Source organism: Spirosoma endophyticum, assembly GCF_900112365.1.
GTDB lineage: Bacteria > Bacteroidota > Bacteroidia > Cytophagales > Spirosomataceae > Spirosoma > Spirosoma endophyticum.
The window spans coordinates 115,344-230,686 of the sequence record NZ_FOLQ01000008.1; the positions used below are offsets into that span (position 1 = coordinate 115,344).

Genomic DNA, 115,343 nt, shown 5'->3' on the forward strand with positions numbered 1-115,343 from the left:
ATCGGCGTCTTTTGCGCTGAAATCAAGGGTAAATGGCTGACCGATGCAGGCATAATCGCCTTTGGGAATGGCGAATACCGGCGAGGAGTTGTTAACCCGCGTCTGGCCGTTGGTGATGGCCGGAAATTCGAGATAGAACGTTGAACCGGCTGATCCGGGATTGTTGATGTTAGCGATTGCCCCATTTCGGCAGCATCGTTCCCAGGACATATAATAACCACCCGCATCGTTGAATACGTTCGGATCGAGCGTCAGGTCAACACTGTGTCGGATCAGCCGCGTCCGCAGCGTTGGATTGGCGCAGGCTGGTCGTGTGTACGGTACGTATTCGCTGCTGAGTCGATTTAAGGGTATGTAGCCGATAAACTGATTGGTGCGTTTGGCGAAAATACCAACGGTTACGAGGCCGTCGTCGGCACCAGCATCACCATTGTAATCGTCGAAGTAAAGATTAAGGTTGATTCGGTGCGTATAAGCACTCTGGGTGCCCAGGTAACGGAGTTCAAGTTCACCCCCTACAATGTGAGTCGCCTGGGATAAATGGCTCACAACCAGTAGGAAACTAGTCAAAATAAAGTAAAGCCAGGATGTACGGTACAAGTTTAACATACACAGAAACGGTTCGGTATTGAGTCCGTCCGAAAACGGATGCTTAAATTAGCAGTTTTTCAGGACTATATGCGTAGGAAGATTCATAAAACACCCGAACGGTTGGCAGGCGTCCGAATCGATGCAGTGGCCGCCGAGGGAAAGTGCATTGTGCGTACCGAAGAGGGCGTTATTTTCGTTGAAAATCCTACGGGTGGGCCAGGGGTTGCGCCGGGCGACGTAGTGGATCTGCGCATTACGAATACCAAAAAGCAATACCGCGAAGCCGTTGCCGAGCGCGTTCATGAGTGGTCGCCGGTGCGGACAGAGCCTTTCTGTGAGCACTTTGGCACCTGCGGAGGCTGCAAATGGCAGCATATTCAGTATCCCGAGCAACTGGGTTTCAAACACCAGCAGGTGGTTGATCACCTGACGCGTATCGGTAAAGTAGCGTTGCCGACTATTCTGCCGATTCTGGCTGCACACCCTACGCAATATTACCGGAATAAGCTGGAGTTTACCTGTGCCGAAGGCCGCTGGAAGACGTCGTTGGAGGTAAGTTCGGATCAGTTGATCGACCCGAGGGCCGTGGGTTTTCATGTGCCGGGCCGGTTCGATAAGGTGCTGCCCATTCATCATTGTTACCTTCAGCCCGATCCGTCCAACGCGATTCGTCTGGCTGTTGATGCCTATGTTTTTCAGCATGACATGACGTTGTATAACCTGAAAGTGCACACGGGTTATCTGCGGACGCTCATTATCCGTACTGCTGACACTACGCAGCAGGTTATGGTTACGTTGCAGGTCGCGCAGGACAAACCCGACCTGCTCAATGGTCTGATGGCACACCTACGTGCTACGTTTCCGCAGATTACGTCGCTGAACTACATCATTAACACCAAGAAAAACGACAGCTACCAGGATCAGGAGGTTATAAACTGGGCGGGAAAATCGTACATCGAAGAACGGATGGAGGACCTGACATTCCGTATCGGGCCTAAATCGTTTTACCAGACCAACGCCCAGCAGGCATTTAATCTGTACAAAGTTGCCCGCGAATGGGCGGGACTAACGGGTCGCGAACGGGTCTATGATCTGTACACCGGCACCGGTACCATTGCTTTGTTTGTGGCTCGACAGGCGCAACACGTAGTAGGGGTGGAGTACGTCGAAGCATCGGTGGCTGACGCCCGTGTCAATGCCGAGGTCAACGGCATCACGAATACGACCTTTGTGGCGGGCGATATGAAAGATATTCTGACCGATGGGTTTTTCGATCAACACGGCCGCCCGGAGGTAGTCATTACCGATCCGCCCCGCGCCGGTATGGACGAAGCCGTAACGCGCCAACTGCTCAGCGCGGCCCCCGAGCGTATCGTGTATGTGAGTTGCAATACGGCTACGCAGGCCCGTGATTTGGGTATTTTAGACGAGGGCTATTCCGTAATGAATGTGCAGCCGGTAGACATGTTTCCGCATACGCATCATGTCGAAAATGTGGTGTTACTGACGAAACGATAGTGTTGGTTCTGGCGCGGGTCAGTCCGGCGATCCGGTTCACTCGCGCCAGTAACCCTATTTGCGTATGCTCGCTGACGGGTGGTTCTTTTGCCATTTGGTAACGTAGCTCATGGCCTCCTGGAATGTGGTTACCCAGTAGGTCTTTTTGTTTTTGGCCAGATGCTCAACGAGCTTTCTGTGTTCCGAAGCTGACACAGCAATCCACTGGCTACCAACGCCATGAAACATGTAAACGCCTAGACCACCTTGCTGTGCGGCTTTCTCAGCATAGGCAATCAGATCATTGGCAGTGTTGGTGGGTTGAACGGCCCAGGAAGGTACCAAGAGGGAATCCAGCGTAGCGAAGTTTGTGACGATCGCATCTGTAGAAGAGCCACCCATCCGGCCATAACTCACCAGTCCCGACTGACGTAGTGTATCGACGTAGGAAACGCCACCCGCTGTTGTTTCAGTACAGGGAAAGGCAAACGTGCGTTTGGTCGATTTCCCATCCAGCAGGTATAACTGTGTGTTCATGGACTGGACTTCCTTCAGAATCCGATCAAATGTGTAATTCTCCAGTGCCCAGGCTGGTTTCCATCCTTTCGCCCCCAGGCAGGGATGAAACAACGTATGGTTCGCCAGTTCGTGTCCGTGTCGGGCCGCTTCCCGCCATTGATCGGCTGTTTGGGCGGTGGCAACAGAATTCAGGAAGAACGTTCCCGGCAGTTGGAGCGAGGTGAGTAGGGGCACTGCCTGCTCAAGCTGGCTGCTCATGCCATCGTCGTAGGTCAGACAAATAGCGGCTTTTGCGCCATTCGGCCACTGGATAGGTTGCGCTTTGCTTATCAGTGAAAAACAGAGTGTAAGGAAACTGAAAAGAATCGACAGCTGGCGTATAGAACTTGTCATCTGGTTGAAGTTACAACGTAATTAAGTGTAAATAAGCGTAAGCAGATGATCGGCTCTATTTACCGCTACGTTGCTCAAGTCGCGTTAAAATTCCAGGTACGGCGCAATCTTCTCAATAGTTTTAGCATCCAGTATTCTAATAGGTTTCAATGACTCCGCGGAGGTGTAAGCGCCGTGTTGTTCGCGGTACGTAACGATGATCTGCGCCTGCCGACGCGACAGAAATGGGTGACGGTCCAGTTCGTCGGCGCTGGCTGTATTGACCGGGATTTTGCGGACTGCCGACCGAATTTTGCCGAATGTCTGTAATTCGGTAAGGGCGAGGGAATCCAGTCCATAAATATCGCGGAACTGGTCCGTGGAAACAAAGCCACCCAGCGCATCGCGGAACTTAACGATTCGTCCGGCCAGTGTTGCGCCAATGCCTTTCAGTGCAATCAATTGAGCGGTATCGGCCGTATTGATGTCGAACGGTTGGAGTGCTGGTTTGGTCGGACGTTCGGCATAGGCTGGTCGTTCGGTGGGTTTATACGGCTCGTTGTTATAGGATTTCGCCGTGCTAGACCGGTCTTTGCCGAACGGCCCCGATGGGGAAGATTCTTTCAGGGTAATGTAGGGCTCAAGCTGCTCATAGAGGTCGGACGGGAAATCGTAGATACGTAGCAAATCCTCTTTTTTTCGAAACTGACCGCCTTTGCTGCGGTATTTTTCAATCCGCTCGGCCATCCATTTCGGTAAACCCAGTTGCTGCCAGCTAGCCACACTAATTGTATTTGGGTCGAAATTGAACAGTTTGGGTTCGCTGAATCGTTCGGCGGTCGTTTTTTCCTTATCAGAACGGTCACTAAAGCGGGGTTGTCTGGCTTCTTCGGCCTGCATCAGCGCCACCAGACTGTCGAGTTTTCGCTGGTCGACCGCCGACGTATCAGCGGGCTTTTGGCTGGCGCCATACCGATATACAAATGGAATGAGCAGACAAAGAAGCGTCAGGAAAATAAGGACGATGAAACCCCGCGACTCTTTGTGTGAAAAGCCAAAGTAATCACGAATGAGCGACTGAAACCGATTGAACATAGACGTTAGACGCAGTCCATGTATCGACGTAACTCACTCGGTTCAGTAGTATGATTCGTAGCCGCGCTTTTTATGAACTCCAAGCCTCCCGGGTCTTATACATATCAGATCGCCCGTTTACTTCATCGAGCCACCTTTAGATAAGGAATAGTTTGACTGTTAAGAGATTATTAGTTAGTTTGCTACTACTGAAACCCTGGTGCTTACTTCTTTATGTACACCTTTTCCATACGCGTGAAGCGGTCCATTTTGTTGGTTCATCCTCCGTCCATTTTGGTTGTGTTCTGACATGATACGTATCAACGATTCCCGCTTGCGCTGGCTTGGTCCCATCGGCCTGTTTTTATTCGGGAACATATTTTTCCGGCTTTCTTTCTGGTTGAACGCAACGCCCACTGCACTTATCCATTCAACGCTGGTTGGACTGGTAGCGGGTGTTCTTTTCTGGCAACTGGGTCGTGGGGTTGCCCTACGGGTGCAGGGCCAGTTGCCGGGTCTGGAACGTACGCAGAAGCGGCTGGTTATGTACTTGCTGCTGCTGCCCTTGCTGGTAAACATGGCCGTTTTCTCCCGATTTGGTCTGCACATGCTACTGGGTTCGCGGGAGTCTTGGTGGCTGGGTTCTGTCGATTACATCACGTCGCTGGGTATTCAATTGTTTTACTACGTTGTGTATGTCAGCGTCTATGAAGGCTGGTACGTATTGCGGCAGTGGAGACAGACGTATCAGGAAAAAGAAGAACTCGTAAAAGTCCAGTGGCAGATCCGTTTCAATTCGCTAAAGAGCCAGGTGAATCCACATTTCCTGTTTAACTCACTCAATGCGCTGTCGGCACTGATTGAAGAATCGCCCCCGCAAGCCAGTCAATTCGTCGATGAGCTGTCAAAAATGTACCGCTACCTGCTCCAGGCCAACGACCGGGAACTGATTTTGCTTTGTACGGAGCTAAAGTTTATTGAGTCGTATGTGCACCTGCTACAAACGCGGCATGGCGCGGGACTCAGCGTGCAGATGAACGTAGCGGAAAATTATCTCGCCAGTTCACTGCCGCCCCTAACATTGCAACTGCTGGTCGAGAACGCTGTTAAGCACAACATCGTTATGCCCAATCGCCCGCTGCTCATTGAAATCAGTACGACAGAAACGGGTCAACTGCGGGTACGCAATAACCTCCAGCGTAAGAATGGACGTAGCGTTAGCAATGGGGTTGGGCTGGCTAACATTGCTGCCAAATACCGAATGCTAACCCAAACCGACATACTTGTCCAGGACCAGGACGAACATTTCACGGTTTTGCTGCCTTTACTGAACCAGCCGATGGCCGCGGAGCTAAGCTAACTGAAAAATCCTGCTTGAGCCACTTACAGCTAATGTTTTCGGGCATAGCTGAGGGTTGGGCAATCGGCTTACGAAACAGGCGCTTTCTGAAATTTTGTAAATCACTTTGGAGAAAGACCATAGTGTAGGGCAGTAGGCGCCATGCCGAACTTCTTCTTATAAGAATAGGAGAAGTGTGACAGGCTTTCAAACCCCAGGTCGAGGTAAATGGCCGAGGGTTTCTGATGTTTAGTTTCAATAAGATGTTTTGCTTCGGTCAGCCGTTTATCCTGCAGCCAGTGACGGGGCGGAGCACCGAATGTTTTCAGAAAATCGCGTTTGAAGGCGGCCAGGCTGCGGCCGGTAAGCTGCGCAAACTTTTCAATGGGAACGTTGAAATGAAAGTTACTAAGCATGAACTTTTCCAGGTCGATTTTGTAAGGTTCTGAAAAGTCAAACAAAAAATTACGAAGACCCGGGAGGGCAAGGAGTAGTAATTTAACGCCTTCTTTCACTTTCAGGATGCCCATTTCATCGGTCATGGCCGCTCCTGAGCTGCGGGCGTAGGGAACAATCGATTGAAAATACCCCTGCAGGAATTCGTTAGAAGGAATCAGGATATTAGGTGGTCCTATATATTTCCGGTCTGCTTCGAGCTTTTCTTCTAATACGATCTTACGCAGTAGGTCTTCCTGCAGGGATATCACGATTGTCTCATAGTTCCCGCCGGGCAGCGGTGTTTTGGTGAGCGTACCCAGCTGATTTTTGCCGATCAGCAGCATTTCTCCTCCAGTCATGGAAATGGTTTGTCCGGAGGTTTCTAAGGTAAACTGTCCCGAAACCTGAAATATTAAGGTATGGTGGTTCCAGAAGCATACTTTCTCCTTTCGCTCAGCGGAGAGATAAGAATAAAAAATCACGCCCGGAAGAATCTCGGCTGGACTGGTCATTTAACGTTGTAAGTAAGTACCGCCACCTATAGCGCCTATAGCAAACGTAGTGTTCAGGATGTTCAGTTCTTCCGGCGTAAACACAATATCCATCGCTGCGATATTTTCCGGTAATCTCGACCGACGACTCATGCTGACTAAAGGCATAATATGATCGCCTTGCTCCTTCACCCAGGCGATCGCAACCTGTGTTGGCGTGTACCCTTTATTACTGGCTACTTGTTTTAAGACGTCGACTTTTTTCAGGTTATAAAGTAAGTTTTCACCCTGAAAACGAGAAAAATGGGTACGGTAATCGTTGTCGGCGAGCGGTGCTTTCAGGTCACCGGTCAATAGGCCTTCAGCCGTATTGGCGAAGGCCACTACAGCAATGCCTAATTCCCTGGCTGTTGGCAGTAGTTCACTTTCTATTTGCCGGTCGGCCAGCGAATAGCCGATCTCCAGCGCGCTGATGGGGTGAATGTCGTTCGCTTTACGGAGTTGGTCAGCCGTAATTTCCGATACACCAATGGTACGCACTTTACCTTCTTTAATCAGGTCGGCAACCGTTCCGATGATGTCTTCCACTGGCACGCTGTCATCCATTCGGCTAGGCTGGTAGAGGTCGATGGTGTCAATACCCAAACGGGTCAGCGAGTAGTTGATAAAATTCTTGATAGCGATGGGGCGCAGATCCATTCCCAACCACTGACCGTTGTGAAAGATGGCACCGAATTTTACGCTGATGAAGGCATCATCGCGTCTTCCTTTAATGGCTTTGCCGATCAGCATTTCATTATGACCGGCCCCATAAAAGTCGCCGGTATTCAAAAAATTGATACCATTATCTAGGGCTTCCTGGATAGTAGCCATACTTTCTGTTTCGTCAGGTGTCGAACCGCCCCAGATAGAAGACATTCGCATACAACCTAAACCAAGTTTAGACACGAACGGGCCATGTTGACCCAACTGAATTTTTGTGCTGTTTTTCATGGTACAAAGATCAACCGTCAAAACACGGAGTAGTTTCTTCTACGGCTCAACTATTTTGCCCGTACAGCTCATTTGATTTTCTGACCTTGTTTATAGGCGACGGATCTAATCCTGTAAACAATACGTGGGTTTATCCGTCTACTTAAAAAAGTACTGACCATGAAAATGCTCCTGGTTGTTTTCCTGAACTTATTTACCTGTGGTACTTGTCTTGCGCAGGTCTATGTGAATGGCGTCGCTATCGACACCGTCAATACGCCATTTTGCCAATTGATCTGTTCTAACGCGGGTGTTTGGACCAAGGCCAGTATTGTTATTGATTATGGACAGCGCTACGTAGATACAGGGCTGAATCGTCAGAAAATAGCGGGAGCGGATCAAAAACCAATCACGTTTAATTCGCCCATTGACATCCTGAATTTTATGGTTAGGCAAGGCTGGGAATTAGTGTCCTTTAAAACAACAGGTGGTGGAGAAAATGTAGTATTTATCTACCTCCTGAAACGAAAGAAAACCTGAAGCTACGTATTGGTTGGGCTTATTTCAATACATTGCTTTCTTCGGCGGCTTTGATGTATTGCTGAACATCGGCGGCTAACAGCAAACGCTGTTTTTGCAGCGTTTGCGCCCATTTCCGAACGGCATCTACGTACTTGGTATGCGTGTGATATCGTTCCTGCACTGATAACCGGGGATCACCGGATGAAACGCGTTCGGCTTGCGTGACCTTGAATGGGATGCTCTGCCCCGCGCCTTCACAACCTTCATTTTCGCCAAAGTTCGCGCTGCGTAGTGCCCAGCCGGTTGTGGTAGCGGTTGGTACGGCAACGGGCGGCAACCGGATACCGGCTACTTCATTCCCGTCTTTATCAACTTTGGAAACGAAATTCACGTAAGATGGGCGTCCTGCTACGTCGTGTGGAAATGTAGTCAGAATCCCCTGTTGGGTTGACGAACCAAAATCAAGCAGATAGCGGGTGGTGACCAAACCATTATAAACGACGCCAGGAATGGTAGGCCAGCCAAGCGCATCCTGGGGAACCAGGCCCGTTTGAGAACCAGGTTGTGGAATAGCCACAACCGCTGTACTGGTTGACTGCCGGGGTACTTCGCTATCTGGTGGCACTGTTCCCCGCGTAACCCATTCATCCAGTGCCAGAAATAGAGCCCGTAGCGCGGGTTCGGCGTTGGTTGGATTTTGAAATTGTTGACAAAGGCCCCGACTATTTCCGTTCCCTGTGCCATGTTGCGCACCGGATATCAGGTAAAAACGGACGTTGTCAGGATCGGGTAGATCGTTTCCTTTAGTATCGGTATGCAGAAGTGAAGCCGCTTTTACCCAGTATTCATTTGCCGAATTGATCTCGAATACCTTTGGACACGTATTTGTCGCAGTGCATTGAGCCAGACGACCCGCCGTTTTGCCCGTAAGCGGATCAGTCAGAACAGGATAGGCGAACGGAAAAACACCTTCTGGATATAAGTGATTTTGCCGGTTACGCTCGGTTCTTGAGGGCTGCGCAAAACGGATATTCAAGCCAATGCCACTGCCGCCCCCCATCCAGTTTTCGATGCCATCGAGGACGCGCCGTTTCTGCTCATCGTCGGCGTTGAAACCCAGCGTTTGAAAGTCATTGACGTAGCGGGCCGGTTGCGAAAGCGAATACGAAAACGTGTACCTGATATCATCTGCCAGCGGATTCGGATTGCCGAAATCGTCGGCGGTGGCGTAGCGTAAAAACGACACAAAGTCGCGGGTGGCCGCAAAGCCTATTCCAGCCACTATTGGATCGCGGGCTGTGTAGTGAAACTCATAAATGGCACTTTGCCGAAATGGCGTTCCAGCGGGCAGCAGCCGAATCGTTCGATCATTGACGTATTCCCAATCGCTGGCCGGAATGATTTTGGCGGAATCCTGTAAGTGTTCCCGCACCGTAAGCATTGCCTGGGTTTTGGTCAGATTGGCTGCCGGATAAGCCAGCGCATACGTTTCCGACGTAGCATTATCGTACACAATGTATTCGTAGGAGGGACCCGTAATCATTGATCCATCTTTATTTCGAGCAATGGGGACGCTGATGGTCAGGTTGTTATTGACTGATGAAGCCGATGGGTCCCAGCCATTCCAGGCCATCGTGTAGCCTAAATTCATAAGGAATCCCTCGCCAGCCTGGGCCGCTGTTATGGGGTCATTTCCACCACTACTGTTATTGAATCCGCCGAAAAGCTTGCCACCCCGATTGTTTATTTCCAGAAACAACTTGTGATTCCCCTGACTTAGGTTGATAGGTTTCAGGATGTAAATATCCATCGAATACTCGACCATCCCCCTAGCGTTACGTGGCGCAAGGGCAATGTCGGTAATGAGGGCGTTTTGCGGACTGGCCGGGTCAAGCTCTCCATAGGCTTTACCCCGGAGTTTTTCATAGGCGCCCACCTGTCCGAAGGTTTTCCCCTCAAACGTAGGGGATTGCCGACTGGTAATTTCGATGCGAACGATGCGTGCCTGAGCCGTCAGATTTGCCGCGAATAGCAGCAACACCAAAAAGGAATGTACTACGAATTGCTGTAAACCAATACGGTTCATCGTTGAAAAAAGGGGAGGTGTATGCTACTGGAGATTCTTCAGCGTCTTGGTCAGGTCCTTAAATGGGCTGACATCATACCATTCTTCAGTGCCGAGGTTCAGCCACTGCCCATCGCGTTGCGGACGTTTTAACTGGGCGTCGTCGGGGTCGTAGTCATGGTTATAGACGGCGCTCATTACATGTTGCAGTATCGACCAAGGGAGTGTTTTCGTTTGTTCACTCCGATTCTGAATGCTCACTACGTTGACTGAACGTTTCGCAAAAGAGGCTGTCAACCGTAGTTCAATGGCGCCTTGTGGCCCGGCAAAATTCAGGTATGTTAATTCAAAAGGGCGCTCACGGCCAGTCGCTTCATAAGTAGCCTGAATGAGTTCCTGGATAATATACTGCCAGTCGTCGGGCTTCATTGGTTTGCCTTGCTTGCGTTCATCGGCTTCCAGAGTCATGTCCCAAAAGTCATCGTCCTCATCCAGCTCATCTTCATTAAGCGGTTGCAGGCGGGTTTTCCCGACCAGATTCTGTATGGTTTCCAGCCACGGTTTGGGTAACTGACCCGCCCAGGTGAAATCATCATCGCGGGTATATCCTTCGGCAATTAATTCATCATCGTCGATGTCGTCGCGGTCGGGATACGTAATGGCGAGGTCAACCTGGATGGCATTATTAGCAACAGGCGTTAGCGCCAGGGTGTAAAAATAAGCGTAAGGCGCGGGCAGCGACCGGGCGGTCTGGTAGCGAATATGGAGTTTTTTGAACGACATGCTTTTTTGTCAATAGGACAGCGGTGGGGTAAAGTTAGGGGATTCGGGCTATTGTCGCTTTCTGATCGATTTTACCAGTGGGTGTTTCGGCAAAGTGATCAACAACGAACACGTCTTTTGGTACTGAATACGATCCCAGTTTTTCCCGGACAACGTCTTGAGCCAGCGTCCAGAGTTGAGGCTGGAACGCAGCGTTTTCGACAACCACTACGATTCGTTGTCCCAGTCGTTCGTCGGGTAGGCCGGCTACAAAAAAACGCCGTGTCGCCGGGCCGTCAAATGCGATGAAGTTGGCCATTACACCTTGAATAATCAGTTCGACCTGCTCAGGCTGGACTTTGACACCCCCGCTATTGATGGTCCGGTCGGCTCGGCCCAGCAACCGGAAATGCGTTTGGTCAGTTAGCTCGACAATATCGTTGGTCTGGATACGGTCAAAGTTCGTCGCGGCCGACGTAATGTGCAGACAACCGCGCTCATCGGTGCCAAGCTCAACGCCATCGAGAGCGGTAAATACATCCGTTGCTTCCGGACCATTTAATCGACGCAGGGCAATGTGGGATACCGTTTCGGTCATGCCGTAAGTGGCGTAAACCGGACTCGTAATGATTTGTAACGCTTCTTCCAGCGCCGGACTGGTAGCTGCTCCACCCACCAGGATTGCTTTCATTTTATTCAGGATAGCCAGTTGTTCAGGATCATTATGTTCTAAAATCGTTTGTAGTTGCAGCGGTACAAAGGCTGTGAAGGCAAAGGACGTAGTTGAATTAAAGACAGCCAATGGATTGCCTGATGGTTCCAGGATGGTCATGGGTAGCCCTAATTCCAGCCCGCGCACCAGCATCATCACACCCGCTACGTAGTGAACATTCAGGCAGACGAGAGCTGCGTCTCCGGCCTTTAGATCCAGTGTTTTACCTGTCAGTTGGGCACTGGCCCGCATCTGTGCCCGTGTGAGCTGAATGGGTTTGGGCGTTCCGGTCGAACCGGAGGTATGGAGTGTAAACGCGGGTTGATCACTAAACCAGGCATTGCAAAATGCCAGCGTATCGGCTTCGTAAGGCGTTTGGGGCGTTGGCCAGCGATCAGGCGCCGTGGGATCGAGAATCACGGAAAACGAAAATTTAGTTTGGCTGCTATAGGGCGAACGTAAGTAACTAAGCAAATTTAGTAGCTTTATCCGGTGGTTGCCTAATTGTCCCAGTCGGCCGGATCGAGGTGATGTAGCCGCTGCGAAATCGTACAAACCTTTTATTAACCTTACCAATTATGTTAAAAAAAACCATTCTCTTCGCTTTCCTGGTCGTGGGTAGTTTGCTAACCGTAGATGGGTTTGCCCAATCGAATGAACAGGCGGTTAGCCAGGCGGTCGATAAACTTCGCGCGCTGATGATCGACCCGACTAAGGGGGGCCTGGAAGCGCTGGCGGCTGATGCCCTGACCTACGGCCATTCAAACGGCAAGATGGAAGACAAGAAAGCGTTTGTCGACGCCCTGGTTAGTGGCGAATCCGATTTCAAAACAATTGATCTGACAGAGCAGACGATCACCATTATTGACAACACGGCCATTGTACGCCATAAACTGTCGGCTGTAACCGCTAATTCCGGAACACCCGGAACGGCCAAACTAGCCGTGTTATTGGTGTGGATTAAACAGAATAAAGACTGGAAACTGCTGGCTCGGCAGGCTGTAAAAATTTAGTTATTACGTATGCACCCGGATCGTGCCCGCAGCCGTATCTGACTCAACGATATACTGGGTCAGCGGCTGTGTAGCCGGGCCATATAACACTTTGCCCGTAGGATCGAATCGCGATAAATGAAGCGGGCAATAGAATTGGTTATCGTTGGCTCTATAGATTAATTGTGTCCCCTCGTGCGTGCAGTTTGCCGATACGGCAATAAACTGACCCGCTTTCGTTTGCGCAACAATGACGTTGTTGCTAACCACGTAGCCGCCCTTCACCGTTAAATTTTCGTTCCCTTTATCACTCAGACGTAGTGTAAAGTCAACTTTCTGATTTGGATCAGGCGTCGGATCTCCGCCAGCTTTATCCCCACAGCCTGCAGCGCAGTTTGTCAGGAGAATGGCGCCAATACTCGTACCGACAATTCGAAAAAACTCGTGTCGGTCCATTGAGGGAAAGATGGTTTCCATGTCTGTTCGTTGTAATTTTGCCAAATGAACGTCGCTACGGCGATGTAAATATGCGTTATTTTTTGTCATTCCACGACAGCGAACAAAAGTGTTCGTCGGGCAGTTTCCCAACAAATTATTATGGAAGAAGCGAAGGTATTTATTAATCCGATCTCGCCAGACAAAGTAGCCGAATCACCCGGTTTGCTGGCGTATGCACACACCGCGGGTAGTGCTGTGATCCGACCGGAAGACAAGGGCAAGATTACCGGAAGGGCCGTTGCGGCCATGCGTGAGCAGACGGATATGCAACTCAGCCAGTTGTATAAACAAATGCAGTTGCTGGCCGAACAGGCAACCGCCATCCGTAATCGGGTCGAGATTTCGGAGCGGATTTACTCGGCCCAGATGAGTTTCGAGCCCGTTGTGGGCCACACCTATCACTTTTATCAGCGCAAGAATGGCACCGATCTTCTATCTATGATTGGCCCAAATGAATGGGGACGCAAGTTTCCGTTTGAGCGCTGCCTCGCCACCGTCCGCATGATGGCCGACCATACATGGGATGTGTATTATCACGAAACCACTTATGGAGTGATGAATGATAAATGATAAATGCCTGTTGGTACTCATCATTCATCATTCATCATTCATCATTCATATGCAAAGCAATTACCCCTGGGAACCCATTAAAGAATATGAGGAGATTCTGTTCAGCTATTTCGACGGAATCGCCAAAATCAGTATCAACCGTCCGCACAAACGTAACGCCTTTACGCCCCTGACAGTCCGGGAAATGTCGGAAGCTATGGAGTTGGCTCGGCAGGATGAGCGCGTAGGTGTCATTATCCTGACGGGCGAAGGGGGCGAAGCCTTTTGTTCTGGAGGGGATCAATCGGTACGGGGGCATGGTGGCTACGTGGGTGAGGACAAAGTGCCACGCCTGAACGTACTGGACCTGCAAATGCAGATTCGTCGTATTCCAAAGCCTGTCATTGCCATGGTGGCGGGTTATGCCATTGGTGGCGGGCACGTATTGCACGTCGTTTGTGACCTGAGCATCGCGGCTGAGAATGCCCGTTTCGGGCAGACGGGCCCTAAAGTTGGCTCGTTCGATGGCGGATTCGGTGCGTCATATCTGGCGCGGGTAGTCGGCCAGAAAAAGGCGCGTGAAATCTGGTTACTTTGTGATCAATATGATGCACAGGAAGCCCTGGAAATGGGCCTTGTGAATAAAGTCGTGCCGCTCGACCAACTAGAGGAAGTCACGATTGCCTGGTGTCGAAAAATACTGGACAAAAGTCCCCTTGCGTTGCGCATGCTCAAAGCGTCGTTCAATGCGGAACTAGATGGTCAGGCGGGTATTCAACAATTAGCGGGCGACGCTACGTTGCTATACTACTTATCGGAAGAAGCCAAGGAGGGCAAAGACGCTTTTCTGGAAAAGCGAAAACCCGATTTTAGCAAGTTTCCGAGGTTTCCCTAAGATTTCGAGACAGAATACTGTCCAGTACGCGTCGCTGTTTGATGCAATAGTACCAACATTTTAGCAAAAACGACAAATGCAGACTTCGTCAGTCTGCATTTGTCGTTTTTGCCTTTCCAGAGTGTACTGCGCTGAACATAGCCAGCTAGTTCAGCGTGATACACCGCCGGACTGACTGGTCGAACCTGGATCGACTTGAGAGAATGTTCCACGTAGTTGAGTAAAATTACCTACAAGTATATCCATTATTTGAGTATAATTAGTTATGTATATGTACTTATAGTCAGATGATTAACGTATTGGGGGGCCGTTGGCACACTTTTTATTTACTAGGTTGACTGTAGTTTATAAGTAAATTTAATTACCTCAGTACCATGCATTTTCCAAGAAGAAAACACCCCCAGGTTTACCTCACTGATCAAACTTACCTTTCAGGGCTACTGACAGGGGTATTAACCGGTTTGGCTATCGGTTTTCTATTCGCTCCCCGGTCAGGCAAAGAGCTACGTAAACAGATCGCAGACAGCGTAAGCGACCAAACCAAGGAAGTTCAGAGCCAATGGGACAAAACCAAAGCGCAGGCCAAAGAAACCATCGACAACCTCAAAACCAATGTGGGGTACGTCACCGATAAAGCGGGGGACAAGGCTGATCAGTTAGCGGATGACGCCAAGTCGGGCCTTGATAAAGCCAAAGACACGTTCAGAATTGGCTAGCGTACCAGCGGCTTACTCTGATTTACTCAACTCCTGTGAAAGAATCCCTGACTCACCCTGAATCGGGGATTCGCTTTTAACAACCTAAATCGACAGGTAGTGGCTACCTAAATGACCAGGGCTTTTTACATTATCTTTTTACTATTCATTATTGAAAATTATGCAGCGTGAACTTTCTTACTCAACTGAACCGGTTTATGGAATCGGCAATTTTATGAAACGTATTTCCTGGAGTGCCATATTCGCCGGGGTTCTGGTGGCTATTGTTGCCCAGATGTTGCTGACTCTTTTGGGGCTCGGCATTGGCTTAAGTACTATTGATCCAGTAACGGAACAAAATCCGACCGCCGGGCTGGGCACGGGAAGTGCTGTCTGGTACATCATCAGTAGTTTACTCTCCCTGTTTGTGGGTGGGTGGATTGCTGGTCGGCTCGCCAGCTCTCCCCGCCTGTTTGATGGCATTATTCACGGCGTACTAACTTGGTGTCTGGCTACGTTGATCACAATCTATTTTCTGACTACGACCATTGGTAGTCTCATTGGTGGGGCTGGTCGACTGGTCGGTAGCTTGGTTAGCACAGCCGGATCAGCTGTTGCTTCGGCAGCGCCCGGTATTGGTAATGCGGTACAGGGCCAGCTGAAAGAAAACGGCATCGATTTACAAAACGTAGATTTGTCTAATCTGACGCAGGAAGCGAACAAACTGCTACGGCAAACGGCAAACCCCAACCTGAACCCAAACACCCTGGAGCGTAAAGCCGATCAGGCGGGTCAGCAGGCGAAAGCCTCGGCTGAGCGGGCAGCTTCAGACCCCCAAGCAACCGATGATATCGCGGGTGGTTTGTTCAAACAATTGTTCAAGCAGGGGCAGGCTACAGTCAACAGTGTGGATCGGGAAGATGCCGTGAACGTCGTTATGAAACGGACGGGCAAGAGCCGGGATGAATCTGAACAGATCGTTGACAATTGGATCAATACCTACAAACAAGCTGCTGCTAAGTTAGAACAGACCAAGAAAGAAGCAGAAGTCAAAGCTCGGCAGGCGGCAGACGCCACGGCCTCTGCCGCGTCCAAAGCCGCTATTTTCGGCTTCTTCGGCCTATTGATTGGCGTAATAGCTGCCGGATACGGCGCCAAGATGGGAACTGACTCCAAGGACGATGTAAATGCATCGGATCGGCCCATTGGAGCAGTTCGCTAAGGTAATACACCGGAAGAAGGATTCCTCTCCGAAAAAGCAAAAACAGGTTTTAGTAAGTGCCCGTAAAAACAAACAGGTCCGACTTGTCATTCGGACCTGTTTGTTTTTACGGATACGTCGAAGCTAATAAAGAAAAGACTTCTACAATGAATTATAGAGAGTAACTAAGAAAAGTTGAGACGTAACTATTCACCATTGATAATAATTCCTTCCCATCGATTAGCTTTAAGTAGTGTTGGTATGATTTAGTTGCATATTTTTTTATAACATCAGCAGAGAATCTTAGATTAGTGACCATAACACCAGTACTAGCTTTTAATTCATTTATTTTAAAGAGAAACCTTTCTACTAGTTCAATTCCTAAAGGTGCTTTTTTGCGTGTTTTACATTCAATCAAATGGCATGTTGGGATTACTCCTTCATTTATTGCAACCATGTCATAGCCACCGTCTCTTGTTCTTTTGGTAGGTGTTACATCATAACCTAAGCCAATAAAGAGCTTTCTGACAATCCGCTCAAAATCGTAATGATGTGTACTGTATATCTTCTTATTGTTATTGTAAATTTCTAAAATTAGCTCATCAACCGCATCTACATGTAACTTCCTATTGAGTTCATTAATTAGAATGACTGCGGTAATACCGCTTGGGCTTAATTTTGCTGGATTTAGATCATCAACACGAACATCAATGATCCCATCCTCAATCCTGAATAGAAAATTCTCTAAGATTGGTACAATTGGATTAGTGCCGACTACGCCGTTAATAAGCTGTAGATTTTTTAGAAGTACTGAGGACGATACAATAAACTTCATAAGTCTGAAAAGTTATCTGCATAAATATACAAAAAAAGCCCGGCCACTTCTCAGCAGTCGGGCTTTCCAAAATCTATTAATTACATCTCGATTTCAGCATCCAGATTCGTAAAAGCGATCTCGCCCTCGTTGTTTAATTCCATCAGGACGACAGAATCTTTCTTGACCTCGTTGGCCAGAATGGCTTTCGACAGTTCATTGAGTACCCGACGTTGCAGTACGCGTTTCAGCGGACGGGCACCAAAGATGGGGTCGAATCCTTCTTCGCCGAGTTTGGTTAGCGCTTCGTCCGTCGCGTCGAGCTGGATGCCGTTTTCAGCCAGTCGTTGCTTGATCTGACGGAACTGAATGTCCACAATCTTGCGGATGTTGGCCTGCGTCAGCGGCTCGAACATTACGATCTCGTCAATTCGGTTCAGGAACTCGGGACGTATCGTTTGACGTAGCAACTCCAGCACCGCCGACTTGGCTTCTTCCAGCACCAGCGAGTGGTTCCAGCCTTCGTCTTCGGTAAATTTCTCCTGAATCAGGTGACTACCGATGTTCGACGTCATGATGATGATCGTGTTCTTGAAGTTCGCTACACGACCTTTGTTATCGGTCAGGCGGCCTTCGTCGAGCACCTGCAACAGAATGTTCCAGACATCGGGGTGCGCTTTTTCGATTTCGTCAAGCAGGACCACCGAGTAGGGTTTGCGACGCACCGCTTCGGTCAATTGACCACCTTCGTCATAACCAACGTAGCCCGGAGGGGCACCAATCAACCGGCTAACGGCGTGGCGTTCCTGATATTCCGACATGTCGATACGAACCAGCGCATTCTCGTCATTGAACAGGTATTCGGCCAGCGTCCGGGCAACTTCGGTTTTACCAACACCCGTGGTGCCGAGGAAGATAAACGAACCAATAGGCCGTTTCGGGTCCTGCATTCCGGCCCGACTCCGGCGTACCGCATCCGCCACCACTCCAATGGCTTCAGCTTGTCCGACTACGCGTTTGCCAAGTTCTTTCTCCAGATTGAGCAGTTTATCCCGATCGCTTTGCAGCATTTTTGAAACTGGAATTCCCGTCCATTTGGCTACCACTTCGGCAATATCCTCGGCGGTAACTTCCTCCTGCATCATCCGATCCGACGAGTCTTTGTCGGTATCTTCTTTAACCAGTGAGTTCAGTTTCGTTTCGATCTCGGGAATACGGCCGTAGCGGATTTCGGCTACTTTCCCGTAATCGCCCGCCCGTTCGGCCTGTTCGGCTTCCAGACGCAATTTGTCGAGCTGCTCTTTCAGGGTTCGGCCTTCGTTGACCGATGCTTTTTCACCTTCCCATTTGGCTCTCAGATCATTACGTTGTTCGCTTAAGTCCTCGATCTGGCGACTCAGAAATGTTTCTTTTTCCCGGTCGTTTTCCCGCCGAATGGCTTCCCGTTCAATTTCCAACTGCATGATACGTCGGTTGAGTTCGTCGAGTTCTTCGGGAACCGAATCCATCTCCAGGCGCAGTTTGGCAGCCGCTTCGTCCATCAGATCGATGGCTTTGTCGGGTAAAAAACGATCGGTAATGTAGCGCGTTGAGAGTTCAACAGCGGCAATCACCGCATCGTCTTTGATCCGAACGCCGTGGTGCAGTTCGTACTTTTCCTTGATACCGCGTAGAATCGAAATGGCATCGGGCATGTCGGGCTCATCGACCATGACGGCCTGAAACCGGCGTTCAAGCGCTTTATCTTTCTCAATATATTTCTGGTACTCCTTCAACGTAGTCGCACCAATCGTATGCAGTTCACCACGCGACAGGGCTGGTTTCAGCAGGTTGGCCGCATCCATAGCGCCTTCACCACCGGCACCCGCGCCGATAAGCGTGTGAATCTCGTCGATAAACAAAATAATTTGACCGTCAGAATCCGTCACTTCCTTGATAACGGCTTTCAAACGTTCCTCAAACTCGCCTTTATACTTGGCACCTGCAATCAGCAGACCCATGTCGAGCGAGACGATGGTTTTGGTTTTCAGGTTTTCGGGAACATCGCCCGACACGATACGTTGGGCAAGTCCTTCAACAATGGCGGTTTTACCCACACCTGGCTCACCCAGTAAAATCGGGTTATTCTTCGTACGGCGGCTCAGGATTTGCAGTACCCGCCGAATTTCCTCATCACGGCCAATCACCGGGTCGATTTTGCCGGTGCGTGCCCGTTCGTTCAGATTAACGCTGAACCGTTCCAGGGATTGATATTTAGCTTCTGCGTTTTGGTCTTTCACCGAATTTCCTTTTCTAAGTTCGTTGATAGCCGCTTTCGTTTGTTTCTCGTTGAAACCGGCATCCTTCAATAACGTTGCAATTTGGTCTTTACCGCCCATAAGTCCCAGCAACATCAACTCAACACTGACAAATTCGTCGCCGAACTCTTTGGTATAGCTGGTGGCTTTGGCCAGGGCTGCGGCTGTATCATTACTGAGGTAAACGCTGCCGTTACCTCCTGAAATCTTTGGATACGTAGTTAGAATGGCCTGTAGAGCACCACTTGTATTCTGTAAGTTGATTCCAAGTTTTTTCACAATGAAACCAATTACGTTTTCGTCTTCCGACAGAATGGCCTGAAGCAGGTGACCTGTTTCAATGGCTTGCTGGCCGTTCCCCAGCGCAATCTCCGACGCTTTCTGAACGACCTCCTGTGCTTTTACGGTGTAATTTTTAAAGTCCATGACAGTGAAGGTTTAGTATTTTTTATTGTATACCTACTCTATAACAAATCACGGACCGAGCTAGTTTTTTCAGTCATTTTGGCGGATAAACAGCTTTTTTGACTCTTATTTGCGACAAAATGGCTTGAAAATAATGGAAGATAGAATGGGAGTTGTCAAGAAACTATTTAGCATTACTTATCAAGCACTCGAACAACAAATGGATTTTCATTCAAGTACGGTAAGGGTGTTACATGCTAAAGATTTATTTGAAAAATTACCTTTCTTCTTGACAAGTTTTATAACTGTATATGAAAATAGCTTTTTAAGCAACATTCCCGATGATAATACATTAGCAAGTATATCCCGTAATATAATTGAATTACGTAATGTGTTTCAATATGTGATTGAATATAGGCTTTCCAAGGAAGAGAGTGAATTTAGGTCATTTTCTATGGAGTTACATAGAGCAACAAGGGAAAAAGAAATTTTGGAAAAACTCGGTGTAGATGATGGAAATGTAACACTGCGCTGGGGGTTCATCTTGTCCTTGGTTAAGGAGAATCCTTTCTGCCAGTCCCTGAATGAGAGCGAAAGAAAGAAAGTGCTGAAAGCTCAGAAGCCTTATTACTGGGAATTTATGAAGAATAAAAAAGAGCTGTTTGAGAAGGGGGCAGAAAGCGCACTATATGATCTTCTTTCTAATCTTACACATTCATTTCCGCTCAGTAACTCTATAAGAAGAGAAACACCATATAGTTTGATCTTCTCCTATGAAAAAGTACTAGCGATATGTTGTGAGGTGACAATTATTTATAGTGCATCTATAGTAAGAGACTATCTGTCATTGAGAAGCACCGTTTTTAGAAACCTAATTTATAAGGAAAGGGAATTTTTAAAAAACTGCTTAGACCCTACACCGCTTTTAAAATTTATTAATGAAAACAAGATTCAAAAAGGAGGATTATTTTCTTCGGAAGGAGATTAAATATAACGATTAATGTTTGTTAATAGGTCATCAACAACCCAAATGTTCATGCTAACAAAAAAGCCGCCCTTCATCAGGCGGCTTTCGTTACTAATCTAATTCGATTATTACTGGCTTCGTACGCTCTCGGGCAATTTCAGCCTGATGAGGTTCCTGAGTTTCGACCGATCCGGCCAGCACTTCCGCTTCGGCATCATGAATCATTATGCGGTCGTATGCATGGAATTTGCCTTTGGGGAGCCAGTAAGCTAACAAACCGACATAGGCAGCAGCCAACAAAGCGGCCGTCCAGCCAACAATGGGTTTCTTTTCCCATTGCCGGGTAGCGATGCCACCAAACCCAGCGACAAACGGAACCATGTACCAGGGGTCGTTCAACTGCCGGGCGATAAGATAACCAGCTCCTGCTGTTGCACTCAGGATGCCCGCTGATACCGGCTCATCGCGTTCTTCGTCCGGTTCCCAGGCATTCAGGGTTAATAACGTATTGGGCGTGCCGACGACCGTAGCGACGGTAAGCCATCCAGCATACAGACTCACCGGAATGCGCAGGTATTTTTCGGGAACTGGTACGTCGGTTTTGCCAATTTCCAGACTCTGATGCAACGCCAGTGCCGCAGGTAAGCTTAACTTGGTGGTTAGATCCGAAATAAGAATACTCTGTGGATCATTTTGCGAGAAAAACCGACCGAAAATGGCATTGAGCGTCCAACTAGTCCACCACCACGGCTGGGCTTTCTGATACCGAGGATTGTATTCTTCCGACGGAAGTGCCTGATGTACGAGTAGGGCCCCTAAACCAGAATAAATCGTCGACCAGACAACCCCAAACGCCCAGCCTGCCGGAACAATCATATTCTTCTCAAATACTTCCTCATATTCAACCGGTACGTCATATTCATACTCCGAGCCTTCGTGATCGGCCTCATGGCGTTTTTTACTTTGCTGCCTTGACTGACTACTCGATACGGTTGTGTAAATAATACTGCCGACGGCAAAAACCGCCGTAGCAATGCGCCAAAACGATGAATTTTTCATGCTGAGTTGAGATGTGTAGTTTAAACCTATTAGGTCTCGGACCGCCGGAGCGGTCCGAGACCTAATAGGTTTGATGTTAAGCAGCCAGTTCTTCCTCTACTTCCTCTCCCTTAACGGCCAGTTTTCCTGCTTTCTCCTTTGTGTTCTGATAGGCATCCACAACGGTTTCAACTACCTTGTCTACTACGGATGACAACGTATCAGACAACGAGTTGCCAGCCGAGCGGGCTTTGTAGCGGTAACGGGCTTTCTGAAAATCGCTGGTGTTTTTGTAGCCGATCGTCAGGGCAATACCGGCAATCACCGCGATACCGATACCTATGCCCCAGGCCAGCGAAATAGTTGGCTCTTCTTCGTCGGGCTTTTGCGACATTTTACCGCGCATCACAGCTGCCAGCGTTTCCTGAGGGGCTACGTATGACAGCACCTCGTACGATTTGTTTTTCAAACCACCCGGCACGACTTTAGATTTTCTGGCCATAAGAGCATCGTATCCGTCTTTGGCTACCATGACCGGGTCCTGTAACTCGTCCGTCACCTTTGTATTCTCCGCGCCCGCTTTGTTGAAAAAGTCGGTATCGGTGGCGTTTGGCAGAAGGGCTGTGATGGATACGTTCGTGTCTTTCAACTCGTTAACGAGCGACTGCGTGAAATTATAAACGTAGGCTTTAGTGCCCGCGTAAACAGCCATCAGCGGAGTCGGTGTGATGGATAGCAACGAAGCCAGGTTCAGGATTTTTCCTTCATCACGAGCCAGCATATCGTATAAAAACAGCTTCGTCATTTGAGTCAGCGTCAGTACGTTGAGGTGAATCATCGACTTTTCGCGCTCCCAATCGGTGTCGGTTGCAAACAGCCCATAAAGACCTACCCCCGCGTCGTTGACCAGCACATTGACCGTAATATTTTTGGCCTTTACCTGATTATATACATCCTGGGCGGCATCCTCTTCAGCCAGGTTTTTATTAATGACCGTAACGTTCTCGGTGCCATAATTGCTCTTGAATACGTCGGCGAGTCGGTCGAGTTTTTCTTCACTACGTCCAACCAGCACTAAGTTGTAGCCATCCTGGGCAAATAATTTGGCAAGCTCCTGACCGATGCCGCTGGAGGCCCCTGTAATCAGGGCAGTTTTTCCTGTTTCTGAATTCATAATCTGAATGGTTAGTTCGTAAAACGTTGCTTCTATGCAACTACGATGTTGTTAAGTTGTTTTAATAGCCTGGTATTTACGTATTACTCAAAATCTGTGGAAAGTGGGTAGTAAAGCAGACAAAATACCCTGGAATGCGTTTTAGGGGTAAGCAACTAGTCTACTATGAAAACGCAGTTCACACTCATAATTCTCTTCATCGTAGGGATAATGGGCTGTTCATCCTATCGCATCGTGCGAAACCAGGGAGACAAATCGACAAACTGGACAACGTATCGAACGTTCGCATTTATTGACACGACGCGCATTGATCCAACGCCCAGTGCGGCTTATCAGGCAGCAATCGCACAGGTTGAGCGGGCGGTAGGAACTGAATTAACCAGACGTGGGTATCAACAACTAGCTAGTAACCAACCCGCGTCTCAATCTGACCTGCTGGTAAACATAGGTGTTGTTGTCAGCGAAAAAACGCAAACCCGCCAAACGACGATTTATGAGGCACCGCGTTATATTGGTCAGCGAAGGTATCATTGGCAAAGTCAGGATGTGCCGGTTAGCACCTATAAAGAAGGAACAATTAGCCTGCACATTGTCGATGTGAAGCAGAATGCGCTTATCTGGGATGCGGCCGTTGCCGGTGTGTTAGGTAAAAAAGGAGCTACGTCTGAACAGATCAACGAAGCTGTCGACAAGGCATTTACAAGGTTTCCTGGTAATCGGAAATAGCTAAAAAATGCCCTCCCGAACATTCGGGAGGGCATTTTGTCAAGTAGATATTTTATCGTTGTTCAGGCTGTCACTTGGCAACGACTTTTACGTCAATCTTACGTAGTGTTGGCCTGGGAACTGCTGATGTGTCTCGTCGATAAACGCCTGTACCCCGGCCAATGGCGTCTACCCGAAGAAAATTGATACCAGCCGTCATTAACTGTTGCTTGATTTGATAGACCCGTTTAAAGGACAGATTTTTGTTCGTAAAACCTCCCTGGGCGTCATTGGCATAGCCAACCAGTTGAATCTGTAATTGGGGATGCGTCTTTAAGAGCGTGGTTAATTCACCAATAGCCGCGACCGAGCCGGGCGTCAGGGACAGTGAGCCGGGCAAAAACGCGACGCCTGTCATAGTAAATACACGCCCTTTGGGAAGCGCGGGATTCGTCAGGTAAGGCGTCATTAGTTGCGTCAACCCACCGGCTACTGTGGCCGTCGTTGGCGGGGTAACAGCCGTTGCCGAAGTGGCTGTTTTAGCTGCCGGATCTTTCGGAACGGCCAGCGATCGGGTAACCGTATCGGCCTGAATCGAATCGCCAGCTACGGTCGAAACGTCACTACTATCTTTGTGTTCGTCCGAATATTTTTGGGTATTCTGGTAAATGTAATAGCCTACAATGGCCAGTGCCAGCGCAATCAAGGCGCCAAACCCCCATTTGGTGAGTGCCGCATTCTCATTATCCGAATCATCGGTGAGGTCGTAGCTGGTAATCTGACGAGCAGGGGGAGCTGTTGAGCGCGTGGGCGAATCGACCGTTGGGCGCCGGGTTTGCGCTGCCTGGCCCGTCACAATTTGCTGAAGGCCAACCTTATCAACTAAACGGGGCATAAAGTCGTCTGGAACGGCGCTAATAAACGCATCGCGTTCCGAGAACAGCATCGAGGCCAGGCCTTCGGCATCCAGTTTCTGGTCTTTAACCTGTTTGCCAAGTACCTGAAGAACAATCGTGGTGGTAAGCCCCAATAACGAAATTGACGACGAGTTGCGAATCCCGGCATATGTCGAAATCATGTTGCTGATCGAACTCTTCATCGCGGGTAACAAGTGACTTATCACGTCGTTACCCTGCATAATAAGCGTATTCGTTTGGGAGGGGTCGCGTAAAATATTGCCCGGATTGTCGGTTAACGTACCGTCATATCGGCCTTTCTGAATATGGCTGTAGAGCTGATTTACGCCAATGTCGCTCATTGTTCGTTTCATCAGACCCCCTATTATCGTATAAACAAGCCCATTAACGGCTTTGCTGGTTTTATCGGCAGGTTCGTCAATATATGTGGCAATGCGCGACATAACATCCGAACTTAAAACATTATTTAAATTGGCAAATAAATTCATATGGTGAACAAACTCAATCAAGCAGAAATAAAATGGGTGCCATCACGCACATCACGACCTACATCGGCACAGAACACCCGGCGGGCAGTAGCCCCGCGATAAAATTAGGGAAGGTTTAGCAAAGGTTACATAAGACCGGCTAATAAATCCTGGATTTATCGTTTGGGTAACCGTTCGATAACTTCCTGATACTCCGTCTCGACAGCGCGCAGCCTCTCCTGACAAAATGTAATCAATTCGGTCGCCAGTCGAATCTTGCCAGGCAGTTCGTCGAGAGGTACTTCTTCGTTCTCAATTTCATTGACCAACGTACTAAGCTGGTCATAAGCATCCTGGTAAGTCATAATTAGTTATTAGTCAATAATCATCAGTCGTTAGTCAAGAGTTTCTAATCGTCAGCATACACTACCGACTGACGACTATTGACTGACGACTACGTTAATGCTTCCATCATACATCTGCACCTGAAGCGTTTCGTTGGGTTGAATGTTGGTGGTGTGGGTTAGAATCCGGCCATTGCGTAGCAGCAGCGCGTATCCTCTTTTTAGTACGTTGGATGGATCGAGGTGACGTAATGTAACGGCTTTTTCGGCAAGGTCGGTGTGGCGGCCACGAAGATATGTGTGCGAAACGAATCGCAGCCGTTCGGTTTCCCGGTCAAGGTTTTCCCGGGCTGATAGCAAGGCTTCACGAGCCACCATTCGCAGTCGCTCTCGTAGTTGAAGGCAACTTTCTTCAAACTGCCGATTGTGTTCAATCAGAAAAGCCGCTGCTTTGGTTGGGGTTTTTACGCTCTGGTGGCAAAGCAGGTCGGTAATGCTGATATTGCGTTCGTGACCAATGCCAGCCAGAATAGGAATACCAAATCCAGCGACAGTTTGTCCCATCAGATACGTATCGAATGAACCAAAATCCAGTTGTGAGCCGCCCCCGCGCACAATAACGACCGCATCATACGCTACACCATTTGTACGAATGCGCTCTAACTGCCCGCAAATGGCACGTTCGGCACCCTGGCCCTGGACCTGCGTCAGAAATTCATCGACTACGAAATCATACCCGAAAGGATTCTGTGCTAATTCGTGCCTGAAGTCGCGCCAGCCATCCGAATTGGGCGCCGTTATGAGCGCCAGCCGTTGCATAACGGCAGGGCGGGGCAGAAGCTGATTGGCCGTAATATACTGTCCGGCTTCGAGCCAGATCAGATCGGGATGATCCTTAACCAGCGAATCAAGCACCGCTTGCCGTTCCCGTTCGAGATTGCCAAGGGTGTATGATGGATCAATTTTCAGGATCTCCAGCCGCAATCCATAGACCGGGCTATAGCTTACCGATACGAGCAGTAACAGTTGAATATTACGGGCAAATGCTACGCCCGTTTCCTGCTCAAAGTTGCCGATAGTATGGTAATTCCTTCGCCAGATGCAAGCCTCCATTTTGGCGAGTGTTTCGCGGCCCGCCGATTCTCGGTCTACCAGCGTCAGGAAGCAATAGCCCCGGTCAGGGTAGTTTTTAATATCGCTTGTTTCGGCCACTACCCAAACCGCTTTCTGCCCAAATGCTTCGTCAATGACGGCTTCGAGTGTAAACGCTAAATCAGAAAGACGAATGGGAGACATTGGTAAAGAGCGAAAGAATGAAAGTGCGAAAGAGTAAAGGGCGGAATAACTCTGCGCTCAATCACTCTTTCGCACTTTCACTCATTAAATTATAGTCCTTCAAACTGTTGTAGAAACCTGACGTCGTTTTCGGTGTATAGCCGAAGGTCATTCACTACGTATTTCAATTGGGTGATCCGTTCGATTCCCATGCCGAAAGCAAATCCTGTGTATTCCTCGGGGTCGATGCCGCAGTTGGCAATGACCTGCGGGTCTACCATACCCGAGCCGGCAATTTCGACCCAGCCCGAATGCTTGCAGATATTGCAGCCTTTGCCACCACAAATCTGACAGGAAATATCAATCTCGGCGCTCGGCTCGGTAAACGGAAAATACGATGGGCGGAAACGAATTTGTGTACCCGGCTCAAACATCTCCTTCACGAAGTGATAGAGCGTATCCTTCAAATCCTTGAATCCCACGTTACGATCGATGTAAATGCCCTCAACCTGGTGGAACATGCAGTGTGCCCGTGCTGAAATGGTTTCGTTCCGATACACCCGTCCGGGCATGATAGAACGAATGGGCGGTTTTTGCCGCTCCATCAGACGAATTTGCACGTTGGACGTATGAGTACGTAGTAGCATATCGGCAGGCGCGCCATTTTCCACCTTTGCGACGAAGAACGTATCCTGCATGTCGCGGGCCGGGTGATTTTCGGGGAAGTTTAGTGCTCCGAAATTATACCAGTCCGATTCGATTTCGGGACCATCAGCCACGTTGAAGCCAATCCGTTCGAATATCTGAATGATACGTTGACGGACTAAACTCAGTGGATGCTGCGTGCCCGTCAGGTTCGGAATGGTGGGTAGAGTAAGATCAACGGGTGGCGCACTGTCGGCGGCTGTTCGCTGCTCATCTATTTGCTGGGTAAACGTTTCAAATCGTTCCTGCGCAAAATTCTTAAGGCCATTTAATTCCTGTCCCACCGCCCGGCGATCAGCCTGCGGAACAATTTTAAGTCCTTCAAAAAGTTCGGTTATCACACCCTTCCGGCTAATGAATCGCATCCTGAACTGCTCCAGTTGCTCCGGTGAGTTGATAGTATAGTGTTCAATTTCCTGATGTAGGTCTCTTACTTTGTCCAGCATATGCTACGGTTTCAGCTATTTGCTCCAACAAAGGTACATAAAAAGTGAGGAGACAGTCGGTTTGTACTAGGTGAGATCCTTATATGACTGACGAATTTGTGTTTAAAATGCGGTTGAAAACAAAAAGGAATTGATTGGACATGATACTTACCTTTTGTTGAGTAAACGGAAAATGTGCCTGAATATTAGGTAATTATGATCAGTAGTTTTACTTATTGTTGGATGATTTAATAAGTAGGTCTGATTCTTGTGAATGAATGTGGCGGGAGTGAACCTTACAAGTAGTGGCTGCGGTATGTGGATCGGTATAGTAAGTTTCTGAGTGTCAACCCATAACTCTAGTTTATTAATCATCATATCAAACGACTATGAACCCATTCACCAAAGACTCTATTTTTGACAATGTGTCCATCCCGTTCCACAATAGTGTGGAAAAAATTGCCGATTCGGCTTACCTGCAGAAACTTCTCATCCCATTTTATGATCGTAAACGTACCGTTTCGGTCGATGAGATTGTACGATTGGAAGGTTGTGGAAATTACACAAACTTCTACCTGAAAGACGGTACAAAGATGCTGGTGTCCCGGACGCTGAAAGAATATGAAACATTACTGGATGGGCAGGCTTTTGTTCGGGTGCACAAATCCTGCATCGTTAACCTGGGATTTGTCCGCAAGTTTTTTGTCAAAAAAGAGGGTGAACTTGAGTTGATAGACGGACAGCAGATAAAGATATCACGTCGGCGTGCTCAGATGTTCATAGACCGGATTCGGGATTTTCAGCCTGTCCTGGTTAGTTAAGAGATTACGAAGGGGTTACCCGGCCTTTAAACCGGTAGAATATACCTTATCTGACCACGTAGTTTTACGCAATAGGCAGGGTACATTCACTCAAAAAATACGATAAAATTAAGCTCAATGGCTTGATTAGCAACTGGTTACTCTTCGAAAGTAGCCCTTGCCGATCAAGCCATTTCTTTTTGAACCAGCGTCCATAAGGTAGTTTTGTTTCATCAATCACCTAAGACATCGACCAAAAATCCCTCTACCATGGAAGCCACGACTTTATCCTCATCACAGCCACTATCCTCCGTTGTTCCTCACTTCCCGTCTTCGTATCAGCGAGGTTCGCAACGTATTGCGCTACCCTACCTGAATCGCACTATATTTATTTCTGTAGACGACATTTTGTGCCTCCAAGGCGAAGGCAATTATACGTTCCTGCACACCCGCGATCGGAAGCGATATTTAGTATCGAAAACGCTTAAAGAATTTGAAAAAACGCTGGATGGCTCGATGTTCCTGCGTATTCATAAATCATATATCGTCAATTTGGCCTACGTACAACGTAGCATCTTTACGAAAGAACATCAGGTGAAGCTGGCCGACGGACGCGAAGTGGGTATCTCCCGCCGACGGGTAAAAGTAATTTCGCAGCAGCTTGCCCAGTACTGGCAACGCCTTTATAACTAGAAGATTATCGTTAAAAAACAAATGACCCGCCGGAAGTTTCCGACGGGTCATTTGTTTTCGCGTTGAGTCGTTCTAAAATAGTCTGTAGGCCAGTGTGATCTGCCAGGACTTCATTGTCTGACTAAATTTGGCTGCGTTATCAACGGTGTTGATCTGAGCGATGTCGGAAATGTTGCCCTGATAGCGTACATCAAGACCGAAAGATCCGAGGTCCAGTCCACCACCAACCTGGTAGCCATAATAGGCTTTGGCCCAGGCATCATTGAGCGAACCACTGGTGTATTGGCTTAACGCCTGGCCCAGCTTCTGATTATCGTCAACCCGGAATGAGACAACCGGCCCAGCTACCACACGAAGTGGTCCCCCTTTAATACCCAGCAAAAGTGGTACGTCGAAACTGGTGGTTGTCACCTTAACCGTTTCTGTTTGTCCATTCCGAATGATGCCAAATTCACCCGCCCGGGTTGAGTAAAGAAGTTCGGGTTGAATGAACAGATTTTTACCGAAACGGGCGTAAATACCAAACGAGGTGCCAGTCTTGCTATCAAAGCTGTCGCTCAGGCTGTTCCGAAACGTTTGGCCATCAAGGCTTACCGAGGGCGATCCGTTGGCATTGGTACCCGTTGATACAAAATTGCCAAAACTAAGCTTGGAGAGGTTAACCCCCCCTTTAATTCCGATCTGAAAGCCGCCTTGTGCAAATGACAGGACGGGCAGGCATGTAAGTAGTGCGAAAAGCAGGTTTTTTTTCATAATTGGTCGTATCAGACGCTGTTGTTTGTTAAACGCAGATTGATAATCTACCGTACAGGACGCCAACTTATTTCGAGCGAACGGCGTTAGAACAGTGGGCAGTTATCCGTAAATAATTACCAGTTTTTGTCGTGCGGTGATTGGATTCCATACCAGCCGTAACGTTTAATGGATGACTGAATTTATTTACTGATAATTGTTAACTGCTCACTGTTTACTGAAAAAATGGCCAAGTTAAAAACTACCTATTTCTGTCAGAATTGCGGCCATCAGTCGGCCAAATGGATGGGCCGATGCCCGTCCTGTGGAGAATGGAATACAATCGTAGAAGAGGTTGTTCAGAAAGATGAGCCCGTGGCAGGCGGCTGGCGTAGCCCATCGGCCGGACCGGGTGGGATGAAAGTGGCGGCCAAGCCCAAAGCCCTTCACGCGATCAATTATGAAGAGCAACCGCGTATATACACCACCGATGGCGAACTGAATCGGGTGCTTGGCGGGGGTATTGTGCCTGGATCACTGGTGCTGATTGGCGGGGAGCCAGGGATTGGTAAATCGACGCTCTTACTGCAAATTGCTCTGAGTCTGGCAGGGATGCGGGTTTTATACGTATCAGGTGAAGAAAGTGAGCAGCAAATTAAAATGCGTGCCGAACGACTCGACGTACCAACCAGCGATTGCCACGTTATGACCGAAACGTCCACCCAGAATATTTTCCGGGTGGTCGAACACTTCGAACCCGAAATTTTGATTATCGACTCGATTCAGACCATGCAATCGTCGCTGGTGGAGTCGGGAGCGGGGAGCGTTTCTCAGGTACGCGAATGCGCGGCCGAATTCATGAAGTACGCCAAAGAAAGCGGTGTGCCGGTGTTCATGATTGGGCACATCACCAAAGAAGGAACGCTGGCCGGACCTAAAGTGCTGGAACACATGGTTGATACCGTACTGACCTTCGAAGGCGATCGGCATACTACGTACCGAATCCTGCGTACGAATAAAAACCGCTTCGGTAGCACTGACGAATTAGGTATCTATGAAATGCTTGGTACGGGGCTCAGGCAAGTAACGAATCCCTCCGAAATTCTCATTTCACAACGCGACGAGGCTTTAAGCGGGGTTACAATTGGCTCTATGCTGGAAGGTAATCGGCCGCTCATGATCGAAACCCAGGCGTTGGTAAGCGTAGCGACCTACGGCACTCCGCAACGTAGCAGCACCGGTTTTGATGCCAAACGACTGAATATGTTGCTGGCAGTTCTGGAAAAACGGGGCGGCTTCCGACTTGGGCAACAGGACGTATTCCTGAATATCGCGGGTGGTCTGCGCGTTGAAGATCCGGCGATTGATCTGGCAGTCTGCGCGGCCGTCGTGTCGAGTTACGAAGACATCGCTATTCCGCCATCGGTGGCTTTTGCTGCCGAAATTGGATTAGGGGGCGAAGTGCGGGCCGTGAGTCGGATTGAGTCACGTATCGCTGAAGCTGAAAAGCTTGGGTTCAAGCAAATGTTTATTTCCAAATACAACATGAAAGGACTGGATACCCGAAACTATAAAATTAACATTAAGGCCGTTTCGCGGCTCGATGAGGTATTTCAGGGGGTGTTGATGTAAAGTTTTTGATTACATTTGACCAAAACAGAAATGCAATATGCGCTTAGTCATAGACGTAGATAGACAGTACAAGAAACTATTCATGGAAGTTGCTAAAGCCGCCAAAGCGAAGGTGCAGATTGATGAGCAATACCAAACTCAGGCGGAGGAAGATAAGGCGCTAGTTAAGCTAGTAGAGGAAGGAAAAAGAGAAGGGCGTATGAGTTCGGATGAACAGGATGATTTTTTGAACTGGTTAAATAGATAATTGCAGGTAAAGACCAGCGTGTTTTCAACACTTTTATACTTTGGGCAACGTGTTAACGTTGCTCTTTTGCTTCAGTAACATGCATTATGAAAATCGAAATCGACACCTCATTCGGTCGTGATGCTAAGAAATTACCAGAGTCAATCCTTGACGAACTAAAAATCATTTACATAGCTATTGAGGAAGCACAGTCATTGGATGACCTTTCTTATTCTGTTAAGAAAATGGAGGGTCGCCCTAAACTTAAGGCGTTTAGACTTAAACTTGGCGAACACCGAGATTATCGAATTGGCTTTTATCTGGAGGGCGATACGGTTGTTCTGTCCCGAATTTTGAATCGAAAAGATATTTACAAGAAATTTCCTCCGAAGTAAGAGGCCTTATTCACTCGACTGGCAAGAGATAAAAGCCCATTGGCTGTTCAGACGTTCGTAGCGCTCCACCCAATTGTAGAATCGTGAAAAAATGATGCGCTTCATGAAGGAGAAAGAACTCTGTCCAGCCCTCCAGTGTCATGGCGCCGTAAGCAGGATGCAGTCCGATGTGAGTAAGTTGTTCCTCCCTCAGAATACTGAGGAACGCATTCAGGGTCAGGCGCTCACCCCGCAGTCGTTTGGCCAGCTCCTGCAACGAAAGTTCTACCCAGTCAGCAAAACCAGGATCGGTATCGGCAACGTAGCGACTGAATGAAGGGGTATCGCCCGAAATTATTTGTTGCAATCGTTCCAGAAATATCTCCTGGTACCGACCCAAATGAGCCATATTTTCAAAAATGGACCACTTGCCAGATGCCGGTCGTTGGCGGATCTGCGCTTCAGTGAGACTAAATAACATATGATCCAGCGCATCGGGTTGGTTCGTTAATCGGTTGAGGAGCGATTGCTTCATGAGCGAATAAAAGGTTATAACAAAGCCAGGTAAATTGAGAATACGGGACAAACCATTTTTTGTACCTGTAGTTCTATTTACGTGAATCGAATAACTCAACAAATAATTCAAGAACGTTATGAGCTATATAAAAGCAGGTACAGATGCCTCCGGAAATGACATCAAACTTTTCTATCAGGATTTAGGGACAGGCAATCCCGTAGTACTCATTCATGGCTGGCCACTGAGCCATGAAATGTGGGATTATCAACTGGCCGAGCTACCCGCTCATAGGATTCGTGTTGTTGCCTACGACCGTCGGGGGTTTGGTAAATCAACCCAAACCTGGGATGGTTATGACTACGATACACTTGCCGACGATCTGAAGGCCGTACTCGATGAACTGAATCTTCAAAATGTAACATTAGTCGGCTTCTCAATGGGTGGGGGCGAGGTAGCCCGATACATGAGCCGTCATGGTGGAGCACGTGTCAGTAAAGTGGCATTTATCAGTGCTGTAACACCTTACTTGCTGAAAACCGAAGATAATCCAGACGGCGTTGATCAGAGCGTTTTTGACGAAATAGCGGAAAATATCAAGAAAGACCGGGCAGATTTTCTGCAAACGTTTGGTAAACAGTTCTACGGAGTAAATCTCCTGAATAAGCCCGTTAGCCAGGCGCACCTTGATGGTGATTTTGCCAGAGCCTATGTGGCATCCCACAAAGCAACCCTTGATTGTGCTACGTCATTTTCGACAACGGATTTTCGGGACGATCTGGCTCAAATTCAGGTACCAACCTTGATCATTCATGGTGACGCCGACAAGACTGTTCCCCTGGAATCGTCCGGCGAACGAACGGCTGAAGCGTTGCCGGCTGCTCAATATATTGTTTATGAAGGAGCCCCGCATGGCTTATTTGTAACCGAGAAAGATCGGCTGAACGAGGACTTACTTTCGTTCATTACGGAAGGCGTAAGTGTACGTGAACCCGCTGGTTCAACGATTCTATATTAAGACAAGACGATTCGTCTCCAAACAGATCGGCCCACTTTCATTTGGAAGTGGGCCGATCTGTTTATTACAACTCTCGATATGTTTTTACGTAGCCAGACGGTGTTTGACCTGTAATATCTTTGAATTGCCTGTTGAAGTTTGACAGCGTTCGGAAACCACTTTCAAAACTGATTTGCGTAATATTCAGTTTGCCACCAATAAGCAGTTTACAGGCGTGCCCAATACGTACTTCGGAGACAAATTCCGAAAAAGTTTTGTTAGAACGCGTTTTAAAATAGCGACAAAAAGCCGGAGGGGTCATGCCCGCCAGGTCGGCAACGGTGTCTAAGCTAAGGTCGTCGGGAAAGTGTCCCAGCACGTAGTTATGAACCAATTGCATCCTGTCGGTTTCATTCGGTTTCATCGTATTCGTGTAGCCGGGACTGGTCAGGTGGCGGTAATCTGTGGCATGAGAAAGATCGTTCAACAGATTTAGCAAGCCAATGACGCGCTCGAAACCAACCGACTTTTGGGTGAGGTTTTTAAGGGCCGTTTCGGTTCTTCGGCGAGTATACCCCGTCCATTCCAGTCCTTTGCGGGCCTGATTGAGCAACTGACGCAAAGCCGTCATCTCCTGTTTTTCCAGAAAATCAGTTCCCAGGAAATCTTCTGCGAAATAGATGACAATTCCTTTAGTCGTTAGGTTGGACGACTTATCGAAGTACACCTGATCACTACGCCAGAGGTGGGGCAGATTAGGGCCCAGAAAAACCAGGTCGCCGGGTCCGAAAGGCTTAATCGAATCACCGATGAAGCGAGTACCTGTACCTTCTTCTACCAGAAATAATTGGTAGTGTGGGTGGAAGTGCCAGTTGGGATCGAAGTGCGGTTCAACCAATTCTTTTACAATGAATGAGGCCGCAACCGGTTCAAGGTCTTTACGCAGGGGCTGTTTCATTGAAAACACTCATTTTTAACACAAATGAAGCCAAAATTTCTGATTTAATGTAAAAAAGAAGTCAGTATTCGCCAATAAAAGCCGTACAATACAATTTACTACTTAGTATGTTTGTGTAATTTTTTAGAGACTCAATATGAATAAGATAGGAATGAATATGTTCGTCTGGACAGCTACGATGGACGAAGACTTATCTGAGACACTATCGTTCCTGAAAGACAGCGGCTTCGATTTTGTTGAAATACCGATCAGTAAGTCGGGCGCGACCCCGGCTAATCTCGAAAAATGGGAACGTATCGGTCAGCAATTGAAGGAACTGGAATTGGGCGTTCAGACGTGTTCAATTTGCGGTCACGAATACAACCTCATTGATCCTGACGAAACGGTTCGACGTGCTGGCATTGAGTATTTAAAGGAAGTTGTTACGTGTTCGCGAGTGCTTGGATCGAAAATTCTGATGGGTCCTTTGTATGCTGGTTTCAAGACCTTCACCGGGAAGCCAGCTACGACGCAGGAATGGAACTGGTCGGTGGCGGGGATGCGTGAAGTGGCTGAGCACGCCCAAACCGAGGGGGTTACGCTGGCCATGGAATACCTCAACCGGTTTGAAACGTATTTGCTCACCTGCGCCGATGATCTGGTTCGATACATCGATGCTGTCGATCACCCGAATTGTCGGGCGGCTTTTGATACGTTCCATGCCAATATGGAAGAGAAAAGTGTGGCCGATGCCATCCGTACATGCGCGCCATATCTGGTTCACGTCCAGATCTCGGAGAATGACCGCTCTACACCCGGAAAGGGACATATTAATTTCGAAGAAGTGTTCGATACGTTGCAGGAAGTCGGTTATGAAGGTCCGATTGCCATTGAAGCTTTCGGGCCCAATCCGCCTGAACTTGCCGAAGCCACCCATATTTTCCGACCCATGTTCAGTTCGCCCGAGCAGTTGGCTGTGGACGGGCTGGCGTTCATAAAAACAAAGAGCGAAAGAATGAATGAGCGAAAGGGCGAAGCAATCGCATCTTGATCTATTCACTCTTTCGCTCATTCACTAATTCACTCATTATGATCAACATCGCAATCGTTGGCCTCGGGTTTGGGGCCGAATTTATCCCAATCTATCAGCGGCATCCAAACGCGAATATGTACGCGATTTGCCAGCGGAACGTAGCAAAACTGAACGAGATCGGTGACGCATACGGCATTGAGAAACGCTACATTAATTATGACGAACTGCTTGCCGACCCCAACGTTGATGCTGTTCATATCAACTCGCCAATTCCGAACCACGCTGAGCAGAGTCTGAAAGCGTTGGGAGCGGGAAAACACGTAGCGTGCACCGTACCAATGGCCACCACCGTTGAGGAGTGCATGGAAATCGTGAAAGCGACGAAGGAATTAGGTAAGAAATACATGATGATGGAAACCGTGGTTTATAGCCGTGAATTTCTGTTTGTCAAGGAGTTGTATGAAAACGGTGAACTAGGGAAAGTACAGTTCCTAAAAGCCAGCCACCAGCAGGACATGGATGGCTGGCCTGATTACTGGCCTGGTTTACCCCCTATGCACTATGCCACGCACTGCGTTGGCCCCGTAGCGGGTTTGCTCAAGCTCGAAGCCGACTACGTATCATGTTTCGGATCAGGAACCATTCGGGAGGAGTTGGCGAAAATTCATAACTCGCCGTTTGCCGTTGAGTCGGCGCATATTAAGTTCAAGGACAGCGACTTATCGGCTTATGTGTATCGGTCGCTGTTCGACGTAGCGCGCCAATACCGCGAAAGTTTCGAGGTGTATGGGGATAAAAAATCATTCGAGTGGCAACTAATCGAGGATGAGCAACCGGTAATTCATACGGCTAAAAAGCCGGAGCCAGAGATTCCGGAAAAAGTGACTGTGCCCGATTATGCACGTTTGTTGCCTGCTGAAATTGCTGGATTTACAACCAAAGGAGTGTATGATGCCGACGAACAACAGCACCTGTCCTTTACGCAGGGTGGCGGGCATGGTGGCTCACATCCGCACATGGTTCATGAGTTTTTGTCGGCCATTGTCGAAGACCGCGAACCGTTCCCGAATGCGGCCCAGTCGGCCAACTGGACGAGCGTAGGTATTCTGGCGCACGAATCGGCTTTACAGGGTGGGCAGTTGATTAAGTTGCCCGATTTTAAAAATGTGTAAATTCTAAACACAGAGGTAACGGAGTAAAACACGGAGGGCACGGCGCTTCTTTGTGTTCTCCGTGAATCCTCTGTTTACTCTGTGTTAGAAATGAAAAAAATACTTACAGCAATTGGGTTAGTCGTGGTTCTGACCCAATGTGTCCGTCAATCGGGTACGCAAACATCTGTTCAACAGAAGGATAGTAAAAAGTCTGGCGCGTTGGCTCGCCGGACGGAGATCCTTTTTCTGGGTGACAACGGCCATCACAAACCCATTGAGCGGGTGCCAGAGATCATGGAGGCTCTGGGTAAAAAGGGGATCAATTTCACCTATACCGACAAACTGGAAGACCTGAACGCCGATAATCTGAATAAGTATGACGGGTTACTGATTTTTGCCAACTGGGACAGTATCGGGAAGCCGCAGGAAAAAGCGCTGCTGGACTACGTAGCGTCGGGGCATGGGCTGATTCCGGTGCACTGCGCGTCGTACTGTTTCCGTAACTCAGCCGAGTATGTCGATAAAGTTGTTGGCGGGCAATTCTGGCGGCATCGGATGGATACCATCCAGACGCACTTCACCCAGCCGAACAATCCCATTGTGGCAGGTTTGCCATCGTTCAAAGCCTTCGATGAAACCTACCTGCACAGCCATCTGCAAACTGACAACAACGTACTGGCCGTTCGGGATATCAAAGCCGACCAGGAAAAGGACATGGCAGCGGCCAACCGACCCGGCGTTAAAGAAGAGCCCTACACCTGGACCCGGCAATATGGCAAAGGGCGTGTTTTCTATACCGCTTATGGCCATGATGAACGTACCTGGACACAGCCCGGTTTTCATCAGTTGATCGAACGCGGCATTTTGTGGGCAATTGGCGACGAGGCTAAAAAACGCCATGATGCGCTGAATCCGCAATCGTTCGCGTACCACGAAGCCCTACTTCCGAACTATGAAAAGCGGCCGGGTGCCCAAATGGAGCAGGAACCGCTATCGCCGGAGGAATCGATGAAGCACCTTCAGGTGCCGGTTGATTTTACACTCGATCTGTTTGCTCATGAGCCAAATGTGATGCACCCGATTGCGCTGGCGTGGGACGAACGCGGACGGCTGTATGCGCTTATCACGAAAGATTATCCCAACGAGCGCAAGCCCGAAGGCGGCTCCGATTATATCGTCATTTGCGAAGATACCGACAAGGATGGTAAGGCCGATAAGTTTACCAACTTTGCCGAAGGACTGAGCATTCCAACGGGAATGGTGTTCGCCAACGGCGGCCTTTACGTATCGCAAGCCCCGCATATGTTGTTCTTGCAGGATACTAACGGCGACGACAAAGCGGACGTAAAGAAAATTGTGTTTAGCGGATTTGGTACGTTCGATACCCACGCTGGACCGAGTAACCTGCACTACGGTTTCGATAACTGGATCTGGGGTAGCGTCGGGTACTCTGGCTTCAAAGGCAAAATCGGTGCCGATAGCGTTAAGTTCAGTCAGGGCTTTTTCCGTTTCAAGCCTGATGGTTCTAAGCTCGAACATGTAACCAATACGTCGAACAACACATGGGGACTGGGTTTCAGTGAAACGGGCGATATTTTTGGATCAACCGCCAACAATTCGCATGGTTGGTATATGGCTATCCCAAACCGATATTTCAATGGTGCTCCCCACCTGCGCGAAAACGGCAGCCGCAGCACCGACACGCACAAGGACATGAAACCCATCACTGAAAAAGTGCGTCAGGTGGACGTATTTGGTGGGTTCACGGCTGCAGCGGGCCATAACCTATACACCGCTCGCGCTTTCCCGAAAAAATACTGGAACAAAATCGCGTTCGTGGCCGAACCAACCGGGCACATCCTGCACCAGAACGTAATGGAAAAAACTGGTACGAATTACGAAGATGCCGAAGGCTTCAACCTGATAGCCGGTGCCGATGAGTGGTTTGCGCCCGTCTTTGCCGAAGTTGGTCCGGATGGGGCCGTCTGGGTAGTTGATTGGTATAGCTATATTATTCAGCACAATCCTACGCCAAAGGGAGCTACCAACGGCAGCGGTAATGCCTACGAAACACCCCTCCGAGATTTCACGCACGGGCGTATCTACCGGGTTGGGTACAAGAACGCACCCGCCTATACGCCAATGGCGCTGAGTAAAGATCGGCCAGCGGAGTTGGTTGCAGGGCTGAAAAATACGAATATGTTCTGGCGGATGACGGCCCAACGCTTACTCATCGAACGCGGGAATAAGGACGTAATGCCCCAACTAGTAGCCTTGGTAAACGATCAGTCTGTCGATGAAATTGGCAGTAATCCGGCGGCCATTCACGCGCTCTGGACGTTGCACGGTTTAATGATTAAGGAAGCGGAATCGTCAGAGATAAAAGACAGGATTGACTTTATGAGCGCTATAGAAACCGCGCTGAAACATCCGGCTCCAGCCGTTCGGAAAACGGCCGTGCAGGTGATGCCTATGACTCCGCATACCATTGCTTTGTTTCGCAAATATGACATTCTGAATGACAAAGAACCGTTAGTGGTCCTGAACGCATTACTAGCCTTCTCATCAAAAGACTGGGTGAGATCAAAGGAGGCTCAGCAAATGATTCTGGCTCGTCTTGATAAGTCTACAGAAACGAATGATCGATGGCTACCGGATGCTTTTGCCAGTGCACTGACTAGCGCGAATGGGTTTTTACTGAAAACGTACCTGAATCAGGTAGCCATAAATGGTTCAGCAAAATCGAACGTGGCTTCCACTTCGCACGACATGAGTGGTCATGCTGGTCATGAAACATCCGCAATGGCCTCATCCAAAGCCGTAGTACCTGCTGGTAATCAGCCTGATCTTGTGGTTGCTGCCGTACGGACTACGCCTGATTCGCCCACTGTTCGGGAAGGAGCCAAACTGTTTGTCGACGTAACGAATGCTGGTGGCGTGGCTATTCCCGAGGGAACGCCCATTCCCATGACGCTACGGGTCGAAGGTCCCAAAGGTGTAGCGGATGCGTCGAAGATTGATTTTGTGAGCGTTACGCACAACACAGGGATCAAACCCGGCGAAACCGTTACGATCAGCAAAGCGAATAATGGCCCTTGGGTAGGAGATATGGGGGTTATGTTCGAGCGCGCTGGCCAATATACCATCACCGTAATGCTCGACCGCGAAAACAAAATTGCGGAGAGCAACGAGCAGAATAACAACGCCACGCACACGCTAACGTACCGCGCTCCGCAAAGCATGAGCGCCTATGTGCTGGAGCGGGCTACCCGTAGTTATGCATCGGTTGCGCCGGTTGATTCCGTCGTTGCGTTACTTCGGCAAACTCAAAAGTTAAATCCGGCGGAAAGCGAAGCCATCGTAAAAGGCGTATCGGAAGGTTGGAACATGAAAGAGAAAGGCCAGGTGCGTGAGGCTGACAAATCGTTTTTAGCCAGTTTGAGCAATACGGTTTCAACGGATAATCGCGAACGCCTGAATCGACTTTACGAAGCGTGGGGACTTACGAAAGTCGAAGCAGTTGATCCGAATGTTGAACTGGTACGTATGAAAACAGTGCGTGAAGAAATGCGCTTCGACAAGAAAGAATTTACTGTTACGGCTGGTAAGCAAGTGGAAATAGTACTGGAAAACCCCGATGCTATGCAGCATAACCTGGTGATTGGAAAACCGAAGAGTATGGAAATTATCGGTGCCGCTGCCGATAAGATGATTACGGCGAAAGACGGGGCTGAAAAGAACTATGTGCCATCAATTGCGCAGATTATCGTATCTACGCCACTGGTCAATCCCGATCAAACGTACCGGTTGAAATTCACGGCACCAGCGACCCCTGGGGACTATCCATACGTGTGTACGTTCCCGGGCCACTGGCGCATCATGAATGGAGTCATGAAGGTAGTAAGCGCGCAATCTGCATCTGTTAGTAAATAGACGATAATTTTTCAAAAGCAGAAAGGTCAGGTGAATCACCTGACCTTTCTGCTTTTGAAGCCAAAAAAAGCCCGTTTAAGACGGGCAACTGAAGAACGTATCAGGCGTTGACCTGACTATGAATTGTCCGATGTCGTCTCGGCTGGAGCAGGAGTGGTCGCTTCGGTTTTTGCGCGCGTTGTACGCGTTTTAGCTGTGGTTGCTGCGGGCTTGGGAGCCGGTGTCTGCTTGCGGGAAGGTCGGCTGGGCGAAGTTATTTCAATGGCTGATTCAGCAGCGGCAACGATGGCTTTAGATGCTTTGTTGGCCGTACGTTTAGCGTTTTTCTCGGCTTTCGCTGCGTTCTTTTTTGCTTTCTCTAATTCTTTCTTCGCCTTTTTCTTCGATGCTTCAACAGGTTTAGCAGCTTTTTTCTCCGCCTTATCCATCAATTTAGCGAGTTTCTTGGCTAATCTCTCCGCCGATTTCTCGATGGATTTCTTCATTTTTTTTGTAGCCGCACCTGCTTCACTGAGTTTGGTTTCAATGGAACTGACGATCTCGGATGCCAGCGATTTTTGTTTTGTTTTTACAGCTTTGTTTGCCATTTGAGTCAATAGGAAAAAATTTACAAATAAATACGAAATTTTTGGGATAACCGCAAGGCCAATGTTAAGCTTTTGTTACATTTTTTGCAGGAAATCCCAGCAAACAATTCCAGCCGTAACAGCAATATTTAGCGAATGCTTAGTGCCAAATTGGGGGATTTCCAGCACTATATCAGCTAGTTGCACAATATCGTCTCGAACACCGGTTACTTCGTTACCCAACACAAATGCGTACGGTTTGTTTGGTTCTGGTATAAAATCACTCAGTGACGTGCTTCCTTCTGCTTGCTCTACGGCGGCAATAATCCAGCCATCCGTTTTTAATTGTTTTACCAGATTCACTACGTCCGAAACATGTTCCCACACAACGGATTCCGTGGCACCCAGTGCCGTTTTCGTAATATCGCGGTGGGGTGGCTGTCCTGTAATGCCACACAGATACAGTTTCTGCGCTCGGAACGCATCAGCCGTACGAAATACTGATCCCACATTATTGAGGCTACGAATGTCGTCCAGAATCAGGCAATAGGTAAATTTATCGGTGTCTTTAAACTCATCAACCGACAGGCGATTGAGCTCAGAAAGGGAAAGTTTGCGCATGTACTTAGTTACGATTATCCTGTAATAACTGCCGAATGTCGCGTAATGTATCGCGGATTTCGGTGAGGAGATTTTGGTCGGTTGGAACCGAGGATTGATGGGTTCGGGTGGCCATCAGCTTTTGTCGCTGATCCAGAATCTGGGTGCGAAAGGTTTGTGCATCCACAATGCCGATCAACTCCATGTCATTGGCCTGCTTTGAATTTTGTCCGGCCGTCTCAAATTTCAGGATACAAAGGTCAAAATAACGTAGCACCGGACCGGCGACAAAGGTAACGTCCTGAATATTCTCGAGCGGAATCGTCTTCTCGACTTCGACCAAAATGCCTTTCCTGAAATGCAGGGAACGGTCGGTCAACTCACAGTCAAGTTTCTTGAAATAATGGCCACTCCACCATTGACCGACGCCCAATAGCCAGATCGGAATGAGGATAATACCGATGATGGAGATAAACAGGAAAAACGTTACGTAAAGCAGTAAATACGTTCGGATCACCGGGTTGAATGTAACGCGCACCGGGAACACAGTATCGGCTTGGCTCATGGTAAAAATGGTGGTTTAGTTTGAAGCAGGTATGCCTGTAATTGTGGCTGTAAGTAGCCGATTTTTCGCCAAAAATCACTATTTTTGTTTACGACAACCCAACAAAAATCAGTGAAATCAGCTACCGCAGCAAAGCCGCCAGTTAAGAAAACCGAAACTCCTCTCAACCGCCAATACAACCAGATTAAAGCCAAATATCCCGGTGCGTTGCTGCTTTTTCGCGTCGGTGATTTTTACGAAACCTTCGGCGAAGATGCCGTGCGGGCCAGCAAGATTCTGGGCATTACGCTCACCAAACGGAACAACGGCGGATCGAATGAAGAACTGGCCGGTTTTCCGCACCACTCCCTTGATACACACTTGCCTAAACTCGTTCGGGCGGGAGAACGCGTGGCCATTTGTGATCAGTTGGAAGACCCTGCGCTGGCTAAAGGCATTGTTCGGAGGGGCGTTACGGAGTTGGTGACACCCGGCGTTTCGTTTAACGACAACGTGCTCGATACGCGTCGGAATAACTACCTAGCGGCTGTGCATTTCGGGAAAGCTGATGATACGTTCGGGATATCATTTCTGGATATTTCGACGGGCGAATTTCTGGCTTCGCAGGGTAATTCGGCCTATGTCGATAAACTATTACAAAGCTTCAATCCGTCGGAAGTGCTGTACTGCAAGCGTAACCGGCAGGAGTTCGGAGTTCTGTTTGGCGATAAATTTCATACCTATACACTCGAAGACTGGGCATTCACCTATGACTTCGGGTATAACTTTTTAAAACAGCATTTTCAGACTACGTCGCTGAAAGGATTTGGTATTGAAGGCTTGCCCGATGGTATCATCGCGGCCGGGGTAATCCTGCATTACCTGAACGAGACAGAACATAAAGACCTCCAGCACATAACCCGCGTTACGCGGCTTGAAGAAGATCGCTACGTTTGGCTGGACCGATTCACGATTCGTAACCTTGAACTGACAGCCGCGCAGCAGGAGGGCGGTGTGCCATTGATCCAGATCCTCGACCAGACCGTCACCCCAATGGGTGCGCGACTGCTCCGTAAATGGCTTAGCCTTCCGTTAAAAGAAAAAGCCCTGATTGACGAGCGGCTTAACATGGTTGACTTGCTAGTTAATGACCTCGATCTGGCCGATACGCTGGTCAATCACCTGAAGCAAATTGGCGATCTTGAACGACTGGTTTCTAAGGTCGCGGTTCGGCGGATTAGCCCCCGTGAGCTGTTGCAATTAAAACGGTCACTGCAACACGTATTGCCAATCAAGGAAGTGCTAATTACGGCGCTGAGTCAAAGTGAGTCGCCATCATTGAAAAAATATGCGGATCAACTCAACGCCGTTTCGTTTTTACTTGACCGCATTGAGGCTGAACTGCGTGAAGATGCACCAGCCCTTTCAAATCAAGGTAATATTATAAAATCCGGCATTAACGCTGAACTAGACGAGCTGACTGCCATCGCCTATTCGGGTAAAGATTACCTGATTCAATTGCAGGAGCGCGAAGTGGAAAAAACGGGTATCAGCTCGCTCAAAGTAGCGTACAATAAAGTGTTTGGCTATTATCTGGAAGTCACGCACGCGCACAAAAACCGCGTGCCCGAAGACTGGATTCGGAAACAAACGCTGGTAAACGCTGAGCGCTACATAACGCCCGAACTGAAAGTATACGAAGAGAAAATCCTGAATGCCGAGGAGCAGATTTTCCAGATCGAATCCCGGATGTTCAACGAAATGATCATAGCCGCAGGAGAGTACGTTGGCGCTATTCAGCAAAATGCCCGCGTACTGTCGGTGCTGGACGTACTATCGTCGTTTGCACGGGTGGCGGTGAAGAATAAATACGTACGGCCGCAGATCAACGAAAGCAAAGTACTGGACATTAAAGACGGTCGTCATGCGGTGATCGAACAGCAATTGCCTCCCGGCGAGCACTATATTCCAAACGACATTTTTTTAGACGACGAAACCCAGCAGATCATCATTATTACCGGACCAAATATGGCTGGTAAATCCGCGCTGCTACGTCAAACGGCTTTGATTGTGTTGATGGCGCAGTCCGGAAGTTTCGTACCGGCATCGTCGGCTGAGATTGGTATTGTCGATAAGATTTTTACGCGTGTTGGGGCAAGTGACAACCTCTCACGGGGAGAAAGTACGTTCATGGTTGAAATGACCGAAACGGCCAGCATTCTGAATAATCTCAGCGAACGAAGCCTGATTTTGATGGACGAAATCGGCCGGGGTACCAGTACGTATGACGGTGTTTCGATTGCCTGGTCGATTGCCGAGTACCTGCATACCAAAACCGACTGCCGACCCAAAACGCTGTTTGCGACCCACTACCACGAACTGAATGACCTGGCCAACGAGAACGTTCGTATTAAAAACTACAACGTAGCAGTTAAGGAAATGGGCAACAAGGTAATCTTTCTGCGCAAGCTGAAAGAAGGGGGCTCGGAGCATAGTTTCGGGATTCACGTAGCACAGATGGCTGGTATGCCCGCCCAGATTGTGACGCGTGCCAGTCAGATCCTGAAACAGTTGGAGTCATCGCACGGGCGGGAGAACAACAAAGAGCGGATTCGGGAAGCGGTGCCGCAGGAGCGGGAGTTAGCCCTACGTATCATCGAATCCGGCGATCCAAAATCGGAAGCGATTAAGGAAAAACTACGCACCATTGACGTAAACCGACTGACGCCCATCGAAGCGTTATTGAAATTGAACGAATTGCTGAAGATGATGGAGTGATGGATAGTTGAGTTGCTGTTTTGGCAACTATATGCGTTATTACACATTCTCTATGCGAATCATTGCCAAACGTACTTTACGAGAATTCTGGGAACAATATTCTGATGCCGAACAGCCGCTATTAGATTGGTATGATATAGTTGCTTAACTGGAATGGCATTCACCAAATGATGTAAAATCGACGATCACAAACGTGATCTGACATTGCCAATGATAAAACGGCTCAGTAAAGGGTTGAATATTCCCATTCAGCGACTGGTTGGAGCCTGATTAGTAAACAAACAACAAATAAAAGAGACTAATGAATCTAAACGTATTAACCGCCCCCCTTACGGCGCAGGAAGTTGAATGGCGCGTACAGAGCCAGACCAAAGACGGTCAGAAAATCGTTGTGGTGCCCTACATCACCAACCGGTGTGTGATGCAGCGCTTCGACGATCAGTTTGGCTGGGCAGGCTGGCAGAATGAAATCAAGGAAATCGAAGGCGGTTTTCTGTGTACGATCACGGCGGTTTTGTCCGGTGGCGAAATCGTAAAAAAAACCGATGGGGCCAGCCGCACGAGCGTTGAGCCAGTGAAGGGCGGCATTAGCGATGCCATGAAACGGTGCGCCGTGCAGTTTGGGCTGGGCCGGGCGTTGTATGACTTCCCGAAGGTGCTGATCCAAACCACTGACAAATACATTCCCGATTGGGCATCGCCATTATTGGATAAAATGGTAGACAAACTCAATGCAGGCGGTATCGTTCGTGATGTGGTCGTTCTAAAACCCGAACACGCGAAGCCCGCGATGAAAGCCTAAATCAAAGCCACAAGGTCTTTGAGCGTTGGTGGGTTTATAAACGCGAAACGCGTCCCTGATTCCGTCAGGGACGCGTTTCGCGTTTGCTACTAGCGACATGGCCAGCCTGTTGGCTTTTACGGTTTCGCTGTTTACCTGATCGGCGAATAATCGGTGGGCTTCATGTAGACCGATTCTACTTTAGTCGTTAGCGAACCATCTTTCTCGGAGTCAGCTTTGACCTTAACCCAGGTAGGATCTTTACGGAACTCATCAAAATGCGCTTTCCCTTCTGCTTCGCTGGGGTGAGCCAGAATGTAGACGAGTTTGGACTGAGTAGCTGGATCTTTTTCCTCAGTAACCCAGTAAGCAACATTGGTCATGCCGTGCTTGCTGAATAATTTCATCGTATGATCGCGGAAGCGCGTCAGCAGGTTAGGAAGCTTGCCCGGCGCTGGCGTGTACGTACGCAACTCGAAGGTGCGCTCCGGCAATTCTTTCTTCAATTTGAGTTTAGGTGAGAAATCGGCATCGGTCATAAAGATCTGATCAACATGATCAACTAATTTGCCATTGGCTTCGGTTTTGGCAACTACCGCTTTCCATTCCGGATCACTACCAAAGGCTTTCCAGGAAGCATCCCGGGCCTCGCGATTGGGATAAGCCAGGATATAAATCAATTCCTTCATGGTAGTGTCGGTCGGTGTCCAGTAGCCAATGTTTTCCATCCCGTGCTTCTCGAAAATTTTTGTCGTGTACTGCCGGAACCGATCAACGATCTCGGCGTATTTGCCCGGCGTTGGATGGTAAATACGCACTTCATAAAATCGGGATGCGGCTGGCCGGGCACTGGGTTTAGCGGGTTCAGGCTTTGCGACAAGTGCCGTGCTGAACAGCAGGCTTACTGTGAGTAAGGAATAAAATGTATGCATGATAAACAGTAAAAAAATAGAGCGTTGTAAAGTAATCTCTTTTTAGACGATTCTATTCAGAAAAGTCATAATTGCTTTCTTATACTTGTAAAATAGGCATAATCCTTTATTTTTGTCCGTACCCCCACCGCTTTACCCAAGTCTATACGTTATGCTAAGCCGTGTTGCCAACTCTGTTTACTGGATGCATCGTTACATCGAGCGGGCTGAAAATTATGCTCGTTTTATGAGCGTTAATTTTAATCTGGCCCTCGATTTACCCCCAAATGTGGACCAGCAGTGGGAGCCACTGCTCATTGCTACTGCCGATAATAACCTGTTTGCCAAATACTACGATCAGCCGACGAGCGAGAATGTCATTCATTTTATGACCTTCGACAAGCGAAATCCAAACTCCATAGTATCTTGTCTGAGTGATGCTCGTGAGAATGCCCGTACCATTCGTGAGGTTATCTCGAAGGAAATGTGGGAGCACCTGAATCAGTTTTACCTGATGGTACGTGATACGGCTCCCAAACAGCAGTGGAGCCAGTCGCAAACCCAGGATTTTTTTACCGAGATACGCAACAGCACCCAACTTTTTTACGGGATCATCGACGCAACCATCACCCGTAGTGAAGCCTGGCATTTTGGGCGTCTGGGACGGTTTCTGGAACGGGCGGATAAAACGTCGAGATTTCTGGATGTGAAATATTTTACGCTTCTCCCCGAGATTGATGCCGTTGGGTCTACCATTGATCTGATGATTTGGTCAGCCGTATTAAAGTCGGTTAGCGCGTACAACATGCACCGTCAGCAGTATCGGTCGCTTACGCCAGCGAGCATTATAGAATTCCTGATTTTAGATAAAATGTTTCCCCGGTCGATGGCTCACTGTATTCGGCAGGCTGAGTTATCGCTGTACGAAATATCGGGTAATCACATTACAAATGGTTTTGGCAATCCGGCAGAACGGGCGCTTTCCAAGCTACGTACTGAAATCGAGTTTACGGAAACTGCCGATATCTTCAAGGCTGGTTTACACCAATACCTCGATAATTTCCAGACACGGACAAATGAAATTGGGGAGACTATCTTTAAAACCTACTTCGATCTGAAGCCGTTAGAAGTTTAAAAAAGGTGAAACCGGGTTACCAGAGCGCAGCGAAAGAGTGGGAAAAAGCCATTCGCTGTGCTCTAGTAACCCGGTTTCACCTTTTTATTGAAAAATAGGAAACGTCAGGGCCAGATAAGCCATACCAACGCGGTTCCGAAATCGGTTATTGTCGGCAACGATGTCACGATTGGTAACGACAGTTTCGGTCGTAAGCCACTGATAACCTAACTTTATGCCTACCTGTCTGGTGATGTAAATACGGGCATATACTTCCGTAGAGAGTGTTCCTCGATCGTTATCCCCAAGTAAGCGTACGTTTATATTACCTGGTTTCGACGACTGATACGTATCAACGCCCTGAAAATAAGCGTTGCTTGTATCTGTGGCTGCGAATTGACCGGTTGAGGAAATATAACGGCCAATGCGTCTTTTCCCAATCGTGAGACCCAGTAAATCAGCACTTGCACCCAGTTCAACTCGCCCCAAATTAATCTGCGCCCGAACACCAACGTTGAGCGACGTCATCGTTACGTAATCATACCGGACGGTATCAATATTCTGGACGATAAGGGGCTCCGATAGCGCTCCAAAGCCAGTTTTGCCGCGCGTCAGCCGGGCGGGAGCCGTATAATAAGTAAGATTATCGCCGTAGAAAGCGCCGAATCGGGCCGTCCAGCCAAGTTGTAGCAGTTTGCGCTCCCCAACGTTAATAAGCTGGTAGTAGGCAATAGACGGATTGTAGTTATTTGTTGAATAGGCCATGCCCAAATCGACTCCACTGCTAAGACGAGCTGCTACGCGCGACTGGGAAAAACTATGAATAGAAAGTAAACTCAATAAGGCAACAAAGATTTTCTTCATGCAGACAAATCGGGCAGTTCTGGTGACAAAGATATAGGCTTTACGGGATTTTACGGATTCACAGAGTTGATTCCTATAACCGGCATCAACGCCTTGTAAATCTGTAAAGTCCCATAAAGCCTATCGAACCGACGTATCGGGTTAGGATACTTTCAGCACCACGGCACCCAGTGGTGGCACGTTAAGCTGGAGCGATTGAGGTCGACCATGCCAGGGTTCTTCTTCACTGCCGATTGGCGCCGAATTTACTATCCCGCTGCCATAAAAATCGGCAGCGTCGCTATTGAAAACCTCCTGATACGCACCTGCCGACGGTACGCCAATACGATAATTAGTGCGTGGAATGGGCGTCATGTTCAGTACAATCAACAACGTATCTTCTGGTCGATCCCCTTTTCGGCTATACGTAATGACCGTGTTTTCACGGTCTGTGGTGTCAATCCACTCGAACCCATCAGCCGAAAAGTTACGCTCATACAAAGCAGGTTCGGCTTTGTATAACGCATTCAGCGCTTTCACGCAGTTCGCCATGCCTTTGTGTGGGGCGAACTCCAGCAGGTGCCAGTCCAGACTATCGTCAAATTTCCACTCCGATGTCTGCCCGAATTCACTGCCCATAAAGAGGAGCTTGGTGCCAGAGTGGGTGAACATATAGGAGAACAGCAACCGTAGATTGGCAAATCGCTGCCACTCGTCACCGGGCATTTTTCCAACTAGTGAGCGCTTTCCATAAACAACTTCATCGTGCGAAAGTGGCAACATGAAGTTCTCCGTAAACGCGTAAACCGTGCTGAATGTAATCTCGTCCTGGTGAAACTTTCGGAAAGCCGGATCACGCTGAAAATAACGTAGCGTGTCGTTCATCCAGCCCATCATCCATTTCATGCCGAAACCCAATCCGCCCGTATAAACGGGTCGCGATACGCCCGGAAATGCCGTTGACTCCTCCGCAATAGTCTGTGTATCCGGGAATTCTTTATAAATGGCTTCATTGATTTCCTTGAACAGTGAAATGACTTCCAGGTTTTCACGACCGCCATAGATGTTGGGTTCCCATTCGCCGGAATTGCGGGAATAATCCAGATAAAGCATTGATGCGACGGCGTCTACGCGCAGACCGTCGGCATGGCATCGATCCAGCCAGAACAGCGCATTGCTCATCAGAAATGAGCGAACTTCAGGTCGGGCGTAATTAAAAATATAGCTTTTCCAGTCGGGGTGATAGCCCTTGCGCATGTCAGGATGCTCATACAAATGTGAGCCATCGAACTCATACAGGCCCGCTGCATCGCCGGGGAAGTGGGAGGGAACCCAGTCCAGCAATACGCCGATATTGGCCTGGTGTAACCGTTCGATAAGTTGCATAAACTCCTGTGGTGTACCAAAACGGCTACTTGGTGCATAATAGCCGGTAATTTGATAACCCCACGAAGGCGCATAGGGATACTGCATGACGGGCATAAACTCCACATGCGTGAAGCCCATATCCTGAAGATAAGGAACGAGCGCATCCGCAATTTCACCGTAGGTCAATTCGCGGGTGGGATCGCCAGGATCGCGTCGCCAGGACGACATGTGCATTTCATAAACGGAAATGGGGGCATCAAGTGCATTTTTCTCCTTGCGGGACGCCATCCATTCCTGATCCTGCCATTCGTGGTACGTATCCCAGACAACCGAAGCTGTTTTTGGCGGAACTTCCCACCAGTGGGCATACGGGTCACCTTTTTCCAGCTCGCGACCGCCTTCGTGAACGATAAAATATTTGTAGGGCTCACCCCGGCCAACATTCGGAACGAACAGTTCCCAGATACCCGACGAATCCCAGCGAACTTTCATGGCGTGGCTGCCTTTATCCCAACCGTTAAAATTACCAATCACGGCAATATATCGGGCCGAGGGAGCCCATACGGCGAAATAGGTACCAACAACACCATTGTGCTCAACGACATGCGAGCCGAATTTGTCATATAGCTTCTGATGTTTTCCTGCTCGAAACAAAAAAACGTCGAAATCGGAGAAACGGGAATAGACCGACTCGTCATGGCTGAGTGAATCACTCGGAAAGTTCGGTTCGGTTGCAGGTTGTTGGGGTTGAGTAGGCTGTACCGACTGGTCAGGTTCAGCCGTGGGTATAGTGGTTTTGCGTTTTGCCATTGGTTGGAACTTATAGAACTACGTTATTGAACGTGATCAGAGCCGGAAAGTTAGAAAAAAACTTAACCTTCCCCAGGAAACGCTCGGTCAATTTGCGGGCTACTTAGATACACACTACTCCAAAATGGTACCAAAAGTCTTTGAATTAATTTTGCAGGTTAGTCCTCGTTAAAAACGTTTCTGTCCCGGATGAGTCTCACCCCACTTTCCTATCTAAGCAGGCCCGTTTGCAGCATGGGTATACCGGGTGCCGTAGTGCCGTCACTCAGTCGGATTTTTTCAATTTCGCGTACTACGTCGATAATACCTTTGAGGGGAATTTTTACCCAGGAAGGCCGATAGCTAATTTCGTACCCCAGTTCATACACCGCCTTCTCGAGCAGATAAATCAACAGCAGGAAATTGATTTCGCTGTTGTCTTTAAACAGCGGATGTGGATTGCCAAAAACATCTAAATAGGCGTTCATGAACGTATCACGGATGAGGTAGAACCAGCGATCCGACACGCGCTGCAAATGATCGGGGTGGAGGTTGTCCGTTTCGACAGAATTAAAAAGCTTTGCCGAGACCGCGTAGTGATAGGACCGAATCATACCTGCTACGTCTTTTAAGGGTGAGTGCTTGATTTTACGATCGGTGATGCTGCTTTCGGGTTCGCCCTCAAAGTCAATGATCACAAAATCATCTTCCGTTGCCAGTACCTGGCCGAGGTGATAATCACCGTGAATGCGGATACGTAGTGAACCAATGTCCCGGTGTCGGAAGTCGGCAATAAACGTATCGATCATTTCCTTGGCTTCCATAAATACCCAGGCCAGCCGCTGCGCCTGTGGATCGAGTTTGGTGTAATTGTCAATCAATAATGAATAGCGCCGTTCCAGCAAATCCTCAAAACGCTTGATTAAAAACTCGCGGTAGTCACTGGTGAATGTCTCCGGGGCAAAGTCAGGGTTTGCCGGTACACCATCCCGAGCGGGTTTAAAGAGTGCGCAGTGCATCTCACCTGTTCGGCGGCCCAGCAGTTCCACTTTTTCAAAGACGTCTTCCCGAATGGCGAACATCCGTTGCGGTACGCTGAACAGAAAATCATTGAGGTAATCGCCGGTTTGCATCCAGGAGTCTTTGTCGTTTGGGACCATCCGTTGCATCATCCCCAGCGTTATGTCGGCACTAGTGGGTTGTTGCCAGATAATGCTACCGCCAAACGCCGGAATATGCGCGAAGTTGCTTTCGTCGGTCAGAAAAGCGATCATATCCACTTCGGGATTGGTCTCGCCAAAGAGTTTGCGGTAGAGTTTCAGGAAGTATTTATCGCCAAATGTCATCGCCGAATTACTCGAATCGACGGGCAACACCCGCGAGCGAAGCTGTTCATCCCCTTCCTCCAAACCCCTTCCTCGCTTGAAGGTGAGCTGCCCGGTGGTTTGGGGCAACACCTGATTGGTAAACAGTCCGTCGAACAAGGCGCGTCGAAAGCGTTCGTCGTAGATGCCATCGATCAGCAGGCCCTTTCGGCCATCCAGCGTTAGTTCCCCAATTCGGCCTTTCTCGGGTATATCGGCTAATTGAGAACCCCAGCTATCGGTAATGAAGGCCAGGGGTAATAAATAATTTTCAGGTATGCCATCCACATAACTAGCTTCCAAAATGACCATGTAAGCTACGTCGCCGTCGACCAGCGGCAGTGTATGCACCGTTTGTATAGCAAAACCAGTTTGTTGCCGGGCTTTTCCCGCAAACCAGCGGCACGAATTGACGTAGGAAGGAAGCAGCGTTTCTGTTAATAGTTTCCAGAAATCGGCGTCTGAAGCAGCCGTAGACCAGGTGCCTGAAGAAGTTAAAACTTGTGTATTGAGCATAAATGCAGAGGTACTTAGTCGGATGTAGGATAGGCGCTGTCGTGGGAACGCTTATTCGGTCAAAAATTTCTTGAATATACAACAAAAAATGAGGGCCTATGTTGGACAGAATCGTTTGTTGAGCGGGTTGTTTGCATCGACGTGGCTGGATTTTTGTCGTCGCCTACGTAGCTTTTTTAGTTGCCTTTTTTGGTTGCAGAGACCAGACGCCCCGCCCCGTAAAAACGATAAGTATAGTATTGGTTGACTCTGTAAATCAATGCCTTGTCTACTAAGTAAGCCCATATACAAACTACACCAGCCTCTAACGCGGATAGTGTATGGCTCAGAGCAGATTTCGGCTTATCAACCTCGGTAGAAAAATAGGGGATTAAACAGCTACCCAGTTTATCTGAAAAGTATGGAAATGGTCCTTCTCAGTTGTGAAAGGGGGATTTCTGCAATGAATCGACGGAAATTTTAATCTCCAGACAAGCCGATACGTAGTAAACGAACAAAAACCGCACCTGATGTCAGGTGCGGTTTTTGTTAATCGTGAATGGTGGGGATGAATTAATTTACCGCAACAATGCGGCTGGGTGTGGTTGGTTGTTTAGTCGCAACGGTCACGTTCTGGGTCGTTGTTTCAACACCGTTCGTGATTTCTAATTGATAGACGCCATCTTCCAGCTCATCAAGACTCAACCGCACGCGGTAAGCTGTTTCATTTTTGCCCAAGTGCTGAGTGTATACTACTTTACCATCAGCTTTCTTCAGGCGAATATCGACCGCTCCACCCGTTTCTTTGTTGACGGCAACGTTCAGTTTACCTTCTATTGTGGTGTAGATACCCGTTTTATAAGAGGCCACCCCTGTAGTGCGACCGATTGGATTGGTTTCGGCAAATGAAGCAGACAACGTAACAAAACTTAATGTGAAGGCTACAAGCAGAGGTTTGATGAAAGTTTTCATGACTTTTATGTTTTTATCTTTTGTTTAAAATCTGGTCGGGTTATTCCCGATTGGTGAAACAAAGATATAGGTCGTGGCTGGTACTATGCATAACAGACTACCGGAACGGCTCATCGTCAGGATAAGTGGTGGGAAAATAGGGATGATTGAGGGAATGGTATGTAGGAATAGTGTGCGCTTAGGCGCAAATTTGTATAGTCAACTACGTATCATATGCTAACCAAGCTAGCTTCTGCGGCCGTTTCGTATCGCATTCCAACTCTCTTTACCCCGTTCATAAACCTAATCGCTGCTGAAAGCACCCGGCACGGAGGTGTTAGCCCAGCTCCATTTGCATCGCTCAATCTGGGCATCAATACGTCCGATGATGCTGCTAACGTTGACGAAAACCGCTGTCGATTTTTTGAGGCCATTGGCGCGGGAAGAACGGCTCCCTTTGCGTCTTCGCATCAGATTCACGGCACCGAAATTTTGCAGACAACCGAACCAGGTCGATTTGATGGGTATGACGCGCTCATCACCAACCAGGCTGGTCTGCTCATTGGCGTAACGGTTGCGGATTGTGTTCCCATTCTGATTTATGACCAGGCCAATCGGGCCGTTGCGGCCATTCACGCAGGCTGGAAGGGAACCATCGGCGCCCTTGTTACGAAGACACTGGAAGCTATGCAACAGCAGTTTGGTACGTCGGGCGCATACTGTTATGCCTACATTGGTACGTGCATTGATGAATGTTCATTTGCCGTTGGCCCAGAAGTGGCCGAGCAGTTTGCGCCAGCGTTTAAACAAGCTATTGCTGATTCTGGCAAGAGCTACGTTGATCTGAAAGCTGCCAACAGGAAATACCTGATTGACTTTGGTATTCCATTGGAGCAGATTGAAGTGTCGCCTTTTTCTACGGTTTTAAATAACGATACGTATTTTTCACATCGTGCCGAAAAGGGGCAAACCGGACGAATGCTAGCGGTTATTGGGCTTAAATCTTAAACAAATTTTACCGGTTGCTCGTTACGTATGTGTTTATTTCGAACACATCTTACTCAACACGTAATAGTCATGGGAATCTTAGTTTCAATTCTGGTAGGTGCGGTGGCCGGTTGGCTAGCCGACTTAGTATTCAAGCGGTTTTCGTTTTCGCTGTTCGCTGAAATTCTGCTCGGCATTGCCGGTGGATTTGTAGGTGGCTGGATTTTTGGTCGGGATGGCGGTATGATCGACCAAATTCTGACTGCCTTCGTGGGCGCGGTTATTATTCTTGGTATTGCTGCGTTGATTAAAGGACGTAGCAGCACGGTATAGAGGAAAGCATAAAAGAGAAGGGGACGAGAGAGAGAACGGAAATTCGCAATGTGTTTTCCATCCTCCTTTTCGTCCCCTTCTCTTTTTTGCCTCTATTTCAAAATCTGTCTCGAAATCACTACTTTCTGTATTTCGCTCGTGCCTTCGCCAATAGTACAAAGCTTGGCGTCGCGATAGAATTTTTCAACGGGAAAATCCTTCGTATAGCCATACCCGCCAAAAATCTGTACGGCTTCGTTAGCGACCCGCACGGCTGTTTCCGATGCAAACAATTTTGCCATTGCCGATTCTTTCGTGACTGGCTTTCCAGCATCTTTCAACTCAGCGGCCTGATAGGTAAGCAGTTTAGCCGCTTCAATGTCCGTAGCCATATCGGCCAGTTTGAAGCTGATTCCCTGAAAGTTAGCAATAGGCTGGCCAAACTGTTCACGTTCTTTTGCGTATATCAAAGCGGCATCGTAGGCACCGTAGGCAATGCCTAAACTCAGTGCGGCAATCGATATACGGCCTCCATCCAGTACTTTCAGCGATTGAATAAACCCGTCACCAACTGCACCTAATCGCTGGCTATCCGGAATTCGACAATCCTGAAACAGCATCTCGGCCGTTTCTGATGCTCTCATCCCTAGCTTATCTTCCTTGCGACCGCCCGAAAAACCGGGCGTGCCTCGTTCAACGATAAAGGCCGTCGCATTATGGGCTGTGTTGGGGGTGTCGTGGTCCGACATATCGGTTCGGGCGATCACTACCGCTACGTTACCACTTATGCCATGTGTAATAAAGTTTTTTGCTCCATTCAACACCCAGTCTTCACCATCACGAACAGCCGTCGTACGCATGTTGCCCGCGTCAGAACCCGTGTTGGGTTCAGTCAGACCCCACGCGCCGAGCCATTCGCCGGCAGCTAGCCTGGGTAAATACGCTTCTTTCTGCTGTTCACTACCAAATAATAAAATATGGTTGGTGCAGAGTGAGTTATGAGCAGCCATCGACAGCCCAATCGATCCATCTACCCGCGATAATTCAACAATGGCTGCTACGTATTCAGGATATCCTAGTCCAGCCCCACCATATTCAACGGGCACCAGCATACCCATAAGGCCCTGCTCGCCTAACTGCCGAAACAGATTAGCCGGAAATTTCTGTTCTTCGTCCCATTGGCGGATGTTTGGGCGAATAAGTCGTTCGCTCAAATCCCGCACGGACTGCATAATCAATTGTGCAAGCGCTAGTCGATCCGACGAGCTTACTTGGTTTTCTCCAATTTCAGTGTTCATAAATCCTGTTGTTCACTTTGTTTGTTGAGGTGTAGAAAAAGTTGTTCAGACAAGTATCAACATTAGTTGATTACATAACGACACTAAACACGAAATCGGCACGAAATAAAGGAATATGGCGTGCGAAAATAAATTTTTAGCTATAAGAGTTAACAAGAAGTTAATAGATTCGCTAATTTGGGCTATTCTTAGGTGTTGGTACTTTTTTTTTGACGAACGAATCGTTTATACCGATCAATCAGTATTCGTTGATGCATTAGTAGCAGGTTATTAAAAATCTCCTATTTTTGCAAAGATCCGTTAGTGTGCCTTATCCTAAGTGTTAGCTATAAATCTCATTTATATACTGTTTACTTTATGAAATTAGCAGTCGTTGGAACCGGATACGTGGGCCTTGTGACGGGGACCTGTTTTGCTGAAACGGGCAACCAGGTAACGTGCGTTGACATTGACGAACGAAAAGTTGAAAAACTGAATAATGGTATCGTTCCCATTTATGAGCCAGGTCTTGAGACTTTATTCCACCGGAATGTGGAGGAAGGCCGCCTGTCGTTTACAACCAACCTCGAAGAAGGTATCAAAGGCGCCGAAGTAATTTTTCTGGCCCTGCCAACTCCTCCGGGTGAAGATGGTTCGGCCGACCTGAAATACATCCTGAAGGTAGCCAGCGATCTGGGCCCCATCCTGAATCAGTATGCGGTTATTGTGGACAAAAGTACTGTGCCAGTCGGTACGGCAGAGAAAGTTCATGCACACATCGCTGACAATGCCAAGGTTGATTTCGACGTAGTGTCGAACCCCGAATTTTTGCGGGAGGGGGTGGCCGTCGAAGATTTTATGAAACCCGACCGGGTGGTTATCGGTACCAGATCAGATCGGGCGAAAGGGGTAATGAACCGCCTTTATGCGCCTTTGGTACGTCAGGGGAACCCCGTAATTTTCATGGATGAACGTTCGGCTGAAATGACCAAATATGCCGCTAATGCGTTCCTGGCTACGAAAATTACGTTCATGAACGAGATCGCCAACCTATGCGAACGGGCTGGTGCCAACGTCGACGATATTCGTCGGGGCATTGGTACCGACAGCCGTATTGGTAAGCGATTCCTGTTTGCAGGCATTGGGTACGGTGGGAGCTGTTTCCCGAAAGATGTGCAGGCGCTGGCTAAAACCGCTAAAGATTTCGACTACGATTTCAAAGTACTGAAGTCGGTGATGGAAGTGAATTACGAGCAGAAAACAAAGTTGATGCCGTTGATTCGTAATCACTTCGGTGGTAGTCTGAAAGGGAAAACAATTGCCGTATGGGGGCTGGCCTTCAAACCGTATACCGACGATATTCGTGAAGCTCCGGCTCTGGATAACATTCAGGCACTGCTTGAGGCTGGCGCGAAAGTGACCGTATATGATCCTGAAGCGATGGACAACGTCCGCAATCAGATTGGCAATGCTGTTACGTATGCGCATACCCAGTATGCCGCGCTGGATGACGCCGATGCGTTGGTTATTATTACGGAATGGCCGCTGTTCCGCACACCCGATTTCGACAAGATGAATTTGTTGATGAAAGGAAAAGTGATTTTTGATGGCCGGAACGTGTATGAAGTCGATCAAATGCGTGAGTTGAACTATACCTACTACAGCGTTGGCCGCGAAGCCGTACTGGCGCCAGTTGAACAGAAAGTTTGATTTTTATTTTACCACAGAGAAACAGAGATTTGCCTGGAAAAATACAGCGTATTCCGTTGCTTTTCTGTCAAACTCTGTTTCTCTGTGTTTAGTCCTGTCCTGAGCAATTTATGAAGCGTGTATTAATAACCGGCGGAGCCGGATTTTTAGGGTCGCACCTTTGCGACCGGTTTATTAAAGAAGGGTACCACGTCATGGCGATGGATAACCTCATTACGGGCGATATTCGTAATATTGAGCATCTATTTCACTTGCCCAATTTCGAGTTCTACCATCATGATGTTTCCAAGTATATCCACGTACCGGGCGAACTGGATTACATCCTTCACTTTGCTTCGCCAGCCAGCCCGATCGACTACCTAAAAATCCCGATTCAGACGCTGAAAGTGGGGTCGCTGGGTATTCATAATTGCCTGGGCCTGGCGCGAGTGAAGGGCGCACGCGTACTGATTGCCTCTACTTCTGAAGTGTACGGCGACCCCAACGTTCACCCGCAACCCGAAGAATATTGGGGAAATGTGAATCCAATCGGGCCACGTGGTGTATATGACGAAGCCAAGCGGTTTCAGGAAGCGATAACGATGGCTTATCATACGTATCATGGTCTGGAAACCCGTATCGTTCGGATTTTTAATACGTATGGCCCACGGATGCGCCTGAACGACGGTCGGGTATTGCCCGCCTTCATTGGACAGGCATTGCGGGGCGAAGACCTGACTGTGTTTGGCGATGGTAGCCAGACGCGTTCATTCTGCTACGTCGACGATCTGGTTGAAGGAATTTATCGCCTGTTACTGAGTGATTATGCCTATCCGGTCAACATTGGTAACCCCTCAGAAATCACCATTAAGGAGTTCGGCGAGGAAATTATTAAACTCACTGGAACGACGCAGAAACTTGTTTTGAAGGATCTACCCGTAGACGATCCGAAGCAGCGCCAACCCGATATTACGAAAGCCAAAGCGATTCTGGGCTGGGAACCCAAAGTATCGAGAGATGAAGGGCTGCGTATTACGTATGAATACTTCAAGAGCCTGCCTGAGGAAGAACTTTACAAAGCTGCCTACCACCGCGAGTTTGTGAAGCAGTAACCTTGCCACAAAATTGCAATTCCGGGAAATTGTGTAATTTTACAGCGTAACTGCTTTACGCAGTACACCTTTAGCTGTCAAGAAAAAACCTGCGACCATCTTTGCGCGCAGGTTTTTTGTTTTAGTAGTATCGATCACTCCAGGTAGCACTACTAGCTTAGCCGATCCTTAAAACTTTCGTACCCATAGGTTTTAATTAACTGGAACGATTCGTTTTCTTTCCAGATACCGATACTTGGCAAATTGACCCCATTGAATGTAGTGGTTTTCACCATTGTGTAGTGGATCATGTCGTCGAACACAAGAATATCGCCGATTTCAAGCGGTTTATCGAATGAATAGTCACCCATGAAATCACCGGCGAGGCACGTCATGCCACCCAGCCGATATGTTGGTTTTCCGGCAACAGGTTCATGGTATGAATGAATAATGCGGGGCTTGTATGGCATTTCGAGCGTATCGGGCATGTGAGCGGCAAAGGACGTATCTAAAATAGCGACGTGGATTCCCTGACTGTCAAGTATGTCCAGCACGGTAGACGTTAAAACTCCCGTTTGCCAGGCGATGGCCGAACCCGGTTCCAGAATCACATCGACATTGTATTTCTGCCGGAAAGCGGTCAGCAATCCAACGAGGTGATTCGTGTCGTAGCCTTCGCGGGTCATCAAATGTCCTCCGCCGAAGTTGACCCATTTGGCCTGATGCAGCAAGTCACCAAACCGGCTTTCAAGGGCATTGAGTGTTCGTTCGAGCGTAAAGGAATCATTTTCGCAGAGCGTGTGAAAATGGATTCCTTCCAGACCCTCGGGCAATTGATCGGGCAATTGGTCGCGCGTGGCACCCAGTCGTGAGCCTGGTACACAGGGATTATACATATCCGTGGCTACTTCCGAATATTGTGGATTAACCCGTATGCCGCACGATACACGACCTACGGCCCGATCCTTGAATCGCTCCCATTGACTCCATGAGTTGAATGTAAGATGACTGCTCCGGTCGACCACTTCATCGAAACTGGCATCCTGATAAGCCGGAATGTAGGTATGGGCTTTCACCCCCATATACTCATTAACCAGCTTGATTTCGTTAAGCGAACTGGCCGTGGCCCCGCTTAAATACTCGCGCACCAGCGGGAAGGCGCTGTACATCGAGAAACCCTTGAGAGCTAGAATAATCGTTACGTCAGCCGCCCGTTGCACGGAATCGATGAGTTCAAGATTTCGGCGAAGTTTGGCTTCCTCCAGAATAAAGCAGGGCGACGGAATGGCTGGATCGTTGAGGTGTTGCAGTAAGGTCGTATTCATCCCACAAAGGTAGGGTGTTTTAGAATGGGGTCATCTGGAAGTTTATCGTATGCCTTTAGATTGACTATTCCCCGCTGAACATCATACTTGTTTTTTGACCCACGCCCTCATACTAGCCGACTTCTTTTTCTCTTTTTTGACCGTTGACCAGGCCGTTTTTCGTAATTGCTTCGCAAAATTTGGGTCAACCTCTTCAGGATAAAACGTCAGTTTAACGGGTGACTCATCAAACAGAAAACCATACCAGACCAGGGCGCCTAAATAACATCCGGCCGCGTTGGCGTGATGGGAATCAAAGGCTAGTTTTCCCTTGTCCCAACGATACCCCATATGCAACGAATGTGTTTGGTTGGGCAGATTTGGTGCCTGGGACTGGCTGAAATTGAACGTATCGTCTTTTCGGTAAGCCCATTTAGCCGTTGAGTTGATTTGCCAGAACGCGTCGCCATTTGGAATGATCGGAATGCTTAGTTCGTCAGCTATCGTGTGATAGGCGGCTCTTGATTTTTCCCACATTTCCTGAGCACTCTTCGCGGAATCTTTCGTTGCAATTTGACTAAAATCCTTTGAGTCGGTGCGGTAAGCCCAAGTCTGATGAAAGACAATAGTAGTCTTAGGTTGTAGCTTTCTGACGTACTCGTACAGCTTACGAGCGTAGGGCCGATACGTTTCTACATCGCCGGAAAGTATGGACGCTTGTTGGATGGTCACTACGTCCCAAACGCCTTCGGACAACAACATTTTCAGGGATTTCCCTCCGTATGGTTTGCCGTTGGGGTCATCTGGATTCCGTTCGGCAGCTTCGGCATGATCCCAATGCCTTTGCAGGGAACTGCCGCCTAGTTCGGCGCGCCCGATTATTAATTCATGCCCACCTTCCTTGCTTAACTGAGGCAAGTATTTGGACGCATTCTGCGAAAAACTATTGCCAATCATGAACAGATGCAACGCCGGTTTGCCATCATTTGCACCCGTAACTTCCGACTGCCCAAATACGCCTTCAACCGTAAAAAGTATTAAAAAAAGCAGGAAAGTATTTTGGCTAAAGCGTCTGAAAATAATCATGTTTCGTAATTGTTGGCTGTAATTAACTCTATGTTAGACTATTGATTTCTGTGCGTGCTGAAACCATTTAAATTGTATATCTGTACTCTGCAAGTAGCTGATTCACTAGACATTACCCGCAGCGAATCGGCCACTGAGGAATAATTTCTTCCCGTTGTAGACCAGCCCAACAGCGGCTTATAGAGCCGCGTCATTGCTTTGTTCGATTTACTGCCAGTCTTTTTGTAGCGCTTTTCGTAGCGTTGACAGCGCACTGCTAATGTGAGCCTCAACGGTCTTAAGCGTAACATTTAACTCCTGCGCAATAGTTTGGTATTTTTTACCTTCAATCCGGTTCATGATAAATACTTTCTGGCGTTGGGGCGACAACTGCTGAACAAGGTCTTCAACCCGGTTGTATAATTCGTCATACCGTAGCAGTTCTTCCGGGGTCAGGGTTTCGGTTGTTGCAAAGAGACTTGATTCATTCTCCATCTCGGTGGTCGAAAAAGTAGTTTCACGACCTAACTCACGCTGTAAATATTTTAGCGCACGGTTCCGCACGGCGGCATACAAATAAGCCCGGTACGACGTATTAATCTGCTCATGGAGTGCTTTTTGCCAGAAAACGGCAAACAAATCGCTTACCAGATCGCGGGCAACGTCGCGGGAATACACGAAGCGAACGGCATGACTGCAAAGGGGACTGTAGTATTCCCGAAACAGAAGTTCAAAGCCCTGTTTCGGATTCTGGACAAACGCTTGACGAATGAATCGTTCATTGTCGGACGGAATCGCAGGTTGATTGGGGCTGGTTTCAGCCAGTTGCAACGGACGAATGTCATCAGGCTTATGAAAAGGCGAAGAAGGAGCAGACACCGGCAGAGAGGTTTCTTTTATTGAAAGACCCATATACTCCTTTTTACCCTAATTCATTTTGGTATTTTTATAAAAATAGGCTGGAAAACTACAAAAAATGATTCCGTAACCCGTTCTGGTTTACTATAACCTTACAAAAAGATCGGAAATGAATTAGGGTAAGTGTGTGATAATGGGTCTACTCAATAGAACACATACGCGAATGGACCCGAATCTGCCAATCGAAACGCTCTGGGCCTTCTTTGCTGGTCGAGCGACCATCCTCCAGAAACAGTTGCTAGCCGAGTGGCTGAAGGAAGAACGCAACGTAGAAACGTATTATCGGGTGCTCCATGAATGGGAAAAAGCCAACCCGCAGCTCATACCCGATATAGCGGCCGATTGGGAGTTGCTCCAGAATCGCCTGGCTACGCCTGTGTTGACTACGGAGTCAGTTACGGAAACGACCACACGGCTCCTTCCGACACCTGGGTTGCTGCGCCCCTGGTGGCTTGCCGTGGCAGCTTCGATTTTACTGGCGCTGGGGGTATGGTGGCAACGCGAAACGCTGCTTTTTCAAACCTATTCCACTACGTATGGCCAGACGCGCCAGGTTCACTTGTCCGATGGCAGCCAGGTCATACTGAACGCAAACTCAACGCTCAGCTTTCCGCGCTTTTTGTGGCTGCTGCCAACCCGTGAGGCTCATTTAAAAGGGGAGGCCGAGTTTTCAGTCGTTCATACCCATGACAACCGCCCATTTTTGGTTCATACGCCCGATTTACTGGAAGTGCGTGTACTGGGAACCGAGTTCGCCGTATATAGCCGTGAGCGCGGTAGCAAGGTTATTCTAAGCCGGGGAAAAGTGGCGCTCCGGTCGCTTAAAACGGACCTTCAACCACTAACGATGCATCCCGGCGATGTGGTTCGGGTAAACCCCAGAGGCATGTTCGAATTGCAGCCGAAGCAGCGGGTAAGCGATTATACGGCCTGGAAACAGCAGCGGTTTGTCTTTAACCGGACTCCTCTCAACGAGATTGCCGACCAGATTCAGGAGCGGTTTGGTGTACGGGTCCTAATTCCTGACTCAACCTTAGGCGTCAGACAGTTAACTGGAAATTACCCTGCCAAAAATGCAGATGAGGTCATCGCCATGCTAACCCAACTCCTCGATCTGCACGTAGAGCACCGCGATAAGAATTTCATTTTAACCCATTAAAAGTACCCTTTTCCTATTCCCTTATTATGATCAGATTAATACGTACAACCCGATTTCGACTCGTTGGCCTGGGGCTACTGCTGGGATACCCGCACGTGCCTTACGGTCAGGTACTTGCTTATCACCGGGATCAGATCACGGAATCGAAACAATCGGCAACTAATCGATTGCGGGATGTTTTGCTCGATATGCAGTCCCGCTACCGAATTAACATTGTTTTCGACGAGAAACTGCTCGAAGGAATTACTGTTGATACCCGGAAGCTGAGCCCGTCGATGACAATTACCAACCGGCTGCGGTATCTTCTGGAGGGAAGCGGCCTGCGCTACGTTCAGACCCAAAAAGATACTTACCTGATTGTGCCAGACCGGCCAGTTGAGAAGGCTTCTGATAGTAAATCGGTTCCTGATGACAAATCGGCGGCTATAACGCCACTGCCGGGTATGCCGGTTTCGGTCAATCAACCAACCTTTGTGGTCGATCCTTCGGTACGACAAACCGTAAGCGGTCGGGTTACTGACGAAAACGGAGCCGGATTGCCCGGTGTAAACGTATCGGAGCAGGGCACAACAAACGGAACCACTACCGATGCAGAAGGTAAGTTTCGGCTATTGGTTGATGGGACAAACAGTGTGCTGGTTTTCAGCTTTCTGGGGTATCAGACGCTGACGCGTTCCGTTGGCACGGGCACAGCTTTCAATGTACGTCTTCAACCCGATGTGCGCTCCCTATCTGAAGTTGTCGTAATCGGCTATGGCGAACGGCAGCGCAAAGACCTGACCGGAGCCGTTTCGGTAGTGGGGGGCGATGAACTCGTTAAGAACAAAGCACTTAACCCCGAACTAGCTATGCAGGGACGCTTGCCAGGGGTGTTCGTTTCAACGCCCGGTGGTGCGCCTAATGCCCGGCCTACCGTTCGGATTCGTGGGGTTAATACGCTCGGTTATAATGACCCACTCTATGTCGTGGATGGCGTACCGATCACCGAATATGGTAGTGGACCTCCACAATCCGGCAATGCCGCTCAGGCCACTGATCTTCGGGGTAACGTGAACATCCTGAATATGATTAATCCGAATGATATTGAGAGTATTTCAGTACTGAAAGATGCTTCATCAGCCGCTATTTACGGTGTTCGGGCGGCCAATGGCGTAGTGCTGATTACAACGAAGCGGGGCAAAGTAGGCCGTCCCCGGCTCGAATTGTCGGCCTCACGGGGCATACAGAACTTGCCGAAACGATACGATGTGCTGGACGTACCAGACTACGTAGCACTGGTTCGGGAGATGTATGCCAACAACCCGGCGCAGGCCGCCAATTTGCCCGCTATCTATAAAGACGGAAATGCGGCTTATCTGGGTAACCTGCCCCGCACCGACTGGCAGTCCGCGCTGATCAATAAAAACGCTGTAACAGAAGACTATAGCGCGAAAGTGTCGGGTGGATCAGAATCCACTACCTACTACGTGTCTGGCGGGTATTCACGGACGGAAAGCCCCCTTCAGCAGAATAATTTCAAACGGTATTCGCTGGCCCTGAATCTGACCAGCAAAGTGAACCGATGGCTTGAAGTAGGGCTGACCAACCGCCTGAGTTATGTAGATGCCCTGGACAATACCCAGTCCGACCTTTCCTCGGCCTGGCGGTATGCGCCCTGGCAACCCATCTACGCGCAAGCTGGTTTCCCCGCCTACGACGGGTTCGCCCAGACCGTGAATCCGACCTTTGCCGTGAACCCCGCCTTTGATCCAACAAAGATATCGCTGGGTGGCGGGCCCTATACCATCACCAACACGGGCTTGCTATACGGCACCGCCACTCGGGGAAACGTACTGGGTCAATGGGATACCCGCACCAACAATTACAGCATGCTCCGTACGCTGGGTTCGGCCTACATACAGGTTGAACCCCTGAAAGGGTTGAAAATCAAAGGAACCTTAAGTGCCGACTGGTACATCACCACCCGGAACCAGTGGCAGAGCGTCGACTCTTACCGGTTTTCGTCGCCGTTTACCAATACCTTCTCGGCAACCAATGGTACGTCCAAAGGGCAGATTACCCAGCGTATTCTTCGGAATTATAACCTCGTCAAAGAGTTTTCGGTAAATTATAACCACGCATTTGGTGGTCACTCGGTCGACCTGCTGTTCAACGCCATGGATCAGCAATATGGCGCATCAAGTACGGGGGCGGCCAATACGCAAATCAATTATTACAATCCCGATGCGCTGGCCCTGCTCAATACCGCACCCTATTCGACCGGGCAGATCATTCCGGAGAACAACGCCCTACAGGGCTATCTGGGCCGGTTAAGCTACAACTACAAAAGCAAATATTACGTCGATGCCACCGTTCGGCGGGATGGCACTTCACGCTTCGACAAGGACTACCGCTGGGGTACCTTTCCATCGCTGGCCGTGGCCTGGCGGATCACGGCCGAACCGTTTATGAAGAATGTTACCTGGCTATCGGACCTGAAAATGCGGGCGGGCGTGGGTGAAATTGGCAATCAGGAAACCACGCAATTTGCCTACCTGTCGCTGGTTAACTTCAATCCGGATTATTCGTATGGTTCGGGGGTGAATGGCGAAGCCATCGGTAGTTTGCAAAACGGAATTCGGCTGGCCAATATTCCGGTTCGGAATCTATCCTGGGAGCGCGTTCAGACCCGAAATATCGGTTTTGATGCGTCACTGCTGGAGAACCGAATTACGGCGACCATCGAGTATTACGACAAAAAGACCTCGGGTATCCTCCAGACGGTAACGCTGCCAACGAGTGCCGGGATCGACGACGGGTCGGCACCGACCAACAACATTGCTTCGGTACGGAACAACGGCTTTGAATTTCAACTGGCTTATACGGGTAAAGTGGGCAATAACCTGACCTACAACGTATCAGGCAACTTGACCACCGTTCGAAATCAGGTAACGGGACTCTACCGTGATCTGGCCTTCACCAGTGGTAATAACCGGACTGAAATCAATCAGCCAATCGGCTATCTGTATGGCTATAAGTTTGGGGGGATTTTTCAGAATCAGGGCGAAATTGATGCTTACAAAGCAACAAAGCCTACGGCGGCCGCGGCCAAAGACGCCATCAACAGCGACAGAGTGGTGCCGGGTGATGCCTATTTCCAGGACACCAATGGAGATGGCATCGTAAACGCCAACGACCGTGTTTATCTGGGCAAAACAATCCTTGGTTATTATTATGGGTTCAATCTGGGCGCTGCTTACAAAGGCATTGATGTGTCTATATTCTTCCAGGGTGTTGGTGATGTTCAGGCGATTAACGCGGAACGTCAGGCGGGCATCGGTATGAATTCGGAAAATATCAATTACTGGACCGACGTGCGCAACCGGTGGACGCCCACCAATCCCTCTACTACGTTACCCCGCGCCGTACAGGGTGACCCCGCCAGCAATAACCGTTTCTCCGACCGTTTTGTAGAAAACAGCAGCTTCATGCGATTGAAAAATCTGCAGGTGGGCTACGCGTTGCCACGGGTGCTCCTGGATCGCCTGAGTGGTCTGTCCGGCGTGCGCATTTATGTAACGGGCAATAACCTGCTGACGTTCACCGGCTGGAAAGGACTGGACCCGGAAAATGATGCTATTCCACCCGCTCGTTCCTGGATTTTGGGCCTTAACGTCAACTTCTAACCACTTTATCTAATGAACTTATCTGTGAAACCGATTATATATGCTGTTGGATTAACGCTGGCCCTGATTGTGGGAGGGTGCAATCCTGACAACTTAAATGTTGCCCCCGGCAGTCCTACGGAGGATAGCTATTTCAAATCTGAACTGGACTTTGAAGCGCTGGTTCGCGGTATTTACGCCAAACAGTCCGAACTCTACGGGTATCGGGCTGGTAACTACGTTCATGCCGTGCGTCATTTGCCGGGCGACGATATTACAACAACAGGATCTAATCCCCTGGAAACCTTTGCGTCCCTGCAGCCTGCTGTTGGCACCCCTTCAAATTATTATGCTACGCTGTACCGAATTATTTATCGGGCCAACACGGCACTGGACAAAATTAGTGGCGTTGCCGATGGCGTCTACCTAACCGCTGGCCTGAAAAATCGCCATCGGGGCGAAGCGCTGTTCATGCGTGGCTTGTCTTATTTCTGGCTGGCCAATACGTTTGGCACCTCCCCGCTTCGGACGGAACGGCTGGAATCGCTGGAGGATGTGGCGGCTCCATCGGTTGCGGATGGACAGTTGCTCGATCAGGCTATCACAGACTTTACCGAAGCGGCCAGCCTGTTACCCGAAACCTGGGATGCGGCCAATGCAGGCCGGGCAACCAGCAATGCCGCCAATGGTATGCTGGGAAAATGTCTGGTATTTCGGGCTACGATTAACAAAACGACCGCCGACTATTCGGCTGCGATTAGTGCCTTTGCCAAAATCAAGAACCGATCATTGGTGGCTGATTTTGCGGATAACTTTGCTGCTGACCGGGAAAATAACGTCGAATCATTGTTTGAATTTCAGGCTAGTCGCCCGCCCAGTACGGATAACACCTCGCTACCGGATGACTTTGAGCCGGGCGGGGTTGGCTCTACCTCTGGCTACTGGGGCTTTTACGAACCAAATAATTCGCTGTTGTTCGGAACGGCCCGTTTCATTGCCACCAAAAAATTACTGGCGGCCTTTGATCCGGCCGATCCCCGACGGGAGGTGACGCTCAATCCGGCCAACCGCGACATCCGCAAATACTGGACCCGCGACCAGAAAACCTCGAATCCGGGCGCATCGGCCAATAATGCGCGAATTCTGCGGTTAGCGGACGTACTGTTACTGCAAGCCGAAGCCATTGTGCAATCGGGCGGGTCAATGGCCGACGCGGTAGCGCTGGTCAATCAGGTTCGGACGAGGGCACGTAACATGAAAACTGGGGGTACTGTTCCCGCCAATTTGCCCACGACGCTGACGGTAGTGGAGGCTATGGATGCCATTCGGAACGAGCGGTTTGTGGAACTGGCTGGTGAAGAATCACACCGCTGGTTCGATTTGCGCCGGTGGCACAAAGGTGGTCAGATCAATCTGGCCTCAGGTTTCGATTTCAGTTCCGATCAGCCCACGCAGTTTGGATTCGATGTGAACAAGAATTTACTATTTCCCATCCCGCTGAGCGAAACGGATAACAATCCGAACGTAAAGCAAAATCCTGGGTATTAAATGAGTGGTCATTGAGGGGTTATTCATTGTCATTCGGTAGTTCACGTACCACTGACGCTTACAATGCATTACCACTCAATGTCTACCAACCCCCTCCAGCTACCCAAATGATCAGGCTCTTCTGTTTATATGCAATTACCCTGCTTGCAGCCACCGCGTGTTTTGCTCAACAGGAAATTCAGCTGTATTCGGGTCCAATACCAAATGCGAAAGAAACCCCCGACGAAGAAATCAGGCGGGCCGATTACGTGGCTTCCAAGGTGTCTCGCCCTACACTCTCCGTCTTTCTGCCGCCCAACGGAAAAGCTAACGGAACGGCCGTTATCATTTGTCCGGGAGGAGGCTATGGCGTACTGGTGATGAAACGCGAAGGGCACGATGTGGCCGAAGCTTTCACCAAAATGGGCATTTCCGCCTTTGTCTTGAAATATCGCTTGCCGAGCGATAAAACCATGATCGACAAATCCATCGGCCCCTTACAAGATGCGCAACAGGCGATTAAAACGGTTCGGCAACGGGCTGCTGCGTGGAAGGTCGATCCCCAAAAAATAGGTATCATGGGTTTTTCGGCGGGTGGTCATCTGGCAGCAACTGCCGGTACGCATTTCGCAAAGTCGTTGATTGACAACCCGGCGAACACCAGCCTCCGGCCTGATTTTATGATTTTGGTTTATCCGGTAATTAGCCTGAGCGAACGTATGGGGCATTCGGCTACCCGTACCAACCTGCTGGGCACGGCAGCAAGCCCGGAATTGATCAAGCAATATTCCAACGAAGCGCAGGTAACAACGAACACCCCACCGACCTTCCTGACCCATGCGGGTGATGATACGGTGGTGCCAATAGCGAATAGTCTGGTCTTTTACGAAGCCTTACATAAGCAGGGTATTCCGGCCGACTTGCATCTGTACAGCAAAGGTGAGCATGGCTACCTGAAAACCCCCGCTTTCGAGGAGTGGTTTGGGCGTTGTCTGCACTGGCTTCGTCAAATCGAGATAACCCCATAGAACCGAGTGTTGAGTCGTCTCATCTGAATACTGTTGTATGACTTCTTCATGAATCCCGAACTGTAAACGCTTATTGATAGGTTGATGACAAAGCATCCTCTTTTCTTTCTGGTATTGGTCAGCTACGCAGCTTTCTCACAGCCTGTACCACCCCGGCTAATTATACGGGGCGATGATATGGGCTACTCCCACGCGGGTAACGTAGCGATTCTGAAATCGTATAAAGAAGGCATTGAAACCTCTATTGAAGTGCTGGTGCCGTCCCCCTGGTTTCCGGAAGCCGTTGCAATGCTGGCAGAAAATCCTGCCGTTGACGTTGGTATCCATTTGACACTCACCAGCGAATGGGATAATGTCAAATGGCGTCCTCTGTCAACCTGTCCGAGTCTACGGGATGTTGACGGGTACTTTTATCCGATGGTTCGCCCTAATAAAAACTACCCTAAACGCTCACTCGTCGAGAACGATTGGAAACTGGCGGATATCGAGATGGAGTTCCGGGCCCAGATAGAACTGGCAATAAAAAAGATTCCGCGTATTAGTCATGTTTCGGCTCATATGGGCTGTTCAACCATCACGGATGAGGTGAAAACACTTACCAAAAAACTGGCAAAGGAGTATAAACTGGATATTGATCCCGAAGGCGATTACCAGGTAATGCGGGTAGGTTACAGTGGGCCGAAAAGTACATCCCAGGAAAAAATACAAAGTTTCCTGACAATGCTCGAACGTCTGGAACCGGGCAAAACGTACCTGTTTGTTGATCACCCAGGTCTTGACTCGGAAGAACTAAGTGCTATTCATCATAAGGGGTATGAGGAAGTGGCTATCGACAGACAGGGTGTAACCGATGTGTGGACAAACCAACAAGTGAAGGACTTGATTAAACAGCGAAACATCCAACTGATTAGCTATAAAGACCTATTGAAATAACTCATGAAGCACCTATTATTTATCTGCTTTCTGCTCACTCATTCAGTAGCCATCGGGCAGTTGGTGGTACAGGACCTTACCTGTGAGTACATGCCTGATCCGTCCGTTGTCGATGAAATCCATCCTCGACTCTCCTGGATCAATCGGGCGAAGGCCAACCAGCGCGGTCAGAAACAACTTGCCTATCAGCTGAAAGTAGCATCCAGCCCGGCCATGCTGAAAACACCTGATCTATGGGACAGCGGTCGAGTGACGAGTGATGAATCGAACCGGATTCCTTACGCGGGGAAGCCCCTGCCATCGCGGCAGAGTTGCTACTGGCAAGTGCGGGTGTGGGATAAGGACAACAAGCCATCGGCCTGGAGCAACGTAGCAAAATGGCACATGGGTTTGCTGGCAAAAACGGACTGGAAAGCCGAGTGGATTGGGGCGCCCTGGCAAGGGGAGGAAGCAATCCCGAAGCCGAAAGGTGGGCCGAATGAGCGAACGAAAATCTTGCCGCCACCCGCTCCTATGCTTCGAAAATCCTTTACGACCACGAAAAAACTTCAACGTGCTGTCGTGTATACTACCGGACTGGGCTACTTTGAATTTTACGTAAATGGGCAAAAAGCGTCCGATGATCAGTTAGTGCCGAATCAAACCAATTACGGCAAGCGGCCACAGTTGCCCGAAGCCTTAATTTCACTGCCTGACGAATTTCGTGACTACCAGGTTATGTATTTAGCCTATGACATTACGGATAAACTTCGCGCAGGAACGAACGTAATGGGGGCTATGCTTGGGAATGGATTTTATAATGCCCCCAAGTTCTGGACCGCATCGTATGGGTCTCCGCGTTTTATCGCCCAGTTGCATCTTACTTACGCAGACGGCAGTGAGGCCGTTATTGTGTCGGACAAAAGCTGGAAAGCGGCCCAATCAGCTATTGTATCTGATTTGGTGTACGATGGTGAAATCTATGATGCCCGACTTGAGCAACCTGATTGGTGTACTGCTACGTATGATGATTCAAAATGGGAACCGGTGATCAACCGGGAAGCTCCATACGGTAAACTCGTCGCCCATACCGCCCCCGTGGATAAAATTACGAAGATTTACCCGCCGTTAACAATAGAAAAGCTGGCCAATGGTAACTATAAAATAGATTTTGCCGAAGAAATTTCGGGCTGGGTTCGCTTGAAGAATATCTCGGCACCGGCAGGGCATACTATCAAAATCACTTTCAATGCAAATCAGTATTCAGGCGAAAACACGTACATTTTTAACGGACAAAAAAATGCATCCTACGCCCCCCACTTCAACTGGTTTGTGTTCAGCGGGGTTGAAATCAGCAATTGGCCCGGTGAACTAAAAGCCGAAAATATTCAGGCCGAAGCAGTCAATACGTCCGTGACGGAATCCGCCGTATTTGAGACCTCAAATAAGCTCTTCAATCAAATCAACCACATCTGGAAACGCTCGCAATTGGACAACATGCACGGAGGAATCGCATCCGACTGTCCGCACCGGGAGCGCTCGGGGTATACGGGCGATGCCCAGGTGGCTTGCCATACCGTGATGCAGAATTTTGAGGTAAAGGCATTTTATAAAAAATGGGTGCGCGATATAGTGAGCGCCCAAATTCCGGCCACGGGTTATGTGCCGAATGGAGCACCCTGGCAGCCGGGTTGTGGTGGTGGTGTAGCCTGGGGAGCGGCTATTCATATCATTCCCTGGGAATTTTATCGACAGTATGGCGATAAAGGTATATTGGTGGATACCTATGAAGGCATGGTAGGCTACATGAATTACATGAACACTTGGGTCAATCAGGACGGAATTATGTATTCCCAACGTACTGGAAAAGATGGGAAACCGTTGAAATGGTGGAATTTAGGCGAATGGGCGGGACTCGAACAAATGCCGTCGGACGAGTTGGTTCATACCTTTTATTTTTGGCTCTGCGCAGATATTACAGCAAAAACGGCCACCGTTCTGGGAAAAACCAGCGATGCTGAACAATATAAATTACTGGCAGACAAAACGAAAAAAGCGTTTTTGACGACATTTTATGACCGTCAGAATGGGACCTTTGGCAAGTATGGCGGCAACGTATTTGCCTTGAAAATGGGTGTTCAAAAAAATCAGTATGAACCCGTTATTCAATCCTTGAAAAAGGATATTGCCGATGCAGGTGGGCATCTGGATACGGGTATTTTCGGAACGCGCTATTTCTTTGACGTTTTAGCAGATAATGGCTTAAATCAACTGGCGTATGATGCCATGAACAAAACGACCGAACCCAGCTTTGGTCACTGGATCTCGCTGGGTAGTACCACAACTCGTGAACACTGGAATACGAGCAGTTCGCACAACCATCCTATGTTTGGTGGCGGCCTAAGTTGGTTTTATACCCGATTAGCGGGCATGCAAACGTCCGATATTCAAACCGGCTATAAGCAGATCGTCTTTAAGCCCAGGCCGGTTCCTGATTTGACCTTTGCCAATTATTACACTGAAACGGTATATGGGAAAGCGGGCATCGAATGGAAGCAGGGACTATCGTTTGAGATGAAGGTTAATGTACCCGTCGGTAGCACGGCAGTTGTGTTTATCCCGACCGAGATAGGGAAATCCATCTCAGAAAAAAACCAACCGTTAGCCAATAGAAATGACATCGAACGGCTTCCTCCTGAAGCCGGCTATCAGGTCGTAAAAATTGGCAGTGGTGTTTATTCTTTCAAGGTGAAATAACAAACGTATGCTGCTGGCTGCTTTGGCCACGTTTGGCGTGAATAGAATTCTATTTTCCATCGATTATCCGTTCAGTACCAACAAGCAGGGCCGCGCCTTTTTGATCAGTATTAATCTGCCGCCCACCGACGTTGAAGAATTGCGCATGGCAACGCTGATCGACTCCTGAATCTACAAGCCTGGTCTGCACAACTGCCGATCAGAGGTGCATTCTTTAGTCTCCGCCATCCTCGCTCTTCGCTCTCTTCTTCACGGAGTTCGGCCTGACGTTACGGCTTTGCCCTATAAGCCGGTTTCTCTCCTTGTAGCGAATCTTACCTGGTTAAAATTGATGAGTTTCACGACTTGGGCAGACTAGGTCTGACCGTGAAATGTCGCCTTTTTTATAGAAGTATTTTCTGATCTGCTACGTCCTCTTTCGCGAACCGATCGGGGGTGTATATTTGTAAAAGAATCGTGTCTGTTTTCAATATCTTCCTGAGGGAGCTAAGTGGCGTCTAATAGGTTGATATTCAGATGCGATCGTCTTCGTGCAGTAAATCCAATTGTCATCCAATGAAAAAGTGCTTCCTGTTACTGGCGACCCTGAGTCTGACCTATTCCCTTTATGCTCAAACGCCAGCGGTTAGTGTGCCGCCCAAAGGTCATCCTAATCCGAGTGGAGCTGGCTGGAGGTCGTTGTTCGGAAGCGATCTTTCGGAGGCTTCGTATCCCAAAGGGGTGTGGAGTATGGATGATGGGGGAATACTGACTGCTACGGAAGATAAAGCCATCTGGTCAGCAGTGCCGTACGACGATTTTATCTTGGATTTGCTCTTCAAAACAGCTGAGGGAACCAACAGTGGGGTGGTCGTTCATGCGAGCGATACAACCAACTGGATTCCCAATTCGGTAGAAATTCAGATTGCTGACGATTACGCAAAAAAATGGGCCGAGTCGCCGGGAAACTGGCAGTGTGGGGCTTTCTTCGGTCATCAGGCACCCACGAAACGGACCGTCAAAAAGCCCGACGAGTGGAATCGCTATACCATTACGTGTCAGGGGAAAATGATCTATGTTGTCCTGAACAACGAATTAGTCAATACCATCGACCTCACAAAATTCACGTCTACTAAAACCAATCCGGATGGGTCGGAAGTGCCTGCCTGGCTCAATAAACCAGCCGCCGATCTGCCGTTGCATGGCTTCATTGGTTTACAGGGGAAACATGCTGGTGCTCCGATTTACTACCGGAATGTGAAGATTAAAGCACTGTAGGTACGCCAGCCCGGCCACACTACGTAGTTTATTGCGAACCCATTGGCTTGTGGTTGGTGTTCTTGAATTACTATGTCAATCGACCCCCAAACTCGTCACAGCACAACATTACCTGAATTACGTTTTTCGCTCAATCTGCTATATGTTGGTCGGTTGCTGCTAGGCATGAAATCCCCTTCGCTCACAACGGACGAGGGAATTGACGCCTTCGATGAACGTATTGAAGACGTAACCGATGAATTAGTGGCTACCGAATTACTGCACGAAGCGGCTATTTTAGCCGGGGATATTTTGCCGGAAATTGTACCGCCAACGGCAACCGATGACGTAGCATAAGCTGCAATCTGCGTTCTTTGCACGCATATAAGCCGCAAGCTATTGTGGCCCAACAAGAGTCTCACCTGTTTTTATGCCTGATACACATTCTTCCGATTTTGCGTGGGCTTGCCTCTTTGATATGGACGGCGTTCTGGTTGACAATACCGATTTTCACGTCAATGCCTGGTTACAGTTTGCCCAGAAACACAACCGGCCACTGACGAAAGAGCAGTACGTAGAAAATATCAACGGGCGCGTTTCTGCTGATGCCATGGCATACGTATTTCAACGCCCCATTCCGCCCGGCGAGTTGATCGTATTGACCGAAGAGAAAGAAGCCATTTATCGCGAATTATACCGACCACACTTGCAGCCTGCACCGGGTTTGCTGGATTTTCTGGTGGCGTTACGTGAACAGGGGGTTAAGCTGGCCGTGGGAACATCGGCCCCGGAAAGCAATGTCCGGTTTACGCTCGACGGCCTGCCATTACGTCCTTATTTCAATGCGGTGGTGGATTCCAGCATGATTCATAAAGGGAAACCCGACCCTGAAATTTATTTGACAGCCGCCGAACGAGTGGACGTAGAACCAGCGCATTGCATCGTTTTTGAGGATGCGTTTGCGGGAATCGAAGCGGGCCTCCGGGCCGGGATGAGTGTGGTGGCTATTGCCACAACACACACGCATGACGAACTCGTTGGCACCGGTGCGGCCCTCATCGTTGACGACTTCAGGGGCCTGACGGTAGATGCCGTGCGGCAATTAGTAACTGGAAAGTAGCTGACTGACCCAGCCTATTTTTATAACTTTGGAAAAAATTGGCCAAGGTGCCAACGTCATACGCTTGAATACCGCATCCAACACTACGCTTATTCCTGCCCGAGAGGGCTTTTTCTTTCCTGCCGAATGGCATCCACACGTAGCAACCTGGCTGAGCTGGCCGCATACGGAAGCCTCCTGGACACGCGAACGGCAGGAGCTGATGTTCCCGGCTTACATTGACTTTATCAAAGCGATTTCCGAAAGTGAGCAGGTTTGTATAAATGCGCACAATGAGGTAGTTATACAAGGTGCTACGTTGCGGCTGCTGGCGGCTGGTGCCGATATGAGCCGGATTACCTTGCTGCCGCATCCTACGAACGACTCCTGGTGTCGCGATCATGGCCCGGCTTTTCTGATCAATCCTCAGAGAAAGGAGCGGATGATCGTGAACTGGGGCTACAACGCCTGGGGGGGCAAGTATCCGCCCTATGACCGGGATGATCTTATTCCGGTAGAAATTGCCCGGTATCGTCAGTTGGACTACGTTACGCCAGGAATTATTATGGAAGGCGGCTCGGTAGAATTTAACGGAGCCGGAACGGTGCTGACCAGCCGGACCTGCCTGCTCAACCAGAACCGGAATAGCCATTTGACGCAGGCAAACATTGAGCAGTATCTGTGTGATTACTACGGTGTTCAGCAGGTGCTGTGGGTTGAAGAAGGCATTGTTGGCGATGATACTGATGGGCACATTGATGACACGGTTCGGTTCGTGAATGAGGATACCGTCCTTGCGGCTTATGAAACAAATGCGAACGATGCGAATTACCCGTTTTTGCAGGAAATTCATCACGAATTGAAACAGATGCGGCTGCTGAACGGCAAGCAATTGAACATTGTAGAGTTGCCCATGCCTGATCCTGTCGAAAGTGATGGACTTCGTTTACCAGCCTCTTACGCCAATTTCCTGATCACCAACGGAGCGGTGATTGTCCCGACGTTCCGTTGCCGTAAAGATCAACTGGCCCTTGATATAATCGGTACGTGTTTCCCGGACCGAAAAATTGTTGGTATCGATTCAACGGACATTGTTTGGGGATTAGGGAGTTTCCATTGCCTGAGTCAGCAGGAGCCGAGTCTATAAAGTGAAGAATGTAGAATGAAAAATAAATGTCAATTACTCACGCTGCATTCTTCACTAAATCGCTGTTTCATGTTTATCAGATTGCTCTTTCACTCATTCGCTCTTTCAACATCCGTTGCGGCACTCATTATAAGTGGCTGCGCCCGTCAACCGCAACTAACGGCCGAACTAACCCTCCGGACCTTGAACGCCGTTAATCTGGAGGAAACCCTGAGTCGGCGGGATGAGCTGATGATGGCTTATTCGTTGACCAGCTACGATGCGCAGAACAAACCCGTTGGCGTAGTCAATGGCGGCTGGGGCGTTGAAACGGTTAAAAAAGGCCAGCTACTTGATTTTCCAGCGAGTGAACACCCGGCTCGTCCAATTCAACTCGCATTGCCTAAAAACGGAAAAATTGTGGCATCACTGATCCTGGTTGAAGTGGACGATTACAATCAGGCAAAGCAAACGCTTGCTAAAATTCAGAAAATACACAACGTCGTTTCCATTCCCGCTACGTTGCTGCTGACGGCTGCGGAAGTGTTGACACCCTTGAAATACGTATCGGCCGGACTGGTGGCATCAGGCGTTGGATTGCAACTGGCTGACAAATTGGACAATGATGATGTGCTGGGCCAAAGTAGTGTTGAACTATATGAAGCAGCCTTGCGCCAGAAAAAGCAGCGATTTATTAAGGTCCCTGTCGTCTTTTCCGGGAAAAATCAACAGGATTCCTTTGAGTACAAATTAGAATACGACATCACGCTGAAAACCGTGAAAATTCAGGCCGTTCGCCAATAAGCGACGCATGTGGGTCGTTTCTTACGTTAAGACATGGCCCAAAAACGAATGTTTTTACCATTTACTTGGTTTTTAAACTACGATAATTATCCTCGACGCTCGTACTGAAAACTGATAACAAGATTACTACGGTAGATCGTCCACACACTATAATTTCACCTCGACGCTATGCGCCAACTCACAGGCGGACTCTTGCTGGCTCTCGCCTTAACAGCTTGTAAAACAGCCGCACCGGTTGTTCAGCAAACGCCCCCGCAACCCATAATTCTGACACTGGGGAGTAAAACCTTCACGACCGACGATTTTTTTCAATCGTTTACTAAAAATCAACTTTCGTCTGATTCGACTCAGCGGACCGACGTAAAAGAATACTTCGATCTGTATACGAATCTGAAGTTAAAAGTGCTGGCTTCCGAAGCCCAGGGCCGCGATACAACAGAGGCATTCCGGGAGGAAATGAATACGTACCGTAAGCAACTGGCGCAATCCTACCTGACCGATAAAGTGCTGGTTGAGTCATTGGCGGCTGAAGCATATCAGCGAATGCAGCAGGAAGTAAATGCGTCGCATATTCTGATTCCTGTTGCCGAAGATGCGACGCCAGCCGATACGTTAGCAGCTTATCAAACCGTGCTATCACTGCGTAAACAGGCTACTGGTGGAGAGGATTTTGCCAGGCTGGCCCGCGAAAATTCGAAAGATGCCACTACAACTTCGAACGGTGGAAACCTGGGGTATATTTCGGCCTTCGGCATTGTGTATCCCTTAGAGACGGCGGCTTATACGACGCCGGTAGGGAGTATTTCGCAGCCCGTTCGAACGCGCTTTGGCTACCATCTCGTTAAAGTCAATAATCGCCGGCCAAGTCGGGGCAGGGTTCGGGTGGCGCATATACTGGTACGGCTGAGCCCCAGCGCCGATGAACCCGGTCAGAAAGTGGCGCAGGATCGAATCGATGCGGCTTATACCCGTTTGCAGAAAGGCGAATCATTCGAAACCGTTTGCGAGGAACTATCCGATGATGCTACGTCCAAAACTAGCGGAGGTGTTTTGCCTGCGTTCGAACCAGGCCGATGGGTACCCGCCTTTGAAGATGCTGCGTTTAGCCTGTCAAAACCCGGCGACTATTCGAAACCGGTACGTACTAACTACGGCTGGCATATTATCAAACTCATTGATCGGAAGCCACTGGATTCCTACGCCACGCTTGCCCCTTCGTTACGCCAACGCGTCACGACTGATACGCGCGCTGAAGTACTGCGGCAATCTACTGTGCAACGACTTCGAAAGGAATACACAGTTCGGGAGGATAAACCGTTGATTGAGGCCGCCTTGACAAAAGCTGACAGCAGTTTGCTACGGGGGCAGTGGAAATATACGGAGCCCCTTGATCTAACGCTTCAAAACAAGCCGATTGTAACGATTGGTAGTAAACCGTATACGGTCAATCAGTTTTTTGACTTCGTTCGCCAGCGTCAACAACCTCCGCGAAATCCGGCTATGACAACGAATGGACCGGCCAACGTAGTAAATGTTGTTTCGGGTTCACCTGCCGTAGCCATGCGTCGGTTATTTGACCGGTTTGTGGGCGATCAGTTACTATCAACCGAAGAAGCAAATCTGGACAAGAAATCGCCGGAGTTTCGGGCTTTATTGAATGAAATTCACGACGGTGTATTGCTATCGCTGGGAATGGAGCAGAACGTCTGGGATCGCTCAATGGCTGACTCGACAGGCCAACGACAATATTTTGAGCAACATAAAACCAGTTACCGTTTGCCGGAGCGGGCCGTATCGACAATCGTGGTGGCGAAAAACGACAGCCTCTTAAAGCAGACAATGAGTATGTTCAGTGGCAAACCACCCTATCAGCTTCGGCGATCGGCTCCTGCGCTGACCTTTGCAAAAACGAAGACAACCCTCACATCTGACCTACGCGAGAACCTGTTCGACGTACTGGTAGTCATGAATCGAAATCCTGACTACGTCGTGGAAGTGTCGGGCTCGCACGATCCCACTGAGCGCGATTCGGTATCGGCCGGACGAATCCGGGCTGTGGTTGGCTACTTGCAGAAAAATGGTATTACGCTCAGCCGGATCATGGAAAAAGATTACCAGGGTGCCCGTCCGGGAGCCGCGAAAGACGCCCAGCGTAACGTAACATTCCAGTATTTCAGCAATGCCAAAGACGACGTAGTGAAAGTCATTAACAGCAAGTATCAATCGTCCTCGGGCGAACCTGCCATAACGATTACAACCGGCGCGTTTGCGCAGGGGGAGAATCCCTATCTGCCTGCTTCTGCTCAGTGGAAAGTGGGCACCACTACGTTGCATCGTGATAACAAGGCGATTGCCGTTGTCATTGACCGTATCGAACCGGCGCGGGTCAAAACTTTTGCCGAAGCACGGGGAATGGTAATTAATGAGTACCAGGCGACGTTAGAAAAACAATGGCTGGCTCAGCTTCGGCAAACCTATCCGGTGAAGGTGAATGAAGATGAAATCCGGAAGTTAGCCAAATAGACTATTTTGTTTGCTAACGAAGTTGAATAGCCGGACGAAAGTAAAAAAACGCTCAACTTACCTCTTAAAATTACTTAAATCGCAGACCGCTAGCCGTTCTGTGCTTATATTTAGAACATGAAAAAAGTTATTAGCAGCGTGCTCGTTGTTTTGGTTGGCTGGTTTCTGACTGTGCCTACCTTTGGGCAGGGGCAGGGCGTCAGCCTGAATAAAATCATAGCGAAGGTCGACAACTACTACGTTCTTCGTTCTGATCTGGAAGAAGCGTATCAATCCTACGTTGGGCAGAACCAGACACCTCCGCAAAAGTGCCAGTTGCTGGAAAGCCTTGTTGTCAACAAGATGATGCTGGCCAAAGCTGAAATCGACTCCGTAGTCGTGGAGGAAAAGATCGTGGACAGCGAGCTTGATTCCCGGATGCAATACATGTCACAGCAGTTCGGCTCCGAGAAAAACATCGTTGAAGCCTACGGCAAAAGCCTGGAAATGCTGAAAAGTGAATTGCGCCAACAGGTGAAAGATCAGAAGATCGTGCAAAAGATGCAGAATAAAATTACGACTGACGTGAAGGTAACTCCCCGTGATGTTCGTAAATTTTTTGACGGCATTCCCCGGGATAGTTTGCCTTACATGCCCGCCGAAGTAGAAGTGGGACAGATTGTACGGTTTGCCAAACCGACCAAAGAACAAAAAGAAGCCCTGCGTCAGCGGCTGGTCGATCTCAAACATAAGGTCGAGAAAGGGGAGGACTTTGCCAAGTTGGCCAAAGAAAACTCAGAAGACGTTGGATCGGCTGAAAAAGGTGGCGATTTAGGTTTTGCCAAACGAGGTATGATGGTGGCTCCTTTTGAAGGAGCAGCGTTGAAACTGAAACCCAACGAAATGTCGGACGTGGTGGAATCTGATTTTGGGTTGCACTTGATTCAATTACTGGAAACACGTGGTGCCGAATACCACGCCCGACACATCTTGCTACGTCCAGATTATAATCGTCTGGATATGACCGGCCCAACCCGTTATTTAGACAGTCTGCGCAATCTTGTTCAGATCGACTCACTGAAGTTTGAAAAAGCGGCTCATGATTATTCGGAAGATAAAAATACGGCCGACGCAGGTGGGCTGATCCGCGATCCACAGTCGGGGGGGAGCCGGTTGGCCATGGACGGTTCGATGGAATATGCCATGTTCCAGATGCTCGATACCATGAAAGTAGGTAGCATTTCGGCCCCGCTGCCTTATCGTACTGAAGATGGTAAAAGTGCGGTTCGTCTGCTCTATTTCAAGAGCAAAGTTCCTCCCCATACCGCCGATTTTACGAAAGACTTTGAGAAACTGCAGACGATTGTCCTTCAAAATAAAAAGAACCGTGCCATCGACGACTGGTTTAAAAAATCGGTTGCTGACGTATACATTACGGTCGATCCCGAATTCCATAGTTGTCGAATATTCGGTACTACTCAGAACAGTGCCGCTGCGCTCGGTGCGAGCAGTAATGAGTGAGTGATAAATGGCGAATGATGAATGATAATTGTGTGCTTTATCATTCATCATCGCGACGGCGACCCGGTTATCATTTATCATTAATTATTCATCATTAATCTTTCTTACCTGTGCCTTACTCATCGGATGTCGCGGCTGCGGAAGCCCTTACTAATTCCTACCAAAAGCTTAAAAACGAAATTTCGAAGGTCGTCATAGGTCAGGACGAAACGGTGCGGCTGCTGCTGACAGCCATCTTCTGCCAGGGTCACTGTCTGCTGGTTGGCGTACCCGGACTAGCAAAAACACTCCTTATTCAGACAATAGCGGGTGCACTGGATCTCGATTTCAACCGGATTCAGTTCACGCCCGACCTGATGCCATCGGATATTCTTGGGTCCGAAACCCTCGATCAGGAGCGCAATTTCAAGTTCATCAAAGGGCCGATTTTCGCCAATATCATTCTGGCGGATGAGATTAACCGGACTCCGCCCAAAACACAGGCGGCTTTGCTGGAAGCTATGCAGGAATATTCGGTGACTATTGCAGGCCAGAAATATGGTTTAGGGCGTCCGTTTTTCGTTCTGGCTACCCAGAATCCCATTGAGCAGGAGGGAACGTATCCGCTACCCGAAGCACAGTTGGACCGATTTATGTTCAACATTTACCTGGATTATCCGTCTTATCAGTCAGAAGTAGACATCGTGAAAAATACGACGTCTGATGTACGCTATGAGGTGCAACGGGTAGTTACGGGCGAGGAGATTCGGGAGTTCCAGCATCTGGTACGTCGCGTGCCGGTTGTCGATAATGTGGTTGAATACGCCGTTAAACTCGTTCATAAAACCCGGCCAAATACTGACATGGGGGCAGCAGATGCTAACCAGTATTTAGAGTGGGGCGCCGGTCCGCGGGCATCACAGGCACTCATCCTGGCAGCCAAATGCAATGCCCTTCTGATGGGGAAATATTCACCGGATATTGAAGACGTACGGGCGGTCGCTTTGCCGATTCTTCGTCATCGCGTCGTTCGTAACTTCAAAGCCGAAGCCGAAGGCATTTCGGTCGAGCAGTTGATTAAGCGCCTGATGTAGTTTTGGTTTACGGTTTTTAGTATACGGGGACTGGCACATGCTACGTATGTGCCAGTCCCCTTTATGTTGAACTACTATTCTATTTTGGTTAGCCTTTTAGTTGCCAGACCGACTCCGTTTTCAGCGATATGCCTACGTGATGACCTACCTCTAAATCATCTCGCGTTGTCAGTAAACGTAGTGATACGTAGCGCGACAAGTTTACCTCAATTTCGTAATGGCTTCCTTTAAAGTACACGGCCTTGATGATGGCAGGAGCACCTGTATTATCAAGCTTGATCTGCTCGGGTCGGAGACAAACCAATTCGTCAGGGATCGTTACGTCGGTAAAGCCAAATAGAGATAAATATTTTGCTTTAAGAATGTTGACTGGTCCGGTCATATGGGCAGCATAGGCCGTTGATGGTTGTCGGTAAACGTCTACTGGTGCGCCAAGTTGAATCAATTTCCCATCGCGCAGTATGCCTAACGTATGGGCAACGGAAAGGGCGTCGGTGGCATCATGCGTTACAAATAGGCAGGACGTATTATCATGATGTGCCAGATCAAACAATAAATCCCGGACAATCAGCCGGTTTGGAAGATCAAGATGGCTAAATGGCTCATCGAGCAGGAGCACAGCGGGTTTGTCGGCAATGGCGCGGGCGATGGCAGTACGTTGTTTTTCGCCCCCCGAGATCTGGCGCGGAATTCGGTCCTGAACGTCGGTCAAACGGCAGAGTTTAAGCAATTGATTCACACGAAAATCACGATAACTTTTCTCGAAAAAACGCAGGGCATAGCTTACATTTTCGCGTACTGATACGTTCGGCATCAGTTGATATTCCTGATGCACCAATCGGATGTCGTCATGACCGGGCACCAATACTTCCGATGGCCCCTCGATCCGCTTGCCATTTAATTGTACGTCACCGGCGTCGGCGTCGGCCAACCCTGCCAGTAGATTTAGTAACGTACTCTTTCCCGAACCACTAGCACCCACGAGTGCCGTAATGCGTCCCGGTTCGAGGGTGAGCGATACGTTTCGGACGGCAGCGAGTGAGCCGTACGCTTTTGTAAGATTCGTAGCTTTGAGCAAATGAGGTCGTGATTATTACGTTTCCAGACTATGGAAACGTAAGACTAATAAAAGAAAACCAATCACCAGCAATGCGACTGATTTGGCCATTGCCTAAAAATCTACAGGCTTTTCTGTTGTAAGCTTAGGCACCTATTTAGAGAGGCAATAAAATGTGCTTGAACGTCTGGTTCGTTAACTGAGTCGATTCGTGTACATTACGCTGCACACTCTCACCCAGTTCCGACGCTTTACCCGTTGGGCTGGAATTGACGGGTTAGCGTTGAGGAAAGACCATAGCCAAACATACGGAAAAAGCAGTTCTGGATATATAGATTGTCCACAGAGCGGTCCGCCGATGCGGCACAGAGAACACAGAGGTAAGAAAAAACATTTAAACTCTATGTTCTCTGTGCCGCATCGGCGGACCGCTCTGTGGACAATAGAATTGTCTAGCTAGAATATGAAATTCGTGCTTAGGAATTCAGATTTATGCTGACTAACGATATCGTTCAGAATACCTTTATTGACGTCCGTATCTTTAGTGGCCACGACGGTACGTATTGAAAATGAGCGTAGTGCATCTTCGACCGACAGCGTACCTTCTGCTGAATCCTTCCGGCCAGTGAAGGGGAACGTATCGGGTCCACGCTGGCACTGCGCATTGATATTCACCCGACAAACCTGATTGACGAGCGGGTCGATCAGCTCGGCAATCTGATCCGTATCTGTCCCAAAAATGCTCACCTGCTGGCCATAATCGGCTGTGATAATATAGTCAATGGGTTGTTCGATAGTATCAAATGGCACTACTGGTATTACAGGGCCAAACTGCTCTTCGCGGTATAATTTCATGCCCGCTTTTACGGGATACACAACCGCCGGTTTGACCAGCGATTCTGAGGCTAACCCTCCGCCCTCGTTCATAACGGCCGCCCCTCCCGCTTCGGCTTCCCGAATGCAATCGGCAAGGTAACCGGGTTTGGTTGGTTCGGGTAGGGGAGTGATCTGCACACCCGCATCCCACGGCATCCCAGGTTGCAGTTTACTTACTTCCGGGCTAAAGCGTTTCAGGAACTCGTCAGCGACAGAGCTATGTACCCAAATGATTTTGATCGCCGTGCATCGTTGCCCGTTGAATGACAACGTACCTAACAAGCACTCCTTGACGGCCACATCCAGGTCGGCATTGGGCAGAATGATCGCTGCGTTTTTTGCATCCAGGCTCATAATAGACCGCAGTCGGTTGAGTTTGGGGTGCTGGCGTTGCAGTTCATCGGCTACCCGGCTGGAACCAATCAGCGTTAGTACGTTGATTTTTCCCGACTTCATGACGGGGGGAATTACATTCGCTCCGCGTCCATACAAAGAGTTGACAACCCCTTTCGGAAAGCTACTACGGAACGCTTCCAGTAGTGGGTAATGCAGTAGAGAACCATGTTTAGGCGTTTTGAAAAGGATTGTATTGCCCATCAAAATGCTTGGAATCAGCGTTGTATACGTCTCGTTGAGCGGATAATTAAATGGTCCCATCGCTAGCACAACACCCATTGGCGACCGACGTATCTGCCCAATAATTCCCTCTTCAATTCGAAACCTAGAACTACTTCGGTCAATATCCTTCAGTGCATCAATCGTGTCGTAAATGTATTTGACCGTCCGGTCAAATTCTTTGGTAGCATCGGCCAGGTTCTTGCCAATCTCCCACATAATCAGGTTGACGACCAGTTTTTTCTGTTCGAGCATTTTACCAATGAAGGTTTCCATGCATTTTATCCGGTCAGCTACCGACATAGTGGGCCATTCGCCCCGGCCATTATCATAAGCTGCAACAGCGGCCTCTAACGCTTCAACGGCCTCATCAGGACCCGTAACCGGAAAACTGCCTACCAGTTTGCGCTGTAGGGTACCATCGGCAGCAGGAATGCAAATTGGCGAATACACCTCCGAAACGGGGCCATCCCATTGACGCATTTCGCCGTTGAGCAGATACTCACGCTGGTGGATGGGTTCGATACGGTATTCGACTGGAATTTGGTCTTCGGTTGGAAAGAGAGCGGTAAGCTGTGAATTGTTCATAACAGGAAGAATGGCTAATAAAAAGAACGGGGCAAACGTCGCCATTCGTAGGACGAAATCCAACCCGGCCAGAAACAAAATTCGCGGATTCATTTATAGCAGACTGGCAGAATCTCTCTATTCCTACGAAGTAGAAACGACCCTTCAATCCACCAGTTCTCTTAGTTATAATTACTTTATATGTATTAACTAATTAGTTTATTAAAAGCATGATATCTGTACTTATTATATAAAAATATTCTTTTTTTGTAAGAATATAAGTTGTTACAATACTATATTAGTTTATTATTGCAACGTATTAGACACTTTTAATACTTACCTACAATGAATTTAGGTAACCGTACATTGTTTATTAAACGGTAGAGACACTTTCATGCTAAACGCTTTTGAAAACGATGAAAAAACAATTATTTAAGCTAAATGCCTGTCTACTTATAGCCTTTTCCGTGGGTATTCAAATGGATAGTAAAGCTGGCATTCCAGTTGTAAAGGCTAAAGCTGACGAACACGCTTCTTTGGTGTTGTCAGAAAAGGTGACTAGAGTAGCTGATAAGGATCATCCGGTAAAAATGGATAAAGTAACTTTAAGGTCAAATAAGGTTATAATACCTAATTTATCTCCTACAGTTCTAATGGATGATCTGAATTTTAGTTCAGCAGCTACCAATGTTCCGCGTGATTTTTTGGTAACTATTAATGAGACCAACAATAGTTCTACGGCGGGATTGATTTCTTTCCGTGTTTTTAAACTTTCTGCGTTTACGATTACCTATTCCACTACTAGTGGGACTTCCAATGTGTATCCGGGCGTTGCCAATTCCAACAGTGACTGGGATTTCTCGGAAACTAATAGCTATATCACAGTTACAAGCAAGACGGGGCTTATGATAGAGGCCAACAGTAACAAGGTGGTGGGTTTTAGCATCACTCGTAGAACGGGCGTGCCCGACCATACACAGCAGAACATGACCGTGTCGGTCGTAGCTAATTCCGGAGGTGAACAGGACGTTTCTGATAATATTGCCGGAGCTAAGGTTAATGCTACCAATACGCCTTCTCCATTAGCCTTCACAATTGCTGCGGATTCAATTAAATTGAATCCTTACGGATACTCACCCTTATCAGCACTGGTTAATTTTTCGGTATCGGCACTGGGGAAAACATTTATTAGTGTCCGGGGTAAACATGGCAAGATTACCTATGTAGAGCACCTCTTTAATGACAATGGTTTACGACACTCGATACCATTGATTGGCCTATACGCTAACTATGCTAATACGGTTGACATCCGTGTTATTAGTGCAAGTGGCGATACGTTAGCTAAAAGCACTATTATTGTGCAAACAGGAGATTTGCCCCCCAGTATGCCAACCTCTATTGTGGCGGCACCTTTTGACGAGTCAAAGGTCGCTCCGGGATTGATTCTGGTAAGTAACTACAGCGTTGGTGCTCCACATACTCCCTTCTTTATGGATGCATACGGCGAAATTCGGTGGATATTAGATTATCGATCTCATCCTCAGTTAAATACGTTGAATTATGAAGATGGTATTAGTCGCCTGAGAAATGGTAATTTCTTTTTTGGAGATAGCAGGACGCAAGCTATCTATGAAATTGATTTATTAGGCAAGGTGATCAACAGTTGGAATGTTAGTGCTATGGGTTATACATTTCACCATGAAGTCAGGGAAAAGCCTAATGGCAACTTTATAGTAACGGCTAACAAACCTGGTAGCACTTACAAAGATGGGGTCAGCCCAACTGTTGAGGATTTTGTCATTGAAATTGATCGGCAAAGCGGGAGCCTATCAACTGTCTGGGATTTGAAAGAATCTCTTGACGAGACCAGAACTAACCTGACCACACCCGATGGCGTCCAACCCGCCAGTGATTGGTTCCATGGTAATGCCGTTGAGTACGATTCGACCGATAATACTATCATGGTATCCGGTCGTACGCAAGGCGTGGTAAAATTAGATTATACGAATCATGTTAAATGGATACTGTCAGCCCATTCTGGCTGGACAACAAACCGACGTGGTGAAGACTTAAACCAGTTCCTGTTAAAACCTCTGGACGCTACTGGTAATCTCATTACCGATGCGGGTGTGATTGCCGGCACAGCAGTTGCCCCTGATTTTGAGTGGAACTGGTATCAGCATAATATCACTCAGTTGCCCAATGGTGATAAACTGATATTTGATAATGGATCAGTACGGGAATTTAATCCCTCAGCTGCTAAATACAGCCGATCTGTATCTTACAGGATTGATCCTGTAAATCTAACAGTTCAGCAAACCTGGACGTATGGAAAAGAACGAGGTATAGATACTTACTCGAAAGTTATCAGTAGTGCCCAGTTTCTGCCCACAAGTAATCACGTAGTATTTGGGCCAGGCTATCAGGTAGTAAATACAACCGGCCAGGGGGGTAAAGTTGTCGAAATTGATTTCGCAACCAAACAGGTCGTGTCGGAAATAAGTATTTCATCGACTAATCAATTCGGATTTCACCGGTCTAAGAAAATAAGTGCATATCCCTAATACGTGTTCTTAGTTAACGATGTATAAAAACAAGTGCATGATTTGCCACTTGCTACTATGATTGCTCTTCAATCAAATCAAAAATCGACATGAAAAACTCATATATTCCCTACATATTCTTGTGTTTCTTTGGCCTTTGGAATTTAGGAGCCATACCCGTTGGCTACGCGCAGGACGTATCAATTAATATCATTAGTGTTCCTGCTACGCTACCTTTGAGTACAACCGGTACTGTTCAGGTAGATCTCTGTAATACTGATCCAACTAATACGAGTGCTCCGGTTGATAAACTCAGACCCCAAATTTCGGTTGGCTCAAATGTAACCATCCTCGGCGTTACCAATTCGGACGGAAGTCCGCTGACAAACTTTACTGTATTGTCTAACACGGGGCAAATCGTTAGCTTATCAAATTCTGTTCCGCTGGCTAATCTAGACTGCTTATCATTCAAGATTATCGTTCGAGGGACTGTCATAGATTCGCCAGGCAATGTTGGCGACATCGTGGCTTTATTAAACCCTCAAACATCGGATAATAAAACGTTTAATGATAATAGTACTAGCTCAGTTGCTGTCATCGCCAATCCAGGGCCGGATTTAGCCCCGATTACTTTTGTCCTGCCTTCCGTAAGCTATGGTACTACCCCGATTAATGTAGTAGTAGATGTGCTCGAATTGAATTCAGTAACGTCCAGTGAAGTGATAACCGTCAAGCTTGTTCGGGATAGTCGACTTTTTTTGAACTTTAATCCAACGGCAAGTTTGATAGGAGGGCGTTCGGTGCAGAACAGTGACTGGAACTTTGATAACTCGGACTCTGACTTTTACGTACTGACTACTAAGCAGGCATTTCCTGCTCATGGGAAAATTTCGTTTGGATTAAGTGGTGTGCTCAGCCCAGGTAATACGTCTGGGGTATTGAGTATCGGTTCTGTCGTTGCCGGCAGTGTGGGTGAGCTGAATATTTTTAACAATGCTGATGCTGAAGTGATTCATTATTTTAATAAGTGAGATTGATATAGGATTTACGTTGACAACCAGACTACTATTGAGTCTTAGACAATATTCACGGCGTATTTAGCTCGCTAGCAGTGCATCGTTAAAATCCAGCCAGTCTAAAGAAATAAGGCTTCTTTGGATTGGCTGGATTTTCTCTGTTGAATTAACTAGTATAGCTTACGAGCGTTGCTAGTAGAAAGCTATACTATTGGTTATTAATATTGATCGTATCTATAAAGTGTTTGATATGTAGTAATTTAAACTCCATAATGACTTGCAAGCTTAATTTCTGCTGAACATTAAGTTTATGGGAAAGTAGTAGGTTTAGTGCTTTTGCTTATCATGTCATTGCTTGGTCTCTGAGATTCACTACCTCGTGTATCGGCTGGTCAGAAACTAGTCCTGCCCATTACTTATAGATGGCTCAAGTCAGGTTTTTGGTCAGCCCTGCCAGTCCAAATGAGATCGCTACGTAGTGAGTCACTACGTAGCGGCTACGATCCTCTTAAGTTGTAGCCTTTTTTATGACCGTTTGCAAGGCCGATTGACAGTTCATCCGCAAGTTCTTGCTGTTCTGTTATAAATACGTGTAGTTTGGGTCTATTGAACGTTACCAAAGGTTAACCTAAACTAAATGAACATCCTCGAAACCCATCACATTGTTAAACAATACGCTGAACACCGCGCCCTGGACGACGTGAGTCTGTCCGTACCCCAGGGATGTATTTTCGGTTTGCTTGGCCCCAACGGTGCGGGAAAAACCTCATTAATTCGCATCATCAACCAGATTACGGCCCCCGACTCGGGGCAGGTGCTTCTGGGGGGCGAACACCTGAATCCCAGCCACATCAAACGTATTGGCTATCTGCCCGAAGAGCGGGGATTGTACAAAAAAATGAAGGTTGGTGAGCAATTGTTGTATCTGGCTCAGCTTAAGGGACTGACCGAAAAACAGGCGATGGAGAAATTGAAAACCTGGTTTATCAAGTTCGACATCAAAACGTGGTGGAACAAACAGGTCGAAGATCTTTCCAAAGGCATGCAGCAGAAAGTGCAGTTCGTAGCTACAGTCATGCACGAGCCCGACCTGATCATTCTTGATGAACCGTTCTCCGGTTTCGACCCAATTAATGCTAACCTCATCAAAGACGAGATTCTGGAACTACGCGATAAGGGCAAGACAATTATTTTCTCGACCCACCGCATGGAATCCGTTGAGGAACTTTGCGATTATATCGCGCTCATCAACCGCTCGCATAAAGTGCTCGATGGCTCTAAGCGGGCGATAAAAGAGCAATTCAAAACCCATACGTATCACGTTGAATACAAAGGCGAAATTATTGATCTGCCACCCGCATTCGACGTATTGAATACCCTGACTACGGACGACGGATTCCTTCGGACCAACATCAAAATTCCACCCGATGCCGCAGCAAATGACCTTATTCGTTACCTGCTCGACCGGGTGGCTGTCCGGTCATTTGGCGAGAATATCCCCAGCATGAACGAGATCTTCATCCAGACAGTCGGCGAGGTACCAACAACGTAACAAACAAGGCGAAATCGGACCGCCGAAGCGGAGATAAAGAGTGAATGAGCGAAAATAAACGCCAGAATCACTCGCTTGCGCTGCTTTGGGACTGATCTCGCTCTTTCATTCATTCGGTATTTCTCTCTTTAGAATTATGCATATAATATTTCTCATTATTAAGCGCGAATACCTGGTACGGGTGCGCAAAAAGTCGTTCATCATCATGACGATTCTGGGTCCGGTGCTGATTTTTGGCTTCTATGCCATCATCGGTTGGGCAGCTGTCAGCTCGATGAACCAGAAGAAAATTGAGGTAGTCGACGAAAGTGGACGATTTGCCGGTAAGTTTAAAAACGATGACGAAACCGTCTATTCATTTCCGAAAAAGTCGCTGGCTGCTGCCAAGAAATCGTTTGTCAAAGATGGCTATAATGCGCTGGTGTTCATTCCGAAAGACGTAATAGAGCGGCCCAAAACTGTCCAGATTTTTGCCGAAAAGAGCGTTAGCCTGTCGCTGCAAAGCAACATTGAGCGCGCCATCTCGAAGGAAATTGAAAACATTAAGCTGGAGCAGGCCGGTATTACGCAGAAAATTATTCAGGATGCCAAAGTTAACGTTGATGCCCAGACAATTAGCCTGAGCGACGCGGGCGAAAAGAGCAGCAACGGGATCGCTACGACCATTATCAGCGGTTTCTGTGCCTTGCTCATTTACATCTCTGTGCTCATTTACGGAACCCAGGTGATGCGGGGCGTAATGGAAGAAAAAACCAGCCGTATTGTCGAGGTTATTATCTCGTCGGTGAAGCCGTTTCAGTTGATGCTGGGTAAAATTATTGGCGTAGCCCTGGTTGGTCTGACCCAGTTTTTGCTCTGGATCGTCTTGACGGTCGGGCTGATAACCGTTGGCTCAACTGTAATGGGACAGAAGGAAACGGCAAATTCAGCCATGACGGCCCGCATGAATGGAATGCCGGGCGGGCAGGATGTTCAGAGTAAGATGGCTACTGCCAAAAACCCCGTTGCCGACGTAATGGCTGCTATTGGAACGCTTAACATTCCACTAATTGTAGCCTGTTTTCTGTTCTATTTCTTAGGGGGCTATTTGCTATATAGCGCCTTGTTTGGGGCCGTGGGTGCCGCCGTCGATAGTGAGACCGAAACGCAACAGTTTATGTTTCCGATCATGATGCCCATTATTGCCGCCATCGCCTTCGCCCAAATCGCCGTTCGCGACCCCGACGGCCCCCTGGCATTCTGGACGTCAATTATTCCGTTTACCTCACCGGTGGTCATGATGGTTCGTATTCCCTTTGGCGTTCCCGGCTGGCAACTGGCGTTGTCGATGGTATTGCTGGTCCTGGGCTTCGTCGGTACTACGTGGATAGCCGCTCGAATTTACCGCGTCGGTATTCTGATGTACGGCAAAAAAACGTCGTTCCGGGAATTAGCAAAGTGGGTGTTTTATAAGGGGTAAGAAGTCGTTAGTCATCAGTCACCAACGTCAACTACTGGGGACTATTAACTGATGACTAACGACTAAAACCCAATATCAATCACCAGCGGTTGCACCAGCCATTGGTGCGTGGTGACGTTATAAATTGTGCGGAAACCAGCCTCGAAAGGAGTACGGAGCCGAAGTGCGTTGAAGACAAACGATACGTCGAGGCCCGCAGTCTGATACATGCGACGCTGGGTTTCATAGCCACGTAATCTCCCGAATATATCGCGGATTTCTACTGAACTTTGACCCTGCGCCATATCGTAGAAACCGTTCGCCTTTATGCGTTGGACGTAGAGCCATCGTCCCAATGACCAATGGGTGTCGGCGATGGGTAATCTGTATTCCACACTCCCGGCCTTGATCTGATCGTCGGCAATGTAGAGCTGGCCGCGGGGATAAAACACAATGGCGCTAAATTGATACGTTCCCTGCGCCTGTTGCTGGTAACCTCCCCGCAGCCGCAGGGAATGATGTTTCGCCAGCCCAGGGAAGTAAACGTTTGCCTGAACGCCCCATTGCTCAGCGTTTAGTCTACCACCGAAGGGTGTGTTTCGATACGTAGCGGATAGTGACTGACCCCAGCGGGGGGCTACGTCCCGTTTGCTTTGGCGGAGAAGCCGCGAATAACTAATCCCGTACGTAAGTGCATTCACCGATCCCTGACTGCCTACGTCCGATACGTACCGGAAGGGTAAGTCATAACCCGTTACGTGCAGGTAGTTGTAGTAAGCCGCCAGACTGATTCCCTGAATGTATTTAGAATTAGTCAGTTGCAGCGGCACTCGAAAACCTGCCGTGAGCTGATCATATTGCCAGCGATCCGTGCGCAGGCTGTCAAGTGGCAGGGCTCGGTCAATATATAGGGACGTACTACGTGTGCCGTGCTGAAAACTGAGATCAAGAATAGGGAAAAGGCCCTGATAACTCAACAGGGCGTAGGCATTCCCAACTCGTTCGGATTGGTTGTAGGTATAGCCAACGCCAATCTGGGTTGTACTTAGCAAATCCTGCGACGTTAATCCCACCGACAGCGCTTGTCCTGTACTGGCAACCGTTGGCCCCCAGCTATACACATTAATGACATTCGGCAGGCGCCGAAAACGACTGGACGTGTACGTTGTCGTCGTGCTGGCAGCCGAGTCGGAGGATAGGATTCTGCGCCCCAGCGCCCCCCCCGGTTCCAGTTTAGGTAACGCGCCAAAATAACGTAGTGGTTGCTCCTGAGCGGGTTCCGTTACGGGTTTCCAGTCGGCGGGATTCAGCGGCATGTCGGCAATGCGATACCCCGTTGCCGAAAAATCGTCAAACGCTAATCGTGTCCCCGACGGAGAAACGGCTACGTGGTAGGCCGCCAATGGTCGCGAGGTGATCTGAAAAACTTGTTTCGACGTAACGTCTACGGCATACAGATTATCAATGCCCGACCGGGGCGAATTATACAATACGTACTTACCCCAGGGCTGCGGATTACTGATGTTTTCGTTAACGGAGGGCAAAAGGTTAGCATGCATACCTGACTCACTATCAACGCGCTGAATTGTTTTTCTGCCATCTTTCAGGGCAATAACCGAGAGCGTTTTGCTGTCTTCGTACCAACGCGGATGCTGATAAAACTCATTGTCTGGATTGGGTAAAGCTTTTAAAATCCTACCCGTTTTGGCGTCGAGTATCAGTAAGCGTACCATATAGCGATCGGTATTGTCAACGACGACGAGTTTTGTGTTATCGGGGGAGAGAGCCGCAACAGTGTACCGGGCGCGATGTGTTAACCGGGTAACTTTACCGGTCTTAAGGTCGAGTAGCCGGATGTTCGAATAAATCCGCTGACCCCAGCGCGGATCATAACCGTATTCAATCCAGCAGGCTTTGGCAGACGTAGCAGACAGCAGTCCAGGATCGTTGGTGAACCCTTGTACAAATTTCTGCTTTTCCTGTTGATCTTTCCCCAGAATCACCAGTCTTGGCGTATCGCCCAGGCCACTTTTTACGCAGAGAACCGTTGAGTCGGTCAGGAATTGCGGGTGCTGGTAATTGGTGAACACTGGCCTGGGCAATTGTTGTTTTTCGGCACTGACGGGAAATGTCGTGGCGGGTGTAATGACCAGACGTTCCTGTTGTTTCTGCCAGGTTTCCGTTAGATCGTCCATCGTTTTGCGGTATAGATCTTCGGTTCTTAGCCCGGTTTCATCCTTGATGCTGGCCGAAAAAGCAAAGGGAAACGGCCACCGTCGGTAGTTGCGGTTCAAGACGCGGCTCCACACATCGGGGCCAAACGAGCGTTTGAGGTACGTCGTCATGAAGTAACCCAGCACGTAGTGATTCGGTACGTTGTCGCGGAAAGAACCACCAACCGCCTTTGGGTAATCAAATTGCTTTCCGGCCAGTAAATTCGCCCGCATTCCCAGATCGAAGTTCGGAATCCGGCCGCGGCCACTGTTGCTTAACAACGTTTCATTACTAACCGCGTCGCCTTCTGCGAACCAGTCGGGTACCGTCTGTAAAGGAAATTCCAGGCCCACGCTACCCAGTAAAGTATAAAGAACTCGTCCGTAGCCTTGCAGCGCTTTGTCATTCTGAACAACGTGCCGGTATTCATGTACGGCCAGCAGATCGAGCCAGTTCAATGTACCCGACAAACCGGGGTCTTGCGGAGCCACGGCATAAAACTCCGACCGACGTGGAAATAACGTAACGAATCCATTACTGTTCGTCGTCTGATTCTGAAGCAATACCGAAATGGGCCGGGGCTGTTTCCCGAGCGATGCACTGGCGGGTTCGTACAGACTTTCGAGCCGGTTGGCAGTTCGTTGAGCCGTTGAGTCGAAACCACGGGGATAAAGCACCCTGAAATGGGGAGTGGTGAGCCGATACCAATGCAAACTTGCCGGGTTTTGAGAAAGGATAGGTAAGCTTTGGGCTCTACCGGTTAGCGCAACAAGCAGAAGTAGCGCCGTAAAATAGTGTCTTCGTAACATGCGCTATCAAAATACGAAGTTTTTTTTAATCTGTCATCTTTGGCCGTTTCGCCGGAGGCTAAAATAGTAGTTTGAGTGAGTATCTATTTTGCGATCCTGATTCTGGGACGTAGCCGTACCGACGCATGGCAAAAAAGAAATTAACTACTTATCGGTTTTAAGTGAAGAGAGTCGCTTTCACGATGTTGTCGGGCAAACTTCGAAGGCGACAGGGTAGACAAATTTTGAAACGTTTTTCGGAAGTGTTTAAGGTCCTCGAAGCCAACCTGATGAGCAATCTCAGATACCCGTAAAGTACTGGTAGCCAGCAGTTGAGCCGCCCGTTTCATGCGGACATCGCGAATGAATTCGACAGCCGATTGACCCGTAATGGCTTTAATCTGCCGGTAGAAAGCAGATTGGCTCATGCCCATTTCCCGCACCAGAACGGGTACCGTAAAGTCGGGATCGGTCAGGTGGGTTTCAACAATATGCATGGCCTTCGTCAATAACTGTTTTTCTTCGTCAGGGATGACAAGGTCGGTGGGTTCCAGTAAAATCTGTCGCTGGTAATATTCCTTCACCCGGTGGCGACCCTGTAGCATCACCGCTATTTTGGTGTGAAAGAGCCTTGGTTTGAAGGGCTTTGCCATGTACTCATCAGCACCGGTTTCAAGTCCTTCCAATTCGTGCATGGCAGCCGCCCGGGCCGTCAGTAAGACGACCGGAATGTGCATCGTTTTGGGATGGAAAATGACTTACTGAGCAACACGCGCCCGTTGAGGGTATCGCCAATTCCTACGGGTTGATTGTAGATGCGCAACTCCTTGATCTGCACGAGGGGTTGATAGGGATTGGGCAGTGCCGAAGAAGTTGCCTTGCGAAATCAGTACCGGAAGTAGGTGCTCAAAGGATTGTCGAACGCGCTCGACTCGACGGCAAAAGACTACATGCATTTCGATATTGGCGGTCAGCAACTGGTGGATGCTTCCTATGTCGTCTACGCGTTTGTTCGGGCGCCCTGGTTGTGGAAAACCTGAACAAAGCCGATCAGGAACGCATGGTTCACGCGCTGAAAACCACGCGCCGGTTCAAACCGGTTTTTTCGAACTGGCTGCTGTTTTCGGCGATGATCGAAGCTTTTTTCTGCAAATATGGCTACGAGTGTGACCCAATGCGCGTCGATTACGCCTTTCAGCAACTGGAGCAATGGTACGTGGGAGATGGCATGTATTCGGACGGTGTTTCGTATGCCTACGATTACTACAACAGCTACGTCATGCATCCGTATCTGGCCGCGATCACCGAACACGTGGGCAAAAAGACCAACGCTTACAGCGGCATGATTGCCAAAATTAAAAAGCGGAATGAGCGATACGCCATCATTCAGGAACGGCTCATCAATACCGATGGCACCTATCCGGCAACCGGCCGTTCGATTATGTACCGGGGCGCTGTCTTTCAACACCTGGCCGATATGGCCTGGCGGAAAGCCCTGCCCGAGCAGTTGAAGCCCGCCCAGGTACGTAGTGCGTTGACAGCGGTCATTAAAAAAACGCTCGAAAGTTCTTCTACCTATCAGAATGGCTGGCTCACGATTGGCTTGTATGGTTCGCAGCCCGATCTGGCCGATTTTTATAACAACCAGGGAAGCCTGTACATTGCCACGAACATCTTTTTACCGCTCGGTTTGCCCGCATCGGACCCCTTCTGGGCGGATGCGCCGGAAAAATGGAGCGCTCAAGAAATATGGAGTGGCGAAGATTTTCCGCACGACCATACTGTGGATTTACGATAACCGGAAAGGGTTCATGCGACATTTTTTCTTTTGGGTACTGCTGGTCACGAGTCTCAATGCATCGGCTCAGTTGCAGCCGCCCACGTCATTACGTACGGATTTATTGCTCCATACCGACAAGGTTTGGAGTAATGGTTTTTTAACGAATTACACCCTCGACACCACTGACTCCGCCAAGTTTGTCGGGCAGTTGGCCCTGATTCGCAGCACTCACCCTTCGTTTAGCTGGGTGCTCTCCGATAAACGTAGCAATAGCCGTCAGACGGCGTTTCGGTTGATTGTGAGTTCTTCCCGAAGAAACAGTCAAACTAACGCAGGCGATATATGGGATTCAGGGAAACTCATTAACAGCCGAAGCGTGGGTATTTTGATACCCCCCGGCCTGAATACCAATCGTATCTATTACTGGAAGGTGAAAATCTGGGACGAACAGAATGGCGAGAGTGAGTTTTCGCAACCGAAAGCTTTCCGCACGGCGGCCAAATTGGCGGATTATGAAACGCCTTATTATCCCGTCGTAAAAACGGAAGAAGCCCCCCTATCGAAACGAACATTGGGGCCGCAGCGAGTGCTTTATGATTTCGGAAAAGATGCCTTTGGGCAGGTTTACGCAACGGTGACCAGCCCCACCGAATCCGATACGCTCATCCTGCACGTGGGCGAAGCCATTACCCCCGACGGCCATGTGAATACCAAACCAACGGGCGTACTCCGGTACCGGCGCATACCGGTTCTGTTGCAACGCGGGACACATCGCTACGCGATTCAATTCAAACCAGACAAACGAAATACGGGTCCCAAGGCCATTCTGATGCCCGATTACATTGGCGAAGTCCTGCCGTTTCGCTACGTTGAACTGGAAGTGCTTACGGGTAATGTTCGGGTGGAACAGCTTTTGCGTCAAATTGTTACGTATCCGTTCGATGAAACGGCAACAACTTTTACCAGTTCGGATACAACCCTGAACCGGATTTGGGACCTCTGCAAGCACACCATCAAAGCGACGACATTCAGCGGTTACTACGTCGATGGTGATCGCGAACGGATTCCCTATGAGGCTGATGCGCTGATTAACCAGCTTTCGCACTATGCCACTGACGCGGAATATAACATCGCCAAACGGTCGTTGAACTACCTGGTTTTTCACGCGACCTGGCCCACCGAATGGTCTTTACAAAACGTCCTGATTGCCTGGTACGACTACCTGAATTCGGGTGATTCGCGTACTATCGAAGCCCTTTATCCCGAGCTGAAGGCTAAACTTTTGCTGCCCCTTGCCCGCCCGGATGGCCTGATCAGTACGAAAACGGGGCTTCAAACGGCAGAATTTAAAAAGTCGATTCATTACGATACGTTCGATGGGCGGCCTACCATTCAGGATATTGTCGACTGGCCGCAGCAGGGCGTTCTGGGGCTGGGTAAAAAAGAAGCGGGTGAAACCGATGGATTTGTTTTTCGGGACTACAACGCGGTCGTCAACGCGTTTCACTATCAGGGGCTGGTTTTTATGGGGCAAATGGCCGCTCGACTGGGGAAAACGGAGGATGCCGCTTTTTATTCAAATCGGGCGAATCAGGTTAAAAATGCGTTTCAGGCTGCATTCATTGATGCCAGAGCCGGTCTGGTGCGGGATGGCGAAGGCACCGATCATGCGTCGCTTCATGCCAACATGATGGCGCTGGCGTTTGGCCTTGTGCCTGAAAAATATCAGCCGAACGTATTGGCGCACATGCGGTCGCGGGGGATGGCGTGCAGTGTGTATGGTTCGCAGTTTTTGCTGGATGCGCTTTACAATGCCAACGAAAGTGCTTACGGGCTTGCCTTGCTCACTTCCACCGACGAACGTAGCTGGTACAACATGATTCGCACCGGCTCGACCATGACCACCGAAGCCTGGGATACGCGCTACAAACCCAATCAGGACTGGAATCATGCCTGGGGTGCAGCTCCGGCCAACATCATCGTGCGGAAACTGATGGGCGTCGAAGCATTAACGCCCGCTTTTGAAACGGTGCAGATCAAGCCCCAGCCCGATACGTTGCGGCAGGCATCTCTGAAACTCGCTACGTTACGGGGAACAATCCTGGTATCGTTCGACAACACCCCCGACCGATACCAGCTACGGACTACGTTGCCCGCGAATTCCAGCGGAGTGGTCTACCTCCCCCGTCGGCAGGGAAAAAACCAGGTATGGCAAAATGGCAACGTAGTGAAAGCCATTGCGGAAGGTAATTTCTGGAAAATTACCGCTGTAGGCGCAGGCACTCACGAATGGGAAGTCCGTTGATGGGAAGCGATAGTTAACCAGTAACTTCAGCTTGCTTAAGTCAATCAAAGGCTAATCCGCTAACGCTGTATTACCTGGTTGTTCGAATAGGCTTTATTATAGTATATAGAGTGGCTATAGAAAAGTAGAAAATTGGTATTTTAGGTAGAATATTATTAATTATTAGTACACGGAAAGCGATCTTATGTAAAATGTTAAAAATTGGTTAATCAAATAGTAATAGTAATAAACCTGGACTGATAGAATGTCGGTAATATTGTAAGCCTCCTTATGGTATAGAAAAGTCATAAGTAATTCTGTTCATAAGAGGGGCGTGTTAATACTCATACTTAACTAGCTTACTATGTACTATTTGCTACCAGATTCTGCCCGAAAAGGGTATGGACGATGGTTGCTGATGAGCCTGTTTATTCTAACAGCTCAGCTCAGCCATGCTCAAACAACGATCACCGGTACGGTGACAGATGGTGCCAACGGCGATGTGCTGGCCGGTACAACGGTGCAGGTCAAAGGAACCAACGTAGGTGCCACCAGCGATGCGCAGGGTAAATACCAGATCAGCTTACCCGCAACGGGAAAAATACTTGTCTTCTCGTTTATCGGTTACCAGCCGCTTGAAATTGCCGTAGGGAATCGGAACGTAGTAAACGCGCAATTAACCGCTACCGACAATGCGTTGAGTGAGGTTGTCGTGGTGGGTTACGGGGTGCAGAACCGACGCGACATTACAACGGCCATCGGCTCGGTCAAAGCAAAAGATTTGGCAAACCAGCCTGTGGCCAGCTTCGATCAGGCACTGGCCGCAAAAATTGCCGGGGTGCAGGTGTCGCAAACGTCGGGCGCGCCGGGTGCCGCTTTATCCATCCGAGTACGGGGAACCGGTTCGATCAGCGCGGGTAATGATCCGTTGTATGTTATCGACGGTATTCCGCTTTCCCGGGATACCAAATACGCGACGGGTAGCACGAATACGCAGTTTCCCGACAACCCGATCAACGTAATGAGTACGATCAATACCGATGACATCGAAAGCATTGAGGTGTTGAAAGATGCCTCAGCGTCGGCGATTTACGGTTCACGGGGCTCCAACGGCGTCGTACTGTTGACAACCAAACGCGGTAAAGAAGGCAAAACCCTCGTTAGTTATGATTCGTATGTGGGTGTGCAGCAGGTAACGAAAAAGATTGACCTGCTCGATGCCTATCAGTATTCACAACTGAGTTACGAAGCCAAAAACAACGCCTATATCGACCGAAATCCGACGGGAAAACCAACCGATTCGAACACGATCCGGAATGCAGGCGTGGGCGCACCAAGTACGCTCATCCAGCCCGAAATCGTGCCCTATCTTTCCGGCACGCCCGGCCTGACCAATACCGACTGGCAGGATGCTATTTTTCGCTCGGCGACTATCCAGAATCATACCTTGTCTATTTCGGGCGGTAAGGACAACGTTAAATACTACGTATCCGGTAACTACCTCAATCAGCGGGGTGTCGTGATCAGTTCCGGTTTTAAGCGCTACGGTGCTCGAGCCAACGTAGAGGTTAAAGTCGGCAAATTAACGGCGGGTATCAACCTCAATCCAACGTATTCGTACCATGACCTGGTAAAGGCCGAAGGGCCCTATCTGGGCGAGGGCGTGGTGGGCCTGGCGTTGCAGTCGGCCCCTATTTTCCCGGTCTACAATGCCGACGGTACGTATAATTTCGGTAATAATGGCTGGGGATATGGGGCTACGTCGATCCTGAATCCGGTAGCCATTGCCAATCAGGTCAGTGATAAAATGAGCCAGCTTCGCGTACTCGGAAACGTTTATGCGCAGTACAACATCACGAAAGATTTATCTTACCGACTAAGCCTAGGCACTGATATCAATACGTTTCAACGGGATTATTACCGGCCATCGACGCTCGAAATTCGCGATCGTAAGGGCGCTTCAACACCAACGGGCTTTTCCAGAGCACAGAACTTCGTAGACTGGCTGGTTGAAAACACCCTGAACTACAACCATTCGTTCGGGCTGCATACCGTTTCGGCGCTGGCGGGTTTCTCTTCGCAGAAAGATCGCCGGGTGGCGAACGAACTTACGGCCACCAACTTTCCGAACGATCTGGTGTACACGCTCAATGCCGGTCAGGTTTCGTCGGGTAGTTCCGACGTTCAGGAGTGGTCGTTGCTGTCCTATCTGGGTCGGGTTCAGTACGATTACAACGGAAAATATCTGCTGTCGGCAGCCGTACGGGCCGATGGGTCATCGCGCTTCGGACGTAATAACCGCTATGGGTATTTCCCCTCGGTGTCGGGTGGCTGGAATATATCGCAGGAATCGTTTCTAAAACCCGTTACGTGGCTGAGTGATCTGAAACTGCGGGCCAGTTATGGCTTAACGGGTAATTTCCAGATTCCAAACTATGGTTCGGTGAGTCTGCTTAATTACCAGAACTACATTCTTGGTAACGAAACTATTGTGAGCGGGCTGGCACCGGGCAACTCGGCCAATGACAAACTGAGGTGGGAAAAAACGGCCATGTTCGATATTGGTTTCGATGTAAGTTTCTTTCGCAACCACCTGAATTTGACGGTCGATTATTACAATGCCAATACGTCTGACCTGCTGCTGAACGTACCCGTGCCGCGGGCGTCGGGCTTCAGCACCGAATTGCAGAACATCGGTAAAGTGAACAACCAGGGGATTGAGTTTACTGTAGGGACGCATCAAACGTTTGGCCGGTTCCGGTGGGATGCCAGTGCGAACATCGCTGCTAACCGCAACAAAGTAATCGCACTCGGGCCTTCCGGTGATCCAATTATTGTTGCGGGTGGTGTTGCCGGAGCGCAATTCATCACGCAGCTTGGTCACCCGATCGGCGAATATTACACGATGATCAATGACGGCGTCTTTAAAAATCAGGCCGAAATTGATGCGTATCCGCATACGGCGACCACCCGGCCCGGTGATTTTAAATTTCGCGACGTTGCTGGTGGGCCAGATGGAAAACCAGATGGGAAAATTGATTTCAACAGCGACCGGACCATTACGGGTAGCTACTTCCCGAAATACACGTTTGGGTTTACCAACAACTTCGCCTATCGGGGCTTCGACCTGAGCTTTGCCATTCAGGGCGTTCAGGGGCATAAAATCCTGAATCTGCTACGTCGATACGTGTATAATATGGAGGGGAACGGCAACCTGTTCAAAGGCGCACTGGATCGCTGGCAATCACCCGAAAATCCGGGCAATGGCCTGGTTAACCGGGCCAACCGCCTGGCTTCGGGCTCGAACGGCGAAATCTCGACCTGGCATATCGAAAGCGGCTCCTACGTCCGTATTCGTACCATTACGCTGGGCTATACCCTGCCAACGGCCTTGTTGCAGAAGCTGCGTTTGAGTCGGGCGCGTATCTACGTGACCACCCAAAATCCGTTTACGTTTACCAAATACCTGGGCTACAACCCCGAGGTAAACAGTCGCCCCGACAGTGCGCTGTCGTCGGGTGAGGATTATGGTACGTATCCGCTGCCCCGTACTACGTCGGTTGGTCTAAACTTATCCTTCTAAACAGCCATGAAAAAAATAACGATACTTTTTGCAGTCATCCTGGGCCTGACCGCCTGCCAGAAAGATTTTCTGGAACTGAAACCCCTGTCGCAGCCGAACGTCGATAACTTTTATAAAACCGCCAATGACTTTGGTAACGCGGTTAACGGAGCGTACGACGCCTTGCAAAGTTCAACTCAGTATGGTGGCGATTATAACACGATTATTGAGACCCGAAGTGACAATGTGCTGGACAATGATCCATCGTCGGGTTCGGGCTTGCGCTATAATATCGACCGCTTTATTGAGCCAACGACGAACAGCGTCCTGCGCGATACGTGGGGTAGTTTGTACACCGGTATCAATCGCTGTAATCTGATTCTGGACAAGATTGACGCCGTCGCCATGGACGCTACGTTGAAAGCGCGCTATAAAGGAGAAGCTCAGTTTATTCGGGCGCTTTCGTACTTCAATCTGGTTCGTTTGTGGGGCAAAGTGCCACTCGTGTTAACGGCTGGTACCACGACGGATGCCCGTTCGTATTCGCGCAACGAGATAACTGATATTTATGCCGCTATCGAAAAAGACCTGACGGCGGCTGCGGCTGGTTTGCCCGTTAGCTACACCGGTAACGACGTTGGCCGGGCAACCTCCGGGTCCGCCAAAGGCTTGCTGGGTAAGGTCTACGTGACAGAAAAGAAATATGATCTGGCCGTGACTACGTTAAAGGATCTGGTAAATGGAACTACGTACCAGTTACTCCCTAACATTGCCGACGTATTTCTCGTGACCAATAAAAACAACGCAGAACTTTTATTTTCGGTGAAGTTCAAGAAAGGCGGTTTACTGGGGGAGGGACACGGTTCGTGGTTCGGTACCAGCATTGGCGATCCTATCGAGCCATCGTTGCGGGCCGCTTACCCAGCGGGTGACAAGCGGCTACCGTTAACGGTCATGATCCCGGTGCCTACCAGCATCAATTCTGTGCCGAGGAAGTACTACGACGAACTATCGGCAACGAGCGACGTAGGAAACGATTTCCCGGTGCTACGTTATGCCGACATATTGTTGCTGTATGCCGAAGCGTTGAACGGCGTTGGTTATCAGGCGGGTGGCGAGGCCTTTACTGTGCTGAATCGGGTGCGGACCCGGGCGGGTGTTGCCAATTATACGGCGGCTCAGCTTGCTACGAAAGAAGCTTTCCAATCCGCGGTAATAAACGAACGTCGCCTGGAGTTGGCCTTGGAGAGTGACCGGTGGTTCGATCTGATACGTACTGGAACTGCGGTTGCCGCCATCAAAGTAACGGGTATTACGATGCCCGATTATCGCGTCGTTTACCCAATCCCACAGTCGGAAATTGACGTTTATAATAACAAGACCACGTTCCCGCAGAATGCCGGGTATTAATTCTACTACCGGGGTTTAATTTGAATACAAACGAGGCTTCAGGAAGCCTCGTTTGTTATTTTGGCCTTGCCGATACTTGTAGAAACTAAGCTCGCCAAAAAAGCCAGGCCGCAGCCAATGCGAAATAATAGTATATTGGCTGGGCTTGAACGTACTCTTAAAACAACTCAAATGAAAATCATCATCCTAGCCACAGGACTTTTGTTTAGCTTCTTCTCGCTGACGTTTGCGCAGACGCCAGCGCCAGCATCGGTAGAGAATGAAAAGTTTGTTTTTCTTAACAATGGCGTCACAATTGGTATGATTGTCAAATCGGTGCTAAAGGCTGATAAGCAGCGGCTTAAACTGACCGATGCGCAACTGCCGAAGGCCAAAGAGGTGATTACCAACGCTACGGTCAAGTATAACGACGGCGTCAAGAAACTGAAAGCGTCGGGAATGAGTCAGCAGAAATTAAGGGTTCTCGCCATCGCCATCGAGACCGAGAAAGTACATAATTACAAACCTATCCTAACGCCGGAGCAGTATGCGATTCTGGTGGCGAATCACAAGAAAATGTATCCAGAAAGCAAGGTGTAACGAGTACTATCCGGTAGTTAGCCATTAAAACGGAAAATCTCTCACAAGTAGCTGGCCATCAGTTACCTGTGAGAGATTTTCCGTTATAGGAAATTTAGCCTGAAGCGTTGACTACTACGTGTCCTATCCGAAAACGACGAAGCCGGCGGCTGAGACGGTTAGTTGTACCGATAAGCCATTTCTGGGCTCAAGTTGTACCTGTGTGCCGATCTGTCCTGGATCTGTTGAATATAAGCAAGTTAGTACGTTACCTTGTTTATGAAGCGAGTTGTCAACCGTAACCCAGGCAGTTTTGGCATTATCCGGGTCTGTATTAATCGCCAGGAGAATCTCTGTTTCGCTCAAAATTCGGGACCAGGGAACAATAGAGTGAATTTGGCCACCAAGCAACGTCGGTAAACCAAAGTGCTGACCATCGCCGGAAATTGGTCGCAGGTATTGACGTCCCCTACGTAGCGCGGCATTGTCTTTTCGAAACTGAATGATTTTAGCCAGCTCCTGATAAACTGGGCTATCCTCATCGAAAAAGTGCACACCCTCGCTTTCATAAGAGCCAAAGCTGCCGCCAAACATGGCCTCGCGGATGTAACGGTCTCCGCCATCTCCTCCACCGTGTCCGTTGAAACGCTGCTCAGTGCCGTAATAGATACAGGGAATGCCAAGCGTTGCTACGTTGAGTGCCAGCGCATTGAGTACCAGTTTCGCATGGCTGGGGTTAGCACAAAATCGTTCTTTAGGGTCTCGTCCAACCTGATCATGGTCATTGAAAAAGGTAACCACTTTATTCCGAAACCAGGTGTGCGTGCCTTTCCCGATTAATTCAGAATTGCGAAAAAGGCTGAAATACTCATTGGGATCACTGACGCCTTTGACCAGGAATTCCAGTTTGCCAGGGATGTCGGCAATGCCTAATGCTGCGTTCAGCCCTGTTAGTTGCATCGTGTTAAACGCAAACTCCCGGCCTCCAGTGATCTCACCGGTAAGCAGGAGATTGTCCTTGCCAATACTTTGCGCAAATTCATGCATGGCCGACGTGAAGAAACGAGTGGCTCCCAGGTCCATATGCTTCACTGTATCAATGCGAAAACCATCAATATCTGCAAAGGCAATCCAATATTTATAGACTTCGGCTAAATCCTGAAGTGCCTGAGAAGGGAGGTAAGTATCGACATCGCCTGCGCCATGATTTACATCCTTGAGGTCGAAGAAATCTCCCTCCCGAAACTCGGGGTCATAGTCAAAGTTGGTGATACGTCCCTTTTGGGTGTAATAACCAGGGTTCTGAAACTCGACCGGCCAGATCGCTCCGTTTTGATCCGGAAAACCCGCTGGATTAGCCGGATCAGTACGTACAAAAGGAATGGTAGGATTACCCGCCGGGTCATTGAATCCCAGTACCGGATAAGGATTTCTGTCCCAGCGGGGATCAAAATGGCTATCCGTCTGATAGTTGGGCTGACGGGTAGGATCGTAGCTGAAAATATCCCCGACATGGTTAAGAATGATATCCAGGATTACATAGATGCCATGATCGTGAGCGATTTTTACCAAGTCTTTGAAATCCTGGTCCGTGCCAAACTGTGGATTGACCTGAAGAAAGTCCTGTATACCATACCCATGATAGGTTTCCTGAAAATGCACTTGTTTAAGCACAGGACTAACCCAGATGGCCGTGATACCCATGCGCTTAAGATAGCCAATCTTGCTGGTCAACCCTTTTAGGTTTCCGCCTACGTATTTTCCCCCGGCCGCTCGCCATTCCGCTGCATCTGCTTTATTCTGTATGGCATTCCTGCTATCGGCTGGTGTGAAGACGGAGCTCGAACCAGTGGTTACCGTGATCCCGGCTATATCCATGTAGCCTGCTTCATTATTGTCGGAGAAGCGGTCGATCAACAGGAAATAAAATACATGGTCTTCCCAGGCGACGGGTGACGGATGGTAGTTGCCTGGCGGCTTCAAGGACCGTAAATCTAGTTGGGATAATTGCGTAATAGCCATACGTATCGTGGATAGGTATTAGTAGCTTGAAACAACATTGATATCAAGCTATTAATTGGTGAATCATCCAAAATAGAGCAAAATAGATACGGCAGGCAACGGGGATTTTCCCGTATTTAGTGAGGGGAAATTCGAAGACGTTTCACGCTTTTCGGACTACGAAAGGCTTTTAATCAACATAACGGGGTATGGGAATATGCTCGAATTCGGCAAATGCCTGCCTGACTTGTTGGTCTGTCCACTCCGGCGTTGGTGTATCGGGTTCTGTAGTTGCAGTAGGACTGGTATAATGCGGACCGAATTCACTGTCGTTTGCTACGTATAACAAACGCTCGTCGCGATATTCCATGTTATCAGGCAACCTTTGTAGCATCCCGAACGCGTCTTTACGTTCCGCTACTAACTTGCTATTGAAGCGCTTGAAGGTTTCCCAGTTCACGTAAGCGGTATTCGCATCAATGTCAAGATAACCACCAGAAAGCAAGTTCTGGGTGTCGAGGCTGGCAACGTAAATAACCGTCAGCGTAATGGATTGGTCAGCTTTATAGAATGTCCAGGTTAGTTTCATGGTGCTTAAGTTAGCGATAAGAAACTCAGCTACAAAAAGTCACGTGTCACTTCTTCCATTCGCTCCTCGCTATTGGTGGAGGACTCTTTTAGTTTACTCGCTATCGAACGCCAGAACGATACTTCAGAAACTGATATACAACAGTGATATCGCGTTAATTTAAATCACGGCGCCAGGGAGGACTCTTTGTTCAGCCACGTAAAGTCTAAAATTCAGGCACAGCACAAGGGTATAAACTATACTAACTAAATGGTTGAATATGAGATTTCCGTCACTTAGGGGAGGTGTACCCCTGTTAATCATAAATATATCAAAAAAAATAGTATCAAAAAAGTGACTATTCGAAAACTATTGAGTCTAGTAGGATAACGTTATCAACGTATTGCAAACTAATATGGAAAAACAGCATCGCAATAGAGTCGCTACTACCCAACGTATTGTGGACGCGTTGGAACAAGTGCTAACAGAACATGGATTGGAGGGGGTAGCTATTGGTGCTATTGCCGAGAAGGCCCAGGTAAGCAAAGTCCTTATTTATCGCTATTTCGGTGGCCTGGAAGGGTTGTTGGAGTATTATGTACGAATGGGGCGTATTGTTCCTCATTACACGCCGGCCTGGCTGGAACAAATTCAACCCTTTCAACCAGGAGAATTAGCCTCTGTCTGGTCTAATCAATCCCTGCAACTTTTTCGCCAGCTACGGGCATCACGAGCTTCTCGTGAATTACTCAAGGCTACCGTTCAGGAGAAAGATTCACTGAACGACGTAGTTAGCAGTAGCCTGGATACGGAACTGATCCGGTTGGTTAATCAACTGGCTTTTGTCGAAGGGGGAGATCATCAAGCTACTTCAGCCGTGATATTAGGCGCTTTATCTTTTCTAACCATTCAGGCTCAAAACGACCGTCCTATGATTGGGCTGGATCTGCGTAGTGAGGAAGGCTGGAAACGGATTGAAGAAGTAGTCAAAGGATTCTACAAGGTCATGGCTCAGGTGGCAATCGATTCGTCCACGGGTCGGACAGCGGTTAAGCCAGCCAGCGTAGCGGTGAGCACTTGGTAGAAAATAGTTAGCATACTTGAGCTACATAGTTATGAAAACGACTCAAAGAGGGAATAAAGCAAATCTCAAACAGTACCGCACTCAGCTCAATTCTGTATCCAGCACAGTGAGTGAAGCACCAAGGGATCTGAAACAGCCTTCAGTATCCCGGAATTGGCTACAATATTTTTTCCACCGGCCGTTTTATAGTTCACGCAAAAGCTAGATTAGGGCGTGGATGCGCCAACTTTACAAGCCAGTTCCTTAAGGAGCTGGCTTTTTTAATTTAATCAGGGAGGTCATATTCATTATTGCAGAGATGGAGTAGCGCGAATTTGACTCGTTAAGGCCTAAAACAACGTAGTGCCGCCGTAGCAATTTCTTTATTGGCCTTGAGTCGATCAATAGATTATTGTTTATTCCTTTTTATCAGTTGTTCACACCCCGGGCGGTAAACTCTCCATAGGGCTAAGTTGTACCTTAACACCGGGTCAAACCAAGGGCAGTGTGAGCGTCACCGCCACGCTGGTGGGTGGCAGTGGCGGAGAAATCACCACTACCAACAACACCGATGCTGATAAGCCGGAGTACTTCAGCAAGTGAGGACATAAAGAAGAACGGGAAAGAGTAATTAGAAAAAGAGAATCGTTTTACAGCTACTCTCCATTGGGGAGTGGCTGTTTTGGTTGGCCCATAAGCTCATTGTTTTGGCTACCAGACTTTTTGAGTAGTTTTTCTAGAATAGCAGAACTATTTACTTCATATCCTCCCAACAGCCATTACTTGCCTGAGTGATGGCTGTTTTGTTTATCGACTCCTATGCGTTCGGGCTAAGCCGCGTCTTTCTGAAACGTCCTAGTCAACCCAGCCAGTAAATAGAGCGTATCGCCGGAATGAATTATGGACTCCAAGCTAACTGGATTAAGAATGTAATGGTATAATGGCTTCTCGTGCAAGGCCCGTTTGGGAGACTGTCTAAGCAAGTTTTTTGACATTTGTGAAGTAAACGGTGTACTCTCCGTCCATATCGTCTCTGACTTTGATCCGATTGCGGCTAATCCGGTAAATCACCGTGGCCTGATAACGGCCGATAAAAAAGCCGCCTTTCTGGATGCTAGTTACCTCAACCCGGTCGCCAATATTGATTTCATTGGCCATAAATAGGTAGGTTGAGAAGTAGGAAAAGAATAGGTAGCTAATTTACTTCTTTTGTAGCAGACGCTTATCTGGCCCATCCTGTCTTATAGACTAAATTTGCTACGTTATGTTACTGTAAAGTCAATATTTATGCGCTAAATATTTTATTTTTGCCTTATATAACCAAATAATAAATAACTACTCTTGATTAAGAGTACATAAGTATATTTGATACAGGTCACTTAAATAAACTCTATGAAATTATTTTCTACGCATCCTCTTCCCGGTATTTACCAGTACTCATACCCTACTTTTGTGGATACCCCGCAGCAGATCTGCGTTCATTTCATAACCCCTGATCAGCAAAAAGCTTTCGTGAGCTACCCCCGTCACCCGAATCGTAAAGCCGCTCAGCTTATTGACATCTCTTGGTTTAAGTCGGTCGATCTGGTCAAGCTGGATGGCCAGCCTCAACTCATGCACTTTTTAGAGGTAATACTGCCAAACCTGCTGGGTAATTGCCCGGCTAAAGTAATTCCACTGGATTCACCGGCCACTATGCGGTTTAAGTACGGGATTAATGAATTACTAGTGGCTTTTGGCTAAATCAGTTGAAGCATAAACTTAATTCAAGACACGATATTATCCTCGCCTGTAGCCTCACTAGTAATGCCAGAAGGCTAATTCACTGGTTCTGCTCAGTGTGATGTACACAATAGGAATATAACTAGCCATTACTCAAGCGAGTAATAGCTGTTTTTTGCCAAAGTATTTCCTTTTGAGCACCTTACATTCAAGCAATAAAACGATGTCAGTTGTAGAAACAGTAATACTAGGTGGCACGATGATACTGGCGGTGTTGGTCTATGTCAACTACACCCGCTCGATTCTTAAAACAAACTCGGGCCCAGTACCGGGAGATTGAAGAACTGTATAATAGAGCGCAGCAGTGGTACGAGACAAGAAACGGAGCGCATCGCTTCCTTCTGGTAAGCTGAACGCTGGAACTAATCTTGCCTTGTTTGCCAACATCGGCTACTTAATGCCAGATTCAATTGAGGTATAACATCCGTAATCCGGCGCTTGGCAATGGGCAGCTTCTCGCCCGACAGCATCGTTACGTGAGCCTGCCTGGAGTTGGTTTTGACAGCTTCCTGGACATAATCCAGGTTGATAAGATGCCGCCGATGAATGCGGATAAAGGTAGGTAATTGACTTTCATATTGAGCCAGTGTGGCCGGAAACAGATGCGCTTTGCCGTCATTCATATGCAAGTACGAGTAATTGTCTAGACTTGACAGGCGAACAAGAGCCGCTTGTTGGTGGGCGGTCAATTTTTTGGGCGATAGCTTTAGCTTCCTCATGTATCAGTCGACGTTGATCTCATAAATACGTATCAGCCTGTTGAGTAGATTCAATAGGAAAGCATAGGCCCATAAATTTAAAACAGATAGTCGTCACTGACGCGGATTTATCAGTCCAACTTGTCTAGCTCAATGATATAGTATTGCCCCTTATCATGAGGGGCAATACGTTTAACGCTCATACATGCGATTTTCGCGGCATACTGACCTTTAATGGCTCAGCTTGTAATCTGGAAGATCCTTGCGCTATAAAGCTGATTTGAGCTCACAGGGCTTTGCCGGGGACCCCTACAGTAACAATCCCTACCGTCGGATTATTCTAGGAGCTGGAGCCTTTCCGATTTCGCTTGGTCAGGCCAGCCTGAATAACAGCCCAGGCTTTTTTCTTGAGCCTAAGGTGCAGCTCTTTATCTCTTGGGATAAACGTCGTACTGCGTACATTACCAGTTTTAGAATTTGATTCCCAATAGGTACTGTCGGACGTATCGGGTATTTCAGTGTAGGTTGATTCGCTCATAGTCAAAAGTCGTTGCCGACCGGTACAAGTAGACAACAGGAAAACATGAAGAATAATGCCAGCCATATTCCTCGCTCTTTACTATGAGGTCCAGGGAAACGCTAACGTATTAAGTCAAAACAGAAAGGTTGGTAAAGAAAAGCCCCTAGAGGAGCGCAGTTCGGGGCATTATCGAAATGGAGTGGTATCCGTTCCCAATAAGTTTAGACTCACTCATTTCTAAAGTCCTTATCCCACAGCGTCCAGTAAAAAACAAAGTGCAGAACCGCACTGTCAACGGTTTTAAAGAATTGGTGGTAAGGTCTTACCTCACAGTACCAGGTAAAAAAGCCGTCGTCATCGGTATTGGGCGTGATCTGGTAGAATATACCATGCTCTACCAGACTGGCTTCATCGCCCCATTTCCGGGCTGCTGCCTGAGCTACGTCATAGAGATAGCCCGTGATTGTAAATAAATAGAACTCTACGTGATGGTTAGTCAGCCCTTCGGATGACATCATCGCGTTTATCTGCTCCAGGGGAATTTCAGGCTCCATCATGAGGGGCTAGTTTGCCTGAAAAGCTGCTCCGGCCGCAAATCTACGCAGCGACTAATCAGTTGCTTAATAAGTTGGGAGTACTTTGTATCAAAATCTTATTCAGCCACGGCTAAGGATATCATAGGATAGCCTGTGCCCTTTTTGAGTGAATGGGAGGGTGAATACTGACGTGGATGTAGCCATTCAAAATGAGACTCAGCCTATGGTATGGGATGTCTGTATGACGGGAGAAAATCTTCGAGATAGTCAGCGTCGACTATTATTAGTTCAGGCGTTCCGCTGACCAGAAGGACGCGATTTGCTCCGCTTCTTTGTAGGCATCGTTTCGAGCCTTCAAGGCTTTTTGATTATAAGCTATCGATTCGAAATAGCGCTTTTGCGTTTCGCAAAGATAATGATCGGCCTGTTTCCGCTGCCTTTGTAGCTGTCTGTGTATCCGGGTGAAGCGAACGTAATTAAGGTAGGTCAGGCCAAAAAGTAATATTGTTGCACCTAGCAGGAGAGCTTCTGTTTCTAACATATTTTTAAGGTGATGATGGGCTAATGGATTTAGCAACAGATACGAAAAATGGATGGGGATGGATTTGCGAAAAAGACTGGCGCTTCCTGTCGCTTTAAAACAAAACCCCCGTATGTACCCGGGCCTGTAATGTCATATTCTAGGCACGTAGACCGCTCAACATATCAAAAGTCACGCTGGTAATCGAATCTTTTTATATCCTGTTGGAAATGTTCAAAACACCTGGCTATCATGATCCAATCGTTTCCTCTCCAATGGTCTGTTGGCTACCCCCGAACCAAGTTTCCTCAGTCTTCCCGTTTTGGTTTGTCGCTGGCTGAATCCCGTGATGATCTGCTTCGCCAGATTGAGTGCTGGGTGGTTCACAGATCATTATCTCCAGCTATGCCGTCTTACGTAATGATGGACTACCCCGATCCTTTCAGCTCCGAACCGATGCTACTGGTGTAGCGGTATATTTTCTCTATGAAGGGAAACAGGTTGTCATTGCCTATGATAAATGGTTCAACATTTCGGATAACATCCGGGCCATTGGGCTGACCATCGACGCGATGCGCGGCATAGATCGCTGGGGCGTGAGTCAGATGTTGAAGCGGACGTTCGCTGGGTTTAAAGCCTTACCCAAAACGGCTACAGAGCCGGGTTGGTGGACAATCACGGGCGTTATGCTAACGGCCAGTTGGGAGACTATTCGAGCGGCTTATAAGGAGAAAGTGAAGGTGCATCACCCGGATAAAGGCGGATCGGCGCAGGCGTTCGCTATACTGCAATCAGCTTATGAAACGGCAAAGAGTAAGTGCGTTGTGCGTAGAATCATTTCAATGTTGGCGCTATGAGAAAACATACATGTATTTCTATACCCAATAAGGTATATATTCATTTCAGTTAAGTTGCTGAGAATTCTCTGAATTTGGATTTGGCAGCGACGTAGAACAGTTCCTACTAACCTTTTACTTATATAATAGCCTACTTACCACTTATGGCAAAGAAAAAAAGAGAGTTTTATGCTTGATCTTGAGCAGGAATATAATCAGGTAACGAGTAAGCTGGGACACTGAGCAATATAATTATTAGGTAGTTAATCCATTTATTTAAAGAGCATACTATTGAGTTGGGATTTCCTATTCAATAACGAATTAAGACCTGGTCATCATTAGCGGTTTTAGAGCAAGTTAGTTTATTAGAGGCAAATCCAAAAGGGGTTTAAGTCTTTTCCGTAAGAAGGAGGTCGCCTTCTTTACGAACTAATTCACAGGTCAGTAACTTTCTCCTCAGTGAAGCCCATTTGTTCAAGTGCTGGGACGAAACCGATTAAGACACTAGCAATAGACCCATCCTTTACCGAGATGCGTTTATCATGATTTACGTCTTGAGAATAATACTTAACGGGTTTAAGCTTGTCGCTTTTCTACGACATCATCAGTAAAGGACTAGAGGTTCATGGCTGGTTGAGAGTTAGGAAGGAAAGAGTGCTGAGTTCCTACCCTAGTTATCCGCAACTAAAGTTGGATTCCATCTCAGGCATATTTCTGCTCTTCCTGGCCATAAACGCTGGAAGTGGACTGGCGTTGTTGATACCTTTTGTCGGTTGGGCCGCCATCGAAAAACCCTTTAAGCGCAGTTACCCGGTAAACTAGGCGATAGCACCACTTAGCCATCTTGTGGGTTTGCTTTAGCAGGAGCCGTCGCCAACCAGCAACGGGTCTGTAGTGATGCCAAGGGGTCATGCGCAGATAATGATAAAATTCCTCCTGATAGGCTTTATTGAATTGATAGGAAGTATAAATAGGCTTGGTACCTGTAAAGTGAATTAGATAGGGATTGACTTCCTCAGACTGTGCAAAGCAGTTCCAGCGCCTGTCAAGCTCTAACCACTGGTTGGCTAGTACAACATTAAGCCCATACTGGTCAGGAAACACGGCATATTTAGCATTTTGCTCAATGCAACGAACGACGCGCCGGGTAATCTGTTGCTGGCGCCAGAGGATAGGGTTGATCAGTAATAGACCCGAGTTGAAAATCTTCGTATCAGCCTCCAAGCCTAAGGCCTGGTAATTGCCGTATCCACTCCATGGACTGCTAACCCGTTCGGCTCGGTCAATAATGGCGCCCAGCAGGTTGTTGCCTAGGTCAATACTCCATAAAGAGGTTATGTCTTGATGAGCAATCATATCCACATCCAGATACACGACCTTAGTTAGATGCTGGGGAATAAAATATGGAATGAACAACCGTACAAAAACGTTGCGGGGAAACGTTGATCGGTCCATAGGTAGGGCTATATCCGGTGGCAGGGCCTCATCAATAGTTACCCAATGGACACAGAAGACCGCTGGATTAATGGCTTCCAAAAGCTTGTTTTTGGTTGAAGACCGAATAGCATCATCAACTAAATAGAGATCAAACTGGGTAGGCTCGAGCAGATTGACCTCAATCGATTTAAGCAGGGTTGCCAGTAAGAGGGCAAAGGTATTATCACAGATAGTAACAAGCGTGA

96 protein-coding genes and 2 pseudogenes (2 of these 98 cut by a window edge) are annotated in these 115,343 nt (G+C 48.5%); 53 read left to right on the forward strand and 45 right to left on the reverse strand.

Translation table 11 applies throughout. The features are described from left to right. On the reverse strand, window positions 1–609 hold the 5' end (the start) of the coding sequence (locus tag BM202_RS20140) for a T9SS type B sorting domain-containing protein (protein WP_093829439.1). Its footprint begins 1,644 nt before the window's first position; only the first 609 of its 2,253 coding nucleotides appear in the window; its start codon is at window positions 607–609; the stop codon falls past the left edge of the window. A 69-nt stretch (window positions 610–678) separates the two neighbouring features. Here BM202_RS20140 and rlmD point away from each other — a divergent pair, with 69 nt between their 5' ends. Next, window positions 679–2,109 carry a 23S rRNA (uracil(1939)-C(5))-methyltransferase RlmD gene (gene rlmD / locus BM202_RS20145; protein ID WP_093829754.1) on the forward strand — a complete coding sequence of 477 codons (1,431 nt, stop codon included), beginning with the start codon at window positions 679–681 and terminating at the stop codon, window positions 2,107–2,109. Window positions 2,110–2,163: 54 nt separating this feature from the next. On the opposite strand, the gene BM202_RS20150 is transcribed toward rlmD, so the two are convergent. Both BM202_RS20150 and BM202_RS20155 read right to left on the reverse strand, forming a co-directional pair. Next, the gene (locus BM202_RS20150; RefSeq protein WP_093829441.1) at window positions 2,164–3,000 is read right to left on the reverse strand and encodes a polysaccharide deacetylase family protein; all 837 of its coding nucleotides are present in this window, start codon (window positions 2,998–3,000) and stop codon (window positions 2,164–2,166) included. Window positions 3,001–3,084: 84 nt separating this feature from the next. Continuing rightward, entirely contained in the window at window positions 3,085–4,074 is a 990-nt protein-coding gene (locus tag BM202_RS20155; RefSeq protein ID WP_093829443.1) for a ComEA family DNA-binding protein, read from the reverse strand. Between the two features lie 289 nt (window positions 4,075–4,363). Here BM202_RS20155 and BM202_RS20160 point away from each other — a divergent pair, with 289 nt between their 5' ends. Further along, window positions 4,364–5,413, forward strand: a complete 1,050-nt coding sequence (locus tag BM202_RS20160) for a sensor histidine kinase (RefSeq protein WP_093829445.1) — start codon at window positions 4,364–4,366, stop codon at window positions 5,411–5,413. A gap of 101 nt (window positions 5,414–5,514) precedes the next feature. Here the strand turns inward: BM202_RS20160 and BM202_RS20165 are convergent, their stop codons facing one another. Beyond that, window positions 5,515–6,342 carry a helix-turn-helix domain-containing protein gene (locus tag BM202_RS20165; protein ID WP_093829447.1) on the reverse strand — a complete coding sequence of 276 codons (828 nt, stop codon included), beginning with the start codon at window positions 6,340–6,342 and terminating at the stop codon, window positions 5,515–5,517. Then, the gene (locus tag BM202_RS20170; protein ID WP_093829449.1) at window positions 6,343–7,314 is read right to left on the reverse strand and encodes an aldo/keto reductase; all 972 of its coding nucleotides are present in this window, start codon (window positions 7,312–7,314) and stop codon (window positions 6,343–6,345) included. Between the two features lie 159 nt (window positions 7,315–7,473). On the opposite strand from BM202_RS20170, the gene BM202_RS20175 reads away from it, so the two are divergent. Beyond that, the gene (locus BM202_RS20175; RefSeq protein WP_093829451.1) at window positions 7,474–7,833 is read left to right on the forward strand and encodes a hypothetical protein; all 360 of its coding nucleotides are present in this window, start codon (window positions 7,474–7,476) and stop codon (window positions 7,831–7,833) included. Window positions 7,834–7,852: 19 nt separating this feature from the next. On the opposite strand, the gene BM202_RS20180 is transcribed toward BM202_RS20175, so the two are convergent. The 3 genes from BM202_RS20180 to BM202_RS20190 are packed head-to-tail and all read right to left on the reverse strand — an operon-like array spanning window position 7,853 to window position 11,774. Beyond that, window positions 7,853–9,901 carry an alpha/beta hydrolase domain-containing protein gene (locus BM202_RS20180; protein ID WP_093829453.1) on the reverse strand — a complete coding sequence of 683 codons (2,049 nt, stop codon included), beginning with the start codon at window positions 9,899–9,901 and terminating at the stop codon, window positions 7,853–7,855. A gap of 24 nt (window positions 9,902–9,925) precedes the next feature. Next, the gene (locus tag BM202_RS39315; RefSeq protein WP_093829455.1) at window positions 9,926–10,663 is read right to left on the reverse strand and encodes a hypothetical protein; all 738 of its coding nucleotides are present in this window, start codon (window positions 10,661–10,663) and stop codon (window positions 9,926–9,928) included. Between the two features lie 34 nt (window positions 10,664–10,697). Further along, window positions 10,698–11,774 carry an AMP-binding protein gene (locus BM202_RS20190; protein ID WP_394333800.1) on the reverse strand — a complete coding sequence of 359 codons (1,077 nt, stop codon included), beginning with the start codon at window positions 11,772–11,774 and terminating at the stop codon, window positions 10,698–10,700. 158 nt (window positions 11,775–11,932) lie between these two features. Between BM202_RS20190 and BM202_RS20195 the strand changes: the two genes are divergently transcribed. After that, complete coding sequence (locus BM202_RS20195) at window positions 11,933–12,367, forward strand: nuclear transport factor 2 family protein (protein ID WP_093829457.1); 435 nt, start codon at window positions 11,933–11,935, stop codon at window positions 12,365–12,367. Window positions 12,368–12,370: 3 nt separating this feature from the next. On the opposite strand, the gene BM202_RS20200 is transcribed toward BM202_RS20195, so the two are convergent. Continuing rightward, entirely contained in the window at window positions 12,371–12,823 is a 453-nt protein-coding gene (locus BM202_RS20200; RefSeq protein ID WP_093829758.1) for a QcrA and Rieske domain-containing protein, read from the reverse strand. A 120-nt stretch (window positions 12,824–12,943) separates the two neighbouring features. Here BM202_RS20200 and BM202_RS20205 point away from each other — a divergent pair, with 120 nt between their 5' ends. From BM202_RS20205 to BM202_RS20220, 4 genes are all read left to right on the forward strand, one after another. Beyond that, window positions 12,944–13,414 carry a DUF2452 domain-containing protein gene (locus BM202_RS20205; protein WP_093829459.1) on the forward strand — a complete coding sequence of 157 codons (471 nt, stop codon included), beginning with the start codon at window positions 12,944–12,946 and terminating at the stop codon, window positions 13,412–13,414. A gap of 49 nt (window positions 13,415–13,463) precedes the next feature. Next, window positions 13,464–14,288, forward strand: a complete 825-nt coding sequence (menB, locus tag BM202_RS20210) for a 1,4-dihydroxy-2-naphthoyl-CoA synthase (protein WP_093829760.1) — start codon at window positions 13,464–13,466, stop codon at window positions 14,286–14,288. 374 nt (window positions 14,289–14,662) lie between these two features. Further along, window positions 14,663–15,004, forward strand: a complete 342-nt coding sequence (locus BM202_RS20215) for a YtxH domain-containing protein (protein WP_093829461.1) — start codon at window positions 14,663–14,665, stop codon at window positions 15,002–15,004. 160 nt (window positions 15,005–15,164) lie between these two features. Next, a complete protein-coding gene (locus BM202_RS20220) occupies window positions 15,165–16,205 on the forward strand; it encodes a YrzE family protein (protein ID WP_093829463.1) in 1,041 nt (346 codons plus the stop codon). Window positions 16,206–16,356: 151 nt separating this feature from the next. On the opposite strand, the gene BM202_RS20225 is transcribed toward BM202_RS20220, so the two are convergent. The 3 genes and pseudogenes from BM202_RS20225 to clpB all read right to left on the reverse strand — a co-directional run bounded on the left by BM202_RS20225 (window position 16,357) and on the right by clpB (window position 19,721). Beyond that, the gene (locus BM202_RS20225) at window positions 16,357–16,911 is read right to left on the reverse strand and encodes a restriction endonuclease (protein WP_245776733.1); all 555 of its coding nucleotides are present in this window, start codon (window positions 16,909–16,911) and stop codon (window positions 16,357–16,359) included. Next, window positions 16,899–17,019 (reverse strand): annotated as a pseudogene (locus BM202_RS38265) (DNA polymerase III subunit beta); the annotation flags it as partial. The pseudogene BM202_RS38265 and the gene BM202_RS20225, both read right to left, overlap by 13 nt. A gap of 80 nt (window positions 17,020–17,099) precedes the next feature. Beyond that, window positions 17,100–19,721 (reverse strand): ATP-dependent chaperone ClpB, encoded by a 2,622-nt coding sequence (gene clpB / locus BM202_RS20230; RefSeq protein ID WP_093829466.1) that lies wholly within the window; start codon window positions 19,719–19,721, stop codon window positions 17,100–17,102. 133 nt (window positions 19,722–19,854) lie between these two features. On the opposite strand from clpB, the gene BM202_RS20235 reads away from it, so the two are divergent. Then, window positions 19,855–20,688 carry a hypothetical protein gene (locus tag BM202_RS20235; protein ID WP_093829468.1) on the forward strand — a complete coding sequence of 278 codons (834 nt, stop codon included), beginning with the start codon at window positions 19,855–19,857 and terminating at the stop codon, window positions 20,686–20,688. Window positions 20,689–20,778: 90 nt separating this feature from the next. On the opposite strand, the gene BM202_RS20240 is transcribed toward BM202_RS20235, so the two are convergent. Further along, window positions 20,779–21,726 (reverse strand): tryptophan-rich sensory protein, encoded by a 948-nt coding sequence (locus BM202_RS20240; RefSeq protein ID WP_093829470.1) that lies wholly within the window; start codon window positions 21,724–21,726, stop codon window positions 20,779–20,781. A gap of 76 nt (window positions 21,727–21,802) precedes the next feature. Further along, complete coding sequence (locus BM202_RS20245) at window positions 21,803–22,879, reverse strand: SDR family NAD(P)-dependent oxidoreductase (RefSeq protein WP_093829472.1); 1,077 nt, start codon at window positions 22,877–22,879, stop codon at window positions 21,803–21,805. 165 nt (window positions 22,880–23,044) lie between these two features. Between BM202_RS20245 and BM202_RS20250 the strand changes: the two genes are divergently transcribed. After that, entirely contained in the window at window positions 23,045–23,605 is a 561-nt protein-coding gene (locus BM202_RS20250; RefSeq protein WP_093829474.1) for a DUF4136 domain-containing protein, read from the forward strand. 70 nt (window positions 23,606–23,675) lie between these two features. On the opposite strand, the gene BM202_RS20255 is transcribed toward BM202_RS20250, so the two are convergent. The 4 genes from BM202_RS20255 to pheS form a co-directional block, all read right to left on the reverse strand. Continuing rightward, complete coding sequence (locus BM202_RS20255; protein ID WP_093829476.1) at window positions 23,676–24,989, reverse strand: DUF937 domain-containing protein; 1,314 nt, start codon at window positions 24,987–24,989, stop codon at window positions 23,676–23,678. 155 nt (window positions 24,990–25,144) lie between these two features. Beyond that, on the reverse strand, window positions 25,145–25,333 hold the full coding sequence (gene xseB, locus BM202_RS20260; RefSeq protein WP_093829478.1) for an exodeoxyribonuclease VII small subunit: 189 nt from the start codon (window positions 25,331–25,333) through the stop codon (window positions 25,145–25,147). 75 nt (window positions 25,334–25,408) lie between these two features. After that, window positions 25,409–26,608, reverse strand: a complete 1,200-nt coding sequence (locus tag BM202_RS20265) for an exodeoxyribonuclease VII large subunit (RefSeq protein WP_093829480.1) — start codon at window positions 26,606–26,608, stop codon at window positions 25,409–25,411. A gap of 89 nt (window positions 26,609–26,697) precedes the next feature. Continuing rightward, a complete protein-coding gene (gene pheS / locus BM202_RS20270) occupies window positions 26,698–27,738 on the reverse strand; it encodes a phenylalanine--tRNA ligase subunit alpha (protein ID WP_093829482.1) in 1,041 nt (346 codons plus the stop codon). Between the two features lie 368 nt (window positions 27,739–28,106). Here pheS and BM202_RS20275 point away from each other — a divergent pair, with 368 nt between their 5' ends. Beyond that, complete coding sequence (locus BM202_RS20275) at window positions 28,107–28,538, forward strand: LytR/AlgR family response regulator transcription factor (RefSeq protein WP_093829484.1); 432 nt, start codon at window positions 28,107–28,109, stop codon at window positions 28,536–28,538. 249 nt (window positions 28,539–28,787) lie between these two features. Next, the gene (locus BM202_RS20280) at window positions 28,788–29,210 is read left to right on the forward strand and encodes a LytR/AlgR family response regulator transcription factor (RefSeq protein ID WP_093829486.1); all 423 of its coding nucleotides are present in this window, start codon (window positions 28,788–28,790) and stop codon (window positions 29,208–29,210) included. Between the two features lie 72 nt (window positions 29,211–29,282). On the opposite strand, the gene BM202_RS20285 is transcribed toward BM202_RS20280, so the two are convergent. Next, window positions 29,283–29,963, reverse strand: coding sequence for a porin family protein (locus tag BM202_RS20285; RefSeq protein WP_093829488.1), 681 nt, complete (start codon window positions 29,961–29,963; stop codon window positions 29,283–29,285). 225 nt (window positions 29,964–30,188) lie between these two features. On the opposite strand from BM202_RS20285, the gene radA reads away from it, so the two are divergent. From radA to BM202_RS20300, 3 genes are all read left to right on the forward strand, one after another. Then, window positions 30,189–31,574: a DNA repair protein RadA gene (gene radA, locus BM202_RS20290; protein WP_093829490.1), complete on the forward strand. Its 1,386-nt coding sequence runs from the start codon at window positions 30,189–30,191 to the stop codon at window positions 31,572–31,574. Window positions 31,575–31,611: 37 nt separating this feature from the next. Continuing rightward, complete coding sequence (locus BM202_RS20295; RefSeq protein ID WP_093829492.1) at window positions 31,612–31,821, forward strand: hypothetical protein; 210 nt, start codon at window positions 31,612–31,614, stop codon at window positions 31,819–31,821. Between the two features lie 86 nt (window positions 31,822–31,907). After that, window positions 31,908–32,195 (forward strand): type II toxin-antitoxin system RelE family toxin, encoded by a 288-nt coding sequence (locus BM202_RS20300; protein ID WP_093829494.1) that lies wholly within the window; start codon window positions 31,908–31,910, stop codon window positions 32,193–32,195. Between the two features lie 10 nt (window positions 32,196–32,205). Here BM202_RS20300 and BM202_RS20305 read toward each other — a convergent pair whose 3' ends face one another. Continuing rightward, the gene (locus BM202_RS20305; protein ID WP_093829496.1) at window positions 32,206–32,709 is read right to left on the reverse strand and encodes a DinB family protein; all 504 of its coding nucleotides are present in this window, start codon (window positions 32,707–32,709) and stop codon (window positions 32,206–32,208) included. A gap of 118 nt (window positions 32,710–32,827) precedes the next feature. Here BM202_RS20305 and BM202_RS20310 point away from each other — a divergent pair, with 118 nt between their 5' ends. Next, a complete protein-coding gene (locus BM202_RS20310; RefSeq protein ID WP_093829498.1) occupies window positions 32,828–33,706 on the forward strand; it encodes an alpha/beta fold hydrolase in 879 nt (292 codons plus the stop codon). Between the two features lie 64 nt (window positions 33,707–33,770). Here the strand turns inward: BM202_RS20310 and BM202_RS20315 are convergent, their stop codons facing one another. Further along, window positions 33,771–34,643 (reverse strand): AraC family transcriptional regulator, encoded by an 873-nt coding sequence (locus BM202_RS20315; RefSeq protein WP_093829500.1) that lies wholly within the window; start codon window positions 34,641–34,643, stop codon window positions 33,771–33,773. A gap of 136 nt (window positions 34,644–34,779) precedes the next feature. On the opposite strand from BM202_RS20315, the gene BM202_RS20320 reads away from it, so the two are divergent. From BM202_RS20320 to BM202_RS20330, 3 genes are all read left to right on the forward strand, one after another. Further along, the gene (locus BM202_RS20320; protein WP_177236635.1) at window positions 34,780–35,673 is read left to right on the forward strand and encodes a sugar phosphate isomerase/epimerase family protein; all 894 of its coding nucleotides are present in this window, start codon (window positions 34,780–34,782) and stop codon (window positions 35,671–35,673) included. 38 nt (window positions 35,674–35,711) lie between these two features. Further along, window positions 35,712–36,827, forward strand: coding sequence for a Gfo/Idh/MocA family protein (locus BM202_RS20325; protein ID WP_093829502.1), 1,116 nt, complete (start codon window positions 35,712–35,714; stop codon window positions 36,825–36,827). 90 nt (window positions 36,828–36,917) lie between these two features. Continuing rightward, window positions 36,918–40,742, forward strand: coding sequence for a PVC-type heme-binding CxxCH protein (locus BM202_RS20330; protein ID WP_093829504.1), 3,825 nt, complete (start codon window positions 36,918–36,920; stop codon window positions 40,740–40,742). A gap of 116 nt (window positions 40,743–40,858) precedes the next feature. Here BM202_RS20330 and BM202_RS20335 read toward each other — a convergent pair whose 3' ends face one another. The 3 genes from BM202_RS20335 to BM202_RS20345 form a co-directional block, all read right to left on the reverse strand. Next, window positions 40,859–41,329: a hypothetical protein gene (locus BM202_RS20335; protein ID WP_093829506.1), complete on the reverse strand. Its 471-nt coding sequence runs from the start codon at window positions 41,327–41,329 to the stop codon at window positions 40,859–40,861. A 75-nt stretch (window positions 41,330–41,404) separates the two neighbouring features. Continuing rightward, window positions 41,405–41,929 carry an RNA methyltransferase gene (locus tag BM202_RS20340; RefSeq protein WP_093829508.1) on the reverse strand — a complete coding sequence of 175 codons (525 nt, stop codon included), beginning with the start codon at window positions 41,927–41,929 and terminating at the stop codon, window positions 41,405–41,407. Window positions 41,930–41,933: 4 nt separating this feature from the next. Further along, window positions 41,934–42,473 carry a PH domain-containing protein gene (locus BM202_RS20345; protein ID WP_093829510.1) on the reverse strand — a complete coding sequence of 180 codons (540 nt, stop codon included), beginning with the start codon at window positions 42,471–42,473 and terminating at the stop codon, window positions 41,934–41,936. Between the two features lie 111 nt (window positions 42,474–42,584). Here BM202_RS20345 and mutS point away from each other — a divergent pair, with 111 nt between their 5' ends. Both mutS and BM202_RS20355 read left to right on the forward strand, forming a co-directional pair. Continuing rightward, a complete protein-coding gene (mutS, locus tag BM202_RS20350; RefSeq protein ID WP_093829512.1) occupies window positions 42,585–45,230 on the forward strand; it encodes a DNA mismatch repair protein MutS in 2,646 nt (881 codons plus the stop codon). A 301-nt stretch (window positions 45,231–45,531) separates the two neighbouring features. Next, window positions 45,532–46,032 carry a Rad52/Rad22 family DNA repair protein gene (locus BM202_RS20355; protein WP_093829514.1) on the forward strand — a complete coding sequence of 167 codons (501 nt, stop codon included), beginning with the start codon at window positions 45,532–45,534 and terminating at the stop codon, window positions 46,030–46,032. A 131-nt stretch (window positions 46,033–46,163) separates the two neighbouring features. Here BM202_RS20355 and BM202_RS20360 read toward each other — a convergent pair whose 3' ends face one another. Beyond that, window positions 46,164–46,943, reverse strand: coding sequence for an NIPSNAP family protein (locus BM202_RS20360; protein WP_394333801.1), 780 nt, complete (start codon window positions 46,941–46,943; stop codon window positions 46,164–46,166). A gap of 151 nt (window positions 46,944–47,094) precedes the next feature. On the opposite strand from BM202_RS20360, the gene BM202_RS20365 reads away from it, so the two are divergent. Further along, the gene (locus BM202_RS20365; RefSeq protein ID WP_093829518.1) at window positions 47,095–48,057 is read left to right on the forward strand and encodes an alpha-E domain-containing protein; all 963 of its coding nucleotides are present in this window, start codon (window positions 47,095–47,097) and stop codon (window positions 48,055–48,057) included. An 84-nt stretch (window positions 48,058–48,141) separates the two neighbouring features. Here the strand turns inward: BM202_RS20365 and BM202_RS20370 are convergent, their stop codons facing one another. From BM202_RS20370 to BM202_RS20385, 4 genes are all read right to left on the reverse strand, one after another. Further along, entirely contained in the window at window positions 48,142–48,900 is a 759-nt protein-coding gene (locus BM202_RS20370) for a hypothetical protein (RefSeq protein WP_093829520.1), read from the reverse strand. 141 nt (window positions 48,901–49,041) lie between these two features. Next, on the reverse strand, window positions 49,042–51,057 hold the full coding sequence (gene glgB, locus BM202_RS20375; RefSeq protein ID WP_093829522.1) for a 1,4-alpha-glucan branching protein GlgB: 2,016 nt from the start codon (window positions 51,055–51,057) through the stop codon (window positions 49,042–49,044). A gap of 209 nt (window positions 51,058–51,266) precedes the next feature. After that, entirely contained in the window at window positions 51,267–52,916 is a 1,650-nt protein-coding gene (locus BM202_RS20380; protein WP_093829524.1) for a putative maltokinase, read from the reverse strand. A gap of 552 nt (window positions 52,917–53,468) precedes the next feature. After that, window positions 53,469–53,867: a hypothetical protein gene (locus tag BM202_RS20385; protein WP_093829526.1), complete on the reverse strand. Its 399-nt coding sequence runs from the start codon at window positions 53,865–53,867 to the stop codon at window positions 53,469–53,471. A gap of 213 nt (window positions 53,868–54,080) precedes the next feature. On the opposite strand from BM202_RS20385, the gene pgeF reads away from it, so the two are divergent. Both pgeF and BM202_RS20395 read left to right on the forward strand, forming a co-directional pair. Continuing rightward, window positions 54,081–54,854, forward strand: coding sequence for a peptidoglycan editing factor PgeF (gene pgeF / locus BM202_RS20390; protein WP_093829528.1), 774 nt, complete (start codon window positions 54,081–54,083; stop codon window positions 54,852–54,854). 69 nt (window positions 54,855–54,923) lie between these two features. Continuing rightward, window positions 54,924–55,166: a GlsB/YeaQ/YmgE family stress response membrane protein gene (locus BM202_RS20395; protein ID WP_093829530.1), complete on the forward strand. Its 243-nt coding sequence runs from the start codon at window positions 54,924–54,926 to the stop codon at window positions 55,164–55,166. Between the two features lie 92 nt (window positions 55,167–55,258). On the opposite strand, the gene BM202_RS20400 is transcribed toward BM202_RS20395, so the two are convergent. Then, window positions 55,259–56,443, reverse strand: coding sequence for an acyl-CoA dehydrogenase family protein (locus BM202_RS20400; RefSeq protein WP_093829532.1), 1,185 nt, complete (start codon window positions 56,441–56,443; stop codon window positions 55,259–55,261). Window positions 56,444–56,800: 357 nt separating this feature from the next. On the opposite strand from BM202_RS20400, the gene BM202_RS20405 reads away from it, so the two are divergent. Together BM202_RS20405 and BM202_RS20410 are read left to right on the forward strand one after the other, a co-directional pair. After that, on the forward strand, window positions 56,801–58,132 hold the full coding sequence (locus BM202_RS20405; protein ID WP_093829534.1) for a UDP-glucose dehydrogenase family protein: 1,332 nt from the start codon (window positions 56,801–56,803) through the stop codon (window positions 58,130–58,132). Between the two features lie 110 nt (window positions 58,133–58,242). Further along, on the forward strand, window positions 58,243–59,223 hold the full coding sequence (locus BM202_RS20410; RefSeq protein ID WP_093829536.1) for a UDP-glucuronic acid decarboxylase family protein: 981 nt from the start codon (window positions 58,243–58,245) through the stop codon (window positions 59,221–59,223). Window positions 59,224–59,375: 152 nt separating this feature from the next. On the opposite strand, the gene nspC is transcribed toward BM202_RS20410, so the two are convergent. The 3 genes from nspC to BM202_RS20425 all read right to left on the reverse strand — a co-directional run bounded on the left by nspC (window position 59,376) and on the right by BM202_RS20425 (window position 62,450). After that, window positions 59,376–60,527 (reverse strand): carboxynorspermidine decarboxylase, encoded by a 1,152-nt coding sequence (gene nspC, locus BM202_RS20415; RefSeq protein ID WP_093829538.1) that lies wholly within the window; start codon window positions 60,525–60,527, stop codon window positions 59,376–59,378. Window positions 60,528–60,608: 81 nt separating this feature from the next. After that, entirely contained in the window at window positions 60,609–61,592 is a 984-nt protein-coding gene (locus tag BM202_RS20420; RefSeq protein ID WP_093829540.1) for a DUF4886 domain-containing protein, read from the reverse strand. Window positions 61,593–61,799: 207 nt separating this feature from the next. Continuing rightward, window positions 61,800–62,450 carry an RNA polymerase sigma-70 factor gene (locus BM202_RS20425; RefSeq protein ID WP_245776722.1) on the reverse strand — a complete coding sequence of 217 codons (651 nt, stop codon included), beginning with the start codon at window positions 62,448–62,450 and terminating at the stop codon, window positions 61,800–61,802. Window positions 62,451–62,652: 202 nt separating this feature from the next. Here BM202_RS20425 and BM202_RS20430 point away from each other — a divergent pair, with 202 nt between their 5' ends. The 15 genes from BM202_RS20430 to BM202_RS20495 all read left to right on the forward strand — a co-directional run bounded on the left by BM202_RS20430 (window position 62,653) and on the right by BM202_RS20495 (window position 82,877). Next, window positions 62,653–63,648, forward strand: coding sequence for a FecR family protein (locus BM202_RS20430; RefSeq protein WP_093829544.1), 996 nt, complete (start codon window positions 62,653–62,655; stop codon window positions 63,646–63,648). 26 nt (window positions 63,649–63,674) lie between these two features. Further along, a complete protein-coding gene (locus tag BM202_RS20435; protein ID WP_093829546.1) occupies window positions 63,675–67,313 on the forward strand; it encodes a SusC/RagA family TonB-linked outer membrane protein in 3,639 nt (1,212 codons plus the stop codon). 12 nt (window positions 67,314–67,325) lie between these two features. Next, the gene (locus BM202_RS20440) at window positions 67,326–68,840 is read left to right on the forward strand and encodes a RagB/SusD family nutrient uptake outer membrane protein (RefSeq protein ID WP_093829548.1); all 1,515 of its coding nucleotides are present in this window, start codon (window positions 67,326–67,328) and stop codon (window positions 68,838–68,840) included. Window positions 68,841–68,947: 107 nt separating this feature from the next. Further along, on the forward strand, window positions 68,948–69,847 hold the full coding sequence (locus BM202_RS20445) for an alpha/beta hydrolase (RefSeq protein ID WP_093829550.1): 900 nt from the start codon (window positions 68,948–68,950) through the stop codon (window positions 69,845–69,847). A gap of 84 nt (window positions 69,848–69,931) precedes the next feature. Further along, window positions 69,932–70,780, forward strand: coding sequence for a polysaccharide deacetylase family protein (locus BM202_RS20450; protein WP_093829552.1), 849 nt, complete (start codon window positions 69,932–69,934; stop codon window positions 70,778–70,780). A 3-nt stretch (window positions 70,781–70,783) separates the two neighbouring features. After that, window positions 70,784–73,516 carry a family 78 glycoside hydrolase catalytic domain gene (locus BM202_RS20455; protein ID WP_093829554.1) on the forward strand — a complete coding sequence of 911 codons (2,733 nt, stop codon included), beginning with the start codon at window positions 70,784–70,786 and terminating at the stop codon, window positions 73,514–73,516. 7 nt (window positions 73,517–73,523) lie between these two features. After that, window positions 73,524–73,685 (forward strand): hypothetical protein, encoded by a 162-nt coding sequence (locus BM202_RS37315; RefSeq protein ID WP_177236636.1) that lies wholly within the window; start codon window positions 73,524–73,526, stop codon window positions 73,683–73,685. A 386-nt stretch (window positions 73,686–74,071) separates the two neighbouring features. Next, a complete protein-coding gene (locus BM202_RS20460) occupies window positions 74,072–74,773 on the forward strand; it encodes a 3-keto-disaccharide hydrolase (protein ID WP_093829556.1) in 702 nt (233 codons plus the stop codon). 72 nt (window positions 74,774–74,845) lie between these two features. Then, window positions 74,846–75,109 (forward strand): hypothetical protein, encoded by a 264-nt coding sequence (locus BM202_RS20465; protein ID WP_093829558.1) that lies wholly within the window; start codon window positions 74,846–74,848, stop codon window positions 75,107–75,109. A 73-nt stretch (window positions 75,110–75,182) separates the two neighbouring features. Next, a complete protein-coding gene (locus tag BM202_RS20470) occupies window positions 75,183–75,872 on the forward strand; it encodes an HAD family hydrolase (protein WP_093829560.1) in 690 nt (229 codons plus the stop codon). 64 nt (window positions 75,873–75,936) lie between these two features. Next, entirely contained in the window at window positions 75,937–76,998 is a 1,062-nt protein-coding gene (locus tag BM202_RS20475; protein WP_093829764.1) for an agmatine deiminase family protein, read from the forward strand. Between the two features lie 69 nt (window positions 76,999–77,067). Further along, on the forward strand, window positions 77,068–77,781 hold the full coding sequence (locus BM202_RS20480; RefSeq protein WP_245776723.1) for a hypothetical protein: 714 nt from the start codon (window positions 77,068–77,070) through the stop codon (window positions 77,779–77,781). Window positions 77,782–77,949: 168 nt separating this feature from the next. Continuing rightward, window positions 77,950–80,304: a peptidylprolyl isomerase gene (locus BM202_RS20485; protein ID WP_093829562.1), complete on the forward strand. Its 2,355-nt coding sequence runs from the start codon at window positions 77,950–77,952 to the stop codon at window positions 80,302–80,304. A gap of 117 nt (window positions 80,305–80,421) precedes the next feature. Then, the gene (locus BM202_RS20490) at window positions 80,422–81,804 is read left to right on the forward strand and encodes a peptidylprolyl isomerase (protein WP_093829564.1); all 1,383 of its coding nucleotides are present in this window, start codon (window positions 80,422–80,424) and stop codon (window positions 81,802–81,804) included. A 110-nt stretch (window positions 81,805–81,914) separates the two neighbouring features. After that, window positions 81,915–82,877, forward strand: a complete 963-nt coding sequence (locus BM202_RS20495) for an AAA family ATPase (protein WP_093829566.1) — start codon at window positions 81,915–81,917, stop codon at window positions 82,875–82,877. An 88-nt stretch (window positions 82,878–82,965) separates the two neighbouring features. On the opposite strand, the gene BM202_RS20500 is transcribed toward BM202_RS20495, so the two are convergent. Further along, the gene (locus BM202_RS20500) at window positions 82,966–83,955 is read right to left on the reverse strand and encodes an ABC transporter ATP-binding protein (protein ID WP_093829568.1); all 990 of its coding nucleotides are present in this window, start codon (window positions 83,953–83,955) and stop codon (window positions 82,966–82,968) included. 435 nt (window positions 83,956–84,390) lie between these two features. After that, entirely contained in the window at window positions 84,391–86,013 is a 1,623-nt protein-coding gene (locus BM202_RS20505; protein ID WP_093829768.1) for an NADP-dependent glyceraldehyde-3-phosphate dehydrogenase, read from the reverse strand. Between the two features lie 395 nt (window positions 86,014–86,408). Between BM202_RS20505 and BM202_RS20510 the strand changes: the two genes are divergently transcribed. From BM202_RS20510 to BM202_RS20525, 4 genes are all read left to right on the forward strand, one after another. Continuing rightward, on the forward strand, window positions 86,409–88,556 hold the full coding sequence (locus tag BM202_RS20510) for an aryl-sulfate sulfotransferase (protein ID WP_093829570.1): 2,148 nt from the start codon (window positions 86,409–86,411) through the stop codon (window positions 88,554–88,556). A gap of 89 nt (window positions 88,557–88,645) precedes the next feature. After that, window positions 88,646–89,566: a hypothetical protein gene (locus tag BM202_RS20515; RefSeq protein ID WP_093829572.1), complete on the forward strand. Its 921-nt coding sequence runs from the start codon at window positions 88,646–88,648 to the stop codon at window positions 89,564–89,566. A gap of 622 nt (window positions 89,567–90,188) precedes the next feature. Continuing rightward, complete coding sequence (locus tag BM202_RS20520) at window positions 90,189–91,103, forward strand: ABC transporter ATP-binding protein (RefSeq protein WP_093829574.1); 915 nt, start codon at window positions 90,189–90,191, stop codon at window positions 91,101–91,103. A 136-nt stretch (window positions 91,104–91,239) separates the two neighbouring features. Then, window positions 91,240–92,562 (forward strand): ABC transporter permease, encoded by a 1,323-nt coding sequence (locus tag BM202_RS20525; protein WP_093829576.1) that lies wholly within the window; start codon window positions 91,240–91,242, stop codon window positions 92,560–92,562. Between the two features lie 62 nt (window positions 92,563–92,624). On the opposite strand, the gene BM202_RS20530 is transcribed toward BM202_RS20525, so the two are convergent. Next, the gene (locus BM202_RS20530; protein ID WP_093829578.1) at window positions 92,625–95,564 is read right to left on the reverse strand and encodes a BamA/TamA family outer membrane protein; all 2,940 of its coding nucleotides are present in this window, start codon (window positions 95,562–95,564) and stop codon (window positions 92,625–92,627) included. Between the two features lie 140 nt (window positions 95,565–95,704). Further along, the gene (locus BM202_RS20535; protein ID WP_245776724.1) at window positions 95,705–96,280 is read right to left on the reverse strand and encodes a response regulator transcription factor; all 576 of its coding nucleotides are present in this window, start codon (window positions 96,278–96,280) and stop codon (window positions 95,705–95,707) included. 213 nt (window positions 96,281–96,493) lie between these two features. On the opposite strand from BM202_RS20535, the pseudogene BM202_RS20540 reads away from it, so the two are divergent. The 5 genes and pseudogenes from BM202_RS20540 to BM202_RS20560 all read left to right on the forward strand — a co-directional run bounded on the left by BM202_RS20540 (window position 96,494) and on the right by BM202_RS20560 (window position 105,158). Further along, window positions 96,494–97,341: pseudogene (locus BM202_RS20540) on the forward strand (DUF2264 domain-containing protein). Then, a complete protein-coding gene (locus tag BM202_RS20545; RefSeq protein ID WP_245776727.1) occupies window positions 97,262–99,628 on the forward strand; it encodes an alpha-L-rhamnosidase-related protein in 2,367 nt (788 codons plus the stop codon). The pseudogene BM202_RS20540 and the gene BM202_RS20545 overlap by 80 nt, the downstream one beginning before the upstream one ends. Window positions 99,629–99,971: 343 nt before the next feature. After that, window positions 99,972–103,190: a SusC/RagA family TonB-linked outer membrane protein gene (locus BM202_RS20550; RefSeq protein WP_093829582.1), complete on the forward strand. Its 3,219-nt coding sequence runs from the start codon at window positions 99,972–99,974 to the stop codon at window positions 103,188–103,190. A gap of 6 nt (window positions 103,191–103,196) precedes the next feature. After that, window positions 103,197–104,579: a RagB/SusD family nutrient uptake outer membrane protein gene (locus BM202_RS20555; protein WP_093829584.1), complete on the forward strand. Its 1,383-nt coding sequence runs from the start codon at window positions 103,197–103,199 to the stop codon at window positions 104,577–104,579. A gap of 171 nt (window positions 104,580–104,750) precedes the next feature. Continuing rightward, window positions 104,751–105,158 carry a hypothetical protein gene (locus tag BM202_RS20560; RefSeq protein ID WP_093829586.1) on the forward strand — a complete coding sequence of 136 codons (408 nt, stop codon included), beginning with the start codon at window positions 104,751–104,753 and terminating at the stop codon, window positions 105,156–105,158. Window positions 105,159–105,281: 123 nt separating this feature from the next. On the opposite strand, the gene BM202_RS20565 is transcribed toward BM202_RS20560, so the two are convergent. Both BM202_RS20565 and BM202_RS37320 read right to left on the reverse strand, forming a co-directional pair. Further along, window positions 105,282–107,159, reverse strand: a complete 1,878-nt coding sequence (locus BM202_RS20565; protein ID WP_093829588.1) for an alpha-amylase family glycosyl hydrolase — start codon at window positions 107,157–107,159, stop codon at window positions 105,282–105,284. 169 nt (window positions 107,160–107,328) lie between these two features. Beyond that, window positions 107,329–107,727 (reverse strand): hypothetical protein, encoded by a 399-nt coding sequence (locus tag BM202_RS37320; protein WP_177236637.1) that lies wholly within the window; start codon window positions 107,725–107,727, stop codon window positions 107,329–107,331. A gap of 394 nt (window positions 107,728–108,121) precedes the next feature. Between BM202_RS37320 and BM202_RS20575 the strand changes: the two genes are divergently transcribed. Further along, entirely contained in the window at window positions 108,122–108,790 is a 669-nt protein-coding gene (locus BM202_RS20575) for a TetR/AcrR family transcriptional regulator (RefSeq protein WP_093829590.1), read from the forward strand. Window positions 108,791–109,744: 954 nt separating this feature from the next. Here the strand turns inward: BM202_RS20575 and BM202_RS20580 are convergent. Continuing rightward, a complete protein-coding gene (locus tag BM202_RS20580) occupies window positions 109,745–109,927 on the reverse strand; it encodes a hypothetical protein (RefSeq protein ID WP_093829592.1) in 183 nt (60 codons plus the stop codon). Window positions 109,928–110,161: 234 nt separating this feature from the next. Between BM202_RS20580 and BM202_RS20585 the strand changes: the two genes are divergently transcribed. Further along, the gene (locus BM202_RS20585) at window positions 110,162–110,512 is read left to right on the forward strand and encodes a hypothetical protein (RefSeq protein WP_093829594.1); all 351 of its coding nucleotides are present in this window, start codon (window positions 110,162–110,164) and stop codon (window positions 110,510–110,512) included. Between the two features lie 401 nt (window positions 110,513–110,913). Here BM202_RS20585 and BM202_RS20590 read toward each other — a convergent pair whose 3' ends face one another. The 4 genes from BM202_RS20590 to BM202_RS20605 form a co-directional block, all read right to left on the reverse strand. Then, the gene (locus BM202_RS20590) at window positions 110,914–111,270 is read right to left on the reverse strand and encodes a LytR/AlgR family response regulator transcription factor (protein ID WP_093829596.1); all 357 of its coding nucleotides are present in this window, start codon (window positions 111,268–111,270) and stop codon (window positions 110,914–110,916) included. A gap of 319 nt (window positions 111,271–111,589) precedes the next feature. Next, window positions 111,590–111,787 carry a hypothetical protein gene (locus BM202_RS20595; protein ID WP_093829598.1) on the reverse strand — a complete coding sequence of 66 codons (198 nt, stop codon included), beginning with the start codon at window positions 111,785–111,787 and terminating at the stop codon, window positions 111,590–111,592. 209 nt (window positions 111,788–111,996) lie between these two features. After that, window positions 111,997–112,326 carry a hypothetical protein gene (locus BM202_RS20600; RefSeq protein ID WP_093829600.1) on the reverse strand — a complete coding sequence of 110 codons (330 nt, stop codon included), beginning with the start codon at window positions 112,324–112,326 and terminating at the stop codon, window positions 111,997–111,999. A gap of 262 nt (window positions 112,327–112,588) precedes the next feature. Continuing rightward, window positions 112,589–112,846: a hypothetical protein gene (locus tag BM202_RS20605; protein WP_093829602.1), complete on the reverse strand. Its 258-nt coding sequence runs from the start codon at window positions 112,844–112,846 to the stop codon at window positions 112,589–112,591. A 350-nt stretch (window positions 112,847–113,196) separates the two neighbouring features. On the opposite strand from BM202_RS20605, the gene BM202_RS20610 reads away from it, so the two are divergent. Next, complete coding sequence (locus tag BM202_RS20610) at window positions 113,197–113,682, forward strand: J domain-containing protein (protein ID WP_093829604.1); 486 nt, start codon at window positions 113,197–113,199, stop codon at window positions 113,680–113,682. A 681-nt stretch (window positions 113,683–114,363) separates the two neighbouring features. Here the strand turns inward: BM202_RS20610 and BM202_RS20615 are convergent. Next, window positions 114,364–115,343 carry the 3' portion of a glycosyltransferase family 8 protein gene (locus BM202_RS20615; RefSeq protein WP_093829606.1) on the reverse strand. It continues 19 nt past the right edge of the window, so only the last 980 of its 999 coding nucleotides appear in the window; its start codon lies beyond the right edge, outside the window; it ends in the stop codon at window positions 114,364–114,366.

What these genes read in the sequence shown, in the direction of transcription:
- rlmD (WP_093829754.1), top strand. Translation starts at nt 679, where the DNA reads ATGCGTAGGAAGATTCATAAAACACCCGAACGGTTGGCAGGCGTCCGA.
- BM202_RS20150 (WP_093829441.1), bottom strand. Translation starts at nt 3,000, where the DNA reads ATGACAAGTTCTATACGCCAGCTGTCGATTCTTTTCAGTTTCCTTACA.
- BM202_RS20155 (WP_093829443.1), bottom strand. Translation starts at nt 4,074, where the DNA reads ATGTTCAATCGGTTTCAGTCGCTCATTCGTGATTACTTTGGCTTTTCA.
- BM202_RS20160 (WP_093829445.1), top strand. Translation starts at nt 4,364, where the DNA reads ATGATACGTATCAACGATTCCCGCTTGCGCTGGCTTGGTCCCATCGGC.
- BM202_RS20165 (WP_093829447.1), bottom strand. Translation starts at nt 6,342, where the DNA reads ATGACCAGTCCAGCCGAGATTCTTCCGGGCGTGATTTTTTATTCTTAT.
- BM202_RS20170 (WP_093829449.1), bottom strand. Translation starts at nt 7,314, where the DNA reads ATGAAAAACAGCACAAAAATTCAGTTGGGTCAACATGGCCCGTTCGTG.
- BM202_RS20175 (WP_093829451.1), top strand. Translation starts at nt 7,474, where the DNA reads ATGAAAATGCTCCTGGTTGTTTTCCTGAACTTATTTACCTGTGGTACT.
- BM202_RS20180 (WP_093829453.1), bottom strand. Translation starts at nt 9,901, where the DNA reads ATGAACCGTATTGGTTTACAGCAATTCGTAGTACATTCCTTTTTGGTG.
- BM202_RS39315 (WP_093829455.1), bottom strand. Translation starts at nt 10,663, where the DNA reads ATGTCGTTCAAAAAACTCCATATTCGCTACCAGACCGCCCGGTCGCTG.
- BM202_RS20195 (WP_093829457.1), top strand. Translation starts at nt 11,933, where the DNA reads ATGTTAAAAAAAACCATTCTCTTCGCTTTCCTGGTCGTGGGTAGTTTG.
- BM202_RS20200 (WP_093829758.1), bottom strand. Translation starts at nt 12,823, where the DNA reads ATGGAAACCATCTTTCCCTCAATGGACCGACACGAGTTTTTTCGAATT.
- BM202_RS20205 (WP_093829459.1), top strand. Translation starts at nt 12,944, where the DNA reads ATGGAAGAAGCGAAGGTATTTATTAATCCGATCTCGCCAGACAAAGTA.
- menB (WP_093829760.1), top strand. Translation starts at nt 13,464, where the DNA reads ATGCAAAGCAATTACCCCTGGGAACCCATTAAAGAATATGAGGAGATT.
- BM202_RS20215 (WP_093829461.1), top strand. Translation starts at nt 14,663, where the DNA reads ATGCATTTTCCAAGAAGAAAACACCCCCAGGTTTACCTCACTGATCAA.
- BM202_RS20220 (WP_093829463.1), top strand. Translation starts at nt 15,165, where the DNA reads ATGCAGCGTGAACTTTCTTACTCAACTGAACCGGTTTATGGAATCGGC.
- clpB (WP_093829466.1), bottom strand. Translation starts at nt 19,721, where the DNA reads ATGGACTTTAAAAATTACACCGTAAAAGCACAGGAGGTCGTTCAGAAA.
- BM202_RS20235 (WP_093829468.1), top strand. Translation starts at nt 19,855, where the DNA reads ATGGAAGATAGAATGGGAGTTGTCAAGAAACTATTTAGCATTACTTAT.
- BM202_RS20240 (WP_093829470.1), bottom strand. Translation starts at nt 21,726, where the DNA reads ATGAAAAATTCATCGTTTTGGCGCATTGCTACGGCGGTTTTTGCCGTC.
- BM202_RS20245 (WP_093829472.1), bottom strand. Translation starts at nt 22,879, where the DNA reads ATGAATTCAGAAACAGGAAAAACTGCCCTGATTACAGGGGCCTCCAGC.
- BM202_RS20250 (WP_093829474.1), top strand. Translation starts at nt 23,045, where the DNA reads ATGAAAACGCAGTTCACACTCATAATTCTCTTCATCGTAGGGATAATG.
- BM202_RS20255 (WP_093829476.1), bottom strand. Translation starts at nt 24,989, where the DNA reads ATGAATTTATTTGCCAATTTAAATAATGTTTTAAGTTCGGATGTTATG.
- xseB (WP_093829478.1), bottom strand. Translation starts at nt 25,333, where the DNA reads ATGACTTACCAGGATGCTTATGACCAGCTTAGTACGTTGGTCAATGAA.
- BM202_RS20265 (WP_093829480.1), bottom strand. Translation starts at nt 26,608, where the DNA reads ATGTCTCCCATTCGTCTTTCTGATTTAGCGTTTACACTCGAAGCCGTC.
- pheS (WP_093829482.1), bottom strand. Translation starts at nt 27,738, where the DNA reads ATGCTGGACAAAGTAAGAGACCTACATCAGGAAATTGAACACTATACT.
- BM202_RS20275 (WP_093829484.1), top strand. Translation starts at nt 28,107, where the DNA reads ATGAACCCATTCACCAAAGACTCTATTTTTGACAATGTGTCCATCCCG.
- BM202_RS20280 (WP_093829486.1), top strand. Translation starts at nt 28,788, where the DNA reads ATGGAAGCCACGACTTTATCCTCATCACAGCCACTATCCTCCGTTGTT.
- BM202_RS20285 (WP_093829488.1), bottom strand. Translation starts at nt 29,963, where the DNA reads ATGAAAAAAAACCTGCTTTTCGCACTACTTACATGCCTGCCCGTCCTG.
- radA (WP_093829490.1), top strand. Translation starts at nt 30,189, where the DNA reads ATGGCCAAGTTAAAAACTACCTATTTCTGTCAGAATTGCGGCCATCAG.
- BM202_RS20295 (WP_093829492.1), top strand. Translation starts at nt 31,612, where the DNA reads ATGCGCTTAGTCATAGACGTAGATAGACAGTACAAGAAACTATTCATG.
- BM202_RS20300 (WP_093829494.1), top strand. Translation starts at nt 31,908, where the DNA reads ATGAAAATCGAAATCGACACCTCATTCGGTCGTGATGCTAAGAAATTA.
- BM202_RS20305 (WP_093829496.1), bottom strand. Translation starts at nt 32,709, where the DNA reads ATGAAGCAATCGCTCCTCAACCGATTAACGAACCAACCCGATGCGCTG.
- BM202_RS20310 (WP_093829498.1), top strand. Translation starts at nt 32,828, where the DNA reads ATGAGCTATATAAAAGCAGGTACAGATGCCTCCGGAAATGACATCAAA.
- BM202_RS20315 (WP_093829500.1), bottom strand. Translation starts at nt 34,643, where the DNA reads ATGAAACAGCCCCTGCGTAAAGACCTTGAACCGGTTGCGGCCTCATTC.
- BM202_RS20320 (WP_177236635.1), top strand. Translation starts at nt 34,780, where the DNA reads ATGAATAAGATAGGAATGAATATGTTCGTCTGGACAGCTACGATGGAC.
- BM202_RS20325 (WP_093829502.1), top strand. Translation starts at nt 35,712, where the DNA reads ATGATCAACATCGCAATCGTTGGCCTCGGGTTTGGGGCCGAATTTATC.
- BM202_RS20330 (WP_093829504.1), top strand. Translation starts at nt 36,918, where the DNA reads ATGAAAAAAATACTTACAGCAATTGGGTTAGTCGTGGTTCTGACCCAA.
- BM202_RS20335 (WP_093829506.1), bottom strand. Translation starts at nt 41,329, where the DNA reads ATGGCAAACAAAGCTGTAAAAACAAAACAAAAATCGCTGGCATCCGAG.
- BM202_RS20340 (WP_093829508.1), bottom strand. Translation starts at nt 41,929, where the DNA reads ATGCGCAAACTTTCCCTTTCTGAGCTCAATCGCCTGTCGGTTGATGAG.
- BM202_RS20345 (WP_093829510.1), bottom strand. Translation starts at nt 42,473, where the DNA reads ATGAGCCAAGCCGATACTGTGTTCCCGGTGCGCGTTACATTCAACCCG.
- BM202_RS20355 (WP_093829514.1), top strand. Translation starts at nt 45,532, where the DNA reads ATGAATCTAAACGTATTAACCGCCCCCCTTACGGCGCAGGAAGTTGAA.
- BM202_RS20360 (WP_394333801.1), bottom strand. Translation starts at nt 46,943, where the DNA reads ATGCATACATTTTATTCCTTACTCACAGTAAGCCTGCTGTTCAGCACG.
- BM202_RS20365 (WP_093829518.1), top strand. Translation starts at nt 47,095, where the DNA reads ATGCTAAGCCGTGTTGCCAACTCTGTTTACTGGATGCATCGTTACATC.
- BM202_RS20370 (WP_093829520.1), bottom strand. Translation starts at nt 48,900, where the DNA reads ATGAAGAAAATCTTTGTTGCCTTATTGAGTTTACTTTCTATTCATAGT.
- glgB (WP_093829522.1), bottom strand. Translation starts at nt 51,057, where the DNA reads ATGGCAAAACGCAAAACCACTATACCCACGGCTGAACCTGACCAGTCG.
- BM202_RS20380 (WP_093829524.1), bottom strand. Translation starts at nt 52,916, where the DNA reads ATGCTCAATACACAAGTTTTAACTTCTTCAGGCACCTGGTCTACGGCT.
- BM202_RS20385 (WP_093829526.1), bottom strand. Translation starts at nt 53,867, where the DNA reads ATGAAAACTTTCATCAAACCTCTGCTTGTAGCCTTCACATTAAGTTTT.
- pgeF (WP_093829528.1), top strand. Translation starts at nt 54,081, where the DNA reads ATGCTAACCAAGCTAGCTTCTGCGGCCGTTTCGTATCGCATTCCAACT.
- BM202_RS20395 (WP_093829530.1), top strand. Translation starts at nt 54,924, where the DNA reads ATGGGAATCTTAGTTTCAATTCTGGTAGGTGCGGTGGCCGGTTGGCTA.
- BM202_RS20400 (WP_093829532.1), bottom strand. Translation starts at nt 56,443, where the DNA reads ATGAACACTGAAATTGGAGAAAACCAAGTAAGCTCGTCGGATCGACTA.
- BM202_RS20405 (WP_093829534.1), top strand. Translation starts at nt 56,801, where the DNA reads ATGAAATTAGCAGTCGTTGGAACCGGATACGTGGGCCTTGTGACGGGG.
- BM202_RS20410 (WP_093829536.1), top strand. Translation starts at nt 58,243, where the DNA reads ATGAAGCGTGTATTAATAACCGGCGGAGCCGGATTTTTAGGGTCGCAC.
- nspC (WP_093829538.1), bottom strand. Translation starts at nt 60,527, where the DNA reads ATGAATACGACCTTACTGCAACACCTCAACGATCCAGCCATTCCGTCG.
- BM202_RS20420 (WP_093829540.1), bottom strand. Translation starts at nt 61,592, where the DNA reads ATGATTATTTTCAGACGCTTTAGCCAAAATACTTTCCTGCTTTTTTTA.
- BM202_RS20430 (WP_093829544.1), top strand. Translation starts at nt 62,653, where the DNA reads ATGGACCCGAATCTGCCAATCGAAACGCTCTGGGCCTTCTTTGCTGGT.
- BM202_RS20435 (WP_093829546.1), top strand. Translation starts at nt 63,675, where the DNA reads ATGATCAGATTAATACGTACAACCCGATTTCGACTCGTTGGCCTGGGG.
- BM202_RS20440 (WP_093829548.1), top strand. Translation starts at nt 67,326, where the DNA reads ATGAACTTATCTGTGAAACCGATTATATATGCTGTTGGATTAACGCTG.
- BM202_RS20445 (WP_093829550.1), top strand. Translation starts at nt 68,948, where the DNA reads ATGATCAGGCTCTTCTGTTTATATGCAATTACCCTGCTTGCAGCCACC.
- BM202_RS20450 (WP_093829552.1), top strand. Translation starts at nt 69,932, where the DNA reads ATGACAAAGCATCCTCTTTTCTTTCTGGTATTGGTCAGCTACGCAGCT.
- BM202_RS20455 (WP_093829554.1), top strand. Translation starts at nt 70,784, where the DNA reads ATGAAGCACCTATTATTTATCTGCTTTCTGCTCACTCATTCAGTAGCC.
- BM202_RS37315 (WP_177236636.1), top strand. Translation starts at nt 73,524, where the DNA reads ATGCTGCTGGCTGCTTTGGCCACGTTTGGCGTGAATAGAATTCTATTT.
- BM202_RS20460 (WP_093829556.1), top strand. Translation starts at nt 74,072, where the DNA reads ATGAAAAAGTGCTTCCTGTTACTGGCGACCCTGAGTCTGACCTATTCC.
- BM202_RS20465 (WP_093829558.1), top strand. Translation starts at nt 74,846, where the DNA reads ATGTCAATCGACCCCCAAACTCGTCACAGCACAACATTACCTGAATTA.
- BM202_RS20470 (WP_093829560.1), top strand. Translation starts at nt 75,183, where the DNA reads ATGCCTGATACACATTCTTCCGATTTTGCGTGGGCTTGCCTCTTTGAT.
- BM202_RS20480 (WP_245776723.1), top strand. Translation starts at nt 77,068, where the DNA reads ATGTTTATCAGATTGCTCTTTCACTCATTCGCTCTTTCAACATCCGTT.
- BM202_RS20485 (WP_093829562.1), top strand. Translation starts at nt 77,950, where the DNA reads ATGCGCCAACTCACAGGCGGACTCTTGCTGGCTCTCGCCTTAACAGCT.
- BM202_RS20490 (WP_093829564.1), top strand. Translation starts at nt 80,422, where the DNA reads ATGAAAAAAGTTATTAGCAGCGTGCTCGTTGTTTTGGTTGGCTGGTTT.
- BM202_RS20505 (WP_093829768.1), bottom strand. Translation starts at nt 86,013, where the DNA reads ATGAACAATTCACAGCTTACCGCTCTCTTTCCAACCGAAGACCAAATT.
- BM202_RS20510 (WP_093829570.1), top strand. Translation starts at nt 86,409, where the DNA reads ATGAAAAAACAATTATTTAAGCTAAATGCCTGTCTACTTATAGCCTTT.
- BM202_RS20515 (WP_093829572.1), top strand. Translation starts at nt 88,646, where the DNA reads ATGAAAAACTCATATATTCCCTACATATTCTTGTGTTTCTTTGGCCTT.
- BM202_RS20520 (WP_093829574.1), top strand. Translation starts at nt 90,189, where the DNA reads ATGAACATCCTCGAAACCCATCACATTGTTAAACAATACGCTGAACAC.
- BM202_RS20525 (WP_093829576.1), top strand. Translation starts at nt 91,240, where the DNA reads ATGCATATAATATTTCTCATTATTAAGCGCGAATACCTGGTACGGGTG.
- BM202_RS20530 (WP_093829578.1), bottom strand. Translation starts at nt 95,564, where the DNA reads ATGTTACGAAGACACTATTTTACGGCGCTACTTCTGCTTGTTGCGCTA.
- BM202_RS20535 (WP_245776724.1), bottom strand. Translation starts at nt 96,280, where the DNA reads ATGCACATTCCGGTCGTCTTACTGACGGCCCGGGCGGCTGCCATGCAC.
- BM202_RS20545 (WP_245776727.1), top strand. Translation starts at nt 97,262, where the DNA reads ATGCGCCGGAAAAATGGAGCGCTCAAGAAATATGGAGTGGCGAAGATT.
- BM202_RS20550 (WP_093829582.1), top strand. Translation starts at nt 99,972, where the DNA reads ATGTACTATTTGCTACCAGATTCTGCCCGAAAAGGGTATGGACGATGG.
- BM202_RS20555 (WP_093829584.1), top strand. Translation starts at nt 103,197, where the DNA reads ATGAAAAAAATAACGATACTTTTTGCAGTCATCCTGGGCCTGACCGCC.
- BM202_RS20560 (WP_093829586.1), top strand. Translation starts at nt 104,751, where the DNA reads ATGAAAATCATCATCCTAGCCACAGGACTTTTGTTTAGCTTCTTCTCG.
- BM202_RS20565 (WP_093829588.1), bottom strand. Translation starts at nt 107,159, where the DNA reads ATGGCTATTACGCAATTATCCCAACTAGATTTACGGTCCTTGAAGCCG.
- BM202_RS37320 (WP_177236637.1), bottom strand. Translation starts at nt 107,727, where the DNA reads ATGAAACTAACCTGGACATTCTATAAAGCTGACCAATCCATTACGCTG.
- BM202_RS20575 (WP_093829590.1), top strand. Translation starts at nt 108,122, where the DNA reads ATGGAAAAACAGCATCGCAATAGAGTCGCTACTACCCAACGTATTGTG.
- BM202_RS20580 (WP_093829592.1), bottom strand. Translation starts at nt 109,927, where the DNA reads ATGGCCAATGAAATCAATATTGGCGACCGGGTTGAGGTAACTAGCATC.
- BM202_RS20585 (WP_093829594.1), top strand. Translation starts at nt 110,162, where the DNA reads ATGAAATTATTTTCTACGCATCCTCTTCCCGGTATTTACCAGTACTCA.
- BM202_RS20590 (WP_093829596.1), bottom strand. Translation starts at nt 111,270, where the DNA reads ATGAGGAAGCTAAAGCTATCGCCCAAAAAATTGACCGCCCACCAACAA.
- BM202_RS20595 (WP_093829598.1), bottom strand. Translation starts at nt 111,787, where the DNA reads ATGAGCGAATCAACCTACACTGAAATACCCGATACGTCCGACAGTACC.
- BM202_RS20600 (WP_093829600.1), bottom strand. Translation starts at nt 112,326, where the DNA reads ATGATGGAGCCTGAAATTCCCCTGGAGCAGATAAACGCGATGATGTCA.
- BM202_RS20605 (WP_093829602.1), bottom strand. Translation starts at nt 112,846, where the DNA reads ATGTTAGAAACAGAAGCTCTCCTGCTAGGTGCAACAATATTACTTTTT.